General features: G+C 70.5%; 109 protein-coding genes and 1 pseudogene (1 of these 110 running past the window's edge). 58 read left to right on the forward strand and 52 right to left on the reverse strand.

The window, feature by feature from the left end:
* Positions 1 to 497: 497 nt before the first annotated feature.
* A complete protein-coding gene (locus ABZ208_RS17945) occupies positions 498 to 1,190 on the reverse strand; it encodes an alpha/beta hydrolase (RefSeq protein ID WP_356910534.1) in 693 nt (230 codons plus the stop codon).
* Between the two features lie 289 nt (positions 1,191 to 1,479).
* Here ABZ208_RS17945 and ABZ208_RS17950 point away from each other — a divergent pair, with 289 nt between their 5' ends.
* From ABZ208_RS17950 to ABZ208_RS17960, 3 genes are all read left to right on the forward strand, one after another.
* On the forward strand, positions 1,480 to 2,634 hold the full coding sequence (locus ABZ208_RS17950) for an adenosine deaminase (RefSeq protein ID WP_356910426.1): 1,155 nt from the start codon (positions 1,480 to 1,482) through the stop codon (positions 2,632 to 2,634).
* A 136-nt stretch (positions 2,635 to 2,770) separates the two neighbouring features.
* Positions 2,771 to 3,160 (forward strand): ATP-binding protein, encoded by a 390-nt coding sequence (locus ABZ208_RS17955; protein ID WP_356910427.1) that lies wholly within the window; start codon positions 2,771 to 2,773, stop codon positions 3,158 to 3,160.
* A gap of 127 nt (positions 3,161 to 3,287) precedes the next feature.
* Positions 3,288 to 4,082 carry a hypothetical protein gene (locus tag ABZ208_RS17960; RefSeq protein WP_356910428.1) on the forward strand — a complete coding sequence of 265 codons (795 nt, stop codon included), beginning with the start codon at positions 3,288 to 3,290 and terminating at the stop codon, positions 4,080 to 4,082.
* Between the two features lie 71 nt (positions 4,083 to 4,153).
* Here ABZ208_RS17960 and ABZ208_RS17965 read toward each other — a convergent pair whose 3' ends face one another.
* From ABZ208_RS17965 to afsQ1, 5 genes are all read right to left on the reverse strand, one after another.
* The gene (locus ABZ208_RS17965) at positions 4,154 to 4,354 is read right to left on the reverse strand and encodes a PspC domain-containing protein (protein WP_328397198.1); all 201 of its coding nucleotides are present in this window, start codon (positions 4,352 to 4,354) and stop codon (positions 4,154 to 4,156) included.
* A 92-nt stretch (positions 4,355 to 4,446) separates the two neighbouring features.
* Positions 4,447 to 5,022, reverse strand: a complete 576-nt coding sequence (locus ABZ208_RS17970) for a VanZ family protein (protein ID WP_356910429.1) — start codon at positions 5,020 to 5,022, stop codon at positions 4,447 to 4,449.
* A 96-nt stretch (positions 5,023 to 5,118) separates the two neighbouring features.
* The gene (locus ABZ208_RS17975; RefSeq protein ID WP_356910430.1) at positions 5,119 to 5,772 is read right to left on the reverse strand and encodes a hypothetical protein; all 654 of its coding nucleotides are present in this window, start codon (positions 5,770 to 5,772) and stop codon (positions 5,119 to 5,121) included.
* Entirely contained in the window at positions 5,769 to 7,316 is a 1,548-nt protein-coding gene (locus tag ABZ208_RS17980) for a HAMP domain-containing sensor histidine kinase (RefSeq protein WP_356910431.1), read from the reverse strand. The genes ABZ208_RS17975 and ABZ208_RS17980 overlap by 4 nt, the downstream gene beginning before the upstream one ends.
* Positions 7,313 to 7,990 carry a two-component system response regulator AfsQ1 gene (gene afsQ1, locus ABZ208_RS17985; protein ID WP_208545416.1) on the reverse strand — a complete coding sequence of 226 codons (678 nt, stop codon included), beginning with the start codon at positions 7,988 to 7,990 and terminating at the stop codon, positions 7,313 to 7,315. The genes ABZ208_RS17980 and afsQ1 overlap by 4 nt, the downstream gene beginning before the upstream one ends.
* A 170-nt stretch (positions 7,991 to 8,160) precedes the next feature.
* Between afsQ1 and ABZ208_RS17990 the strand changes: the two genes are divergently transcribed.
* Positions 8,161 to 8,892, forward strand: coding sequence for a SigE family RNA polymerase sigma factor (locus tag ABZ208_RS17990; RefSeq protein WP_328397187.1), 732 nt, complete (start codon positions 8,161 to 8,163; stop codon positions 8,890 to 8,892).
* A 391-nt stretch (positions 8,893 to 9,283) separates the two neighbouring features.
* On the opposite strand, the gene ABZ208_RS17995 is transcribed toward ABZ208_RS17990, so the two are convergent.
* The gene (locus ABZ208_RS17995) at positions 9,284 to 9,934 is read right to left on the reverse strand and encodes a uridine kinase (protein ID WP_356910432.1); all 651 of its coding nucleotides are present in this window, start codon (positions 9,932 to 9,934) and stop codon (positions 9,284 to 9,286) included.
* Between the two features lie 110 nt (positions 9,935 to 10,044).
* On the opposite strand from ABZ208_RS17995, the gene ABZ208_RS18000 reads away from it, so the two are divergent.
* Complete coding sequence (locus tag ABZ208_RS18000) at positions 10,045 to 10,470, forward strand: hypothetical protein (protein ID WP_356910433.1); 426 nt, start codon at positions 10,045 to 10,047, stop codon at positions 10,468 to 10,470.
* An 87-nt stretch (positions 10,471 to 10,557) separates the two neighbouring features.
* Here the strand turns inward: ABZ208_RS18000 and ABZ208_RS18005 are convergent, their stop codons facing one another.
* The 3 genes from ABZ208_RS18005 to deoC are packed head-to-tail and all read right to left on the reverse strand — an operon-like array spanning position 10,558 to position 13,865.
* Complete coding sequence (locus tag ABZ208_RS18005; RefSeq protein WP_356910434.1) at positions 10,558 to 11,454, reverse strand: aldehyde dehydrogenase family protein; 897 nt, start codon at positions 11,452 to 11,454, stop codon at positions 10,558 to 10,560.
* A complete protein-coding gene (locus ABZ208_RS18010; RefSeq protein ID WP_356910435.1) occupies positions 11,454 to 12,911 on the reverse strand; it encodes an aldehyde dehydrogenase family protein in 1,458 nt (485 codons plus the stop codon). The genes ABZ208_RS18005 and ABZ208_RS18010 overlap by 1 nt, the downstream gene beginning before the upstream one ends.
* A 6-nt stretch (positions 12,912 to 12,917) precedes the next feature.
* Positions 12,918 to 13,865 carry a deoxyribose-phosphate aldolase gene (gene deoC, locus ABZ208_RS18015; protein ID WP_356910535.1) on the reverse strand — a complete coding sequence of 316 codons (948 nt, stop codon included), beginning with the start codon at positions 13,863 to 13,865 and terminating at the stop codon, positions 12,918 to 12,920.
* A gap of 147 nt (positions 13,866 to 14,012) precedes the next feature.
* Here deoC and ABZ208_RS18020 point away from each other — a divergent pair, with 147 nt between their 5' ends.
* Positions 14,013 to 14,645: a PH domain-containing protein gene (locus tag ABZ208_RS18020; RefSeq protein WP_356910436.1), complete on the forward strand. Its 633-nt coding sequence runs from the start codon at positions 14,013 to 14,015 to the stop codon at positions 14,643 to 14,645.
* A gap of 115 nt (positions 14,646 to 14,760) precedes the next feature.
* Here the strand turns inward: ABZ208_RS18020 and ABZ208_RS18025 are convergent, their stop codons facing one another.
* The 3 genes from ABZ208_RS18025 to ABZ208_RS18035 form a co-directional block, all read right to left on the reverse strand.
* Positions 14,761 to 16,410 (reverse strand): phospho-sugar mutase, encoded by a 1,650-nt coding sequence (locus ABZ208_RS18025; protein WP_356910437.1) that lies wholly within the window; start codon positions 16,408 to 16,410, stop codon positions 14,761 to 14,763.
* A gap of 510 nt (positions 16,411 to 16,920) precedes the next feature.
* A complete protein-coding gene (locus ABZ208_RS18030; protein WP_356910438.1) occupies positions 16,921 to 17,751 on the reverse strand; it encodes a purine-nucleoside phosphorylase in 831 nt (276 codons plus the stop codon).
* 232 nt (positions 17,752 to 17,983) lie between these two features.
* Entirely contained in the window at positions 17,984 to 18,421 is a 438-nt protein-coding gene (locus ABZ208_RS18035) for a gamma-glutamylcyclotransferase (RefSeq protein ID WP_328397172.1), read from the reverse strand.
* Positions 18,422 to 18,657: 236 nt separating this feature from the next.
* Here ABZ208_RS18035 and ABZ208_RS18040 point away from each other — a divergent pair, with 236 nt between their 5' ends.
* Positions 18,658 to 20,097, forward strand: coding sequence for an NAD(P)H-quinone dehydrogenase (locus ABZ208_RS18040; RefSeq protein ID WP_356910439.1), 1,440 nt, complete (start codon positions 18,658 to 18,660; stop codon positions 20,095 to 20,097).
* A 144-nt stretch (positions 20,098 to 20,241) separates the two neighbouring features.
* The gene (locus ABZ208_RS18045) at positions 20,242 to 21,180 is read left to right on the forward strand and encodes a DeoR/GlpR family DNA-binding transcription regulator (protein ID WP_328397168.1); all 939 of its coding nucleotides are present in this window, start codon (positions 20,242 to 20,244) and stop codon (positions 21,178 to 21,180) included.
* Positions 21,181 to 21,234: 54 nt separating this feature from the next.
* Here the strand turns inward: ABZ208_RS18045 and ABZ208_RS18050 are convergent, their stop codons facing one another.
* The 3 genes from ABZ208_RS18050 to ABZ208_RS18060 all read right to left on the reverse strand — a co-directional run bounded on the left by ABZ208_RS18050 (position 21,235) and on the right by ABZ208_RS18060 (position 24,735).
* A complete protein-coding gene (locus ABZ208_RS18050; protein ID WP_356910440.1) occupies positions 21,235 to 21,846 on the reverse strand; it encodes a TetR family transcriptional regulator in 612 nt (203 codons plus the stop codon).
* Between the two features lie 137 nt (positions 21,847 to 21,983).
* Complete coding sequence (locus ABZ208_RS18055) at positions 21,984 to 22,661, reverse strand: peptidylprolyl isomerase (RefSeq protein ID WP_356910441.1); 678 nt, start codon at positions 22,659 to 22,661, stop codon at positions 21,984 to 21,986.
* Between the two features lie 319 nt (positions 22,662 to 22,980).
* Positions 22,981 to 24,735, reverse strand: coding sequence for a biotin carboxylase N-terminal domain-containing protein (locus ABZ208_RS18060; RefSeq protein ID WP_356910442.1), 1,755 nt, complete (start codon positions 24,733 to 24,735; stop codon positions 22,981 to 22,983).
* A gap of 381 nt (positions 24,736 to 25,116) precedes the next feature.
* On the opposite strand from ABZ208_RS18060, the gene ABZ208_RS18065 reads away from it, so the two are divergent.
* Positions 25,117 to 25,554, forward strand: a complete 438-nt coding sequence (locus tag ABZ208_RS18065; protein WP_356910443.1) for a hypothetical protein — start codon at positions 25,117 to 25,119, stop codon at positions 25,552 to 25,554.
* 82 nt (positions 25,555 to 25,636) lie between these two features.
* On the opposite strand, the gene ABZ208_RS18070 is transcribed toward ABZ208_RS18065, so the two are convergent.
* The 4 genes from ABZ208_RS18070 to ABZ208_RS18085 all read right to left on the reverse strand — a co-directional run bounded on the left by ABZ208_RS18070 (position 25,637) and on the right by ABZ208_RS18085 (position 28,621).
* On the reverse strand, positions 25,637 to 26,245 hold the full coding sequence (locus ABZ208_RS18070; protein WP_356910444.1) for a nucleoside triphosphate pyrophosphatase: 609 nt from the start codon (positions 26,243 to 26,245) through the stop codon (positions 25,637 to 25,639).
* 91 nt (positions 26,246 to 26,336) lie between these two features.
* On the reverse strand, positions 26,337 to 26,465 hold the full coding sequence (locus ABZ208_RS18075; RefSeq protein ID WP_328397156.1) for a hypothetical protein: 129 nt from the start codon (positions 26,463 to 26,465) through the stop codon (positions 26,337 to 26,339).
* Positions 26,466 to 26,797: 332 nt separating this feature from the next.
* A complete protein-coding gene (locus ABZ208_RS18080) occupies positions 26,798 to 27,004 on the reverse strand; it encodes an acyl-CoA carboxylase epsilon subunit (RefSeq protein ID WP_356910445.1) in 207 nt (68 codons plus the stop codon).
* 15 nt (positions 27,005 to 27,019) lie between these two features.
* The gene (locus tag ABZ208_RS18085; RefSeq protein ID WP_328397152.1) at positions 27,020 to 28,621 is read right to left on the reverse strand and encodes an acyl-CoA carboxylase subunit beta; all 1,602 of its coding nucleotides are present in this window, start codon (positions 28,619 to 28,621) and stop codon (positions 27,020 to 27,022) included.
* Between the two features lie 134 nt (positions 28,622 to 28,755).
* Between ABZ208_RS18085 and ABZ208_RS18090 the strand changes: the two genes are divergently transcribed.
* The 5 genes from ABZ208_RS18090 to hutH all read left to right on the forward strand — a co-directional run bounded on the left by ABZ208_RS18090 (position 28,756) and on the right by hutH (position 34,850).
* Positions 28,756 to 29,613, forward strand: coding sequence for a biotin--[acetyl-CoA-carboxylase] ligase (locus ABZ208_RS18090; protein WP_356910446.1), 858 nt, complete (start codon positions 28,756 to 28,758; stop codon positions 29,611 to 29,613).
* A gap of 177 nt (positions 29,614 to 29,790) precedes the next feature.
* Positions 29,791 to 30,984: an adenylate/guanylate cyclase domain-containing protein gene (locus ABZ208_RS18095; protein WP_356910447.1), complete on the forward strand. Its 1,194-nt coding sequence runs from the start codon at positions 29,791 to 29,793 to the stop codon at positions 30,982 to 30,984.
* A 176-nt stretch (positions 30,985 to 31,160) separates the two neighbouring features.
* Positions 31,161 to 31,961: an enoyl-CoA hydratase-related protein gene (locus ABZ208_RS18100; protein WP_356910448.1), complete on the forward strand. Its 801-nt coding sequence runs from the start codon at positions 31,161 to 31,163 to the stop codon at positions 31,959 to 31,961.
* Positions 31,962 to 32,029: 68 nt separating this feature from the next.
* The gene (locus tag ABZ208_RS18105; protein WP_356910449.1) at positions 32,030 to 33,196 is read left to right on the forward strand and encodes a sensor domain-containing diguanylate cyclase; all 1,167 of its coding nucleotides are present in this window, start codon (positions 32,030 to 32,032) and stop codon (positions 33,194 to 33,196) included.
* A 112-nt stretch (positions 33,197 to 33,308) separates the two neighbouring features.
* Entirely contained in the window at positions 33,309 to 34,850 is a 1,542-nt protein-coding gene (gene hutH / locus ABZ208_RS18110; RefSeq protein WP_356910536.1) for a histidine ammonia-lyase, read from the forward strand.
* Between the two features lie 80 nt (positions 34,851 to 34,930).
* On the opposite strand, the gene ABZ208_RS18115 is transcribed toward hutH, so the two are convergent.
* Positions 34,931 to 35,248 carry a hypothetical protein gene (locus ABZ208_RS18115; protein ID WP_356910450.1) on the reverse strand — a complete coding sequence of 106 codons (318 nt, stop codon included), beginning with the start codon at positions 35,246 to 35,248 and terminating at the stop codon, positions 34,931 to 34,933.
* A 108-nt stretch (positions 35,249 to 35,356) separates the two neighbouring features.
* Here ABZ208_RS18115 and ABZ208_RS18120 point away from each other — a divergent pair, with 108 nt between their 5' ends.
* From ABZ208_RS18120 to ABZ208_RS18130, 3 genes are all read left to right on the forward strand, one after another.
* A complete protein-coding gene (locus ABZ208_RS18120) occupies positions 35,357 to 35,713 on the forward strand; it encodes a hypothetical protein (RefSeq protein ID WP_328397140.1) in 357 nt (118 codons plus the stop codon).
* A 261-nt stretch (positions 35,714 to 35,974) separates the two neighbouring features.
* Complete coding sequence (locus tag ABZ208_RS18125; protein ID WP_356910451.1) at positions 35,975 to 37,234, forward strand: Ig-like domain-containing protein; 1,260 nt, start codon at positions 35,975 to 35,977, stop codon at positions 37,232 to 37,234.
* 128 nt (positions 37,235 to 37,362) lie between these two features.
* Positions 37,363 to 38,436, forward strand: a complete 1,074-nt coding sequence (locus ABZ208_RS18130; protein ID WP_356910452.1) for a GNAT family N-acetyltransferase — start codon at positions 37,363 to 37,365, stop codon at positions 38,434 to 38,436.
* Here the strand turns inward: ABZ208_RS18130 and ABZ208_RS18135 are convergent.
* On the reverse strand, positions 38,382 to 39,641 hold the full coding sequence (locus ABZ208_RS18135; protein WP_356910453.1) for a serine hydrolase domain-containing protein: 1,260 nt from the start codon (positions 39,639 to 39,641) through the stop codon (positions 38,382 to 38,384). The genes ABZ208_RS18130 and ABZ208_RS18135 overlap by 55 nt on opposite strands.
* Before the next feature lie 298 nt (positions 39,642 to 39,939).
* Here ABZ208_RS18135 and ABZ208_RS18140 point away from each other — a divergent pair, with 298 nt between their 5' ends.
* Positions 39,940 to 40,290 (forward strand): DUF1330 domain-containing protein, encoded by a 351-nt coding sequence (locus ABZ208_RS18140; protein WP_356910454.1) that lies wholly within the window; start codon positions 39,940 to 39,942, stop codon positions 40,288 to 40,290.
* A gap of 34 nt (positions 40,291 to 40,324) precedes the next feature.
* On the opposite strand, the gene ABZ208_RS18145 is transcribed toward ABZ208_RS18140, so the two are convergent.
* The 3 genes from ABZ208_RS18145 to ABZ208_RS18155 form a co-directional block, all read right to left on the reverse strand.
* A complete protein-coding gene (locus ABZ208_RS18145; RefSeq protein WP_356910455.1) occupies positions 40,325 to 40,705 on the reverse strand; it encodes a VOC family protein in 381 nt (126 codons plus the stop codon).
* A gap of 69 nt (positions 40,706 to 40,774) precedes the next feature.
* Complete coding sequence (locus ABZ208_RS18150; RefSeq protein ID WP_356910537.1) at positions 40,775 to 42,355, reverse strand: hypothetical protein; 1,581 nt, start codon at positions 42,353 to 42,355, stop codon at positions 40,775 to 40,777.
* 85 nt (positions 42,356 to 42,440) lie between these two features.
* Positions 42,441 to 42,794, reverse strand: coding sequence for a hypothetical protein (locus tag ABZ208_RS18155; protein WP_356910456.1), 354 nt, complete (start codon positions 42,792 to 42,794; stop codon positions 42,441 to 42,443).
* A gap of 282 nt (positions 42,795 to 43,076) precedes the next feature.
* On the opposite strand from ABZ208_RS18155, the gene ABZ208_RS18160 reads away from it, so the two are divergent.
* Entirely contained in the window at positions 43,077 to 43,472 is a 396-nt protein-coding gene (locus ABZ208_RS18160; protein WP_356910457.1) for a VOC family protein, read from the forward strand.
* A gap of 94 nt (positions 43,473 to 43,566) precedes the next feature.
* On the opposite strand, the gene ABZ208_RS18165 is transcribed toward ABZ208_RS18160, so the two are convergent.
* From ABZ208_RS18165 to ABZ208_RS18175, 3 genes are all read right to left on the reverse strand, one after another.
* Positions 43,567 to 44,169: a GPP34 family phosphoprotein gene (locus ABZ208_RS18165; protein WP_356910458.1), complete on the reverse strand. Its 603-nt coding sequence runs from the start codon at positions 44,167 to 44,169 to the stop codon at positions 43,567 to 43,569.
* Positions 44,170 to 44,300: 131 nt separating this feature from the next.
* On the reverse strand, positions 44,301 to 45,002 hold the full coding sequence (gene msrA, locus ABZ208_RS18170; RefSeq protein ID WP_356910459.1) for a peptide-methionine (S)-S-oxide reductase MsrA: 702 nt from the start codon (positions 45,000 to 45,002) through the stop codon (positions 44,301 to 44,303).
* 105 nt (positions 45,003 to 45,107) lie between these two features.
* Entirely contained in the window at positions 45,108 to 46,211 is a 1,104-nt protein-coding gene (locus ABZ208_RS18175) for a hypothetical protein (protein WP_356910460.1), read from the reverse strand.
* Between the two features lie 135 nt (positions 46,212 to 46,346).
* Between ABZ208_RS18175 and ABZ208_RS18180 the strand changes: the two genes are divergently transcribed.
* Positions 46,347 to 47,501, forward strand: coding sequence for a cystathionine gamma-synthase (locus tag ABZ208_RS18180; RefSeq protein ID WP_356910461.1), 1,155 nt, complete (start codon positions 46,347 to 46,349; stop codon positions 47,499 to 47,501).
* A gap of 72 nt (positions 47,502 to 47,573) precedes the next feature.
* On the opposite strand, the gene ABZ208_RS18185 is transcribed toward ABZ208_RS18180, so the two are convergent.
* The 4 genes from ABZ208_RS18185 to ABZ208_RS18200 form a co-directional block, all read right to left on the reverse strand.
* Positions 47,574 to 47,765, reverse strand: a complete 192-nt coding sequence (locus ABZ208_RS18185) for a DUF1059 domain-containing protein (RefSeq protein WP_356910462.1) — start codon at positions 47,763 to 47,765, stop codon at positions 47,574 to 47,576.
* Between the two features lie 113 nt (positions 47,766 to 47,878).
* On the reverse strand, positions 47,879 to 48,130 hold the full coding sequence (locus ABZ208_RS18190) for a hypothetical protein (RefSeq protein ID WP_356910463.1): 252 nt from the start codon (positions 48,128 to 48,130) through the stop codon (positions 47,879 to 47,881).
* On the reverse strand, positions 48,127 to 48,600 hold the full coding sequence (locus ABZ208_RS18195; protein ID WP_356910464.1) for a sigma factor-like helix-turn-helix DNA-binding protein: 474 nt from the start codon (positions 48,598 to 48,600) through the stop codon (positions 48,127 to 48,129). Before ABZ208_RS18195 ends, ABZ208_RS18190 begins: the two co-directional genes overlap by 4 nt.
* A gap of 32 nt (positions 48,601 to 48,632) precedes the next feature.
* Positions 48,633 to 49,145 carry a MarR family transcriptional regulator gene (locus tag ABZ208_RS18200; RefSeq protein WP_356910465.1) on the reverse strand — a complete coding sequence of 171 codons (513 nt, stop codon included), beginning with the start codon at positions 49,143 to 49,145 and terminating at the stop codon, positions 48,633 to 48,635.
* 146 nt (positions 49,146 to 49,291) lie between these two features.
* On the opposite strand from ABZ208_RS18200, the gene ilvA reads away from it, so the two are divergent.
* From ilvA to ABZ208_RS18215, 3 genes are all read left to right on the forward strand, one after another.
* Complete coding sequence (gene ilvA / locus ABZ208_RS18205; RefSeq protein WP_356910466.1) at positions 49,292 to 50,521, forward strand: threonine ammonia-lyase; 1,230 nt, start codon at positions 49,292 to 49,294, stop codon at positions 50,519 to 50,521.
* A gap of 201 nt (positions 50,522 to 50,722) precedes the next feature.
* Positions 50,723 to 51,745 (forward strand): ATP-binding cassette domain-containing protein, encoded by a 1,023-nt coding sequence (locus ABZ208_RS18210; protein WP_356910467.1) that lies wholly within the window; start codon positions 50,723 to 50,725, stop codon positions 51,743 to 51,745.
* On the forward strand, positions 51,742 to 52,599 hold the full coding sequence (locus ABZ208_RS18215; protein WP_356910468.1) for an ABC transporter permease: 858 nt from the start codon (positions 51,742 to 51,744) through the stop codon (positions 52,597 to 52,599). The genes ABZ208_RS18210 and ABZ208_RS18215 overlap by 4 nt, the downstream gene beginning before the upstream one ends.
* 75 nt (positions 52,600 to 52,674) lie before the next feature.
* Here ABZ208_RS18215 and greA read toward each other — a convergent pair whose 3' ends face one another.
* Together greA and ABZ208_RS18225 are read right to left on the reverse strand one after the other, a co-directional pair.
* The gene (gene greA, locus ABZ208_RS18220) at positions 52,675 to 53,172 is read right to left on the reverse strand and encodes a transcription elongation factor GreA (RefSeq protein ID WP_328397101.1); all 498 of its coding nucleotides are present in this window, start codon (positions 53,170 to 53,172) and stop codon (positions 52,675 to 52,677) included.
* A 178-nt stretch (positions 53,173 to 53,350) separates the two neighbouring features.
* Positions 53,351 to 53,755, reverse strand: coding sequence for a DUF4307 domain-containing protein (locus ABZ208_RS18225; RefSeq protein ID WP_356910469.1), 405 nt, complete (start codon positions 53,753 to 53,755; stop codon positions 53,351 to 53,353).
* Positions 53,756 to 53,850: 95 nt separating this feature from the next.
* Here ABZ208_RS18225 and mca point away from each other — a divergent pair, with 95 nt between their 5' ends.
* Positions 53,851 to 54,732, forward strand: a complete 882-nt coding sequence (gene mca / locus ABZ208_RS18230; protein ID WP_356910470.1) for a mycothiol conjugate amidase Mca — start codon at positions 53,851 to 53,853, stop codon at positions 54,730 to 54,732.
* Positions 54,725 to 54,970, forward strand: a complete 246-nt coding sequence (locus ABZ208_RS18235; RefSeq protein WP_328397095.1) for a hypothetical protein — start codon at positions 54,725 to 54,727, stop codon at positions 54,968 to 54,970. Before mca ends, ABZ208_RS18235 begins: the two co-directional genes overlap by 8 nt.
* A 272-nt stretch (positions 54,971 to 55,242) precedes the next feature.
* Here the strand turns inward: ABZ208_RS18235 and ABZ208_RS18240 are convergent, their stop codons facing one another.
* Positions 55,243 to 58,611, reverse strand: coding sequence for a tetratricopeptide repeat protein (locus ABZ208_RS18240; RefSeq protein WP_356910471.1), 3,369 nt, complete (start codon positions 58,609 to 58,611; stop codon positions 55,243 to 55,245).
* Positions 58,612 to 58,792: 181 nt separating this feature from the next.
* Between ABZ208_RS18240 and ABZ208_RS18245 the strand changes: the two genes are divergently transcribed.
* The 5 genes from ABZ208_RS18245 (at position 58,793) to ABZ208_RS18265 (ending at position 67,948) form a co-directional block, all read left to right on the forward strand.
* Complete coding sequence (locus ABZ208_RS18245; protein ID WP_356910472.1) at positions 58,793 to 60,811, forward strand: thioredoxin domain-containing protein; 2,019 nt, start codon at positions 58,793 to 58,795, stop codon at positions 60,809 to 60,811.
* Between the two features lie 275 nt (positions 60,812 to 61,086).
* Positions 61,087 to 62,307 carry a glycosyltransferase gene (locus ABZ208_RS18250; RefSeq protein ID WP_356910538.1) on the forward strand — a complete coding sequence of 407 codons (1,221 nt, stop codon included), beginning with the start codon at positions 61,087 to 61,089 and terminating at the stop codon, positions 62,305 to 62,307.
* An 83-nt stretch (positions 62,308 to 62,390) separates the two neighbouring features.
* Positions 62,391 to 64,115 (forward strand): phospholipid carrier-dependent glycosyltransferase, encoded by a 1,725-nt coding sequence (locus ABZ208_RS18255; protein WP_356910539.1) that lies wholly within the window; start codon positions 62,391 to 62,393, stop codon positions 64,113 to 64,115.
* Positions 64,112 to 65,347 (forward strand): glycosyltransferase family 2 protein, encoded by a 1,236-nt coding sequence (locus tag ABZ208_RS18260; RefSeq protein WP_356910473.1) that lies wholly within the window; start codon positions 64,112 to 64,114, stop codon positions 65,345 to 65,347. The genes ABZ208_RS18255 and ABZ208_RS18260 overlap by 4 nt, the downstream gene beginning before the upstream one ends.
* A 225-nt stretch (positions 65,348 to 65,572) precedes the next feature.
* Positions 65,573 to 67,948, forward strand: coding sequence for a galactose oxidase-like domain-containing protein (locus ABZ208_RS18265; protein ID WP_356910474.1), 2,376 nt, complete (start codon positions 65,573 to 65,575; stop codon positions 67,946 to 67,948).
* A gap of 94 nt (positions 67,949 to 68,042) precedes the next feature.
* Here the strand turns inward: ABZ208_RS18265 and ABZ208_RS18270 are convergent, their stop codons facing one another.
* On the reverse strand, positions 68,043 to 68,720 hold the full coding sequence (locus tag ABZ208_RS18270; protein WP_356910475.1) for a hemolysin III family protein: 678 nt from the start codon (positions 68,718 to 68,720) through the stop codon (positions 68,043 to 68,045).
* A 195-nt stretch (positions 68,721 to 68,915) separates the two neighbouring features.
* Here ABZ208_RS18270 and ABZ208_RS18275 point away from each other — a divergent pair, with 195 nt between their 5' ends.
* Positions 68,916 to 70,739, forward strand: coding sequence for a phosphoenolpyruvate carboxykinase (GTP) (locus ABZ208_RS18275; RefSeq protein ID WP_356910476.1), 1,824 nt, complete (start codon positions 68,916 to 68,918; stop codon positions 70,737 to 70,739).
* Between the two features lie 168 nt (positions 70,740 to 70,907).
* Here the strand turns inward: ABZ208_RS18275 and ABZ208_RS18280 are convergent, their stop codons facing one another.
* From ABZ208_RS18280 to ABZ208_RS18305, 6 genes are all read right to left on the reverse strand, one after another.
* Positions 70,908 to 71,522 carry a hypothetical protein gene (locus tag ABZ208_RS18280; RefSeq protein WP_356910477.1) on the reverse strand — a complete coding sequence of 205 codons (615 nt, stop codon included), beginning with the start codon at positions 71,520 to 71,522 and terminating at the stop codon, positions 70,908 to 70,910.
* Positions 71,509 to 73,155, reverse strand: coding sequence for a VWA domain-containing protein (locus ABZ208_RS18285; RefSeq protein WP_356910478.1), 1,647 nt, complete (start codon positions 73,153 to 73,155; stop codon positions 71,509 to 71,511). Before ABZ208_RS18285 ends, ABZ208_RS18280 begins: the two co-directional genes overlap by 14 nt.
* Positions 73,152 to 74,333: a toxic anion resistance protein gene (locus tag ABZ208_RS18290; protein WP_356910479.1), complete on the reverse strand. Its 1,182-nt coding sequence runs from the start codon at positions 74,331 to 74,333 to the stop codon at positions 73,152 to 73,154. Before ABZ208_RS18290 ends, ABZ208_RS18285 begins: the two co-directional genes overlap by 4 nt.
* 12 nt (positions 74,334 to 74,345) lie before the next feature.
* Entirely contained in the window at positions 74,346 to 75,449 is a 1,104-nt protein-coding gene (locus ABZ208_RS18295) for a hypothetical protein (protein ID WP_356910480.1), read from the reverse strand.
* 130 nt (positions 75,450 to 75,579) lie between these two features.
* The gene (locus ABZ208_RS18300; protein WP_356910481.1) at positions 75,580 to 75,966 is read right to left on the reverse strand and encodes a hypothetical protein; all 387 of its coding nucleotides are present in this window, start codon (positions 75,964 to 75,966) and stop codon (positions 75,580 to 75,582) included.
* 84 nt (positions 75,967 to 76,050) lie between these two features.
* Entirely contained in the window at positions 76,051 to 77,262 is a 1,212-nt protein-coding gene (locus ABZ208_RS18305) for a pyridoxal phosphate-dependent aminotransferase (RefSeq protein ID WP_356910482.1), read from the reverse strand.
* Between the two features lie 461 nt (positions 77,263 to 77,723).
* On the opposite strand from ABZ208_RS18305, the gene ABZ208_RS18310 reads away from it, so the two are divergent.
* Positions 77,724 to 78,536 carry a putative protein N(5)-glutamine methyltransferase gene (locus tag ABZ208_RS18310; RefSeq protein ID WP_356910483.1) on the forward strand — a complete coding sequence of 271 codons (813 nt, stop codon included), beginning with the start codon at positions 77,724 to 77,726 and terminating at the stop codon, positions 78,534 to 78,536.
* A 65-nt stretch (positions 78,537 to 78,601) separates the two neighbouring features.
* Here the strand turns inward: ABZ208_RS18310 and ABZ208_RS18315 are convergent, their stop codons facing one another.
* Positions 78,602 to 78,838, reverse strand: coding sequence for a chaplin (locus ABZ208_RS18315; protein WP_356910484.1), 237 nt, complete (start codon positions 78,836 to 78,838; stop codon positions 78,602 to 78,604).
* A 515-nt stretch (positions 78,839 to 79,353) separates the two neighbouring features.
* Here ABZ208_RS18315 and ABZ208_RS18320 point away from each other — a divergent pair.
* On the forward strand, positions 79,354 to 80,028 hold the full coding sequence (locus tag ABZ208_RS18320; RefSeq protein ID WP_356910485.1) for a vitamin K epoxide reductase family protein: 675 nt from the start codon (positions 79,354 to 79,356) through the stop codon (positions 80,026 to 80,028).
* A gap of 76 nt (positions 80,029 to 80,104) precedes the next feature.
* On the opposite strand, the gene ABZ208_RS18325 is transcribed toward ABZ208_RS18320, so the two are convergent.
* The 3 genes from ABZ208_RS18325 to ABZ208_RS18335 all read right to left on the reverse strand — a co-directional run bounded on the left by ABZ208_RS18325 (position 80,105) and on the right by ABZ208_RS18335 (position 81,309).
* Positions 80,105 to 80,407: a hypothetical protein gene (locus tag ABZ208_RS18325; RefSeq protein WP_356910486.1), complete on the reverse strand. Its 303-nt coding sequence runs from the start codon at positions 80,405 to 80,407 to the stop codon at positions 80,105 to 80,107.
* Positions 80,408 to 80,539: 132 nt separating this feature from the next.
* Positions 80,540 to 80,806, reverse strand: a complete 267-nt coding sequence (locus ABZ208_RS18330; RefSeq protein ID WP_356910487.1) for a hypothetical protein — start codon at positions 80,804 to 80,806, stop codon at positions 80,540 to 80,542.
* A gap of 263 nt (positions 80,807 to 81,069) precedes the next feature.
* Complete coding sequence (locus ABZ208_RS18335) at positions 81,070 to 81,309, reverse strand: chaplin (protein ID WP_356910488.1); 240 nt, start codon at positions 81,307 to 81,309, stop codon at positions 81,070 to 81,072.
* 201 nt (positions 81,310 to 81,510) lie between these two features.
* Between ABZ208_RS18335 and ABZ208_RS18340 the strand changes: the two genes are divergently transcribed.
* Positions 81,511 to 82,140 carry an alpha-ketoglutarate-dependent dioxygenase AlkB gene (locus tag ABZ208_RS18340; RefSeq protein ID WP_356910489.1) on the forward strand — a complete coding sequence of 210 codons (630 nt, stop codon included), beginning with the start codon at positions 81,511 to 81,513 and terminating at the stop codon, positions 82,138 to 82,140.
* A 286-nt stretch (positions 82,141 to 82,426) separates the two neighbouring features.
* Here the strand turns inward: ABZ208_RS18340 and ABZ208_RS18345 are convergent, their stop codons facing one another.
* Both ABZ208_RS18345 and ABZ208_RS18350 read right to left on the reverse strand, forming a co-directional pair.
* Positions 82,427 to 84,037: a D-aminoacylase gene (locus ABZ208_RS18345; protein ID WP_356910490.1), complete on the reverse strand. Its 1,611-nt coding sequence runs from the start codon at positions 84,035 to 84,037 to the stop codon at positions 82,427 to 82,429.
* Between the two features lie 294 nt (positions 84,038 to 84,331).
* Positions 84,332 to 85,633, reverse strand: coding sequence for an amino acid deaminase (locus ABZ208_RS18350; RefSeq protein ID WP_356910491.1), 1,302 nt, complete (start codon positions 85,631 to 85,633; stop codon positions 84,332 to 84,334).
* A gap of 131 nt (positions 85,634 to 85,764) precedes the next feature.
* Between ABZ208_RS18350 and ABZ208_RS18355 the strand changes: the two genes are divergently transcribed.
* The 4 genes from ABZ208_RS18355 (at position 85,765) to ABZ208_RS18370 (ending at position 89,604) form a co-directional block, all read left to right on the forward strand.
* Positions 85,765 to 86,844, forward strand: coding sequence for a sugar kinase (locus ABZ208_RS18355; RefSeq protein ID WP_356910492.1), 1,080 nt, complete (start codon positions 85,765 to 85,767; stop codon positions 86,842 to 86,844).
* Positions 86,841 to 87,593, forward strand: a complete 753-nt coding sequence (locus ABZ208_RS18360) for an IclR family transcriptional regulator (protein ID WP_356910493.1) — start codon at positions 86,841 to 86,843, stop codon at positions 87,591 to 87,593. The genes ABZ208_RS18355 and ABZ208_RS18360 overlap by 4 nt, the downstream gene beginning before the upstream one ends.
* Positions 87,594 to 87,615: 22 nt before the next feature.
* Positions 87,616 to 88,020 (forward strand): RidA family protein, encoded by a 405-nt coding sequence (locus tag ABZ208_RS18365; RefSeq protein ID WP_356910494.1) that lies wholly within the window; start codon positions 87,616 to 87,618, stop codon positions 88,018 to 88,020.
* Between the two features lie 111 nt (positions 88,021 to 88,131).
* Positions 88,132 to 89,604, forward strand: coding sequence for a gluconate:H+ symporter (locus ABZ208_RS18370; RefSeq protein WP_356910495.1), 1,473 nt, complete (start codon positions 88,132 to 88,134; stop codon positions 89,602 to 89,604).
* A gap of 108 nt (positions 89,605 to 89,712) precedes the next feature.
* Here the strand turns inward: ABZ208_RS18370 and ABZ208_RS18375 are convergent, their stop codons facing one another.
* Positions 89,713 to 91,065, reverse strand: a complete 1,353-nt coding sequence (locus tag ABZ208_RS18375) for a M14 family metallopeptidase (RefSeq protein WP_356910496.1) — start codon at positions 91,063 to 91,065, stop codon at positions 89,713 to 89,715.
* A gap of 538 nt (positions 91,066 to 91,603) precedes the next feature.
* Between ABZ208_RS18375 and ABZ208_RS18380 the strand changes: the two genes are divergently transcribed.
* Together ABZ208_RS18380 and ABZ208_RS18385 are read left to right on the forward strand one after the other, a co-directional pair.
* On the forward strand, positions 91,604 to 92,959 hold the full coding sequence (locus tag ABZ208_RS18380) for an Nramp family divalent metal transporter (protein ID WP_356910497.1): 1,356 nt from the start codon (positions 91,604 to 91,606) through the stop codon (positions 92,957 to 92,959).
* 37 nt (positions 92,960 to 92,996) lie between these two features.
* On the forward strand, positions 92,997 to 93,416 hold the full coding sequence (locus tag ABZ208_RS18385; protein WP_356910498.1) for a hypothetical protein: 420 nt from the start codon (positions 92,997 to 92,999) through the stop codon (positions 93,414 to 93,416).
* A 104-nt stretch (positions 93,417 to 93,520) separates the two neighbouring features.
* On the opposite strand, the gene ABZ208_RS18390 is transcribed toward ABZ208_RS18385, so the two are convergent.
* Positions 93,521 to 95,218, reverse strand: a complete 1,698-nt coding sequence (locus ABZ208_RS18390; RefSeq protein ID WP_356910499.1) for a glycoside hydrolase family 18 protein — start codon at positions 95,216 to 95,218, stop codon at positions 93,521 to 93,523.
* A 416-nt stretch (positions 95,219 to 95,634) separates the two neighbouring features.
* Between ABZ208_RS18390 and ABZ208_RS18395 the strand changes: the two genes are divergently transcribed.
* The 15 genes from ABZ208_RS18395 to ABZ208_RS18465 all read left to right on the forward strand — a co-directional run bounded on the left by ABZ208_RS18395 (position 95,635) and on the right by ABZ208_RS18465 (position 108,103).
* The gene (locus tag ABZ208_RS18395; protein ID WP_356910500.1) at positions 95,635 to 96,513 is read left to right on the forward strand and encodes a hypothetical protein; all 879 of its coding nucleotides are present in this window, start codon (positions 95,635 to 95,637) and stop codon (positions 96,511 to 96,513) included.
* 122 nt (positions 96,514 to 96,635) lie between these two features.
* A complete protein-coding gene (gene cpaB, locus ABZ208_RS18400) occupies positions 96,636 to 97,349 on the forward strand; it encodes a Flp pilus assembly protein CpaB (protein ID WP_356910501.1) in 714 nt (237 codons plus the stop codon).
* 7 nt (positions 97,350 to 97,356) lie between these two features.
* Complete coding sequence (locus ABZ208_RS18405) at positions 97,357 to 98,616, forward strand: AAA family ATPase (RefSeq protein WP_356910502.1); 1,260 nt, start codon at positions 97,357 to 97,359, stop codon at positions 98,614 to 98,616.
* Positions 98,613 to 99,041: a pilus assembly protein gene (locus ABZ208_RS18410; RefSeq protein WP_356910503.1), complete on the forward strand. Its 429-nt coding sequence runs from the start codon at positions 98,613 to 98,615 to the stop codon at positions 99,039 to 99,041. The genes ABZ208_RS18405 and ABZ208_RS18410 overlap by 4 nt, the downstream gene beginning before the upstream one ends.
* 3 nt (positions 99,042 to 99,044) lie before the next feature.
* Positions 99,045 to 99,416, forward strand: a complete 372-nt coding sequence (locus tag ABZ208_RS18415; protein ID WP_356910504.1) for a TadE/TadG family type IV pilus assembly protein — start codon at positions 99,045 to 99,047, stop codon at positions 99,414 to 99,416.
* A gap of 25 nt (positions 99,417 to 99,441) precedes the next feature.
* Positions 99,442 to 100,791, forward strand: coding sequence for a CpaF family protein (locus ABZ208_RS18420; RefSeq protein WP_356910505.1), 1,350 nt, complete (start codon positions 99,442 to 99,444; stop codon positions 100,789 to 100,791).
* A gap of 89 nt (positions 100,792 to 100,880) precedes the next feature.
* Positions 100,881 to 101,819, forward strand: coding sequence for a type II secretion system F family protein (locus ABZ208_RS18425; protein ID WP_356910506.1), 939 nt, complete (start codon positions 100,881 to 100,883; stop codon positions 101,817 to 101,819).
* Positions 101,820 to 101,939: 120 nt separating this feature from the next.
* Positions 101,940 to 102,827: a DUF5936 domain-containing protein gene (locus ABZ208_RS18430; RefSeq protein ID WP_356910507.1), complete on the forward strand. Its 888-nt coding sequence runs from the start codon at positions 101,940 to 101,942 to the stop codon at positions 102,825 to 102,827.
* Between the two features lie 4 nt (positions 102,828 to 102,831).
* Positions 102,832 to 104,187, forward strand: a complete 1,356-nt coding sequence (locus ABZ208_RS18435) for a histidine kinase (RefSeq protein WP_356910508.1) — start codon at positions 102,832 to 102,834, stop codon at positions 104,185 to 104,187.
* Positions 104,188 to 104,227: 40 nt separating this feature from the next.
* The gene (locus ABZ208_RS18440; protein ID WP_356910509.1) at positions 104,228 to 104,944 is read left to right on the forward strand and encodes a response regulator transcription factor; all 717 of its coding nucleotides are present in this window, start codon (positions 104,228 to 104,230) and stop codon (positions 104,942 to 104,944) included.
* Between the two features lie 149 nt (positions 104,945 to 105,093).
* Positions 105,094 to 105,363 carry a hypothetical protein gene (locus ABZ208_RS18445; RefSeq protein ID WP_356910510.1) on the forward strand — a complete coding sequence of 90 codons (270 nt, stop codon included), beginning with the start codon at positions 105,094 to 105,096 and terminating at the stop codon, positions 105,361 to 105,363.
* Positions 105,360 to 105,989, forward strand: coding sequence for a pilus assembly protein TadG-related protein (locus tag ABZ208_RS18450; RefSeq protein WP_356910511.1), 630 nt, complete (start codon positions 105,360 to 105,362; stop codon positions 105,987 to 105,989). Before ABZ208_RS18445 ends, ABZ208_RS18450 begins: the two co-directional genes overlap by 4 nt.
* A gap of 28 nt (positions 105,990 to 106,017) precedes the next feature.
* A complete protein-coding gene (locus ABZ208_RS18455) occupies positions 106,018 to 106,608 on the forward strand; it encodes a hypothetical protein (protein ID WP_356910512.1) in 591 nt (196 codons plus the stop codon).
* Positions 106,608 to 107,225 carry an OmpA family protein gene (locus tag ABZ208_RS18460; RefSeq protein ID WP_356910513.1) on the forward strand — a complete coding sequence of 206 codons (618 nt, stop codon included), beginning with the start codon at positions 106,608 to 106,610 and terminating at the stop codon, positions 107,223 to 107,225. Before ABZ208_RS18455 ends, ABZ208_RS18460 begins: the two co-directional genes overlap by 1 nt.
* 161 nt (positions 107,226 to 107,386) lie before the next feature.
* Positions 107,387 to 108,103 (forward strand): DUF6333 family protein, encoded by a 717-nt coding sequence (locus ABZ208_RS18465; RefSeq protein WP_356910514.1) that lies wholly within the window; start codon positions 107,387 to 107,389, stop codon positions 108,101 to 108,103.
* 436 nt (positions 108,104 to 108,539) lie between these two features.
* Here the strand turns inward: ABZ208_RS18465 and ABZ208_RS18470 are convergent, their stop codons facing one another.
* Complete coding sequence (locus tag ABZ208_RS18470; RefSeq protein ID WP_356910515.1) at positions 108,540 to 108,896, reverse strand: DUF192 domain-containing protein; 357 nt, start codon at positions 108,894 to 108,896, stop codon at positions 108,540 to 108,542.
* 44 nt (positions 108,897 to 108,940) lie between these two features.
* Between ABZ208_RS18470 and ABZ208_RS18475 the strand changes: the two genes are divergently transcribed.
* From ABZ208_RS18475 to ABZ208_RS18485, 3 genes and pseudogenes are all read left to right on the forward strand, one after another.
* A complete protein-coding gene (locus tag ABZ208_RS18475; RefSeq protein WP_356910540.1) occupies positions 108,941 to 109,711 on the forward strand; it encodes an A24 family peptidase in 771 nt (256 codons plus the stop codon).
* 239 nt (positions 109,712 to 109,950) lie between these two features.
* A complete protein-coding gene (mycP, locus tag ABZ208_RS18480) occupies positions 109,951 to 111,273 on the forward strand; it encodes a type VII secretion-associated serine protease mycosin (protein ID WP_356910541.1) in 1,323 nt (440 codons plus the stop codon).
* Positions 111,274 to 111,313: 40 nt separating this feature from the next.
* Positions 111,314 to 111,631 (forward strand): annotated as a pseudogene (locus ABZ208_RS18485) (SAM-dependent methyltransferase); the annotation flags it as partial.
* Positions 111,632 to 111,701: 70 nt separating this feature from the next.
* On the opposite strand, the gene ABZ208_RS18490 reads toward ABZ208_RS18485, so the two are convergent.
* Positions 111,702 to 111,890: the 3' portion of a winged helix DNA-binding domain-containing protein gene (locus tag ABZ208_RS18490; RefSeq protein WP_356910516.1), read on the reverse strand. It continues 981 nt past the right edge of the window; 189 of the gene's 1,170 nt are visible here — the last part of the coding sequence; the start codon falls outside the window, past its right edge; its stop codon occupies positions 111,702 to 111,704.

The following is a 111,890-nucleotide window of genomic DNA, read 5'->3' on the forward strand; positions in this document are numbered from 1 at the left end:
TTGTCGATCCCCGCATCGACGCCGTCGACGATCTTGTCGGTCGCCTTGCCTGCGAGGTCACCGATGATTCCGAAATCCCCCATCAGCGGCTCTCCTCCCACTGCGGCTCCTCGGCCTGCGCGACCGTCGCCGATTCGCCCAGCAACATCGCAAACCTGCGGCGACCACCCGGCGGTTGCTCAACCCGCGTTGTGGGCCCAGCGATTGCCGCGACACCCGGACGAACCCTCCCGGGCGCCGGAGCTGGTCGTGCATCTGTCAAGACAGCGCGTATTGAACGCAGTTCGGGCCTTGTTGCTTCGCCCCCGTGATCGGCCATGCCGATCATGCTGACATGATCGGCTTCCCGACAGCAACGGACTGAAATGATCGGACGCGGTCAAGAGCGGCGTGGTTCCCGCCACGGGTTGCCCGAACTCGGATCTGCCCAGGACAGGGGAGTCCGCAGCCGGCGCCGCCCGAGAGATCCCGATCCAGGACCGCTCACGAGTCAGGCCTCAGTGCCGCATGCTCCGCCCGAACCCCGCCGCCAGCGGCATCCGCAGCCCCAGCGGCGGCGGAGCCGCCAGCGCGTCGGCCACCGGGCGGGCGTAGGAACGGGTGAACAGGGAGCCGAGCACGAAGTCCGTGGCCAGCGCCAGGACTTCGTCCTGGTACTGGCGCAGCGCATGGCCGTCCGTGTGGACCTCGAAGCGGCAGGTGTCGCGGTTGGACTTCTTGGCGCGTGCCGCCAGTCGGTAGGACAGCTCCGGGTCCGTGCGCGTGTCGCTCGTGCCGTGGACCATCAGTACCTGTCTGCCCGCCAGCTGCCGCACCGGCTCCGGTGTCGCGGCCGTGTGGTCCTCCGGCAGCCAGGGGGCCAGCGCCAGCACGGAGTTGACGGCCGGGTGGCCCGCCGCGTGCAGGGCGGCGCGGCCGCCCATGCCGTGGCCGGCCAGACATACGGGAACATCCCCGTACCGCCGTACGACCTCCTCCACCGCCCACGTCGCGTCCGCGGCCAGATGGGCGTCCTCGCCGTTCCAGCCGCGCACCCGGTAGTGGACCGAGTGCACCAGCAGTCCGTCCTCCCGCCCCGCGCGCGCCAGCGCACGCCCGACCGGCAGCACCCCCGCAAAGGACCGGCCGCTCGTCAGTACCGAGCCGCGGCGCTCCGACTTCGGCTCGCCGTCCGGGAGGAGCAGCACCACTGCGCCGACCGCCGTGTTCGCCCCGCCGCGGGTGCCCGGACGGCCGGGCACACGGCCCAACCGGGCCTGCGTCGGCGTACGGCTTGCGCGTCCTCCCCGGGCAACTGTTGTGTCACCGCGGGTCTCCGACCCTTCGGCTGTCCCCGCCGGCCGCCACCGGAACAGGGACAGTGCGTCGTGTGCCATGGCCCAACAGTCTCAGAAGGTCGGGTGTACTCCACCCGTACGGACGGTCTCTGTTACGTATCGACATGGCGCGCTCTACGCGCGTAGGGGCTAGAGTGCGCAGATGACGAGCCAGACCCTCAATTCGCCCACCACGGACCAGATCCGCCGTGCCCCGAAGGTGCTGCTCCACGACCACCTCGACGGCGGTCTGCGGCCGGGCACGATCACCGAACTCGCCCGCGACGCGGGCTATGAACGCCTTCCCGAGACCGAGCCCGACAAACTCGGAATCTGGTTCCGCGAGGCCGCTGACTCCGGCTCGCTGGAGCGCTATCTGGAGACCTTCGCGCACACCTGCGCCGTCATGCAGACCCGCGAGGCCCTGATCCGCGTGGCCGCCGAGTGCGCCCAGGACCTCGCCGAGGACGGTGTCGTCTACGCCGAGGTCCGCTACGCCCCCGAGCAGCACCTGGAGGCGGGGCTGACCCTCGAGCAGGTCGTCGAGGCGGTCAACGAGGGTTTCCGGGAAGGAGAGCGGAGGGCACGCGAGAGCGGCCACCGCATCCGGGTCGGCGCGCTGCTCACGGCCATGCGGCATGCGGCCCGCGCCCTGGAGATCGCCGAGCTGGCCAACCGCTACCGCGACAGCGGCGTCGTGGGCTTCGACATCGCGGGCGCCGAGGCCGGCTTCCCGCCCACCCGGCACCTCGACGCCTTCGAGTACCTCAAGCGCGAGAACAACCACTTCACCATCCACGCCGGTGAGGCCTTCGGGCTGCCGTCGATCTGGCAGGCGCTCCAGTGGTGCGGTGCCGACCGGCTGGGCCACGGTGTGCGGATCATCGACGACATCGAGGTGGCCGACGACGGCACCGTGAAGCTGGGTCGGCTCGCTGCGTATGTGAGGGACAAGCGCATTCCCCTGGAGATGTGCCCGACCTCGAACCTGCAGACCGGCGCCGCCGCTTCGTATGCCGAGCACCCCATCGGCCTGCTGCGCAAACTGCACTTCAGGACCACGGTCAACACGGACAACCGGCTGATGAGCGGGACGAGCATGTCGCGTGAATTCGAGCTGTTGACCGAGACCTTCGGATACACGCTCGACGACATGCAGTGGTTCACCGTCAATGCGATGAAGTCGGCGTTCATTCCTTTCGATGAACGACTGGCGATGATCAACGAGGTGATCAAGCCCGGCTATGCCGAGCTGAGGTCCGAATGGTTGTTCAGGCAGACCGCGACGACCGGGAATCCCGGGGCCGGCGAGAGCTGAACAACACCTGTGTGACGCCTACACCGAAGCAGCCGGGCATGCAACTTCCGGCTGCTTCGCGGTGTTTGCGGCCGGTGTGCGACGCTGGCTAGCTTGCAGAGCCGCTCATGTTCCCCTCTCCCGAGGACTCCTCCTGATGAAGCAGTCTGCTGCCAAGACCCTCGGTGTCGCCGCTCTCGGCGCCGCCTTCGCCGCTGCCGCCGCCGGCACCTCTTCCGCCGCCGCCCTGCCCGACCTCGCTGCCGGCACCGGCGCGCTGGACACGGTCACGAACGCCGCCCCGGTCCAGGAGGCCGTCGACAAGCTCCCGGCCGGCGCCGCCACGTCCCTGGCCGGCGGCCGGACGGCGCTCGGCGCCGTCGACACCGCCCGCACTGCCGCCGCTGCCCAGCAGTCCGCGGCCAAGAAGCTGCCCGCTGCCCAGCAGTCCGCGGCCAAGGCGCTGCCCGCCGACGGCCTGGCCCCGGTCACGGGTCTGCTCGGGGGCTTGCCGATCGGCGGCGGGCTGCTGCCCGGCCTGGGCTGACACACCGGCTCGCACATGCTGACGTACCGGCACACCAGTGCTGATGTACCGGCTTCGTACGTCAACGCGTGGGGCGCACACCCGAATCGGGTGTGCGCCCCACGGCGTGTGTGCCAGGATCGCGGCCATGCAAGTCAAGACTTCCGCACGGTCCGTCACCGTCACCGCCGCCTGTGTCCTGCTGTCGCTCACCGCCTGTACGAGCAGCGGCGGCGACAGCGACAAGAACGCGAGCACCGGCGCGAGCGCGGGTGCCGGTACGGGCGGGAGTACGGCCCCGGGCGAGGCCGCCGGTGACGGCGGCAGCGGGAACGGCGGCACCGGCGGTGACCCGTCCGTACCGCTCACCGCGCCTCAGCTGGAGCGGGCCGCCATCGCCACCGGCGATCTGCCGAAGTTCCAGGTGTCGTCCGAGCGCAGCCCGCTCGCGCCCACCGGGCAGCCCACCGCGGACCAGAAGAAGTGCCAGCCGCTCGCCGACGCCATGGGCGACGAGCCGAACGCGCAGGCCACCCGCACCGTCAACCGCGGTCTCGGCTCGCTGGAGAACCTCGGCCTCGCCGTGTCCGTATCGGTGAGTTCGTACCGCGAGAGCGATGCCGAGCGGCTGATGACCGGGCTCGGCTCGGCCCTCGAGGCATGCCGCGCGGGCTTCTCCGCGTCGCTGGACGACCGGGCCGCCGACTACGACGGCATCAGAACGACGCCCTTCACCGTCCGCGGCGCGGACGAGACCGTCAGCTGGACCGCTGTCGCCACCAATGAGGGCCTCAGGTCCCCCGTCCATCTGGTCGTCGTACGCAAGGGGGCCACCGTGGCGCGCTTCATGGCCTTCGACCTCGCACGGCGTACGCCGCCGCGGGTCCCTCAGCAGGTGGCCGACAAGCAGCTGGCGAAGGTCGCCCGGGCGCTGGCCGGCTGATCGCCCCGGACCGGACCTGGACCTGACCGGGGCCCGGACCTGCCCCAGGGACCCGGTCCCGCCGCGGCTGGTCACCAGGCGGCGGTGGCGGTCTTCTCCGACGGCAGCAGTGCCCACAGCGCCAGGTAGAGCAGGAACTGCGGGCCCGGCAGCAGACACGAGACCAGGAAGATCACACGCATCGTCGTCGCGGATGTGCCGAAGCGCCGTGCCAGCGCTGAACACACTCCGCCGATCATTCGTCCGTCACGGGGGCGGGCAAGTGCGGCCATGGTGGGCTCCTTCGCGAACTGTTCGCGGGAGCCTCTCGGCTGTGCTCCCGACATCACCATGGTGGCCGGGCAACAGGGGGCAAAGCGTCGCTCTACGGGGCGATACCGACCCTGGGAATCGTCGGGGTCGGCCCCTGAGACACCTCGTCCCGCAGCAGGGGCGCGGAATGGTGGTCCCCATGGGCGGACCGGGCCCCGGAACCCAGCGGCCGCCGCCGCAGCCGCGCCCGGCCGGCGGGCACGACCGCCAGATGGGCCAGCGCCACACCGGCCGCGTTCAGCAACAGCGAGTCGATGTCGACGACCTGGCCGGGCACCCCGGTCTGCAGCAGCTCGATACCCAAGGACAGCAGCACCGCGGCCGCGACCGTACGGGTCAGCGAGGCCAGCGGCGAGACATCCAGCCGGCCGCCCGCGACCGGCAGCAGTATGCCGAGGGGGGCCAGCAGCAGCAGGCCCTCACCGATATGGCGCGCCGCCTCGACCGGCCCGAGCGCAAGAGACGCCTTGATCCCGGCGAACGGTTCGAGATTCGCGGCGGTCACCCACAGCACGTCGAGCGGGCGCAGCGTCAGCCATGCGACCAGCAGCAGATGGGCGAGGAGGAGAACAACCCCCGCCGCGCGGAAGCGGATGGCGGCACTGCCGCCCGAACCTTGACGCTGCACGCCCCCCAAGACGCATGTATCGCGGGGATCGGTTCCGTCCGTTCCCCGAACGGCGGCAGACCGGCTCCCGCGCGCCAGGAGCGGGCGACGAGCGGGCTACGACTTCGAGGGCTCGGGCAGCGGGCCGACCGTGGGCACCGTGCCCTCCGGCCGCTCCTTCGTCCCGACCGTGCACACATACGCCCGCGGCGCGTAGTTGCCGGGCCCGGCCAGCACCACGGCACCGTCCCTCACCGCGGCACCGTCCCTCACCGCGGCGCTGTTCTCCGCCAGCGTGCACACGATCTGCGCCAGCGCGGCCGACGGAAGGTCCTCCGGCTGCCGGCTCAGCCGCAGAGTCCCGGCGGGATCGCCCTTCCGTCCCGCACCGACGACCAGCGGCCCGCGCAGGAAGGTGGCCAGACCTGCCTCCTTCTCCGAGGACGACGGTTCCTCCTGGAGCTCGTCCAGCAGAGCCTGCGCGAACTCGATCCTGTCGTCGACGGCCCTCTCCTCCGTGATCCTCGCCGTACGCTCCACGGGCTCCAGCTGTGAGGCGCACACCAGATAGACGCGTACCGGGACGCCCTCCTGCTGCGCCTGCGGGGTGATGGGCCCCTCGGACACCTCGCACGGGACCCGAGAGGGCGCGGCCCCGGCGTCGACCGGCGTCGTGGTCCTGATCCCGCACCCGGCGAGGGCGAGGACACCCGCCACCGTGGTCAGCGCGGCCGCCGTCCGTGCGTTACGCCTACGGCCCTTCGCCGTCACTGCGCGCCTTCCTCTCCCCGGTCGCTGTCGCTTCTGTCAGAGTCCGTCAGCGACGAGGCGTCGCGCGGCAGCCGCAGGACGAACACCGCACCGTCGCCGTCCGGCGAGTTCGCCGCCGTGATGTCGCCGCCGTGGATATGGGCGTTCTCCACCGCGATGGACAGGCCGAGTCCGCTGCCTTCGGAGCGCGGCCGCGAGGCGCTCGCCTTGTAGAACCGGTCGAAGACATGCGGCAGCACCTCCTCGGGGATACCGGGCCCGTGGTCGCGCACCTCGATCAGCAGCTCGTCGTCGAAGGGGCGTACCGACACCCGTACCGGTGAACCGCCGTGCTTGAGCGCATTGCCGATCAGGTTGGCGAGGATGACGTCCAGCCGGCGGGGGTCCAGGCGCGCCATGATCCCGCGCTCGGCGTCCAGTTCGACGGCGTCCAGCCAGGCACGCGCGTCGATACAGGCGGTGACCTGGTCGGCGACGTCGACGTTGTCGAGGACCAGCCGGGCGGTGCCCGCGTCGAAGCGGGTCACCTCCATCAGGTTCTCCACCAGGTCGCCCAGCCGCCGTGTCTCGCTCACCACCAGGTTCACGGCGGGCGCGATCATCGGATCGAGGCTGTCGGCCTCCTCCTCCAGCACCTCGGTCACGGCGGTGAGCGCGGTCAGCGGGGTGCGCAGCTCGTGCGACATGTCGGCGACGAAGCGGCGGCTGGACTCCTCCCGCGCGCTCATGTCCGCGACCTTCTTCTCCAGCGACTCGGCCGTCTTGTTGAAGGTCCGTGCCAGCTCGGCGAGTTCGTCGGTGCCGGAGACCCGCAGCCGGGTGTCGAGCTTGCCCTCGCCGAGCTGCCTGGCCGCCTCGCCCAGCCGGTGCACCGGCTTCAGCACCGTGGTGGCGGCGGCTTGCGCCAGCAGCGCCGAGCCGACCAGCGCCAGCAGGGTGGCGATGCCCAGCGACCAGGCGAGCGAGTTGAGGTCCTGCCGTTCCTGGTCGAGCGACTTGAAGAGGTAGCCGGTCGGCCCGCCGCCGACGATCCGGGAGCCGCCGACCAGGTACGGCCTGCCGTCACGCTCGGTGCGCTGCCAGAACAGGTGGTACTCGGCGGAGTTGCCGGGCGTGACCTCCTGGCGTTCGTTCACCGCCTCCTGCAGCGCGCCGGGCACGTCGTCGAGCGTGAAGACATCGGGGTCGGACGCGCCGACGATCGGCTTGCCCTCGGCGCGCTCACCGATCAGCAGCACGCTGTAGCCGTCGTTGCCGTCCGCCATGTCCTCGGCGGTCGACTGCAGTTCGGTCTGTGTGGGCCGCAGCGGCAGCGTGGCGGCCCGGCTCTGCATCGCCTGCCGGAAGTCCCCCAGCGCGGCGTCCTGGGTACGGGTGAGCACCGCCTCGCGGTTGAGCCAGTACGCGATACCGGAGGCCGAGACCGCGGCTGTCAGCGCGACCAGGGCGAAGACCACCACGAGGCGCAGCCGCAGGCTGGTCCAGCGAAGCGGTGCGACCAGGCCGCGCTTTGCGGTTGTCCGACCGGATTGCAGATCGGTCACTGCGGAACGTCCAGCCGGTAGCCGACACCACGCACCGTACGGATCAGGGTCGGCGAGGACGGTACGTCCTCCACCTTCGCCCGCAGCCGCTGCACGCACGCGTCGACCAGGCGCGAGTCACCGAGGTAGTCGTGCTCCCACACCAGCCGCAGAAGTTGCTGGCGTGACAGCGCCTGTCCGGGCCGCCGGCTCAGCTCCAGCAGCAGCCGCAGCTCGGTCGGTGTGAGCTGCAGATCCTCTCCGTTCTTGGTGACCGTCATCGCGGAGCGGTCGATCATCAGGGAGCCGAAGGTGGCCGAGTCCGTGGACTCGCGCTCACCGCGGCGCAGTACGGCGCGGATGCGGGCGTCGAGCACCCGGCCCTGCACCGGCTTGACGACATAGTCGTCCGCGCCCGACTCCAGACCCACCACAACATCGATGTCATCGCTGCGTGCGGTCAGCAGGATGATCGGCAGCTGGTCCGTGCGCCTGATACGCCGGCACACCTCGAAGCCGTCGATCCCGGGCAGCATTACGTCCAGCACGATCAGATCCGGCCGCTGCTCGCGCAGTAGCTTCAGGCCGTCCTCGCCCGTCGCCGCGGTGGCCACACGGTGGCCCTGGCGTGACAGGGAGAGTTCGAGGGCCGTGCGGATGGCGTCGTCGTCCTCGATCAGCAACAGGAAAGGCACAGAGGTCATTCTGGCGTATGGGGGAGCCCCAGTTCGACCCGGAGGACGTCCCGGAAGAGCCGGAAGTGCTGTGACGCGCCTGTGACAGTCGGCGGACAGCGCGATGAAACTGCCGGGGCAAGCTTCTTGTCACACGGACGAAGCAGACTCCACTCGACGGGGGGCGCGAGATGAACGCACTGCACAGCAGCACATCAGGCGCAGTTGTCACGCGTCTCCACGGCACGCGGAGCGCGGAGAAGTCCGGCGCTGTGAACGGGCGGGGGTGCGTTCGCAGCGCCGGGCGTCAGCACAAGCCGTCGTACATGACGGTGGTTGACGCGGCTGCCGACGGCAGCACGGCGGCGTACGGGGAGGTAACGGGGGAGCGGTCGGCCCCGTCGGAGGCGGAGTTCACCGCCTACGTTCAGGAACGCCGCGCCTCTCTGTACGCGACCGCCTACCACCTGACCGGCGACCGGTTCGAGGCAGAGGACCTGCTGCAGAGCGCGCTGTTCTCGACGTACCGGGCCTGGGACAGGATCAGCGACAAGGCGGCGGTCGGGGGCTACCTGCGCCGCACCATGACGAATCTGCACATCAGCGCCTGGCGCCGGCGCAAGCTCAACGAGTACCCCACGGAGGAGCTGCCGGAGACGGTGGGCGACACCGACGCGATGCGGGGCACGGAGCTGCGCGCGGTGCTGTGGCAGGCGCTTGCCAGGCTCCCCGAACTCCAGCGGACGATGCTGGTCCTGCGCTACTACGAGGGCCGCACGGACCCCGAGATCGCGGAGATCCTGGACATCAGTGTCGGCACGGTGAAGTCGAGCATCTGGCGGTCGCTCCGCCGGCTGCGCGAGGACGACGTCCTCAGCTTCGGCCGTGACGAGGAAGAGTCCTTCGGCGAGCTGGTGGCCTGAAGGCAACGGGGGAAGCACGGGGGAGCACGGCCCGTCGTTTCGGGGGAGACGGCGGGAGCACGGGGGATGCACGGCCCGTCGTTTCGGGGGAGACGGCGGGAGCACGGGGGATGCACGGCCCGTCGTTTCGGGGGAGACGGCGGGAGCACGGGGGAAGCAGGACCCGCTGTTTCGGGGGAGACGGCGGGAGCGGGGGACCCACGGGGGACAACGGGGGCCACCGCGGGAGAACGGAGTGGGGCCGGACAGGCCGGGGGGTTCTGTCCGGCCCCACTCCCATGTCCGCGGGTCGGCTGCCGGCGCGGGGCGGCACGGCTCTGTCCGGGCGGCCCTGTCGGCCCCACGGCGATGCCCGCACGGGGCTGCACGGTGACGACGCCCGGACCAGGACCTACGCGGCGGGCTCGGGCGCCCGCGCCATGACGCAGCGTCCCGCCGCCGCGTCCGCGAGCCGGCCCAGTGCCTCCTGCTTGCCGCAGGGGTGCGCGCCCAACTGTGTCTGGCGCGCCACGATGCCGCGTTCCGCCCGCATCAGCCGCCAGCCGCGGCGCAGCAGGAACGGCACCGATTTGCGGCCCTCGCGCAGATCCCGCGCCAGCCTGCGGCGGAAGGTCGTCGACGGTCGGCCGCGCAGACAGAGCGCGTCGGCGAGCAGGCCCAGTTCCTGGCAGCGCCGCACGATCTCGGCGGCGAAGATGCCCTCGGCCACGAACAGGGGCGTACGGGAGATGTCGAGCGTCTCCCGGTCCACCCGGGAGCTGGTGGCGATGTCGTACACGGGCACGTCCGTGCGTCCCGTACGGCACAGCTCGGCTATCGCGGCGACGGCCGCGTCGGCGTCCCAGGACAGTGGCGAGTCCCAGTCGATGTCCGTGCTGCCCGTCACCACGGGAAGCGTCGGGTCGTTGCCCTCTTTGTAGAAGTCGTCCAGGCGCAGGACCGGCAGGCCGGTACGGGCGGCGAGGGAGGACTTTCCGGATCCGGAAGGGCCCGCGAGCAGGACGACGCGGGTCGGGATGGGTTGGGAACTCACGGGAGACAAGTGTGACGCATCGACCGGCGCAGGGGACCCCCCTGAGGTGCGGTTGGTATCGAGTGTCACACCTCAACTACTGTCCGTACGCTTGCGATTACTCATCAAGGCAGGAATCCATGGCTCGTCATGCAGCTTCCAAGAACAAGCGGCGTGCGCTGCTGCGCACAGGTCTGACCGTTGCGGCCGCGGGTGCCGCCCTCGGGGCGGGCTCGGCGGCCGCTCAGGCCGCGCCGGCACCGGCGCTGCCCGTCGCGCTGCCGACCGGACCGGTCGGGGCCGAGTCGGTCGCAGGAGCCGGTCAGACAGGGGCGTTGACCGGTCCGGTCACGAACTCGGTGAGTGGGATCGGCCAGCTCAAGCGCCTTCAGCTCGACCCGCTCGCGAACACGGGCGTCGACCCGCTCAACAACGCGGTGGGCATGCAGGTCGCCGACTTCAAGCCGGTGAGCTCGGCGATGGTGACGGACCAGGTGACGAAGGGCCAGGCGATCGCGGACCTGCCGGTCGTCGGTCCCCTGGTCGGCGGACTGCTGCCGGGATGAGCCGAGCGACCGCGGGCATGAGGCACGTATGAGGAAAGCCCCCACGGCCGGACGGGACCGTGGGGGCTTTCGTACGGGGTGCGGCTCTCAGTACGCCGAGCCGGACGCGCCGGGCGAGCCGGTCGGGTGCCAGACCGTCTTCGTCTCCAGGAACGCCGTCAGGCGCTGGGTGCCCGGTGCCGCGGAGAAATCCACAGCCTGTGGACGAAGGACCCGCTTGAGGTTGTCCGCGGCCGCGACCTCGAGCTCCTTGGCCAGCACGTCGTCGGCGCCGGTCAGGTCGATGCCGTTGACGTCCTGGTGGGCGGCGAGCGGCGCCGCCAGCTCGGCCGTACCGCCCGAGAGCACGTTGACCACGCCGCCGGGCAGGTCCGAGGTGGCCAGCACCTCGCCCAGCGACAGCGCCGGGAGCGGGGACTTCTCGCTGGCGATCACCACGGTCGTGTTGCCGGTCGCGATCACCGGGGCGACGACGGAGACCAGGCCCAGGAACGAGGACCCCTGCGGCGCGAGGATCGCCACGACGCCGGTGGGCTCCGGGGTGGAGAGGTTGAAGTACGGGCCCGCGACCGGGTTCGCACCGCCCACCACCTGCGCGATCTTGTCCGTCCAGCCCGCGTACCAGACCCAGCGGTCGATCGCGTCCTCCACGACCGCGGCGGCCTTGGACTTGGACAGGCCCTCCGCGTCCGCCACCTCGTGCACGAACTGGCTCTTGCGGCCCTCCAGCATCTCGGCGATGCGGTAGAGGATCTGGCCGCGGTTGTACGCCGTCGCGCCCGACCAGCCGCCGAATGCCTTGCGCGCCGCGACGACCGCGTCACGCGCGTCCTTGCGGGACGACTGGGGAGCGTTGGCCAGCCACTTGCCCTTGGAGTCCGTCACCTCGTACACCCGACCGCTCTCGGAGCGGGGGAACTTGCCCCCGACGTACAGCTTGTAGGTCTTGAGAACGCTCAGTCGCTGCTGCTCGACATTGCTCATCAGTGCTCGCCCTCCGGGCTCGACGGGGCGAGATAGGCCTCCAGGCCGTGGCGACCGCCCTCGCGGCCGAAGCCCGACTCCTTGTAACCGCCGAACGGCGAGGTCGGGTCGAACTTGTTGAACGTGTTGGCCCACACCACTCCGGCGCGGAGCTTGTTCGCGACCGCCAGGATGCGCGAGCCCTTCTCCGTCCAGATGCCGGCCGACAGGCCGTACTGGCTGTTGTTGGCCTTGGCGACCGCCTCGTCCGGCGTACGGAAGGTCAGCACGGACAGCACGGGGCCGAAGATCTCGTCGCGGGCGATGGTGTGTGCCTGGGTGACGTTCGTGAACAGCGTCGGGGCGAACCAGTAGCCGGCGGCGGGCAGCTCGCAGGCCGGGGACCAGCGCTCGGCGCCCTCGGCCTCGCCCGCCTCGACCAGTGAGGTGATCCGGGAGAGCTGCTCCTCGGAGTTGATCGCGCCGATGTCGGTGTTCTTGTCCAGCGGGTCGCCCAGGCGCAGCGTGGACAGGCGGCGCTTGAGGGAGTCCAGCAGCTCGTCCTGGACCGACTCCTGGACCAGCAGGCGCGAGCCCGCGCAGCAGACCTGGCCCTGGTTGAAGAAGATGCCGTTGACGATGCCCTCGACGGCCTGGTCGATGGGGGCGTCGTCGAAGACGATGTTGGCGCCCTTGCCGCCCAGCTCCAGCGTGACCTTCTTGTGGGTGCCGGCGATCTCGCGGGCGATCGCCTTGCCCACCGCGGTCGAGCCGGTGAAGGCGACCTTGTCGACGTCCGGGTGCGTGACGAGTGCCGCGCCGGCGTCCCCGTAGCCGGGAAGGATGTTGACGACGCCCTTCGGCAGACCGGCCTGCCGGCAGATGTCCGCGAAGAACAGCGCGGAGAGCGGGGTGGTCTCGGCGGGCTTGAGCACGACCGTGTTGCCGGTGGCGAGGGCGGGGGCGATCTTCCACGCCAGCATCAGCAGCGGGAAGTTCCACGGGATGACCTGTCCGGCCACGCCCAGCGGCCGGGGATTCCTCCCGAACCCGGCGTGGTCGAGCTTGTCGGCCCAGCCCGCGTAGTAGAAGAAGTGCGCCGCGACCAGGGGGAGGTCCGCGTCGCGGGTCTCCTTGATCGGCTTGCCGTTGTCGAGCGTCTCCAGGACGGCCAGCTCGCGCGAGCGCTCCTGGATGATCCGCGCGATACGGAACAGGTACTTCGCACGCTCCGCGCCCGGCAGCGCCGACCACTTCCCGAACGCCTTGCGGGCGGCCTTCACGGCGCGGTCGACGTCCTCGGTGCCGGCCTGCGCGATCTCGGACAGGACCTCCTCGCTCGAGGGCGAGACGGTCTTGAACACCTTGCCGTCGGCGGCCTCGGTGAACTCGCCGTCGATGAAGAGGCCGTAGGACGGGGCGATGTCGACGACGGAGCGCGACTCGGGTGCGGGTGCGTATTCGAAAGACATGGTCATCTCTGCTCAGTCCACCGTCACGTAATCAGGACCGGAGTACCGGCCGGTCGCCAGCTTCTGGCGCTGCATCAGCAGGTCGTTCAGCAGGCTGGAGGCGCCGAACCGGAACCAGTGGTTGTCCAGCCAGTCCGCGCCGACGGTCTCGTTCACCAGCACCAGGAACTTGATCGCGTCCTTGCTGGTGCGGATGCCTCCGGCGGGCTTCACGCCTACCTGTACTCCAGTCTGCTCCCGGAAGTCGCGGACGGCTTCCAGCATCAGCAGGGTGTTCGCCGGGGTGGCGTTGACCGCGACCTTGCCGGTCGAGGTCTTGATGAAGTCGGCGCCGGCGATCATGCCGAGCCAGGACGCGCGGCGGATGTTGTCGTACGTGGAGAGCTCGCCGGTCTCGAAGATGACCTTGAGCCGGGCCGGGCCCGAGGCCTCCCTCACGGCGCGGATCTCCTCGAACACCTTCAGGTATCTGCCGGCCAGGAAGGCGCCGCGGTCGATCACCATGTCGATCTCGTCGGCCCCGGCGGCGACGGCGTCACGGGTGTCCGCGAGCTTCACGTCGAGCGCCGCGCGGCCGGCCGGGAAGGCGGTGGCGACGGAGGCGACCTTGACGCCGGAGCCCTTCAGGGCCTCCTTCGCGGTGGCCACCATGTCGGGGTAGACGCAGACCGCCGCGGTCGTCGGGGTCGTACGGTCGGTCGGATCGGGACGGACGGCCTTGGCGGCGAGCGCCCGGACCTTGCCCGGGGTGTCCGCGCCTTCCAGCGTCGTCAGGTCGATCATCGAGATGGCCAGGTCGATGGCGTACGCCTTCGCCGTGGTCTTGATCGAGCGGGTGCCGAGAGACGCGGCGCGCGCTTCCAGGCCGACCGGATCGACGCCGGGCAGCCCGTGCAGATAGCGGCGCAGTGCGCTGTCGGACGTGGTTACGTCGGCGAATGCAGGTGCGGTGCTGGGCATGGTCACCAGATGAGCATATCTACGCGCGTAGCGGCCTGTACAGGGGGGCTGCTCGAAAAGAGATACCAAAACGGACACAAGCCGCGGGCTGCCGCCCTGTCCACCCACGCCAGGAGCCTCACCGGGACGTACGGCAGAATCGGACACATGACGAGCCCCCAGCCGCCCGCCGAGTCCACCACCGCCCAGCGGGTCTTCCGTTCGTCCGGCGGCATGGTGGGCGGGGGGCTGCTGCTCGTGCTCACGGCCTGGATCGTCGTCGACGCGGTCGTGCAGGGCGAGGGGCGTACGCCGTGGTTGGCGCTCGCCGCGGCACTGCTGCTCCTGCCGCTGATCGTGATGCTCACTCTGCGGCCCGCCGTCTTCGTGGACGACGAGCGGATCCGGATCAGGAACCCGTTCCGGACGATCACCCTGCCCTGGGCGGCTGTCGCCGACGTGCGGGCCGGGTACTCGAGCGAGCTCTTCACCGAGACGGGCAAGAAGTACCAGCTCTGGGCGATCCCCGTCTCGCTGCGCCAGCGCAAGAGCGCGGCGCGGCGTCAGACACGGGCGGCGATCGAGGACCCGCACGGCACGACCTCGGTGCACGCCGACGTCGACGACGCCAAGGCGCGGATGGCACCGGCCGACCGGACCATCGCCGACCTGCGGGAGCTGGCCGAGCGCCATGCGGCGCAGCCCGGATCACCGGGGGAGCCGCAGATCCGCTGGGCGTACGAACTGCTGGCACCGGCCGCGGCCGGCGTCGTGCTGCTGGCGGTCCTGCTCGCGGTGTGACGCCGGCCGGGACGCACCCGCCAGGGGAACCGCACGCTCGCCTCGTGCACTGGCCGGCAGCCTCGTGCGCGGGGCGCGTACGCCCGCGCACGAGGCCAGGAGCCGGTTCCGAGGGTCAGATGCCCGCGGCCGCCGCCAGATCCCGCTTGATGCCGGCCAGCACCTCGGCCGCCCGGCTCCGGGCCGAGCCCAGCTCGCTCGCGCCGGCGACCGGCACCACGACCTCCAGGTAGCACTTGAGCTTGGGCTCGGTGCCGCTCGGCCGGACGATGACACGGGCCTTGAACTCGCCGTCGAGGTAGTAGCGCAGACCGTCCGTCGGCGGCAGCTTGTCCGTGCCGAGGCTCAGATCCTCGGCGCTCGTGACGTGCAGCCCCGCGAGCAGCGCCGGCGGCTGCTCCCGCAGCGCCCGCATCGCGTCGGCGATGATGCCCAGGTCCTCGACGCGCACCGACAACTGGTCGGTGGCGTGCAGCCCGTGCGCCACGGCCAGGTCGTCGAGCAGATCGGCGAGCGTACGGCCCTGCTCCTTCAGCTCCGAGACCAGCTCCGCGACGAGCAGCGCGGCGGTGATGCCGTCCTTGTCGCGTACGCCCTCGGGGTCGACGCAGTAGCCGAGCGCCTCCTCGTAGCCGTAGCGCAGACCCTCGACACGGGCGATCCACTTGAAACCGGTCAGGGTCTCCTCGTACGGCAGCCTCGCCGCCTCCGCGATCCGCCCCAGCAGGGACGAGGACACGATCGACTCGGCGAACGTGCCGCGCGCGCCCTTGTGCACCAGGTGCTCCGCGAGCAGAGCGCCGACCTCGTCGCCGCGCAGCATTCGCCAGCCGCCCTCGGCGCTGTCGTCGGGCACGGCGACGGCGCAGCGGTCCGCGTCCGGGTCGTTGGCGATGACGACGTCCGGCCGGACCCGGCGGGCGGTCTCGAAGGCCAGGTCCATCGCGCCCGGCTCCTCGGGATTGGGGAACGCGACGGTCGGGAAGGCGGGGTCGGGCTCGGCCTGCTCCTGCACCAGGGTGGGGGCGGGGAACCCGGCGCGCTCGAACGCCGCGAGGACGACGTCCCGGCCGACGCCGTGCATGGCCGTGTAGACGGTACGCACGGTCCGCGGCGAACCGGCGGTCAGGACTGCGTCCGTACGCTCCAGATAGGCGTTCACGACCTCGTCGCCGAGCGTGTCCCAGCCCTCGTCGGCGCGCGGTACGTCGTCGAGGCTGAGGATCGCGCCGATCTCGGCGGCGATCTCCGCGTCGGCGGGCGGCACGATCTGCGAGCCGTCGCCCAGGTAGACCTTGTAGCCGTTGTCGCGCGGCGGGTTGTGGCTCGCTGTCACTTCGACACCGGCGACAGCGCCCAACTGCCTTATGGCGAAGGCGAGTACGGGGGTCGGCAGCGGACGGGGCAGTACGGCGGCGCGCAGCCCCGCGGCGACCATGACGGCGGCGGTGTCGCGCGCGAAGTCGGCGGACTTGTACCGGGCGTCGTAGCCGATGACGACGAGACCGTCGCCCTGGCCCTTGGCCCTGAGGTACGCGGCGAGACCCGCGGCGGCCCGGATGACCACGGCCCGGTTCATCCGCATCGGGCCGGCCCCGAGTTCCCCGCGCAGCCCGGCCGTGCCGAACTGGAGCGTCCCGCTGAAGCGCGAGGCCAGTTCGTCGAGGTCCTGCGCCTCGATGAGCTTGCCCAGTTCGTCCCGGGTCTCGCTGTCCGGGTCCTCCGCCAGCCACGCGTTGGCCCGCGCGATGAGGTCCTGCTGCACGGTTGGTCCGCCTCTCGTGTGTGATTACGTCGAGTCTGCGCGGCGACGACCGCGTGCCCAACTGTTTCCGGCCCCGCGCCGCAGGGCCGTCCACCGCGCTGTGCATACAGCCTTCGCTGCCCTTGCGGGCCGAGCGCGGGCCGGGCGGCGCGTGCGCGCCAAGGCCCGGCCCGCCGGCCCGCTCGCCTGCCGAGCCGGCTCGTCCGGGCCGGCTCGGATGTGCTGGGGGCACGCCTGCCGCAGGCCCGCTCGCCGGGAGCCCGCGGGGTGCCGCTCCGTGTGCAGCACCAAGGGCCGGGCACCCCGTCCCGGACGCGGATGCGCGCCCGGCCGGGGCACCGGCCAGCCGTGCGAGAAGACCTGTGGCGGCCCGTTCGTGCCAGGAGCGGGGAGCGGGCGGGCCCCGCCGGGGCCGGGTGGCGGCCGACAGCGGGGCCGACGACCGCGGGGGCAGCCGCGCGTCACCCCCGCAGGGCGGCCCAGGGCCGGAGCCCCCGGGACGCCTGCCCGTCAGAGGCGGGCCAGAACCCGGGTCAGGAGCTCGCCCATGCGGGCCGCGGAGTCACGGCCGGCCTGGAGGACTTCCTCGTGGTTGAGAGGCTCGCCGGACAAGCCCGCCGCCAGGTTGGTGACCAGGGAGATGCCGAGCACCTCGGCACCGGCCTCACGCGCGGCGATGGCCTCCAGGACCGTGGACATGCCGACGAGGTCGCCGCCCATGACACGGACCATGTTGATCTCGGCCGGGGTCTCGTAGTGCGGGCCGGGGAACTGGACGTACACACCCTCCTCGAGGGTCTCGTCCACCTCCTTGCACAGCGCGCGCAGCCGCGGCGAGTACAGGTCCGTGAGGTCCACGAAGTTCGCACCGATGATCGGCGAGGCGGCCGTCAGGTTGATGTGGTCGCTGATCAGCACGGGCTGACCGGGGCGCATGCCCTCGCGCAGACCGCCGCAGCCGTTCGTCAGGACGATGGTCTTGCATCCCGCGGCCACCGCGGTGCGCACACCATGGGCGACGGCGGAGACGCCGCGGCCCTCGTAGAAGTGCGTGCGGCCGAGGAAGACCAGGGCGCGCTTGTCGCCGATACGGTAGGAGCGGACCTTGCCGCCGTGGCCCTCGACCGCCGGCGGCGGGAAGCCGGGCAGCTCGGTGACCGGGAACTCGGCCTCGGGCGCACCGAGCGCGTCGGCGGCCGGTGCCCAGCCGGAGCCCATCACAAGTGCGACGTCATGGGTCTCGGTGCCAGTCAGCTCGCGCAGACGCGCAGCGGCGGCGTCGGCCACGGCATGGGGGTCGGCGAGAGCGCCGACGAGGTCCGGATTCACAGAAGCGTTCACGCGGACGAGGGTAACCCGTCCGCCCCTACGCGCGTAGATGACGAGCCTCACGGTCTCCGGATCGTTGCCTTGTCGTTTCCCACGAATGTCCGCGGGGCGTGATGCCCGGCGGGGCGCTGCCGGGTGTCACGCGGGGTGAGGGCGGCCGGACTCCGACGGCGGCGCGGCCGGTCGCGTCGACCGGTCCCGCTGAGCGGCTGCCGGCCCGTGATGCCCGGCCATCGGCCTCGGCCTAGCAGGGGCGCTTGCGCATTTCCATCACGTAGTCGTGCGGTGCGCCCGCCGACTCCGCCGCGTCCGCGAGCTCGCCCAGGTAACGGGCGGACGGCAGTCCGCCCTCGTACGCGTTGAGCACGTACACCCAGGCCGGCTCCTCGCCGTCCAGGGTGTCCACCCGGACCCGCATCCGCCGGTAGATGTCGAGTCCGACGCCCTCCCAGCGGTCCATGGAGTCCTCGTCCATCGGCGCGATGTCGTACAGCGCGACGAAGACCTGGGAGCGTGGCGCCTCCACGATCGTGGCCAGCGCGCCCTCCCAGCCCATCTGCTCCCCGCCGAAGGTCAGCCGCCAGCCGTTCAGCCAGCCGGTCCCGCGCAGCGGTGAGTGCGGTGCGCGGCGGGACATCAGCCGCGCGTCGAGGTTGCCGGCGTACGCGGCGTAGAGCGACATGAGATCGAGGGTACGGGAGGGGAAGGAGTCACCGCCCATGTGGCCGAGTAGCGCCTGGTTGGTCCGGCCGCGACGGCCCCGTCCCTTCGGGCGGCGGCCCCAGGGAGCCCCCGGGGCGTGAACGCCGTTGCGGTGCGGGACAATGGAGTACGTACTGCATTCCCCCGGGGGTGGCCCGGGATCCCCGGTCGGGCGGGCAGGCGCGCCGGGACCGACAATGCGAGGCGGACTTTTTCGTGACCCGGATCGTGATCATCGGTGGCGGACCCGGCGGATATGAGGCCGCCCTGGTGGGCGCCCAGCTCGGTGCGGAGGTGACCGTCGTCGACTGCGACGGTCTGGGCGGGGCGTCGGTCCTGACCGACTGCGTGCCGTCGAAGACCCTGATCGCGACGGCCGAGGTGATGACCAACTTCGACTCCTCGTACGAGGAGCTCGGCATCATCGTGGCCGACGACACGCCGCACATCGAGCAGGCCGCCCGCGTCGTCGGCGTGGACCTCGGCAAGGTCAACCGACGGGTGAAGCGGCTCGCCCTCGCCCAGTCCCACGACATCACCGCCTCCGTCACCCGGGCGGGCGCGCGCGTCATGCGCGGCCGTGGCCGGCTGGAGGGGCAGCAGGCGATGGACGGTTCCCGCCGGGTGGTCGTGCGCGCGGCCGACGGCACCGAGGAGACGCTCACCGCGGACGCCGTGCTGATCGCGACCGGTGGCCACCCGCGCGAGATCCCGGACGCCCAGCCCGACGGAGAGCGCATTCTCAACTGGACCCAGGTGTACGACCTGAACGAGCTCCCCGAGGAGCTCATCGTGGTCGGTTCCGGTGTCACGGGCGCGGAGTTCGCCGGCGCCTACCAGGCGCTCGGGTCCCGGGTCACGCTCGTCTCCTCGCGCGACCGCGTGCTGCCGGGCGAGGACCCGGACGCCGCCGCGGTCCTCGAGGACGTCTTCCGCCGCCGCGGCATGAACGTGATGGCCCGTTCCCGCGCCGAGTCCGCCAAGCGCGTGGGCGACCGGGTCGAGGTCACGCTCTCCGACGGCCGCGTCATCTCCGGTTCGCACTGCCTGATGGCGGTCGGCGCGATCCCGAACAGCGCGGGCATGGGTCTGGAGGAGGCCGGGGTCCGGCTGAGGGACTCGGGACACATCTGGACGGACAAGGTGTCGCGTACGACGGCGCCCGGCGTGTACGCGGCCGGTGACGTCACCGGTGTCTTCGCGCTCGCGTCGGTCGCGGCGATGCAGGGCCGGATCGCGATGTACCACTTCCTCGGCGACGCAGTCACGCCGCTGAACCTCAAGACCGTCTCGGCGAACGTCTTCACCGACCCGGAGATCGCGACGGTCGGGTACAGCCAGGCGGACGTGGACGCGGGCAAGATCGACGCCCGGATGGTGAAGCTGCCGCTGCTGCGCAACCCGCGCGCGAAGATGCAGGGCATCAGGGACGGCTTCGTCAAGATCTTCTGCCGGCCGGGCACCGGGATCGTGGTCGGCGGAGTGGTCGTCTCGCCGCGCGCTTCGGAACTGATCCACCCCATCTCGATCGCCGTCGACAACAACCTGACGGTCGAACAGATCGCAAACGCTTTCACCGTGTACCCGTCTCTGTCGGGGTCGATCGCCGAGGTGGCGCGGCAGTTGCAGACCCGGAAGGCCACGGGCGAGGCGTAAATCCGGTGAACCCCGGGCACTTCGCCTGGCGGCCGATCAACTTCGAGCGCGCATATACCACTTGACGGGTGCCCCGATGCGCAACTTCGGTAAATCGGCGCATAGTGCTGAAAACGATCGGCCGCTGGGGTTACTGTCAGTTTCGTGTTCGCTGCAGAACGTCGCCAATTGATCCTCGAAATGGTGCGTGCCAACGGTGCCGTGTCGCTCCGTGAGCTCGCCCGCGTCGTCCAGACCTCGGAAGTGACCGTACGGCGGGACGTGCGGGCGCTCGAGGCCGAAGGACTCCTCGACCGCCGGCACGGCGGTGCGGTACTCCCGGGCGGATTCACCCGTGAGTCCGGCTTCCCGCAGAAATCCCTGGCCGCCAGCGCGGAGAAGACGGCCATCGCCGACCTCGCCGCGAGCCTCGTCGAAGAGGGCGAGGCCATTGTGGTCGGCGCGGGGACGACGACGCAGGAGCTGGCCCGCCGGCTCGCCCGCGTACCCGGACTGACCGTCGTCACCAACTCCCTGCTCGTCGCCCAGTCGCTGGCCCATGCCAACCGGGTGGAAGTCGTCATGACCGGAGGGACACTGCGTGGCTCCAACTACGCGCTGGTGGGCAGCGGGGCGGAGCAGTCCCTGCAGGGGCTGCGGGTGTCCCGGGCCTTCCTGTCCGGCAGCGGGCTGACCGCGGAGCGCGGCCTGTCCACGTCCAACATGCTCTCGGCGAGCGTGGACCGGGCGCTGGTGCAGGCAGCGGCGGAAGTCGTGGTGCTCGCCGACCACACCAAGCTCGGCACCGACACGATGTTCCAGACGGTGCCGACGGATGTGATCACGCGCCTCGTCACGGACGAGCCGCCGGTGCATGACGACCGCGCCGCCACCGAGCTGCAGGCGCTGGCCGACCAGGGCGTCCAGATCGCCGTGGCCGGCGCGGGAGCGCCGCCGGTGGAGGGCTCCCGCCCGTCACGCCACGACGTGCCTCTGCCGGTCCAGCGCCGCACCCGTACCACCCAGCTGCGCAGTACGACGGGAGCCCTGGCGCCTGATCCCCTGGACCGTACGCCGCGCGTCGCCGACCTGCGGCGCCGCTGACCGGGGGCGTGGCCGGAGGTGGCGCGGTGCCGGGCTTCGCCCGGCCCGGGCCGGTCATGCTCCGTCGGCCGCCCCGTCCGCTCTCAGCCCCCGCAGCGTCAGCGTCAGCAGCCGGTCGGCCAGCTCCTCGTCCTTCGGGTCCTGTTCCGCCGCCAGTGCGATCGCGTTCGTCAGCTGCATCAGGTCGGCGATCGACACATCCGCCCGTACCGACCCGCTCAGCTGCGCCCGTACCAGCAGCCGCTCGCCCGCCGCGTGCAGCGGCTCGCTGCACGACGAGAGCGCCGAACCCCTGTCGTGGGACGCCGACATGAGCGCCCGCGACAGGCCCCGGTACTCACTCGCATGAGTGATGATGGCGCGCAGCCACTCGACGAGCGCCGTGCACGGCTGCTCGGCGGCGGCCAGTTCGCGGGAGCGTTCCAGCAGTGCTGCGAGCGCCTCCTGGAAGACCGCGCACATGATCGACTGCCGGTTCGGGAAGTGCCGGTACAGCGTGCCGATGCCCACACCGGAGCGGCGCGCGATCTCCTCGAGCGAACCGTCCGTGCCGTACTGCGCGAACACGGCACGCGCTTCGGTCAGCAGGCGCTCGTAGTTGCGGCGCGCATCGGCCCGCATGGGTCGTGCCGGGCCCGCTGCCGTACGGGCCGTACTGCTTGCCATCGAGCCGTCCTCCCGGAGTCCGCCCTGTCGTCCAGGATGCCATCGCTGGACCGGAGGGTGTCTCTGCGGCCCGACGGGCCGTTCGCCCCGCGCAGCCGGCGGGGTGCCGGACAAGTCGGCGGCACCCCACTCGCATGTCAGTCGCGGCTCTTGCCCGGGGTCGGGGCCGCTGCCCGCGCCACGGTCACCGACTCGATGACAACGGGATTTCTGGGCCTTCCGTCGGCGGATTCGTCGGCGGTTCCCCTGTCGGCGATCTCGTGCAGCACGTCCATTCCGCTGATGACTTTCCCGAACGTGGTCCAGTTGGGGCCCATTCTGACCTTGGGGTCAGCGTAAGTGATGAAGAACTGGCTGCCGTTCCTTCCGGGAACCGCCTTGGACATCGACACGGTGCCGGCCGTGTATTTCGATCCGCCAAGATTCTCGTCCGTGAAGAAATACCCAGGATCTGCTGTGCCCTTGCCGTCGGGATCCCCGCATTCCAGCACGAAGATTCCCCGCGTGGTCAGGCGGTGACACTTGCTGTCGTCGAAGTACTTCTTCCCGGCAAGGAAGGAGAACGAGGTGGTGGCGCAGGGCGCCTCCTGCGTCAGGGCCTCGAAGGTGATGTCTCCCCTGTTGGTGACCAGAGTGGCGGTGTACGGCCGCGAGGCGGCCGCGGCGTCGAAGGTGGGGAGTCCGACGGACGTCCTGCCTCCGGTGGCTGTGTAGGAGCATGCGACCGGCGCTTTCGCATCGGCGCTGTTCCCGGTCAGGGAGACCACCGTCCAGGTCAGTCCCGAACAGACCGTGGTGACGGCGAGAAACGTCATCAACGCCTTGGTCACACGTCTTCCGGTCCGTGAACCGGGATTCAGCTTTCCTCGCCAATCTCTGACGGACATTCGATCCTCGATTTGTGGTGGGCGCAGTGGATGACGCGACGCGGAAAGCGTATCCAGGCGCCTTGGTGCCGGACGGCCGACACACTTCGTTCTCCGCCAACTCGGCGCGCCCGCACAGGTGGTGTGCCGATAGGCCGGACAAGTAATTGATCCGATAGAGAGAGAATCGGCGCTGAACATACGTGTGGGGCCTGCCCGTTGTCCTATGGACCGGGCAGGCCCCACACGTGGTGGACGATCCGGCGGATCAGTCCTTGATCTCGCAGATGGTCGCGCCGGACGTCAGCGACGCGCCGACCTCCGCCGACAGGCCCTTGACCGTGCCGGAGCGGTGGGCGTTGAGCGGCTGTTCCATCTTCATGGCTTCGAGGACGACGATGAGGTCGCCTTCCTGGACCTCCTGGCCTTCCTCGACGGCGACCTTGACGATGGTGCCCTGCATGGGAGAGGTGAGGGTGTCACCGGAGGCGGCCGAGGCGGACTTCTTGGTGGCCCTGCGCTTGGGCTTGGCGCCGGCGGCGAGGCCGGTGCGGGCCAGGGTCATGCCGAGCGAGGACGGCAGGGAGACCTCGAGGCGCTTGCCGCCGACCTCGACCACGATGGTCTCGCGGCCGGCCTCCTCGTCCTCCTCCGTGTCGGCGGGCATGACGTAGGGCTTGATGTCGTTGACGAACTCGGTCTCGATCCACCGGGTGTGGACGCGGAACGGGTCGGCGGTGAACGCCGGGTCGGACACGACCGCACGGTGGAACGGGATGGCGGTGGCCATGCCCTCGACCTGGAACTCGGCCAGCGCACGCGCCGCGCGCTGCAGCGCCTGCTCACGCGTGGCACCGGTGACGATCAGCTTCGCCAGCAGCGAGTCCCACGCCGGGCCGATCACGGAGCCGGACTCCACACCCGCGTCGAGGCGGACGCCCGGGCCGCTGGGCGGGGCGAAGGTGGTGACGGTGCCGGGCGCGGGCAGGAAGCCCCGGCCGGGGTCCTCACCGTTGATGCGGAACTCGAAGGAGTGGCCGCGCACGGCCGGGTCGTCGTAACCGAGCTTCTCGCCGTCGGCGATGCGGAACATCTCGCGGACCAGGTCGATGCCGGTGACCTCTTCGGTGACCGGGTGTTCGACCTGGAGGCGGGTGTTGACCTCGAGGAAGGAGATGGTGCCGTCGGTGCCGACGAGGAACTCGACGGTGCCGGCGCCGACGTAGCCGGCTTCCTTGAGGATGGCCTTGGAGGCGCGGTACAGCTCGGCGTTCTGCTTGTCGGTGAGGAAGGGCGCCGGGGCCTCCTCGACCAGCTTCTGGTGGCGGCGCTGGAGGGAGCAGTCCCGGGTGGAGACGACCACGACGTTGCCGTGGCTGTCGGCCAGGCACTGGGTCTCCACGTGGCGCGGCTTGTCGAGGTACCGCTCGACGAAGCACTCGCCGCGGCCGAACGCGGCGACGGCCTCGCGGACCGCGGACTCGTACAGCTCCGGGACCTCTTCGAGGGTGCGGGCGACCTTCAGACCGCGGCCGCCGCCGCCGAAGGCGGCCTTGATGGCGATCGGCAGCCCGTGCTGCTGGGCGAACGCGACGACCTCGTCGGCGCCGGAGACGGGGTCGGGGGTCCCGGCGACCAGCGGGGCGCCGGCGCGCTGGGCGATGTGACGGGCGGCGACCTTGTCGCCGAGGTCCCGGATGGCCTGCGGGGGCGGGCCGATCCAGGTCAGGCCGGCGTCGATGACCGCCTGGGCGAACTCCGCGTTCTCCGAGAGGAAGCCGTATCCGGGATGGACGGCATCGGCTCCGGAATCGGCTGCGGCCTGGAGCACCTTGGCCATGTCCAGATAACTGGTGGCCGGGGTGTCACCGCCCAGGGCGAACGCTTCGTCGGCCGCGCGGACATGCAATGCGTCCCGGTCCGGATCGGCGTAGACGGCTACGCTCGAGATCCCGGCGTCCCGGCAGGCACGGGCAACGCGGACAGCGATTTCGCCACGGTTGGCGATGAGCACCTTGCGCACGATGGCTCCCTCCTTGAAACAAGCTGAGTTTAGGGACTGCCGACACGGCCTTTCGACCCGTCCCCAGTGGTGAGCTTGCCCACACGGAGCGTGATTCGAGGCTCGCGCAACCGCGAAATCCCTTGTCGCACCACGGTACGACGGGTTCCTCCTCCGCACAGTAACCCTCTGGTGTGGCCAAGGTCTCTGTTCGCAGGGCAAGCCGCCGAACGGGTTTCTTTGTGGGGTCCCTACGAAGGCGTCGGTGATTCTTTGCCGTGAGGCCGGGCGTGCCACGCCTCTTGTCCCGGGGTTTACCCGTTAGTAGCGTTCGCGCTGTCGTACGCACATCCGGTAACACAGAGGGTTGGGGGCGCCGTGGCGCGCAGACCGGTGGCCGTAGTGGCTGCGCTTGTCCTGCTGGTGGAGGCCGTCGGCTTCGTGGCGCTCAACGGCATCATGGCCAGGTTCGTCGAGGCTCAGCAGATGTCGCTGGACGGCCTCGATCCTGACGCGATGGTCACCGGCACGTGGGCGCTGGGGATAGCGACCGGCCTGTTTCTGGCGTCGTGCAGCGTCGCCCTGGTGCTCGCCGCTGTGCGCGACCGGGCCCCGGGCCGGTTCGCCCGTGTCCTGCTGATCAGCTGCGCGGTCACGCACGGTGTGCTGGGTGCGCTGACGGTGGGTCTGGTCGGCTGGTACGCGTTCGGGTTCATGATGACGGTGCTCGCCCTGATCGTGGCGTCGCTGATCGCGTACGGCAAGGAGTTCGGGCGGGCCGCGCCGGAGACCGAGGACGGGCCCGGCCCCGCCGCCACGAAGGGCGCGGCGCCCGCCTAGCGGACGGAGCCGCCGCCGCGCCCGGAGCGAGCCGCCCGGGGGCTGTTGCGGGGTGCCGGCGGATGCCGGCAGCCCCTCCGGATCAGGCCCAGAGGTCGGTGATCGAGAAGTCCAGTTCCGCAAGGAGCGTGCGCAGCAGCGGCAGCGAGAGCCCGATGACGTTCCCGTAGTCGCCCTCGATCCCGTCGATGAACGCCGCCGAGCGGCCGTCCAGGGTGAACGCGCCCGCCACATGGAGCGGTTCGCCGCTGGCGACGTACGCGGCGATCTCGGCGTCCGTCGGCTCCCCGAAGCGCACGACGGTCGACGCGGTCCTGGACACATGCCGGCCGGTCGCCGTGTCGATCAGGCAGTGACCCGTCCGGAGCACCCCGGAGCGGGCGCGCATCGCCTTCCAGCGAGCCGTCGCCTCCTCCCCGTCCGCGGGCTTGCCCAGCGCCTGCCCGTCGAAGTCGAGCACCGAGTCGCAGCCGATCACCAGGGCGCCCGCGACCTCGGGGCGGGCCGCCACCGCGGCGGTCTTGGCCTCGGCGAGCACCAGGGCCAGCTCCGCCGGGGTCGGGGCGCTCAGCCTGTCCTCGTCGACGCCGCTGACGATCACCTCGGGGGCGAGACCTGCCTGCCGGAGCAGGCCCAGACGGGCCGGAGAAGCGGAGGCGAGGACGACGCGAGGGCGGGCGACGGAGGTCATGGGCCTCATCGTAGGCGCAGCGGCCTGCCGCCCCGGGCCCGGCCCGATGCCCCCGGGAACGTCCCGCACAGCCCGAGCCCCTGGCGCCGGCTCAGCGCAGGCCGGACAGGAACATCACCACCACCATCGCCAGCGCCAGCACAACCCCGGCTCGTCGCAGCACGGCCTGCATGTCGCGCATTTCCTTGGGGGGCTCGTTCTCGGGGTCGGACCACAGCATGCCTTCGATCCTGCTGGCGCCTCCCGCGTCGCGCCTGAGTACGCGTACTCAACCCTGACCCCGCGGCGGGACCACGAGCCACTCTTTCGCAGGGCGCCGGGCCCGGCGCCGACCGGGCTTCCCCAGGGGAAGGCCGCCCGCGCCACCCGCACCGTGGCCACCGGAAGCTCCCCCGGCTCCTCCGGCATCGGCACCTTCCCCGTGCAACGACGTCGGCTCCCAGGACCGCAATCAGGTCCTGGGAGCCGACGTCACGCGAAGAACCGGATCGACCAACAGCATGCCTGCGGGATCCGGCCCGTCCACCTTTCACTTCACAGCACAGGGGCTCGCTACACCGGCCAGTAGCTGCGCGCCCAGGACCGCGGTCCCGGCAGCGGCCTGCGTGTACGCGCGATCCGCGCCGGGTCCGACCATCCCTCGGGCGGCAGCGGGTCCCCGGCCTCGGCGTTCGCCGTCGCCGCGGCCCGCGCCTGAACCACCGCCAGTGCGGCGGCCAGTTCCTCCGGGGTCGGGTTTCCTCGTACGACCTTGATCATCCCGAAGTCCCTTTCCTAGAGGGGGATGTTGCCGTGCTTCTTCGGGGGCAGGCTCTCCCGCTTCGTCCGCAGCTGACGCAGACCCTTGACGACCTGCGCCCGCGTCTCCGACGGCATGATCACCGCGTCGATGTAGCCGCGCTCGGCCGCCGTGTACGGGTTGAGCAGTGCGTCCTCGTACTCCTGGATCAGGCGCGCCCGGGTCGCCTCCTGGTCCTCCGCGGCCGCGATGGTGCGCCGGTGCAGGATGTTGACCGCGCCCTGGGCGCCCATCACCGCGATCTGCGAGGTGGGCCAGGCCAGGTTGAGGTCGGCGCCCAGGTGCTTGGAGCCCATGACGTCGTAGGCACCGCCGAACGCCTTGCGCGTGATCACCGTGATCAGCGGGACGGTCGCCTCCGCGTACGCGTAGATCAGCTTCGCCCCGCGCCGGATGATGCCGCTGTACTCCTGGTCGACACCCGGCAGGAAGCCCGGCACGTCCACGAACGTCAGCACCGGGACGTTGAACGCGTCGCAGGTGCGCACGAAGCGCGCGGCCTTCTCGGAGGCGTTGATGTCGAGGCAGCCGGCGAACTGCATGGGCTGGTTCGCCACGATGCCGACCGGGAAGCCCTCCACCCGGCCGAAGCCGGTGAGGATGTTCGGCGCGAACATCGCCTGGGTCTCCAGGAACTCACCCTCGTCCAGCACATGCTCGATGACCGTGTGCATGTCGTACGGCTGGTTCGCGGAGTCCGGGATGAGGGTGTCCAGTTCGCGGTCCTCGGCACTCACCGCCGTGTCCGCCGGCTCCGGGAAGGCGGGCGGCTCGGACAGGTTGTTGGACGGCAGGTACGACAGCAGGGACTTGACGTACTCGATCGCGTCCTTCTCGTCGCCCGACATGTGGTGCGCGACACCCGACGTGGTGTTGTGCGTGCGGGCGCCGCCCAGCTCCTCGAAGCCGACGTCCTCGCCGGTGACCGTCTTGATGACGTCGGGGCCGGTGATGAACATGTGCGAGGTCTGGTCGACCATCACCGTGAAGTCGGTGATCGCGGGGGAGTAGACCGCGCCGCCCGCGCACGGGCCGACGATCAGGCTGATCTGCGGAATGACACCCGACGCATGCGTGTTGCGGCGGAAGATCTCGCCGTACATGCCGAGGGCGCTGACGCCCTCCTGGATACGGGCGCCGCCGGAGTCGTTGATGCCGATGACCGGGCAGCCGGTCTTCAGCGCGAAGTCCATCACCTTGATGATCTTCTGGCCGAACACCTCGCCGAGAGCACCACCGAAGACGGTGAAGTCCTGCGAGAACACGGCTACCGGGCGGCCGTCGACGGTGCCGTATCCGGTGACCACACCGTCGCCGTAGGGACGGGTCTTGTCCAGGCCGAAGTTGGTGGAGCGGTGCCGGGCGAACTCGTCCAGCTCGACGAAGGAGTCCTCGTCGAGGAGCAGGTCGACCCGCTCCCGGGCCGTCAACTTGCCCTTGGCGTGCTGCTTTTCCACCGCGCGAGCGGAGCCGGCGTGCGTCGCCTCGTCAATACGGCGCTGCAGATCCGCGATCTTTCCCGCGGTGGTGTGGCTGCTTTGATTCAGAGAGAGGGCGATCTCTTCCGGCTCGGACATCGGGATGCGGCTCCCTGGCTGGTCACGGGGTCGGTAAAGGGGGTGCGTAACGGGTTCCGTTGCTACTGACTCGTAGCGTATCGGCGCGGATACCGTTCGGCAGTGCGGCGTTGGCCACACCTAACCTGGCTTGCATGACGCCACAGAATGCGCCCGACAGCCGCTGGTCCGACCTCGACCGGCCCCCGCTGAACGTTGCCGCACTGCGCAGGGCCCTGCTGGTGCCGGGCTCCTTGTGGACCTCTCTCGATGTGGTCACCTCCACCGGCTCCACCAACTCCGACCTGGCCGCGCTGGCCACGTCCAGGCCCGAGGGCGCCGTGCTCATCGCCGAGGAGCAGACCGCCGGGCGGGGGCGGCTGGACCGGAGCTGGACCGCTCCCGCGCGCTCGGGCCTGTTCCTGTCCGTACTCCTGCGCCCCGGCACCGACGTGCCCGTGGCGCGCTGGGGCTGGATGGCGCTGCTCACCGGAGTGGCCGCCGCGACCGGGCTCGCCAAGGCCGCCGGGGTCGACATGTCCCTCAAATGGCCTAATGACCTGATGGTCACCGTCGGTGGCGAGGAACGCAAGGCGGGCGGGATCCTGGCCGAGCGCGCCGGGGACGAGGCGGTCGTCGTCGGCATGGGGATCAATGTGTCCCTGCGGGCCGACGAGCTCCCCGTCCCGACGGCGGGGTCGCTGGGCCTGGCGAACGCCGTCTCCACCGACCGCGACCCGCTGCTGCGGGCCGTGCTGCGCTCGCTCGAGCGGTGGTACGGCGACTGGCGGGCGGCAGGCGGCGACCCGGGCGCGAGCGGGCTCCAGGCGGCGTACGCGGCGGGCTGCTCGACCCTGGGGCGCGAGGTGCGGGCCGAGCTGCCCGGCGCGCGCTCCCTCACCGGCGAAGCGGTGGCGCTCGACGGGGACGGGCGCCTGGTGCTGCGGACGGGGGACGGCGAGCGGCACGCGGTCAGCGCGGGGGACATCGTCCATCTGCGGCCGGCGACCTGACCGCCGCCCAGGGGCCGGCCGCCGGTTGCGGTTCAATCCTCATCCATCTCGAATCCGCCGAATCCACTGAATCCGTCCGGTCGCCGGGACGTGAGCCAGGGCACACCTGCCGTATCGTTGAGGCGTTCGGCGACAGATCGGCAGGGCATTGCGCAGGGAACGGGCAGGAGGCGGCTGGTGACCGTCGACGACACCACTTCCGGCGCGGGCGCACAGCCGCCGTCGGACTCCTCCTCCGGCTCCTCCGGCGCGTCCGCCCGCTCGTCGTCCTCGGTGCACCCGACGCCGCACCACGAGGTCGACCACACGGCGGAACCGACGCACGACCCGCTCGCCATCCGGCTGGAGCAGCTGATCCTGGGGGCCGAGCGGCGCTACACCCCCTTCCAGGCGGCCCGCACCGCGGGCGTCTCCATGGAGCTGGCCTCGCGGTTCTGGCGGGCGATGGGCTTCGCCGACATCGGGCAGGCGAAGGCGCTGACCGAGGCGGACGTGCTGGCGCTGCGGCGGCTGGCCGGTCTGGTCGAGGCAGGCCTGCTCAGCGAGCCGATGGCGATCCAGGTCGCGCGCTCGACCGGGCAGACCACCGCCCGGCTGGCGGAATGGCAGATCGATTCCTTCCTGGAGGGCCTGACCGAGCCGCCCGAGCCGGGGATGACCCGCACCGAGGTCACCTATCCGCTGGTCGAGCTGCTGCTGCCCGAGCTCGAGGAGTTCCTGGTCTACGTGTGGCGGCGGCAGCTCGCCGCGGCCACCGGACGCGTGGTGCAGGCCGCCGACGACGAGGAGATGGTCGACCGCAGGCTGGCCGTCGGTTTCGCGGACCTCGTGGGCTTCACGCGGCTGACCCGCCGCCTGGAGGAGGAAGAACTCGGCGAGCTGGTCGAGTCGTTCGAGACCACGTGCGCGGACCTGGTCGCGGCGCACGGCGGCCGGCTGATCAAGACCCTCGGTGACGAGGTGCTGTACGCGGCGGACGACGCGGGCACGGCGGCGGAGATCGCGCTGCGCCTGATCGACGCCATGACGCACGACGAGTCGATGCCGGCGCTGCGGGTCGGCATCGCCTTCGGCACGGTCACGACGCGCATGGGCGACGTGTTCGGTACGACGGTGAACCTGGCGAGCCGCCTCACCTCGATAGCGCCGAAGGACGCGGTCCTGGTCGACGGGGCGTTCGCCGAGGAGCTGATCCGCACGGGAGACGCACCGGCCTCGGAGGCGGAGGCGGCCCAGGAGGCGGCCACGGCGGAGAAGGAGGGCGCCGAGCCCCCCGCATACCGCTTCGCCCTCCAGCCGATGTGGCAGCGGCCGGTGCGTGGCCTCGGCGTGATCGAGCCGTGGCTGCTGTCGCGGCGCCCGACATCCTGAGCACCGCCCCGACATCCTGAGCACCGCCCCGACATCCTGAGCACTGCCCCGGCGTCCTGGGCAGCGTCCCGCGGCCGGGCATCGCGTTCCCGCGGGGACCACGCCTATGATCCCGGTGAATCATCGTTCCGTGTTCCTCGGGGGTTCCCCCCAAACCCCCAGGGAGGGGTCGTCACATGGCCGAGTCCGAGCAGCGGTTCGGGGAGTTCGTCGTCGTGCGCAGGCACGAGCAGGGGCATGTCGCCGAGCTCGTGCTGGACCGGCCGAAGGCCATGAACGCCGTCTCCACCGAGATGGCCCGCTCCATCGGTGCCGCCTGTGCCGCGCTCGGCGCGGACCGGGACGTACGCGTGACCGTCCTGACCTCCTCGCACGAGCGGGCCTTCTGCGTCGGCGCCGACCTCAAGGAGCGGAACTCCTTCACCGACGCCGAGTTGGTGCGGCAGCGGCCCACCGCGCGGGGCGCGTACACCGGCGTGCTGGAGCTGCCGATGCCGGCCATCGCCGCCGTGCACGGATTCGCGCTCGGCGGGGGATTCGAGCTCGCGCTGTCCTGCGATGTGATCGTCGCCGACGCCACCGCCGTCGTCGGTCTGCCCGAGGTTTCCGTCGGAGTCATCCCCGGAGGCGGCGGCACCCAGCTGCTGCCGCGCCGCGTCGGTGCGGCCCGGGCCGCCGAGCTGGTCTTCTCGGCACGGCGGGTGGAGGCCGCCGAGGCGCGGGAGTTGGGTCTGGTCGACGTCCTCGCGGACGACGCCCGCGCCGAGGCCCTCGCCCTCGCCACCAGGATCGCCGCGAACTCCCCGGTCGGGCTGCGCAACGCCAAGCGCGCGATGCGGCTCGGGCAGGGACTCGACCTGCGGGCCGGCCTGGAGGTCGAGGACGCGGCCTGGCGTGCCACCGCCTTCTCCGGGGACCGCGCCGAGGGCGTGGCGGCCTTCAACGAGAAGCGCACGCCCCAGTGGCCCGGAGAGTGATCGGCCGACCCTCGGGGCGCGCGGTGCAACCCAACTGATCAAACTGGCCGAAACCTCCCTAAGCTGGGGTGATGGCTGAGGATCGGCGGTTGAGGGCCGTGGTGGCGCTGGCGCAGGCGATGGCGGCCGCGCACACACCGCGCGACTCCTGGCGGGCGGCGGCGCTGGGCGCCTGTGACGCGCTCGCCGGGACCTTCGCCGCGCTCTCGGTGTGGGAGCGGGAGCGCGGGCGGCTCCGGGTGCTCGTCAACGCGGGCGAACGGGCCGACGGCGAGGAGGAGTTCCCCGAGTCGGAGACGTACCCCGTCAACCACTTCCCGGAGATCGCCGAGTTCCTGCACGAGCGTTGGGCCGCCGGCGGAGAACCGGACGGCTGGGTGGAGACGGTGGACGGTCCGGCCACGCCCGAGCACGGCTACAGCCACCAGAGGATGGCGGCCCTGCGGCGCCGCAAGCGCGGTTGCTGCGTCGTCGCGCCGATCGTGCTGCACGGGCGGGCCTGGGGCGAGCTCTATGTCGCACGCCCGCCGGCCGCCCCCGTCTTCGACCGGGACGACGCCGACTTCGCCACGGTCCTCGCCTCGGTCGTGGCCGCCGGGATCTCGCAGACCGAGCGGCTGGAGGAGGTGCGCCGGCTCGCCTTCACCGATCCGCTGACCGGACTCGCCAACCGCCGTGCCGTCGACGCCCGTCTCGACGAGGCCATCGAGGCGCACCGCGCGGACGGGACGGTCGTCAGTCTCGTCGTTTGCGATCTCAACGGCCTGAAGCAGGTGAACGACACCCACGGCCACGCGGTCGGCGACCGGCTGCTGGAGCGGTTCGGATCGGTCCTGTCGCTGTGCGGCGCGATGCTGCCGGGCGCGCTGGCCGCCCGGCTGGGCGGGGACGAGTTCTGTCTGGTCACGGTGGGCCCTTCGGCGGGCGACGTGGTCCGGGTCGCCGATGAACTGTGCGTCCGTGCCCAGGGGTTGGAGCTCGGCGAGGGTGTCGCGTGCGGGGTCGCGTCGACCGGGGACCCGATCGGCCAGGTCCGCTCGGGCCGCCGGCTGTTCCGGCTCGCGGACGCGGCCCAGTACCGGGCGAAGGCGGCGCGCTCCCCGAAGCCGGTGGTGGCGGGCCGTGACGGCACGGTGCTCCGGCTCGCCGACACCCCGCCGCGCTCGCCGCAGGACCGCCGCCGCTTCCGGGACGCGCGCCCGGAGGACGACCAGGAGCCGTGGAGCGAGCCCTGAGCGCTCTCCGGGCGAGTGCAGGGAGGTCTGGCCCCTACCGGGGAGTAAGGGGCGAACTCGGCCGCCACTGGTGACAGGTTTGGATTCAGTCCGTACGCTGCTGAATATGGATATGCACACTGTCGTGGTGGGGACGTCCGGTACCACCGCCGCCGACGTCATCGCCGTGGCCCGCGGGGGCGCCCGTATCGAGCTCTCCGACGAGGCCCGCACCGCCCTCGCAGCGGCCCGCGCCGTCGTGGACGCACTGGCCGCCAAGCCCGAGCCCGTCTACGGGGTCTCCACCGGATTCGGCGCCCTCGCCTCCCGGCACATCAACCCCGACCTCCGGGCCCAGCTGCAGCGCAACATCGTGCGCTCGCACGCCGCCGGTATGGGCCCGCGCGTCGAGCGCGAGGTCGTCCGCGCCCTGATGTTCCTGCGCCTGAAGACCGTCGCCTCCGGCCACACCGGAGTACGCCCCGAGGTCGCGCAGACCATGGCCGACGTGCTGAACGCCGGCATCACGCCCGTCGTCCACGAGTACGGCTCCCTGGGCTGCTCCGGAGACCTCGCCCCGCTCTCCCACTGCGCCCTGGCCCTCATGGGCGAGGGGGACGCCGAAGGCCCCGACGGCACCGTCCGCCCGGCCGGTGAGCTCCTCGCCGAGCACGGCATCGAGCCCGTCGTGCTGCGCGAGAAGGAGGGCCTCGCCCTCCTCAACGGCACCGACGGCATGCTCGGCATGCTGATCATGGCCCTCGCCGACCTCGAGCGGCTCTACAAGTCCGCCGACGTCACCGCCGCCCTGTCGCTGGAGGCCCTGCTCGGCACCGAGAAGGTCCTCGCCCCCGAGCTGCACGCCATCCGCCCGCACCCCGGCCAGGCCGCCTCGGCCGCCAACATGCTCGCGGTGCTCAAGGGCTCCGGGCTCACCGGCCACTTCCAGGAGGAGGAGGCGCCCCGCGTCCAGGACGCCTACTCGGTGCGCTGCGCCCCGCAGGTCGCGGGCGCCGGCCGCGACACGATGGCGCACGCCCGCCTGGTCGCCGACCGCGAACTCGCCTCCTCGGTCGACAACCCGGTGGTACTCGCCGACGGAAGGGTCGAGTCCAACGGCAACTTCCACGGCGCACCCGTCGCGTACGTCCTGGACTTCCTCGCCATCGCCGCCGCAGACCTCGGCTCCATCGCCGAGCGCCGCACCGACCGGCTCCTCGACAAGAACCGCTCGCACGGCCTGCCGCCGTTCCTCGCCGACGACGCCGGCGTCGACTCCGGCCTGATGATCGCCCAGTACACCCAGGCCGCCCTGGTCAGCGAGATGAAGCGGCAGGCCGTCCCGGCATCCGCCGACTCCATCCCGTCCTCCGCGATGCAGGAGGACCACGTCTCCATGGGCTGGTCGGCCGCGCGCAAGCTGCGCACCGCCATCGGCAACCTCAACCGGATCATCGCCGTCGAGCTGTACGCGGCGACCCGCGCGATCGAACTGCGGCGCCATCTGACCCCGGCCCCCGCCTCGCAGGCCGCCATCGCCGCCCTGCGCGCCGCGGGCGTCGAGGGCCCCGGCCCTGACCGGTTCCTCGCCCCCGACCTGGAGGCCGCGGACGCCTTCGTACGGGACGGGAAGCTCGTCGAGGCCGTCGAGCCGGTGATCGGCCCGCTGGCCTAGCGGAACGGCCGGGCCCGGCAGCGGCCACGTCACGCAAAAGGGCCGCCCCGCCGCATCGGGGGGCGGCCCTTCGCGCTCCGTCAGAACGCGGCCGGGGCGGATGCGCGCCTGCGCACCGAGTAGGCCACGAACCCCGCCCCGATGCCCAGGCACGCCGTCCCGGTGATCACATACGGGGTGGTGTCGACACTGCCGGTCTGCGCGAGCGTCAGCTGCTGCTGACTCTCCGTGGTCGCCACGCCCTCGGAGACCTCCGCGGCGGAGGCGGTCGAACCGGTGCCGGAGTGCCGCGCGGAGTGTTTCTCTGCAGTGGCGTTGGCCGAGGGGACGAACCACAGAGCACAGAGCAAAGTCCCTGCGGCAGTGGCGGTGAGCAGCGGTCGACGTGCGACGGACACGGACTCGATCCCCCTTGAGGCATCCTCGACTTGGGTGGGTGCGCTGATGCTAGTGAAAGCAGCGGGTCGCAGGAAAGCCGCGAGCGCGGGAGCCCTACTCTCCGTCGTGTGACTACTTCTGAGACATCACAGTATGTGCGCCTACATGTGGAATTGGTGCTGGAGATCCAGGACCCCGGCGCCCTGACCGGCGCGGCCCTGGAGCGGATCGCGGACGACGAGTTCATGCCGGACGAGGAACGCGCGCACGCCGGTGCCACGGTCCGCGAGGACGAGGCGGAGGCGCTCGCGTATCTCGTGGACCCGTTCGACCTGGTCGGCGAGGTGCCCGGGGTGGAGCTCGCGCAGGCGTCGTGGAGCAGCGAGCAGATCGAGTACGACCCGGATGCGGAGGAATGGGACCTGGACGAGGAGGATGGAGAGTACGAGGATGAGGCAGGCACCGACGACGATGCCGGCCGCTGAGGCCGTCACGGGAATCTGACAGGCTTCGGGCCCCGGATCGCCGGGCAGGCGAACCAGGGCCCGGCCGGATCCGTGCCATGTTCCGTGTCGATCCGCGAACGGGCGCAACCAGCGCGGCGCCCGTCGCGTCGATCAGAATCGGTGCCGGAGTCTCGTGGGTCGAGATGGCGGTGAGTGGTGTTCCCCACATCCGTTCCGGGTGTGGAACCGGATCGCCCGGAACGCGTGTTACCAAGTGAGCGGTCAGGGGAATCGGTAACGATGGAGAAGCGTGTGATGACGGAAAGCAAGCGACGCCGGGGCCTGATGGTCGCCTCCGCGGTACTCGGCGGCGTGCTGGTGCTTTCGGCCTGCTCCGACGACGGGGACAAGTCCGGCGGCGCCCAGGACACATCACAGGCCAGGGCCGACGAGGCGGCCGCCAAGGACACCTCCAAGGCCCGAATAGCGATCTCGCCCAAGAACGGCGCGACCAACGCCAGCATCAACAACGCGGCCAAGGTCACCGTCAGCGACGGCACGCTGACCGAGGTCACGATGACCACGGCCGACGGCACGCCGGTGCAGGGCACCCTCGCGGCCGGCGGCAAGAGCTGGAAGCCCGACGGGCAGCTGCAGCGCTCGACCACCTACAAGATCGCCGCGGTGGCGAAGGACGCCAAGGGCCTCGAGGCCCACGAGAACGCGTCGTTCACGACCGTCTCGCCCGCCAACAGCTTCATCGGCAACTTCACGCCGGAGGACGGCTCCACCGTCGGCGTCGGCATGCCGGTCTCGATCAACTTCAACAAGGCGATCACCGACAAGAAGGCCGTCCAGTCCGGGATCACCGTGACCTCCAGCAGCGGTCAGGAGGTCGTCGGCCACTGGTTCAACCCCCAGCGCCTCGACTTCCGCCCCGACCAGTACTGGCAGGCCGGCTCGACCGTCACCCTGAAGCTCGAACTGGACGGCGTCGAGGGCGCGCCCGGTGTCGTCGGTGTCCAGCAGAAGACGGTCACCTTCAAGATCGGCCGGAACCAGGTCTCCGTCGTCGACGCCGCCGCCAAGACCCTGACGGTCACCCAGGACGGCAAGACGGTCAAGACCATCCCGATCTCCGCCGGTTCGCCCGACAACCCGACCTACAACGGTCAGATGGTGATCTCCGAGAAGTTCAAGGAGACCCGGATGAACGGTGCGACGGTCGGCTTCACGGACGACGACGGCAAGGGCGAGTACGACATCAAGGACGTCCCGCACGCGATGCGGCTGTCCACGTCGGGCACCTTCATCCACGGCAACTACTGGGGTGCCGACTCGGTCTTCGGCTCCGTCAACACCAGCCACGGCTGTGTGGGCCTGAACGACGTCAAGGGCGCGGGCGACCCGAACCAGCCCGCCGCCTGGTTCTTCGACAACTCGATCGTCGGTGACGTGGTGGTCGTCAAGAACTCCAAGGACACCACCATCAAGCCCGACAACGGCCTGAACGGCTGGAACCTGAACTGGGCGCAGTGGAAGGCCGCCTCCGCCGTCTGATCCCACCACCCGCACACTCCCACCGGCGGCGGCACCCTGGCTCAGGGTGCCGCCGCCGGCGTCTGCTCCGCCGTGCCCCTCGCGAAATTCCCCTGCGCGGCCGACGGCACGACCGTACGGTCCACAGCATGACGATCATCCGCCTTCCCTCCCCGCCGGCCGCCGCCACTGTCGACGCCTGGCACGCCGTCCTCCGGGCCGCGCATCTGCACGATCTGCCCGCCGACGTGCCCCCGCCGGGCCGGGCGCAGACCGAGGGAAAGCTCCGGCACCCCTCGGTGAACACCGAGGCCGTCCACCTCGTGGCCGTCGCCGCCGACGGCTCGTACGACGGCGTCGCGTCCCTGGTGCTGTTCCTGGACGAGAGAAACCGGCACACCGCCTTCCTCGACATGCTCGCCGTGCACCCGAGAGCAAGGAAGCAGGGCATCGGCGCGCGGCTCTGGAGCGCCGTACGCGACGAACTCGCCGCCCACAGGCGCACATCGGTCACGGTCGAAATCGAACTCGGCGGCGCGGGCGAGGCGTTCGCCGTCGGCCTCGGCTTCACCGATGTGCTGTCACTCGCCTGGTACGTGCAGAACATCTCCGACGCGCTCGCCGTCCACCCCCTGCCGGCCCGGCTGCCCGACGGCTACACCTACGCCCACTGGACCGGTGTCGTGCCCGACACGCTCGCCGCCGCGTTCGCCGAGGCTCACAACGCCATGGAGGACGCACCCAGCGGTGACATGGACCGGGCCACCCCCGCATGGGACGCGGACCGGGTCCGGGCCGCGGCACAGGTGATCGAGGACCGCGGCGGCGTCATCCTCTCCTCGGCGCTGGTGCACACGGCGGGCGGCAGCGACACCGTGGCCGCGTACACCGAGCTGGTGCTGCGCGACCCGTCGGACGTGCGGGCCCTGCAGTACGACACGGTGGTCCTGCCCGCTCACCGCGGCCGCGGCCTCGGCCGGGCCGTCAAGCGCCATATGCTCACCGCGGTCGCCTCGGCCCACCCGTACGTACGCGAGATCGCGACCACCGTCGCCGACGAGAACCGCCCGATGCTGGCGGTCAACCAGCAGCTCGGCTACCGGCGCGAGCGGGCCGTCGGCTACTTCCAGGCCGTGCTCCCACCCGAACGCGCCGGGCGGCCGGAGCGTCAGGCGGACGGGGACGGCGACGCCGCGGACGGCGCCGACGGCGGCAGGGCGTAGACATTGTCCGGGGTCACGATGCGGGTGACGGCATTCGCGAACAGCGTGCTGTTCTCGGAGCCCTTGTAGAGGAAGTCCGCGTTGGTGAGGATCACCAACGTCGCCTTGGCCGAGGGCAGATAGACCGTCACCGACTCGTAGCCGGGGAGCGAGCCGTTGTGCCCGATCCACCCGTTGGTGGTGAAGATGCCGAGCCCGTACGCGGTCCCCGGGTAGCCGGTGGGCAGCATCCGCAGGCGCTGCCGTTGTGTGGCGGGCTCGAGCAGTGTGCCTTTCGCGAGGATCGGCGCCCATCTCCGCAGGTCCTGCAGGTCGGAGATGATCGCGCCGGCGGCCCAGGCCCAGGACGGGTCCCAGTTCGTCGCGTTCGCGACCTCGCCGTTCGGCGTCTGCATCGTGTAGCCCTGGGCGTGCGGCTCGGGGAACTCGGTCCCCTTGGGGAAGAGCGTGTTGCGCAGACCCGCCGGTTCGATGACCTGCTGCTCGAGGAAGTCGCCCAGCGGTTGGCCGCTCACCTCCTCGATGACCAGGCCGAGCAGGATCAGGTTCGTGTTGGAGTAGTTGAACTTCTGCCCCGGGGCGAACAGTGGAGGGTGCTTGAAGGCGTAGTCGAGCAGCTGCTGCGGTGTGAACTTCCGGTCGGGGTCGGACATGAAGGCTTTGTCGAAGTCCGGGTCCTGGGTGTACGAGAAGAGTCCGCTGCGCATCTCGGCGAGCTGGCGCAGGGTGATCCGGTCCCCGTTGGGGACGTCGTCCACGTACTTCGAGATCGGGTCGTCGAGACCGAGCCGCCCCGCGTCCACCAGCCGCAGGATCCCGGTCACCGTGAACGTCTTGGTCTCGCTGCCGATCCGCATGTGCAGGTTCTCCGACATGGCGGCACCGGTGCCCTTGTCGGCCACACCGAACGAGCGGACGTAGGTGCCCTTGCCCGGCAGCCACAGCCCCACGGTCACCCCGGGCACGCCCGCCTGCTTCAGCGTCTGCTGGACGGCCTTGTCCAGCTGCGACGACAGAGCCGGGGTGAGTTCACGGACCGAGGTGCTGGGGGAGGGCGTCGGGGCGGCGGCCGCCGGCGGGGCGTTCGTCGTGGTGCCGCTGCACGCCGTCACTGCCAGAAGCCCGGCGGCGGCGCATGCCGCCACGGCGAGCCTGCCCTGGGCTGTTGCCGCCGCCCACCTGCGGCGTTCGGAGCTGCGCGTCATCCCGGATGCCTCTTTCCGCCGTGCGGTCGGTGCGGCGGCACGCGGAGAAGGAGGGTCGCGAAGGGGCGCGTGCCATGCCCAACGTAAGTCCGGCGCATGTCCCCGAAGAGGTGACCGGGCCCGGCACTGACCCGTTCGCAGCAGGCCGGAACGAGGACGGCACGGCATCCTGCCGGGCCGTCCGGCCGAACGGGGAGGCCGGTTACCCCGCAGGTAATCGACCGCCGCGCATGTCCCCGGCAGGATCGAACGCACCAGGCACCGCAAGGAGATCCGAACGCACCCCGGGAGGGGCACCATGAGCGCGTACGCCGTCGGCCACCTGCACCCCGCCGCCCACCTGGACGACGAGGTCTTCGACTACATGGAACGCATTCAGTCCACGCTCGACCCCTTCGGCGGCCGTTTCCTCGTCCACGGCGCATCCGTCGAGATCCGTGAGGGAGTCTGGCCGGGTGCGCTCGTCATCATCGGCTTCCCCGGCCTGGGGGAGGCCCGTGGCTGGTACGAGTCTGACGCCTACCAGGAGTTGATCCCTCTGCGCACCCGTCACATGGCAGGGGACGTCGTCCTCGTCGACGGCGTCGCCCCGGGCTACGACGCCGCCCGCACCGCCGCCCTGCTGCGCGAGGCACAGTCGGTGGCCTGACACCCGTCCGGCGACGGTCCGTCGAACCCGGCGCCTACTCGGGCACGTGGCAGACCGCCTCCACGTTGTTGCCGTCCGGGTCCCTGACGAACGCTCCGTAGTACGCGGGGTGGTACACCGGCCACACCCGTGGCTCGTGCAGCACCTCCGCCCCCGCCTCGACGGCCGCCGCGTGGAAGGCCCGCACCCCCGCGCGGTCGGCCGAGGCAAAGGCGATGTGCAGCTCGTGCGCCGCTTCCCCCTCATCGATCGTCGCGGGCCCGATCCAGAACGTCGGATGCGTGGTGCCGTACCCGATCACCTCGCCGTCGTTGCGCTCGATCATCCGCTTCCCGCCGAGCGTGGCCAGCAGACGGTCGTAGAAAGCGGCACTGACCGCCGGATCCCTCACCTGCACCGAAATGTGATCAATCATGACCCGAGCGTGACACACGCCACTGACAACGCCCCCGCCGCCGCACACCCGCCTCGCCCGCAGCTCGCCTCAGCCGCAGTCGTCACCGGTCGAAAGCCCCCACCGGTACGCCGAGTCGAGCCGGTACTCGCCCGCCCGTGGCACCGTCAGCCGTGTCCACTCGCCCTCCTGGCGCAGGCACCCGCCCTCGGCCCGCAGCCAGGGGGAGTACGCCACCTTGACCGTCACCGAGCCTGCCTCCGGGACGCGGACGACCAGCTCGGCGTCGGTGCCACGGACCACCGTCGCGGGGGGCGACACGAGAGGGACCGCGTCACGGACGCGGTACACCGTCCAGTCGTCGTCGCGCCACACCCGCTCCAGCCACTCCGGCTCGCTCCGTACGATCGCCGCCTCGGCCTCGGCCGGCCCGTCCGGCCGGCCGTGGTGCAGCACCACCAGGCCCACCGCCCAGCGGTCCAGCCACCCGCGGTACGTCGCGGCGTTCAGCGAACCGTCGTAGAAGAGCCGCCCGCGCTCCACGTCCAGTTGGCGGTTCCAGCCACGGGCCATGTTGACGTACGGCGCGAGCGCGGTCGCCTCACGGTGGTTGCGGGCCGGGACGACCTCGACGCGCGTACGGTCGGCCCCCAGCCGTTCCAGCTCCCGCACGAGACCATCGGTGTGCGCCGCCCACGCGGGCACGTCGTTCGAGACGGCCAGGTCGTCCTCCGTCTTGTCCGCCAGCCAGTACGAGTTCACCACCACCACGCAGGCGAGCACCGCACGCTGGAGCCGGGCGAGCCCGCCCGCGAGCACCGCGGCCAGCAGTACCGGCGGGCCCACCAGGCCCGCGAGCCGTTCGACGTTCGTGCCGATCGGGGACGCGACCAGATACGTCAGGACGACACCGGCCCCGTACACCCCGGCCCCGTACCGCACCACGCGCCATGCCGGCGGCGCCGCGATCACCAGCGCGGCCGAGACCAGCAACGGCAGCCACAGCTTGCCGCTCGCCATCGGCTGCTCGCCTCGGAACGGGAACAGAACCGTCACCGCCCCGACCACGACGACCGGCGGCACCACCAGCGCCGCAGCCCTGCGCCACTGCCGGTCCAGGCCGTACGCCGCACCCGCCACCAGCAGGAACAGTCCGGCGACGGGACTCGCCAGGGCCGCGAGCGCGACGCAGAGCGCCGCGACGGCGGTCGTGCCGACGTACCGCACCGCGAGCAGCCCGATCGCAACGCCCAGCGCGAAGGTGGTGCGCCCGGAGGCGATGTTGCACCACAGCGCGAGCGCCCCCGCCAGGGCCGGCCACAGCGGGCGGCGGACGTCACACCGCACGAACAGGCAGGCCAGCACCCACGTCCCGGCGAGCCCCGCGGCCACCGACACCGCGCGCACACCGAAGAAGGCCATCAAGGGCGGCGTCAGCACGCTGTAGTTGGCGATGTGCATCCCGCCGTACCAGGACAGGTTGTACGCCGAGCCCGGATGCCGCTCCATGAACCCGGCCCACGCCAGCTGGGCCGCCAGATCGCCGCCGCCGGTCGCGAGGACCACGGCCCACAGCACGTACAGCGGCACGACGACACCGGTCACGACGAGCGGGACGCGCCACCGAGGTGATGCGTCCCGCTCGTCGTCGTCCGTGCGTACGGTGCCGATGTACTCGCTGATCCCCACGGCGCACACCCTAGTGGGCCGGACTCGGCGCACCGCGTGGGCCGTTGCGCGGACTCGTGAGCCGTCGTCAGGGCAGGACGGACAGCTCCGCGAAGCCCGGCGAGAACGTCAGAAGCAGGCTCGGAACGCACAGGGCAAGCGCACTGACCGCCCAGTACGGCCGCGCCGGTACCCGGGTCAGCCGCAGGACGGCGTAGTTGGTCCCGGCGAAGACGAGCACCAGCGGAACGGACACGAGCAGCCAGGACAGAGCCGCCTCCACCGGCCCGGAGACCTCCGGCGACCTCTCGAACCGGCCGACGAGCACCTGCCACAGCACCATCAGAGGAAGGTTCAGCGCGAATCCGACGGTGAGATTGAGCGCCAGCGACACGGGCCAGGCACTGCACCTCAGCGGACGGCACGACCGGATCGCGCTCACGGCATCTCCTGCCCGGAATCGTCGGCGACGGGAAGCCGGCCACCGCTCGGGCCGGGCCGTGACCGAACCACCGGAGACCGATGGATCTCCTGGGGCGAAACATATCCGCCCTGGCCGGAGCCGTCCCGACCGGGTGAGCCGCCCCCATGACGGTGCGACCGGACTACGGCGCGAGCGGTCTGCAAGCGCGGCCGGACACCGGGCGTTCGGGCACGAGACATCCATGCGCCGGGGGACCTACCGTGGAACGACAGGCGCCGCCGATTCGAGGAGGTCCGCACGATGTCCGTCGAGCTGAACCACACGATCGTCGCAGCGCACGACAAGCGGGCGTCGGCCCGGTTCCTCGCCGACGTGCTGGGGCTGGAGACGGGCCGGCCGTTCGGCCCGTTCCTGCCGGTCGAGACGCACAACGGCGTCACCCTCGACTACGTCGAGGCCGGCGAGGCCGACATCCCGCCCCAGCACTACGCGTTCCTGGTCTCCGAGACCGATTTCGACGCGATATTCGCCCGCATCGAGGCAGCGGGCCTCACGTACTGGGCGGACCCCTCCCACAGCCGCCCTGGCGAGATCAACCACAACGACGGCGGGCGCGGCGCCTACTTCGACGACCCGAACGGCCACAACATGGAGATCCTGACGAGGCCGTACGGAAGCGGCGATCCCACGCCGTAGGCGACCGGCTCCGAGGGGCGCGCCCCCGGACACCACCTCCGGGGCCCTCCGGAACGTCAAGCCCCGCTCGTAGCCTTGTTCCCCGCCGGCCTCGTCACTCGCCTCGCCAGATGTTGTCGAAGGCCGACTCTTCGATGCTGCGCCGTTGCCGTACCGCTTCCAGTTCCATCACAGCGTCGTTGACGGCAGCCAGTACGGTCACAGTGGTGTCGTCGGAGAGATGCTGAGGGTCTTCGGCCGGCTCCTGGATTCCCGTGGCTGCCGCGAGGGCGGCGAGGACGGGTTCGCCCGACGTCCAGCGGTCGGCTGCGTGGCGACGATCCGGTGAGTCGGCCAGTGCCGTTCGGTCGGTCCGGACGGGAATCCAGCGGTGGCGTTGCCGAGTGACCTGTCCTTCCGTCTCCAGGGCGGCGAGATAGGCCGAGGACAGGCCACGGCCACGGCGCCACAGCCACTCCTCGACGGACTCGTACGGCGCCTGCCGGACGAGTGACGACGCTGCATCGTGCAACAGCGGGTCACCTCCTGCCGACGGCGGGCCGGGCACGATGCGGTCGCCGTCCAGTGTGAGCTCCTGGGCGTCGATGAGGTCGACCAGCTCTGCTCCCGCGAGGGCGAGCGACAGGTCCCCCTGCTCGACGGGACGGCCGGACGCGGCGTCCAGGGTGACGATGAACAGGTCACGCGCTGTGGTCATGGCGGGCTCCATGTCGAGGGCATGGGTGGTGATACGTGGCCAGGAGGCCAGCGCCGGACACAGCGTCTACGTGTCCGGCGCTTCCTTGACGACCGGGACCGGTCCTGCCGGGGCTGACGGCCCCTTCGGGATCAGTCCTCAGCAGGCGCGATCCCCGTCGGGCACGAGGCACCCCAGTTGGTCTCGAACGGGGTGCTCAGCGTGACCCCCGTCCCGCCGATGCCGCAGTAACCCGCAGGGTTCTTGTCGAGGTACTGCTGGTGATACGCCTCGGCCGGATAGAACGGGCGGCCCTCCGCAGGCAGCAGCTCCGTCGTGATCGTGCCGAACCCGGAGCCCGTCAGGACCTTCTGGTACGCCTCCCTCGACGCCGCCGCGGCCGCCGCCTGCGACGGTGAGTGGGTGTAGATCGCCGAGCGGTACTGCGTGCCGACGTCGTTGCCCTGGCGGAAGCCCTGCGTGGGGTTGTGGGACTCCCAGAACAGCTTGAGCAGGGTCCCGTACGACACCTTCCGCGGATCGAAGACGACCCGGACCGCCTCCGTGTGGCCCGTCAGGCCCGAGCAGGTCTCGTCGTACGTGGGGTTCGGGGTGTGGCCGCCCTGGTAGCCGACCAGGGTGGTCCAGACACCGGGCGTCTGCCAGAACTTGCGCTCCGCGCCCCAGAAGCAGCCGAGGCCGAAGTCCGCGATCTCCAGGCCCTCGGGGTACGGCCCGAGCAGCGGGTTGCCGAGGACCGTGTGGCGGGAGGGGACGTCGAAGGCCGGTGTTTCGCGGCCGCGCAGGGCCTCGTCGGGGGTGGGCAGCACAGGGACGCGATGGTTCAGGAACATGCGGGCTCTCCTCGGCGAGTGGGTCCGTACGGGGTGAACGTACGGACCCGCCCAGGCATTCCGTGAGGCGTCGTGGCAGTGCCGTGACCCGGGCGGGGACCGCCCTCAGTGCGGCAGCGTCGCCGGACTGCCGCCGTTCGCCTCGTACCCCGCCACTGCCAGGTTCCGGTGGATCGTGTACGCCGCCGCGGGGTCGTCGCTGTGCGTCCACGGCAGTGCGCCGACATGGCCGTCGACATGCACCACCTGGTTCATCGCCTCGGCCCAGCGCTCGGAGCGGACCAGGAACAGGATCAGCAGATGGCGTACGTGCGCCAGCATCGGGTCGTCGGGGCGGGCCGAGTGCACGGCGAACAGCGAGCCCTCCACCGCCTTGGTGACCACCGCGCTCTGGTAGAAGCTCCGGACCAGGTTGACCTCGGGCAGGTGCTCGTACACCGCGAAGAGGGGCAGCGCGGCGAGCAGTGAGCCGTGCGGCGCCCGCGCCGCGGCGGTCGTGGCGAAGTGGTCCGCCTCCTCGCGGGAGCCGTGCCACTTCTCGCACAGATAGTGCAGGGCTGCCAGGTGCGCGCCCATGTGCTCCGGCGCGCGGTCGATCACCTTCGCCCACAGCTGGTCGAACTGCTCGTGGGGGTAGCCCAGTCCGCGGGCGACGGCCAGCTCCACGATGTACGGGACGGGGTCGCCGGGTGCGAGCAGAGCGGCCTCGGCGCAGACGCTGCGGGCCTCTTCGAGAATGATCCGGAAGTCGTCCGTGCCGGCGGCCGACGAGCGCCAGGCCTGCTGCACGAGGAACTCCGCGTGCACCTGTGCTCCGCCCGCGTCCTTCGGGGACTCGGAGCGCCAGGCGCGCAGCCATGCCCCGCCGGCGCCGGGCTGCTGCTGCAGCTCCAGCGACGCGGCCCCTGCGAAGGCCTGGACGCGCTGCCAGCGCATCTCGCCCTCCTTCGGGGTGCCGGCGAGCAGCTGCGACGCGGCCCGCCAGTCCTGGGTGCGCTGGACGACGTCGAGTACGTCGAGGAGGTCCTGGTCCGGGCCGGGCAGCCGGACGTCCAGCTCCTCCTCGCGGACGAAACCGTACGTGTCCGGGTCGGCGGCGTCGGGCGAGCCGGGCACGGCGAGGCGGATGCCGCCGCGGCGGCGCAGCATGAACGGGCCGAGGACCGCCACCAGCATGCACATCGCGAGCAGGAACCAGAGAATCTCCATGACCCCATTGTCCCGGACGCCGATCGGGACGGACCACGCACGTCCCCCGCCCTGTTCCGGTCCACTGCTCCGGTGCACTGTATTGGCCACTCCCCGTACCGCGGGCGGGACTGCGCGGGACTACGCTCGGACCTCATGAGCGATCCGCACAGCTTTCAGAGCTTCGAGACCCGCGCCATCCATGCGGGCAACACAGCCGATCCGCTGACCGGCGCGGTCGTGCCGCCCATCTACCAGGTGTCCACCTACAAGCAGGACGGTGTGGGCGGACTGCGCGGCGGCTACGAGTACAGCCGCAGCGCCAACCCGACGCGTACGGCGTTGGAGGAGAACCTCGCCGCCATCGAGGGTGGCCGGCGTGGCCTCGCCTTCGCCTCAGGTCTCGCCGCCGAGGACTGCCTGCTGCGTACGCTGCTGGTGCCCGGCGACCATGTGGTGATCCCCAACGACGCCTACGGCGGAACGTTCCGGCTCTTCGCCAAGGTCGTCTCGCGCTGGGGCGTGGAGTGGTCGGTGGCCGACACCTCCGACCCGGCGGCGGTGCGCGCCGCGGTCACCGACCGAACGAAGGTGATCTGGGTCGAGACGCCGTCCAACCCGCTGCTCGGTATCACCGACATCGCGGCGGTCGCGGACGTGGCCCGTACGGCGGGCGCGAAGCTGGTCGTCGACAACACCTTCGCCAGCCCTTATCTCCAGCAGCCGATCGCGCTCGGCGCGGATGTCGTGGTGCACTCGCTCACCAAGTACATGGGCGGGCACTCGGACGTGGTCGGCGGTGCGCTGATCGCCAACGACGACGCGCTGGGCGAGGAGTTGGCGTACCACCAGAACGCGATGGGCGCCGTCGCCGGGCCGTTCGACGCCTGGCTGGTGCTGCGCGGCATCAAGACGCTGCCCGTCCGGATGGACCGGCACAGCGAGAACGCGACACGGGTCGCCGAGATGCTCACCGAGCATCCGAAGGTCACCAAGGTGCTGTACCCGGGGCTGCCCGAGCACCCGGGTCACGAGGTCGCCGCGAAGCAGATGAAGGCGTTCGGCGGCATGGTCTCGTTCCAGGTGGAAGGCGGCGAGGCGGCGGCGGTCGAGGTCTGCAACCGCACCCGGCTGTTCACGCTGGGCGAGTCGCTGGGTGGTGTGGAGTCGCTGATCGAGCACCCGGGCCGGATGACGCACGCGTCCGTGGTGGGCTCGGCGCTGGAGGTGCCGGGCGATCTGGTCCGGCTCTCGGTCGGTATCGAGGCGGTCGACGACCTGCTGGCGGACCTCAAGCAGGCGCTGGGCTAGCAGGTCACGAACAGGTCCGTGGGGGGCACCGGTCGGCAGGTGACCCCCACGGACCCGGGCATGCCCTCCGGCTCAGGCATCCACCTTCTCGTCCTCGAGGGACTCGCGGATCATCTGCCGCAGCTCCGGTCCGTCGGTGTGGCCGTGGACGGAGATCGCGTGCTCGGCGGCCGCCCGTGCCACTTCCTCTTCCTCACCGCTGATGGTGAGAGTGCAGCCCGAGACACTCGGGTGATTGCGGCAGTCGGCGACTTTCCTGGTCATGGGCACCTCCTGGGGTCGGGAAGTAGGCCGCTCACCACCAGGATAAGTCCGGACAACGAGGGCGACAGGCCCGCTCGGGCGGCCGCTACCGGCCCGCCAGGGGCGTCCGCCCGCTACCAGCCTTCCAGGGGCGGCGTCGTCTTCGACGGCGGTACGACCCAGGGCTCGGCCACCGACGCCCACATCAGGAACGCGATCACGGCCAGGACCAGCAGCAGCCAGCCCGCCCGGCGCAGCGCGCGATGACGGCGCAGCAGCCGGTTGCCCCGCTCGGTGGCGTGCTGCAGCAGATCGGGCGGGACCGCGGTGTGCCGCACGTCCAGCATCCGCCGGATCTCGTCCTCCCTGCGGTCCGAACTGCTCATGACGCCGCCTCCACACGCGGCAGCGGCGGCGCCGGCGGGGCGCTGCGCATGATCCCGATCGCACGGGCGCAGATTGCCCGGACCCGCTCCACCGGCAGCCCGATCAGTGCGGCCGTCTGCTCCTCGGCCACCCCTTCGTACAGGCGAAGCACCAGGATGAGACGTTCCTGCGGGGTGAGGCGGCCGAGCATGCCGCCGCGCACCTTGCTCCAGCGCCAGGCGCTGCGGGCGAAGCGGGCGGCGAGTTCCTGGCGGGTGCGGTCGTACGGGTCCTCGCCGCGCAGCCGGTCCCAGTCCGCGTACGTGCGGGCCAGCGCGCCGGTCAGCAGACGCCGTGCGTGCGGGTTGGCGCCCGGCTGCTCGGCCGTCAGAAGTGTCGCGGCGTGCAGAAGCCTGCCGGCCGCGCCCGCGACGAAGGCCTCGAACTCCTGGGCGCGGCGGCGATCCATGGCTGAATGCCGCTCGCTCACATCCTCATATAGGGCCAGAAAGGATGCCCGGGTCAAGAGGTCGGCAGGGTCTCCGTCTCCGTGGCCGGCAGACCGGCCTGGCGGGCGGAGAGCGCCATGTTGAAGCGGGTGAGCAGGGTGCAGAAGGACTCACGCTCGCTCTCGGTCCAGCCCTCCGTCACCTGGGCCATCAGCTCGCGTCGTGAGGAGCGGACCTCCTCGAGGCGTGCCTGGCCGCGCGGGGAGAGCTGGAGCACGACCGCTCGGCCGTCCTCCGGGTGCGAGGTGCGTTTGACCAGGCCGGTGTCGACGAGCGGTGCAACCTGGCGGGTAACGGTCGAGGAGTCGATGCCCATCCCCGCGGCAAGTGCCTTGACGCCCATCGGGCCTTCGTGGTCGAGCCGGTTGAGCAGCAGATACGCGGCTCGGTCCATCGAGTTGCGGACCTGGCCGACGCCGCCGAGTCGCGTCTGTTCGGCTCGGCGGGCGAACACGGCGACCTGGTGCTGGAGGGCATCGAGGAGGCCGGGGCCGAAATCAGTCGTCATGTCCTGAGAAGTGGGCATGGCTACGGGGGCTCTCTCGTGCGGTGGTCGGTTGGTGGGGGACAGAGTACGCGGCCGAAAGGCGCCGCGTACGGGCGCTGCACAAACCCGTGAAGAAGCCGGGATCCGGGCGGGCGGGCCCGCGGTGAGCTGCGAGACTTGGTGTCATGAGCTTCAGTACGCCTGGCTCCTTGCGGTCCGTCATTCTGGACGACGTCCGAGGTGCTCAGAAGATGCTGGCCGGGGTCGCGCGAATGACGGCGATGGAGGGCAGCAGGCATCTGTCACAGCTGGTCGGCGCCCCTGTGCACCTCAAATGCGAGAACCTTCAGCGCACGGGTTCGTTCAAGCTGCGCGGTGCGTACGTACGGATCTCGGGGCTGCGCCCGGAGGAGCGGGCGGCCGGTGTCGTCGCCGCGTCCGCCGGGAACCACGCGCAGGGTGTGGCGCTGGCGTCCTCGCTTCTCGGGGTGCGCTCCACCGTCTTCATGCCGGTCGGTGCCCCGTTGCCGAAGGTGGCCGCGACCCGGGAGTACGGCGCCGATGTGCGGCTGCAGGGCCAGGGGATCGAGGACACGCTGGCCGCGGCCGAGGACTACGCGCACGAGACGGGCGCGGTGTTCATCCATCCCTTCGACCACCCGGACATCGTCGCGGGCCAGGGCACGGTCGGCCTGGAGATCCTGGAGCAGTGCCCGGAGGTGCGGACGATCCTCGTGGGCGTCGGCGGGGGCGGGCTGCTGGCGGGGATCGCCGTCGCGGTGAAGTCGGTGCGTCCCGATGTGAAGGTGATCGGGGTGCAGGCGGAGGGCGCCGCCGCGTATCCGCCGTCGCTGGCGGCCGGGCATCCGGTCTCGATCGACGCGCCGACGACGATGGCGGACGGCATCAAGGTGGGGCGCCCGGGCGATGTGCCGTTCAAAATCATTGGCGATCTTGTCGATGGCGTCCGTACCGTCTCCGAGGACGCGCTCTCCAGCGCACTGCTGCTCTGTCTCGAGCGGGCCAAGCTTGTCGTCGAGCCGGCCGGGGCGAGCACGGTGGCCGCGCTGCTGAGCGAGCCGAAGGCTTTCGCGGGTCCGGTGGTGGCCCTGCTGTCCGGTGGCAACGTGGATCCGCTGCTGATGCAGCGCATCCTCCGGCACGGTATGGCGGCCGCCGGGCGCTATCTGTCGTTGCGGCTGCGCCTGACGGACCGGCCAGGCGCTCTGGCCGCTCTGCTGGGTGCGTTGTCAGTGGCTGACGCTAACGTCCTGGACGTGAGCCATGTGCGGACCGATCCGCGACTGGGTCTCACGGAGGCGGAGGTGGAGCTGCAGCTGGAGACGAAGGGCCCTGAGCACTGCGAGGAGGTCGCGGTGGCACTGCGGGCGGCGGGTTACCGGGTCATGGACTGAACCCGCGGGGGACGTGCGCAGCGGACACCGTCATTGCGCGGCGCCGCACACCGAAGAGACGCGACACAGTCTTGTGTATCGCGATGTATCGCGTTACCGTAGAGCGCTGCCCTGCTCCTGCCCTGCGCGGGACACGAGCGGGCAAAGCCATTCCTCCGCCCACGAAGAACCCCACCCACCCGCCACCCTGGGAGACCCTTTATGCCAGGCGCCATCTACGCCGAAGGCCTGGTGAAGACCTTCGGCGACGTAAGGGCACTGGACGGCGTCGATCTCGACGTCCCCGAAGGCACGGTCCTTGGACTTCTCGGCCCCAACGGCGCCGGCAAGACGACTGCCGTGCGCGTGCTGACCACCCTGCTGCAGCCCGACAGCGGCCGCGCCGTCGTTGCCGGTATCGATGTCCTCAAGCATCCGAACGAGGTGCGCCGGTCCATCGGCCTGTCCGGACAGTTCGCCGCGGTCGACGAGTACCTGACCGGCCGCGAGAACCTCCAGATGGTCGGCCAGCTCTACCAGATGAGCGCACGCGACGCGAAGGTCCGTGCGGGCCTGCTGCTCGAGCGCTTCAACCTCGCCGACGCCGCCGACCGCCCCGCCAAGACCTACTCCGGCGGCATGCGCCGCCGGCTCGACCTTGCGGCCGCCCTGGTCGTCTCGCCGCCCGTGATGTTCATGGACGAGCCGACGACCGGCCTCGACCCCCGCAACCGCCAGCAGCTGTGGGAAGTCATCGAGGAACTGGTCGCCGGGGGTACGACCCTGCTGCTCACCACCCAGTACCTCGAAGAGGCCGACAGACTCGCCGACGACATCTGCGTCGTCGACCACGGCAAGGTCATCGCCCGCGGCACCGCCGACCAGCTCAAGGCCCAGACGGGCGGCGAGCGCGTCGAGGTCGTCGTCCACCAGCGCGACCAGATCGCGCCCGCCACCGAAGTGCTGCACGGCTTCGGCAAGGGCGAGGTCGCCGTCGAGGACCACACCCGCAAGCTCACCGTCCCGGTCATCGGCGGCGCCAAGCTGCTCGCCGAGGTCATCCGCGAGCTCGACACCCGCGGCGTGGAGATCGACGACATCGGGCTGCGCCGCCCCACCCTCGACGACGTGTTCATCTCGCTCACCGGCCATGCCGCCGAGGCGCGGGACGAGGACGCCGCAGAGCAGGCCGGCGCCACCGGCCCGAAGGACATGAAGAAGGCCAGGAAGGAGACCGCGCAGTGAGCACCACTACGGACGTCGCACAGGTCGCGGCCCCCAAGCCCCGTGGCGGCATCGTCCAGTCGGTCAACGACTCGCTCGTCGTCGCCAAGCGCAATCTGATCCGGATGACCCGGATCCCGGAGATGATCATCTTCGGGATGATCCAGCCCGTCATGTTCGTCGTGCTGTTCAGTTACGTCTTCGGAGGCTCGATCTCCGTCGCGGGGTACACCGACCCCGCCACCTACCGCGAGTACCTGATGGCAGGCATCTTCGCGCAGACGGTCACCTTCGCCACGGCAGGCGCGGGCGCGGGTATCGCCGACGACATGCACAAGGGCCTCATCGACCGGTTCCGCTCGCTGCCGATGGCGCGCGGTGCGGTGCTCACCGGCCGTACGCTCGCCGACCTCGTGCAGACCGCGCTCACCCTGGTCGTCCTCGCGGTGGTCGCCCTGATCATCGGCTGGCGCACCCACGAGAGCATGGTCAGTGTGCTCATGGGCTTCGCCCTGCTGCTTCTGCTGGGGTACGCGTTCTCCTGGATCGGCGCGCTGATCGGCCTGTCCGTCCGCACTCCGGAGGCTGCCACCTCGGGCGGGCTGATCTGGCTCTTCCCGCTGACGTTCATCTCGAACGCGTTCGTGCCGTCGGACGGGATGCCGACGGTCCTGCGGACCATCGCCGAGTGGAACCCCTTCAGTGCGACCGTCCAGGCCGCCCGCGAGCTGTTCGGCAACCTGCCGCCCGGCTACAAGACGCCCGACGCCTGGCCGATGCAGCACCCCGTGATCGCGTCCGTCCTCTGGTCGGTCCTGATCATCGCGTTCTTCCGGACGCTCGCGGTGCGCAAGTACCGCTCGGCGGCCGCCTGACGGCGACCCGGACATACGGCAGGGGCCGGACCGCTTCGAGCGGTCCGGCCCCTGCCGTATGCGATGGGGGCGCGCTCAGCCCGAGTAGGGCTTCGCGGCGAGGATCTTCACCGAGGCCTTCTTGCCGTTCGGCAGCTCGTATTCCGCGTCGTCGCCGACCTTCTTGCCGTTCACACCCGAGCCCAGAGGGGACTGCGGTGAGTACGTCTCGATATCGGCGCTCGCGTACTCGCGCGACGCCATCAGAAACGTCAGGGTGTCGTCCTCGTCGCCGTCGAAGGCGATCGTCACGACCATGCCGGGCTCGACGATGCCGTCGTCCGCCGGGGCCTCGCCGACCTTGGCGTTGTCCAGGAGCTGGGTCAGCTGGCGCACTCGGAGCTCCTGCTTGCCCTGCTCCTCCTTGGCCGCGTGGTACCCGCCGTTCTCCCGCAGGTCGCCCTCCTCGCGCGCTGCCTCGATCTTCTTCGCGATCTCGGTGCGCGCGGGACCAGACAGGTACTCCAGCTCGGCCTTGAGCTGGTTGTACGCCTCCTGGGTGAGCCAGGTGGCGTTGTCGCTGGTCTGGGTCACAGCTGCTCCTCGTAGGTACTGGGAATACAAAGCAACGCCCTACCCAAAAGGATGTGCCTCATTGGGCGGGCGAAACCACGAGCCTAACAATTTCGGGGCGGAAGGGGGAGGACATAACCCATCAGGATTGCGTCCATGCAGGTCAGCGACCTGACTCCTGGGTCAGGAGAGTGAAGCGTCAGCCGGCGGTGCAGGCCACCAGCTCGGCGCTGGTCGCCCGCTGCGTCGTACGGACCTTCACGACCGCGTCGATCCGGGTCTCGCCCCGCTGATCGACGCGCACGTCCAGACGGCCGACCTCGCTGCCGTCCTCGGCGAGAGAGCGGACGGTGCAGGTACCGGTGGCGTCCGCCGCCTTGCGCATCTCCAGGTGCACCTGGACCTCGCGGTCGGTCGCGACATCGAACTTGATCACTTCGGCGCTGATCTTCTGGCCCGCGATGTAGTCGTAGCCGAACCAGCCGACCACCCCGAGCAGCAGGACGCCGAGCACGGCGCCGGCGGCCTTCAGCGTGCGGTCGGCGCGCTCGTCCGCGGAGCGGCCGTAGCGCCCCTGCGGAAGGTCCTCGCGGACAGCCGCCATGATCGTTCCTCTCGAGACGGGGCAGGGAATTTTCCGTCCCCCGATTCGGTCACTATAGAAGCCGTCCGTACGCCACTTCGATTGAGGATCGAGTCTTGACCGAGCAGCTGCGACTGATGGCCGTGCACGCCCACCCCGACGACGAGTCGAGCAAGGGTGCGGCGACCATGGCCAAGTATGTGTCCGAGGGGGTGGACGTGCTGGTCGTGACCTGCACGGGAGGCGAGCGCGGCTCCATCCTCAACCCCAGGCTCCAGGGTGACCCCTATATCGAGGAGCACATCCACGAGGTCCGCAAGAAAGAGATGGACGAGGCGCGCGAGATCCTCGGCGTCAAGCAGGAGTGGCTCGGCTTCGTCGACTCCGGCCTGCCGGAGGGCGACCCGCTGCCGCCGCTGCCCGAGGGCTGCTTCGCGCTGGAGGACATCGACAAGGCCGCCGGCGAGCTGGTGCGCAAGATCCGTGCGTTCCGTCCCCAGGTCATCACGACCTACGACGAGAACGGCGGCTACCCGCACCCCGACCACATCATGACCCACAAGATCACGATGGTGGCCTTCGAGGGCGCGGCCGACGCCGAGAAGTTCCCGGAGTCGGAGTTCGGCCCCGCGTACCAGCCGCAGAAGCTCTACTACAACCAGGGCTTCAACCGCCCGCGCACGGTCGCCCTGCACGAGGCACTGCTGGCGCGCGGCATGGAGTCCCCGTACGGCGAGTGGCTCGAGCGCTGGAAGGAGTTCCAGCGCGCCGAACGGACGCTGACCACGTACGTGCCGTGCGGCGACTTCTTCGAGATCCGCGACAAGGCCCTGATCGCGCACGCGACCCAGATCGATCCGGACGGCGGCTGGTTCCGGGTGCCGATGGACATCCAGAAGGAGGTCTGGCCGACGGAGGAGTACGAGCTGGCCACCTCGCTCGTCGATACCTCCCTCCCCGAGGACGACCTCTTCGCGGGCATCCGCGACAATGCCTGACATGAGCGCAAGCGCAAACCTCGCCATGACCCACGCGGCCACCCTCGCCGCGGAGCTGGACAAGAACAAGGTCACCCCGGGCGTCCTGGGCTTCCTCGTCTTCGCGGCACTGGCCGTGGGCGTCTGGCTGCTGATGAAGTCGATGAACCGCCACATGGGCCGCGTCAACTTCGAGGAGGCGCCGCAGGACCCGGCGCCCGTCGGGGACAAGGACACGACGGGCCGGGCCTCGGCCTGACAGGTGTGACTCCGGCCCCAGGGCGGGCTCCGCTGCGGCGGGCCACCCTTGGGGCCGCGGCATGCCCGCCAGGTGGTCGGGCCGTGCCGGCCCGTGTGCCTCTGCGTGAGCTGCGCCCGGCGCCGTCGGCCCGTTCCTCCCGGCACTCCGAGGGCCGGTTCCGGCCGTCCGTGTCCACTGCGGTGTCTGCTCGAACGCCTCGGAGCGCCTGAGGCTCTCCTCTCCGGCGTCCGGGAAGCAGGGTCGGGGGCGGAGCCCCCGACCCGGCCGGTCTACGCCTTCGCCTCGACCGGCACCCCCATCACCTCGCGAGCGTGCCGGCTCGGGACCAGGCCCAGCTGCCATGCCTGCCAGCCGTCCTCCAGGCGCACACCGCGCTCCAGCACCACCGCCAGCGCCTCCGCGCAGTCCTCGAGCTTGCCGTCCCGCGACGGATGCGCGGACGCCATCAGCTCGGCCAGCTCCTCCTGCGCCACCACCGTGCCCACCTCGGTGCCTCCCGGGGACGCGTACGGAAGCAGCGTGCAGCGCAGGAAACGCGACCAGTCCGCGCCGCGGCGGTCCTCGTACGACACGAACAGCGCCGTCGCCTCGGCGGTGAGCGCCAGCGCCTGCGCCGCCCGGTTGTTGCCCGCGTCGATCAGCGCCAGCTCCAGGCAGGTCCACGCCTCGCCGTGGGCCACGCCGATCCGGGCGAAGTCCGCACGCGCGTCCACCAGCAACTGGCGCGCGAAACCGGAGTTGCGCAGGTTGCCCGTCTGCGCGGCGCGCTGGTCGCGGGTGACGCGGCCCGAGTGGTGGCGGGCGCAGGCCAGCCCGTACACGTCCCGCATCCGCGAGAACATCGTCCGCGCCCGCTCCAGCTCGCGCACCGCTTGGTCGCGGTCGCCCAGCTCCTCCAGTGCCTGGCCCAGGTAGTACAGCGTCCAGGCCTCGCCCCGCGCGTCCTCGTTCTCCCGGTGCCGCGCCGCCGCAGCCTGCAACTCCTCGGCCGCGGCCCCGGGATCGCCGTCCACCAGCCGTGCCCGCGCCAGCTGGGTCAGCGCCCACGCCTCGCCCCGGCCGTCATGGGTGCGGCCGTACTGGTCCAGCGCCTCCCGCAGCTCCGACTCGGCCCGCGGCACGTCGCCCATCCGCAGACACACCTGGCCCAGCTGGAAGTGCGTCCAGGCCTCGCCGTGCAGCGACTCGCCCTCCCGGTGCAGCTCCAGCGCCGTCGCCAGCAGCTCCAGCGCCTCCGCGAGGTTGGCCCGGTCCCGTTCCACCGCGGCGAGCGCATGCAGCGACCAGGCGCGGTCCTCCGCCTGCTCGTCCGAGGACTGCAGCTCGATCGCCTCGTTCAGCTTCGCGGCCGCCTCCCGCAGATTGCCCTGGTGGTGCAGCGTGATCCCCAGCGAACACAGCGCCAGCGCCGCCCCCGCGTCGTGGTGAGCCTCCCGGTACAGGCCCACCACGGACGACAGCGTCGTCCGCGCCTTGTCCAGCTCACCGAGCTGCCGGGCGGCGATACCCGTACGCCAGCGCACCGAACGCTCCAGCAGCCCCTGGTCCACCGCCTGTGTCAACTCGCTGATCTCACCGAGCCGGTACAGGTCCCCGCGCAGCAGGCAGTAGTCGCACAGCGCACCCAGCAGCCCCAGCACCGCCTGCTGGTCCACGCCCTCCGCATGCCGCAGCGCCGACGTGATGAAGCTCGACTCGTCGTCCAGCCAGCGCAGCGCCGCATCGAGCGACGTGAAACCGTGTGCCCCGAACTGGCCCGCCCGTGTCGACATCTTCCCGTCGACCATCCGGATCACCGCGCCGGCCAGGTCCGCGTAGTTCCGGATCAGCCGTTCCTGCGCCGCCGTACGGTCGGCGGTGTCCTCCTCGTCGGTCAGCCGCGCACGGGCGAACGTACGCACCGCATCGTGCAGCCTGTAGCGGCTCGCCCGTACATGGTCGATCAGCCCGGCCCGTGCCAGATCCGCCAGCAGCAGCTCGGCCTCCTGCTCCCCGGCGCCCAGCAGCGCCGCGGCGGCGGCCGTACCCAGCGACGCCCGGCCGGCCAGCGCGAGCCGGCGCAGCAGCCGCCGCGCCTGCTCGGACTGGTCGGCGTAGCGCAGCCGCAGCGCCCGCTCCACGGGGTCCACCGGACCGTACGCCCCCAGATCCGCCGCGAGCCGGTCCGCGCTGCGCTCACCGAGCGACGAGCCCGCGATCCGCAGCGCCAGCGGCAGGCCGCCGCACAACTCCCCTACCGCATCGACTGATTGGGCGTCGTACGGCCCGGTCGACGGTTGCTGCGCCGTCTGGCGCAGCAACTCCTCCGCACCCGCCGCGTCCAGTGCCTCGACCGGCAGCTGATGCACCCATGCCGGAAAGTCCTCGTCGAGCTCGATCGCCCGGCGCGCCGTCACCAGCACCAGACTGTCCGAACGCTCCGGCACCAGCATCCGCACCTGCTCCGCGTCGCTCGCGTCGTCGAGCACCACGGTCACCGGCAGACCCGTCAGATGCTGGTGGTACAGCTCGCCGAGCCGCCGTACCTGCTGCTCGGCCGACGACCGCTCCCTCTGGGGGTCCGACTCAGGCCGGGGCGGCGTCGCGTGCCGATGGCTGTCGCCTGGCTGCATTGCGGTCGTCGCGCGCAGTACCGCTTCGCTCTCCTCACGCGCCTTGCCGTGCTCGGCCCTCGCCCCGCTCCTTCTCCCGCCCCAGCCTGAGTCGGACCCCCGGAACAGAAGCTGCTCACGCGGCGCGCCCAGCCGGTTGAGCAGGTGCAACAGCGCATCGCGCGTAGAGAGCGGCTGATCGCCGTCCCCGCGCAGATCCACCACGCACGCACCCCGGAACTGGTCCTTCAGATGGTGCGCCGCCCGCACCGCCAGCGTGGTCCGCCCCGCCCCCGGCTCGCCGTGCAGCACCACCACCGTCGGCCGGGTCTCGGTCGATGCCCGCGCCGCATGCACCCACTGCGCGATCTGCGCCAGCTGCTCACGGCGGCCCGCGAACGGACCCTCGGGCTCGGGCAGATGGGAGAACGACTGCTCCAGCACCGATCTGCGCCGCGCCGCCGCACTGCGGTCCGCCCCGCGCAGCTGCGGCGTCGCCGAGGCCCTCTTCGCCGGCCGCGCGGAGGCCGCCAGCATCCGCTGCTGGTCCAGGAACGGACGGATGCCCCGTACCTCCAGCGCGGTCAGCCACTGAAGCCTCAGCTGCTCCGCTCCACCCGGCTGCCCCAGCGCCCCCGCCCTGCGGTGGGCCGCCGGCCAGTGCGAGGCGGTCACCTTGGCGACGGTGGTCACGGCCCCGGCGGCGGCGACGATCACCCCGGCGCCCAGCGCCGTACCCGTCGCCGTGCCCAGCGCGACATCCGCGCCGATCGCCGCGGCTGCCGCAACGGCGGTCACCAGCGCGGGAGTCGACAGGTTCTGCCGGCTGAACCGCTGTGTCAGAGGCTGCTGCCCCTCCTCCGTCTCCGCCAGCGCCTGCTCGTACGCGGCGTACTCCTCCTGCGCATGCGCCGCCATACCGTCCAGCGCTGCCTGCCCGCGCGCCAGCAGGATCCCCGGGTCCGACCGCCCACCGGAACGCCGCACCTCCTCCTCGACGGCACGCACCAACAGCCGCTCCGCTTCCGCCCGGTGGCCGTCCCGCATCGATGTCCCCCTCCGATAGCTCCGGTTCCGTTCCCGTACCCATATATCGCGCCGTCAAGTTTCCTGTGTACGGGGCATCGGCGCGAGGCGGACACCACTCCCCGGGTATCGGGTCGATCACGCAGAGGAGTGGACGTGCGGCGCGTGGGCGCCCGTCCGGCGGGTGCGCAAGGATTGGGGTATGGCGAACCGACTTGCGCAGGCCACGTCCCCCTACCTCCTTCAGCACGCCGACAACCCCGTCGACTGGTGGCCCTGGTCGGAAGGGGCCTTCGAGGAGGCCCGCAGGCGCGGGGTGCCTGTACTGCTCAGCGTCGGCTATTCGTCGTGTCACTGGTGCCACGTTCTCGCGCACGAAAGTTTCGAGGACGAACAAACCGCCGCCTACATGAACGAGCACTTCGTCTCGGTCAAGGTCGACCGGGAGGAGCGGCCCGACGTCGACGCCGTGTACATGGAGGCTCTACAGGCGGCGACCGGCCAAGGCGGCTGGCCCATGTCTGTCTTCATGACGCCGGACGGAGAGCCGTTCTACTTCGGTACGTATTTCCCGCCGGAGCCCCGGCAGGGCATGCCGTCCTTCCGGCAGGTGCTCGAGGGTGTCCACGCGGCCTGGAGGGACCGGCGCGACGAGGTCGCCGAGGTCGGGGCGAGGATCGTCCAGGAACTGGCCGGGCGTTCCCTCGCCCATGGCGGGCGGGGCGTACCGGGCGAGGCCGAGCTCGCACAGGCGCTGCTCGGGCTGACGCGGGACTACGACGAGCGGTCCGGCGGATTCGGCGGCGCTCCGAAGTTCCCGCCGTCGATGGTCGTGGAGTTCCTGCTGCGGCACCACGCCCGCACCGGCGCGGAGGGAGCGCTGCAGATGGCCGCCGACACCTGCGAGGCCATGGCGCGCGGCGGGATGTACGACCAGCTCGGCGGCGGTTTCGCGCGGTACGCGGTGGACCGCGAGTGGGTGGTGCCCCACTTCGAGAAGATGCTCTACGACAACGCCCTGCTGTGCCGGGTCTACGCCCGTCTGTGGCGCACGACCGGCTCCGAGCTCGCCAAGCGGGTCGCGCTGGAGACGGCGGACTTCATGGTGCGCGAGCTGCGCACCGCCGAGGGGGGCCTGGCGTCCGCGCTGGACGCGGACAGCGATGACGCGACGGGCAGGCATGTCGAGGGCGCGTTCTACGTCTGGACGCCGCAGCAGCTGCGCGACGTGCTCGGCGACAAGGACGGGGACCGGGCGGCCGACGTCTTCGGGGTGACCGGGGACGGCACTTTCGAGCACGGTACGTCGGTTCTCCAACTCCCGGGCGAGGAAGCCGATCCGCAGCTGCGGGCACGGCTGCTCGCGGCCCGGGAGGAGCGCCCGAGGCCGGGGCGTGACGACAAGATCGTCGCCGCCTGGAACGGCCTCGCGATCGCCGCGCTCGCCGAGGTGGGCGCGTACTTCGAGCGGCCGGATCTGATCGAGCGGGCCACTGAGGCGGCCGATCTGCTGGTGCGGCTGCACATGGACTTCTCGGCCCAGGGTGTACGGCTGGTCCGCACCTCCAAGGACGGCAGGGCCGGCGCCAACGCGGGCGTGCTGGAGGACTACGCCGATGTCGCGGAGGGCTTCCTGGCGCTCGCGGCCGTCAGTGGTGAGGGAACCTGGCTGGAGTTCGCCGGTTTTCTCCTGGACATCGTCCTGGACCAGTTCATGGCGGAGGGCGGTGCGCTGTACGACACCGCCCATGACGCCGAGCAGTTGATCCGGCGGCCGCAGGACCCGACGGACAATGCCGCTCCCTCCGGCTGGTCGGCGGCCGCCGGAGCGCTCCTTTCGTATGCAGCCCACACGGGCTCCGAGTCTCATCGTGCGGCTGCCGAGGGCGCGTTGGGCGTGGTGAAGGCGCTCGGGCCGCGCGCTCCGCGCTTCATCGGGTGGGGGCTCGCGGTGGCGGAGGCGCTGCTGGACGGGCCGCGCGAGGTGGCGGTCGTCGGGCCTCAAAGCGACCCGGCCACCGGGGAGTTGCATCGTGCGGCGCTGCTGTCGAGGGCCCCGGGAGCGGTGGTCGCCGTCGGTGAGGCGGATGGTGCGGAGTTCCCGTTGCTGCGAGAGCGTCCGCTGCTCGACGGCCGTCCGGCAGCGTATGTCTGCCGCAACTTCACCTGTCACGCGCCCACTTCGGATGCGGGTGAGCTGTCCCGCCAACTCAATGGCTGAAATACGGCGTCCAAGTACCACACGCGGCACGTAACTTGCCCGGAATCTCATGAAGTACCCACGGACCGGCAGAATTTATCGGAGAGGCACCGGAAGGTAATCCTCCGCCTCTATTGTCCTGAACGAACAGGAGCAGGCGTGCGTACTGGGGAGTGCGCGCGCGGGGGAAGTGTGCGCCGCAGGCCAGGGGGGTCCTAGCCGCGGCGCAGGTCCAAGGGGGGACTTCAGTGCTGGTTTCGTTGTTCGTCGTTGCCATTTCGCTGGCGCTGTTCTGGATGGCGGCGTTCACGCTGTGGTGGCAGATGCATGCCTGGCGCACGCCGGAAACGCTGGCCGCGACCCGGTTCGACCGCCCCGACGGGGGCGTCGGGCTGTCGTTCTCGCTGCTGCTGCCCGCCCGGCACGAGCAGGCGGTGCTGGAGCACACCATCGAGCGGCTGCTGGAGTCCACCCACTCCAACTTCGAGATCATCGTCATCGTCGGCCATGACGATCCGGAGACCGCGGCCGTCGCCGAACGGGCAGCCGCCCGCGACCCGGTCCGGGTGCGTGTCATCACCGACACCCACAAGGTCAAGAACAAGCCGAAAGCGCTCAACACCGCGCTGCCGCACTGCCGCGGCGACGTCGTCGGTGTGTTCGACGCCGAGGACCAGGTCCACCCGGAGCTCCTCGCCCATGTCGACCACGCCTTCACCTCCACCGGAGCCGACGTCGTCCAGGGCGGCGTACAGCTGATCAACTTCCACTCCAGCTGGTACAGCCTGCGCAACTGCCTGGAGTACTTCTTCTGGTTCCGCAGCCGGCTCCACCTGCACGCCCAGAAGGGCTTCATCCCGCTCGGAGGCAACACCGTCTTCGTCCGCACCCAGGTGCTGCGCGAGGCGGACGGCTGGGACCCGAACTGCCTCGCCGAGGACTGCGACCTGGGCGTGCGGCTGTCGTCCGTCGGCAAGAAGGTCGTCGTCGCGTACGACAGCGACATGGTCACCCGTGAGGAGACCCCCGGCAGCCTGATGAGCCTGCTCAAGCAGCGCACCCGCTGGAACCAGGGCTTCCTTCAGGTGTACCGGAAGAAGGACTGGCGGCAACTGCCGGGCCGCGGCCAGCGGATGCTCGCCCGCTACACGCTGATGACGCCGTTCCTGCAGGCGTTCTCCGGCGTGATCATCCCGCTCAACGTCGCCATCGCGCTGTTCCTCGACGTCCCGGTCGGGATCGCCATCGTGACCTTCCTTCCGCTGGTCACGGCGATGGTCACCTTCGTCTTCGAGATCGTCGGCCTGCACGACTTCGGGGTGCAGTACGGCCTGCGCGTCCGCCTCGTCCACTACCTCAAGCTCATCGTCGGCGGCCCCTTCTACCAGGTCCTGCTGGCGGGCGCCGCCGTGCGCGCGGTCTGGCGGGAGCAGCGGGGCCGTAACGAGTGGGAGCTGACCAGTCATGTCGGTGCGCATCTCACCGCGACCGAGACCCGAGAGGACGCCCACCGGTGACCACGACCCTGCCTCCGGCCCCCGATACGGCCGCTGACACGGCCGCCACCACCACCGCCGACGTAGCCGGTAAGGCCAGGCGCATCCGGCGGACCGCCTGGGCGCCCGGCAGTACCCGGCCGGTCGTGAGGTTCCGCAGCTCGCGGCCCGATCTGCTGCTCTGCGTCGGCCTGCTGTGCGTGATCCTGCTCGTCCAGGGCTGGAACATCACGCACTTCCCGACCCTCAGCGACGACGAGGGCACGTATCTCGCCCAGGCGTGGGCGGTCCAGCAGGGCGACGGGCTCGCCCACTACACCTACTGGTACGACCATCCGCCGCTCGGCTGGATCCAGATCGCCTTCCTGACCTGGATCCCCTCGCTCATCGCGCCCGAGGCGATGACGGTCGCCACGATGCGGTTCGCGATGCTGGCGGTCAGTGCGGCATGCGCGGTGCTGCTGTACGTACTGGCGCGGCGGCTGTTCCTGCCGCGATGGGCGGCCGGGCTCGCGATGCTGCTCTTCGGGCTCTCCCCCCTCTCCGTGGTGCTGCAGCGCGAGATCTTCCTCGACAACATCGCCGTGATGTGGATGCTGCTGGCGTTCTGCCTGGCCGCGTCGCCGAGCCGTCATCTGTGGCACCACTTCGCCGCCGGTCTCACCGCCGCGGTCGGAGTGCTGACCAAGGAGACGATGCTGGTCGTGCTGCCGGCGCTGCTGGTGACGATGTGGCGGCACAGCCACCGCGACACCCGCAAGTTCGCGGTCACCGGGGCGATCACTGCGTGCGCGCTGATCGGCCTGTCATATCCGCTGTTCGCGCTCCTCAACAACGAGCTGTTCCCCGGACCCGGCCATGTGTCGCTGATCGACGGCATCACGTACCAGATGAGCCGCGAGGGCTCCGGGTCGATCTTCGACACAGGCTCCGGCTCGCACGGGGTGTTCCGGTCATGGCTCTACTACGACCGGGTGCTGCCGCTGGGCGGCCTCGCCGGCGCCGTCCTGCTGCTGCTCACCGTGCGCTGGTCGGTGACGGCACGGGCGCTCGCCGGCCCCTCGCTCGCCGTGGCGATCCTCGCGGTCGTCGCGATGCGCCCCTCCGGGTATCTGCCGGCGATGTACGTCATCCAGGCGCTGCCCTTCCTGGCCCTGGTGCTGGCGGGCGGCACCGCGAGTGTGGCGCACGCGGTGCTGCGCCGCCCGGCGGGCCGGGCCGCCGCCGCACCCGATGCGGCGGCAGAGGTGGCGCCGGAGCGTGTGCACGCTGCTGCGGTACCGCAGCAGCCCGGGCCGGAACACGTGCCGGACGCGCTCGCGCCCGCGGCCGCTCCCGAGGCCGGACAGCACGCGCGACGGACCCGTCTGGTGCGCGGTGCGCGCCTGGCGGTGGCCGGTGCGCTCGCCCTCGCCGCCGCCGCGTATGTCGTGCCGCGGTGGTACGACGGCAACCGCGCCGCCCTCACCGTCGACGCCAACGCCCCGTACCGCGCGGCCGCCGCGTGGATGCAGAACGAGGTCGACGATCCCGCGTCCACCCGTGTGCTGGTCGACGACGCCCTGTGGCTGGATCTGGTGCACGACGGTTTCGAGCCCGGGACCGGGGCGATCTGGTTCTACAAGGCGGACCTGGACCCGGCGGTGACCAAGACGATGCCGCGCGGCTGGCGCGACCTCGACTATGTGGTCTCCTCGCCGACCGTCCGGCGTGACGCCGTCGATCTGCCCAACGTCAAGTCAGCACTTGAGCATTCGACGCCGGTCGCCGTCTTCGGCGAGGGCGAGGACCGCATCGAGATCCGAAGGATCGCTGGAGGCGACCTGTGACCACCCCCCGTACCGGTGCCGAGGAACTCGGCGATCCGGAGCTGAGTGCTACCCAGATCGCCGAACCCGGCGCCGTCACCATCGTCATCCCGACCTTCAACGAGTCAGGAAACATCCGCGAGTTGCTGCGCAGGCTCACCGAGTCGGTGCCCTCCAGGCTGCCCTGCGAGGTCGTGTTCGTCGACGACTCGACCGACGACACCCCGGAGGTGATCCGCAGCGCCGCGCAGGACTGCCCCTTTCCGGTCTCCGTCATCCACCGTGACGAGCCGGCCGGCGGCCTCGGCGGCGCGGTCGTCGAGGGGATGAAGGGCGCGGGCTCCGACTGGATCGTCGTGATGGACGCCGATCTGCAGCATCCGCCCGCCCTCGTACCGGAGCTGGTGGCCGCGGGGGAGCGGTCGGGTGCGGATCTGGTCGTCGCCAGCCGCTACATACGCGGCGGCAGCCGCGAGGGACTCGCAGGCGGCTATCGCATCGCGGTCTCCCGCGGCGCGACCTGGCTCACCAAGGCGCTGTTCCCGCGTCGGCTGCGCGGTGTCAGCGACCCGATGAGCGGCTTCTTCGCCATCCGGCGCAGCATCGTGACCGCCGACGTGCTGCGGCCGCTCGGCTACAAGATCCTGCTCGAGCTCGCGGTGCGCTGCCGGCCGGAGACGGTGGCCGAGGTGCCGTTCGTCTTCCAGGACCGGTTCGCGGGCGAGTCCAAGTCGACGGCGAAGGAGGGGATGCGCTTCCTCGGGCATCTCGTCGGGCTGCGCACTGCGTCGCCGGTGGCCCGGATGCTCGTCTTCGGACTGATCGGCCTCACCGGATTCGTACCGAACCTCGTCGGACTCCATCTGCTGACCGGTGCCGGGATGCACTATCTGCCGGCCGAGATCGTCGCGAACCAGTTCGGCGTGGTCTGGAACTTCCTCCTCATCGAGGTGCTGCTGTTCCGCGACCGCCGGCGCCACAGGCACTGGGCCGACCGGGTGGGCAGGTTCGCGCTGCTCGCCAATGCCGATCTGCTGCTGCGCATCCCGCTCATCGCGCTGTTCGTGGGACGGATGGACATGGCGGTGCTGCCCGCGACCGCGCTGGCGCTGCTGACCACGTTCGTCCTGCGGTTCGCGGCGACGGAGGCGCTGGTGTACCTGCCGCGCAAGAAGTCCGCCCCGCGGACCGGCCGGCGTGGCACTGCTGCCCCGCAGGCGCAGACGGTGGGCAGCGAGCCCGCGAGCCACTGACCCCCGCGAGCAACTGACCCCCACGGTCACTGTCCCCACGGCAGCTGAGCCCCCCACGGCCCCCCCCGAACCACCGCATGGCCGTCGCGGAACCGGACGGCCACCGAACCACCGCAGGGAAGAGCCGCACGGAAGGGATCTGCCATGTCACCACCGATCCGGAGAAGCCGCCGCCCGGGGAGCGGGCGCAGCCGCCGCAGAACAGCTCTGCTGGCTGTGGGCGCCATGACCGCGGCACTGCTGATGTCCGCACCCCAGGCGTCCGCCGGCCCGCCGAACCTGATCAACAACCCGGGCTTCGAGACGCCGGGCCCGGATGACATGCCGGCCTGCTGGAAGAAGTCGGGCTGGGGCGACAACGACTTCACCTTCGAGACCGTCTCCGACGCGCACTCCGGCACCAAGGCGATGAAGGTGTCGCTGACCCGGCGGGTCGACGGTGACCGCAAGGCGCTCATCATGGAGGACTCGGTCTGTGCTCCGAAGGTGACGCCGGACAGACAGTACGACCTCTCGCTCTGGTACAAGTCCACGACGCCGGACACCTCCGTCACTCTCTTCCGGCACGACACGACGGCGGGCTGGCAGTACTGGACCGATCTCAAGACGCTCGAGATGAGCGCGGGCTACCAGCGCGCCGAGGTCCGTACCCCTGCCGTTCCGCAGGGCACCGACCGGATCGCCTGGGGCGTGTCGGTGTACGGCACCGGCTCGGTCACCACCGACGACTACGTCATGGAGGAGGTGGCGCTGCCCACGCCCGAGCCGCAGTGCACGGGCACCCCCGAGGAGTGCCTGAAGGGCCGCTGGGACGTCCTGCCGGTCCAGAACCCGGTGCGCTCGATGCACTCGGTGGTGCTGCACAACGGCAAGGTGCTGGTGATCGCGGGCTCCGGCAACGACGAGTCGCTGTTCGAGGCGGGCACGTTCACCTCGGCGATCTACGACCCGGCCGACGGCACGTTCCGCACGATCCCCACCCCTGTCGACATGTTCTGCGCCGGCCATGTGCAGCTCCAGGACGGCAAGGTGCTGGTCATGAGCGGCAACAAGGGCTACCCGTCCGCCGACGGCTCGATCGGCTACCAGGGCCTGAAGGACTCGTTCGTCTTCGACCCGGCGACCGAGACCTACACCCGTACCAATGACATGAACGGCGGCCACTGGTACCCGTCGGCGACCATCCTCGGCAACGGCGATGTGATCTCCTTCGGCGGTCTCAAGGAGGACTCCACCGGCAATGTGACCGCCGAGCTGTTCTCCGCGGCGCAGAACAAGTGGCTGCCGCTGTCGCAGGTCAACCAGACGTGGTCGTTCTGGGGCCTGTACCCGTCGATGATCCTGATGCAGGACGGCCGGCTCTTCTACTCCGGCAGCCATGTCTTCGGGAACGGCACCCAGGGCAGCGGCGCCTCCGTCTACGACTACGCCGCCAACACCATCACCGATGTGCCGGGTCTGCAGAACAAGGACCAGCGCGACGAGTCGGCGAGCGTGCTGCTGCCGCCGGCCCAGGACCAGCGCGTGCTCACGGTCGGCGGAGGCAACAACGAGACCAACCCGGTCGCCAACCGGCTGACCGACATCATCGACCTGAAGCAGCCCAACCCGGCGTACACGCCCGGGCCGTTGCTGCCGCAGGGCGAGGTCGACCAGGGCCAGGGCCGGCGGCCGCAGACCGGGGCCGAGGGCAAGATGTTCGTCTCCGCGGTGCTGCTGCCGGACGGCAAGGTCTTCGAGACCGGCGGCGGACTGCACGACCGGGCCGATCCGGTGTACGAGGCGTCGTTCTTCGACCCGGCGACCAACACCTGGGAGTCGGGACTCGCCACCGACCCGATCCCTCGGACGTACCACTCCTCGTCGTTCCTGCTGCCCGACGGCCGGGTGATGTCCGTGGGCGACAACCCGGGCAACGGCACGTACAACCACAGTGTGTCGGTCTACACCCCGCCCTATCTCCTCAAGGGCCCCCGGCCTCAGATCACCTCGGTGATCGACGGGGAGTGGACGTACGGAGACACCCAGCGGATCACGGTCGACCGGCCGATCGCCAAGGCGGAGCTGATCCGTCCGGCGGCGGTGACGCATTCGTCGGACCCCAACCAGCGATTCGTGGATCTGCCGATGACGGTCGACGGCAACAACATCGACCTCAATGTCACCAGCAACCCGAACATGGCGCCACCCGGCTGGTACATGCTCTTCGCGGTGGACGCGAACGGCATTCCGTCGGTGGCGAAGTGGGTGCACCTGGGTGGGCCCTCCGCGATGGCGGCGGCTGCAAAGGCCCCGTCGGCGCATGTCCACGATTTCGCGGACGAGCTGGCGAAGGCGCCCAGGAAGGCGCAGAAGAAGCGGAGTTCGGTCCCCGTCAGTCCGGAGATCGCGGGCTGCGACCGGCACTACGGCTCGGCGGGTGTCTGTGTCCCGACGGTCTTCCCGAAGAAGGTCAAGGCGACGACGGCGGCGCGGTGCGGCTGGCTGAAGGCGCATGACTACGGGCGACTGAAGGTGAACGGCAAGGACGATCCCCTGCGGATCGACCCGAACCGCGACGGCGTGGCCTGCGCCAAGGGGGATGTGCCCCAGCGCCGGTAGCCCGGACCCGCAGGTTCTTCAGGCTGCGGACGCAGGTCGAGGGCCACCAGGACGACCGTGTCGTCCTGGTGGCCCTTCGTCGTTGCTCAGGAGCTCAGGAGTGCTGGTAGGCCACCAGCGAGATCCCGATGTAGTGGACGATGAACGCAGCGAGCGTCAGGGAATGGAACACCTCGTGGAAGCCGAACCACCTCGGTGAGGGGTTCGGCCGCTTCATCCCGTAGATCACTCCGCCGGCGCTGTACAGCAACCCGCCCACGATCACGAGGACCAGCACCGCGATCCCGCCGGCGCGCATGAAGTCCGGCAGGAAGAAGACGGCGGCCCAGCCCATCGCGATGTAGCAGGGGGTGTACAGCCAGCGGGGCGCGCCGACCCAGAAGACCCGGAACGCGATTCCCGCAACCGCTGCCGCCCAGACCGCCCACAGCAGTACCCGACCGGTGGAGTCGGGAAGGAGCAGCAGCGTCAGCGGGGTATATGTGCCCGCGATGATCAGGAAGATGTTGGCGTGGTCGAGCCGACGGAGCACGGCCGTGGCACGCGGGCCCCAGGTGCCCCGGTGGTAGAGCGCGCTCACGCCGAAGAGCAGGCAGGCTGTCAGTGCGTAGATGCCACAGGCGATCCGGCCGCGCGTCGAGTCGGCGAGTGCCGTGAGGACGACGCCCGCCACCAGGGCGGCGGGGAACATCACGGCGTGCAGCCACCCGCGCAGCCGCGGTTTCACGGGCGTCGGGTCGATCTCATCCACATCGGGTGCTGCTGCAGTCATGGTCGGAATGTTACCTACGCAACCGTAGGTAACACTCCCGAGTGGCGATGCTCACGTGAGAGGTCCTCTGGACATATGCGCATGAGGCACCGATGATCAGATGAGTGCGGTCGGCACCGGATGAGCGCCTACGAAGCGTCCGGGTCGCAGCCCCCACGGGGCAACAAAATTCATACCCCTCACTTAGGAGCAATCGTGGCGCGCGACAACGCGGCTCCCGGCAGCGTCCCCACCAACCACCAGGAACTGATCTCCTGGGTCGACGAGATCGCAGCAATCACGCAGCCGGACAGCGTCGTCTGGTGTGACGGTTCCGAGGCCGAGTACGACCGCCTCTGCGCGGAACTCGTGGCCAAGGGCACCTTCAAGAAGCTTGACCCGATCAAGCGCCCGAACTCGTACTACGCCGCGTCCGACCCCACCGATGTCGCCCGCGTCGAGGACCGCACCTTCATCTGCTCCGAGAAGGAGGCGGACGCGGGACCCACGAACCACTGGAAGGCCCCCGCGGAGATGAAGGACATCTTCGCCGGTGAGAAGGGCATCTTCCGCGGCTCGATGAAGGGCCGGACGATGTACGTCGTCCCGTTCTGCATGGGTCCGCTCGGCTCCCCGCTCTCCGCGATCGGCGTCGAGATCACCGACTCCGCCTACGTCGCCGTCTCCATGCGCACCATGACCCGTATGGGTCAGCCGGTCCTGGACGAGCTCGGCTCCGACGGCTTCTTCGTCAAGGCCGTCCACACCCTCGGCGCGCCGCTCGCCGAGGGCGAGGCGGATGTCCCGTGGCCGTGCAACTCCACCAAGTACATCTCGCACTTCCCCGAGACCCGTGAGATCTGGTCGTACGGTTCCGGCTACGGCGGCAACGCCCTGCTCGGCAAGAAGTGCTACGCCCTGCGCATCGCGTCCGTCATGGCCCGCGACGAGGGCTGGCTCGCCGAGCACATGCTGATCCTCAAGCTGACCCCGCCGCAGGGCGAGTCCAAGTACGTCGCCGCCGCGTTCCCGTCCGCCTGCGGCAAGACCAACCTCGCCATGCTGGAGCCCACGATCTCCGGCTGGACGGTCGAGACGATCGGCGACGACATCGCCTGGATGCGTTTCGGCGAGGACGGCCGGCTCTACGCGATCAACCCCGAGGCCGGCTTCTTCGGCGTCGCGCCCGGCACCGGCGAGCACACCAACGCCAACGCCATGAAGACCCTGTGGGGCAACGCCGTCTTCACCAATGTCGCGCTCACCGACGACAACGACATCTGGTGGGAGGGCATGACCGAGGAGGCCCCGGCCCACCTCACGGACTGGAAGGGCAACGACTGGACGCCCGCGTCCGCGACCCCGGCCGCCCACCCGAACGCCCGCTTCACCGTGCCGGCCTCGCAGTGCCCGATCGCCGCGCCCGAGTGGGAGGACCCGAAGGGCGTGCCGATCTCGGCGATCCTCTTCGGCGGCCGCCGCGCCTCGGCCGTCCCGCTGGTGACCGAGTCCTTCGACTGGCAGCACGGCGTCTTCCTCGGTGCGAACGTCGCCTCCGAGAAGACCGCCGCCGCCGAGGGCAAGGTCGGCGAGCTGCGCCGCGACCCGTTCGCGATGCTGCCGTTCTGCGGCTACAACATGGGCGACTACATGGCCCACTGGATCAAGGTCGGCAAGGACGCGGACCAGTCCAAGCTGCCGAAGATCTACTACGTCAACTGGTTCCGCAAGAACGACGCGGGCAAGTTCGTGTGGCCGGGCTTCGGTGAGAACAGCCGTGTCCTGAAGTGGATCGTGGAGCGCCTCGAGGGCAAGGCCGAGGGCGTCGAGAGCCCCATCGGCATCCTGCCGACCAAGGAGGCCCTGGACACCGACGGCCTGGAGCTGGCCGAGGAGGACCTCGAGTTCCTGCTCAAGGTCGACACCGACGTGTGGCGCGAGGAGGCCGCCCTGGTCCCCGAGCACCTCAACACCTTCGGTGACCACACGCCCAAGGAGCTGTGGGACGAGTACCGCGCGCTGGTCGCCCGGCTCGGCTGATCCGCTCACGCTGGACCAACGCGGCGGGCCTGCCCGACTTCCGCCCTGACCTGTGGGGTCATACCGGCCCGCCGCGTCCGGCCCCCGAAGCCACCTCACCGGCTTCGGGGGCCGAACCCTTTTTCAGGGGCACTCTCCCGGGCGTCGGGCACGGGTGAGACACGGGGGCTACGAGGCGAACCCGCCACGCTCCTCCAGATAGCGGGTGTGGGTCTGCTGACGCCTGGACTCCGTCTCGCTCAGCGCCGCGGCGAGCGCCCCCGCTTCGGCGTGCAGCACCCCGAGCTGCCGCTCCAGATGGCGCTCCGGCGGCTCCGTGCCCGGAGTGAGTCGGGTCCACCAGCGGGTGCGGACGAAGGTGTCGACGGACTCCGGGACGTCCTGGCGGATCGTACGGGCCAGGACGTGCACCCCCTCCGGGTCCTGGGCGAGCACCTGTGCCACCCAGCCGGGGTCGAGCAGCGCCGTGAGCAGGTCGGTCAGCTCGGTGAGCCGGCCGGCCGCGGCGGGTGGCAGTTCGACGGACGCCAGATACGCGCGCAGCCTCGCGAGGTCGGTGCGCAGGGCGTCGAGCTGCTCGGCCGGGTCGGGGAAGTCCGGGGCCGGCGGGCGCTCGGGAGGGGCGATCAGCGCGCCGGCCCCGTACAGCCCGGCGATCACGAACGGCCAGTAGGCGCCCGCCAGTCCGGTGAAAGTGAGGGCGAGCCCCGCGATGCCGAAGGCGCAGCCCGTGAGGTTCTTGCGCGACTCGAGACAGCCGAGCGCCTTCCTACTGGTAGCCACGGATCTCCTCGAATGCGCCGTCCAGCGTCCCCGTCGTCGCGTCGAAGACGCGGCCGCCGGTGAGGGCGGCGATGTGCTCCAGCTCCGCGCGGTCGGAGTCACCGAAGAGGACGGGGAAGACGGGCGTGTGGCGGCGGTCGGCCGGCAGCCCCTGGTAGTACGCGTCGAAGGCCGTTGCCTCGATGCCCGTGGTGTTCTCGCCGTCCGTCATCAGAACCACGGAGGTGAACGTCTTCGTGGAGTCCTCGCTGCCCAGGTGTTCGTATGCCTCCTGCAGGCTGCTGTAGACCGCGGTTTCGCCCTCGGCGCTCAGACGCGCCGCGTCGGCGCGGATCGCGCGCAGCGCCGCGTCGGGGTCGGCGGGGTCGACCGTATGCGTACGGACCTGCTTGACGGCCGATCCGAAGGGCATCAGGGTGACCTCCTCCCGGTCCCGGAAGTCCTCGGTCAGCTCGGTCAGCGCGTCCTTGAGCCGCTGCAGCCGGTCACCCGCCATGGAGCCGGAGGTGTCCAGCACATACACCGTGCGCGACGGGCGGCGCAGCTTGTTGTCGTAAGCGTCCAGCAGTCCGTCCGCGACGGACCGGGTGCCGGGGAAGGGCAGTTCGCGCCGGATCCCGGCGGCGAGCGGAGCGGCCGGCTTCACCCCGGCGACCACGGGCCTGCGCAGTGTCCGCTCGGTGATCCCCTGCTGGGCGTCGCTGCCGCGGAGATACTCGGTCAGGGTCCGGCCGGCGGCGCGGGCCTCGGCCGGGGCGGACGTCAGCAGCGTGAAGGGGTAGTCGGCGCTCACCACCCCGTCCTTGGGCCGGATGACGGTGAGCCCGGCGCGGCTCTCGCGGTTCATGGACAGCAGGACGGACTCGTAGTTGACGAGCGCGTCGACGGTGGTGCGGCGGGTGTACGCGGCCGCCAGCCAGCCCGACGAGCCCGAGGTGAGCTGCTGCCCGGCGAAGAACTCCTTGAGCTTCGGTGTCGCTTTGCGCACGTCCGCCTCGGTGAGCGCGGACTGGGCGCCGGACAGACCGGACGCCACGGAGATCAGGGCGGAGAAACCGGAGTTGGAGCGGACGGGGTCGGTCATGCCGTAGGTGAGCCTGCCGTCGGCGACGGCGCGGTGGATCTGGGTCCAGGTGACGTCCTCGGGCCGCCACCCGAGCCGCCGTACTGCCTGGGTGCGCACACCGATCGCGACCGGCGAGGTCATGACGGGCGTCTCGGAGCTGATCCGCGGACCGGTGCCCGGCCGCAGCCGCAGATAGTCGTTGGACGAAAGCCACACGGCGTCGAACTTCCCGTCGGCCTTCCCCGACTCGATCTGCTCGACGGCGTCCAGCGTGCCGCTCCAGGTCGCCTCCACGGTGACCCCGGTAGCCTCGCGGGCCGCCTCCAGGACGGGCTTCATGTCCTCGAGCTCACTGGAGGCGAGGACGCGCAGGGTGACCGGGCTCCGGCCGGGGACCTTCCTGTCGTCGCCGCTGCCACTGCTGGTGCACCCGCCGACGAGAGCGACACCGAGGAGCATGCACACCACGCCGTGTACGCGGTGGCGCCCGGACCGCGAGTGCGGAGTCGGGTGGCCGATCGCGCGGGCCGCGGCTCTGCGCAGACGCGCCGCGAAGGAGCCGTTCATGCGAGGCCCCCCTCGAGCGTGTTCGCCGTGCGGGTGCGCTCCAAGTAGGCGCTCGCCGCCTGGAGTTCGCCGGTCAGGGATTCGACTGTGGTGGCCATCGCCTCGGTTGCCCGGGCCTTGTACGTGTCGATCGCGTCCAGCGTCCGGTAGATCTGCTGGAACGCCGTGCGCAGCGTCTCGGCGCCCACCGCCGGGTCCGCCGCGATGCGCTGGATCTCGCCGCTCTGGGTGGCGAGCATCTCCGCGTTGCCGCGGATCAGGTCCTCGGTCGTCGAGCGCAGGGTGTTGACCTGCTCGGTGACCTTGCGCTGACTGTCCAGGGCGGAGGCCAGCATGACGGCGATCCGCAGTGCCGAGACCGTTGTGGTGGCGGCACGGTCGACACCCTTGATGAGCTCGTCGTTGTTGCGGCGTACCACGTCCATCGCCAGGTAGCCCTGGGCACACACCGCGAGCTGGGTCAGCAGGTCCTGGTGCTTCTGCCGGACCGGGAAGAGCACATCGGCCCGCAGCGCGTCCGCCTGGACCGGGTCGGTCGCCTCGACGCTCGCGATACGGTCGCCGATCGCCGCGTCGACCGCCTCGGTGAGCACCGCGTACTCCTGGAGCCTGCCCATGGTCTCCCACAGCCGGGCCCGCTCGGTGTGCAGCGCGGCGTTGTCGCGGCGCAGCTCGTCCTGGCCGCCGCGCAGCGCGCCCACGATCTTGTTGAGTGTCGCCTGGGAGGAGGCGTACTTGGCCACATGGTCCCGGAGTCTGTTGCCGCCCGGCAGCCTGGCCAGCAGCCGGCGCGCCCCCTTCCCCGGGGTGTCGCGCGGGTCGAGGTCCTCCACGGTGCGGCGCAGCTCCACGAGGCAGGAGCCGACACGGGCCTGGGCGTCCTCGCCCCCGGAGGACAGCGAGCGCACGGTGCGGTCCAGCATCCGGTTGGACTGCTGGGCCGCGCCTCGGATGTCGGCCGCGCCGAGCGAGGCGATCTCGCCGATACGGGTCGCGAACTCGGGTGAGCGGGCGTCGAGTCCGGCCAGCGACGAGACGTGGTCGGCCGCCCGGCGCGTCATCTCCGTGCGTACGGTGTCGTCGAGCGGGACCAGCCCGGACGCCTGCTCCGAGCGGACCGGCGCGACCGGCTCCGGTGGTGTGAGGACGAGCGCGTCCGCGCTCTGCTGTTCGGTCATGGTGAAGTCCCCCTAGGACCGGGTCCGCCGCGCCATCGCGTGCAGTACCTCGGCGGTCGGCACAGGCGCCTGGCGCACCCCGGCCAGCTTCTGGTTGAGAAAGTCGGCGTGGTGGGTGGTCGCGGTGGTGAACTCGGCGGCCGCGCCCTGCGGCCGGAAACCGTGCCGTACCGCGATCTCGCGCAACCGGGCGTCGGAGGCGAGCAGTTCGCCGAGCGCGCGTCCGTTCTCGGTGAGCGGTACGAGCGTGTGGTCGCTGGAGACGGTGGTGTCCGGGTAGAGGACGACGAGGTCTCCCACGTCCTGCTTCTGCAGCAGCAGTGAGGCCACCTGCGACTCGTACACGAGCACCAGCGGATTGCCGACGCCGCTGATGAAGTCCCGGAACGGCGCGTCGCTGCTGGTCTGCTGTGCGCCCTGAACGGTGATCAGCTTCTTCAGCAGCGGCGCGGTCCGGTCGAGTGCGGCGTCGTTCGCGGCGACCTTGCCGCCGTCGGCGACGTACGAGGCCGCGGCCAGATACAGCGCACCCGAGTTGGAGGCGACAGGATCGGTGCTCGTGATGAACACGGTCCCGGTCAACTCGGCGTGCCCGGCAGTCCCTTTGAGCTGCTGCCAGGTCCGGTCCGCCTGTGCGGCCTTCAGATACGGCTCCATGCGCAGCGTCCCGGTCGACCTGCCGCTCAGCGTGGCGAGCCCGTTGCCGGCGAGCACCTCGGCGGCATTGCGGTGCGCGACGACGACAAGCGGCGAGTAGAAGGGGCGGATCGGGCCGCCCTGGATCTTCGCCCTGCGCTGCAGCTGGTCGGCGGGAGCCTTGGACGACGGGAACGCGAAGTCCTTCCCGTCAAGGGCCTGCTGGTCCATGGCCCAGGACCCTGAGGTCTCGGTCCGCACGGTGAAGCCCTTGGCAGCCAGGGCCTTCACCACCTGAGGGTCGGCGAAGAACTCGGCCTTCTCCGACCCGATCACTCCCTGCACGGTCCTCGTTGCCGTGCTCGTGTCCTGGCTCTCGCGGCCTGCGACGACGGCGACTGCCACACCGCCGATCAGCAGCACCGCCAGGACGATTCCTGCGATGCGTCTCACGTGAGCAGAGTGCTCGCGGAAACCCACATTCCGGGCGAAAGGAGGTGGACGGCGGGTGAAGTCCCTGCGGCACCGTTGCAACGGGCCGCTTGAGTCGTGATCGCCTGGATGGGTGGCACCCGGTCCGCGCGCCTACCCGGCCCGCGGACCGGGGCCGTCAGGGGGCGCCGACCAGCCGGGAGTCGCGCAGGGCGGCGGTGTGCGCGTCCATGCGCTCGGCGGCGAGGATCGCGGCGGCGGTGTCCGCACGGGACGCGGCGACGACGAGTGCGCGGCCCGCCAGGGCGAGCGCGCGGTTGTGCAGTGCCGCGGTGTCGGCGTGGCCCAGCGCGGCGTGCCGCGCGGGCGGCGTCCCGCGCAGCCGGGCCACCTGCTCGGCTATGCGATCGCCCTGCGGGCCGAGCCCCAGCTCGTCGGTGACGGCCAGCAGGGCGGCCAGATGTCCGGCGAGCTGGATGTCCAGCTCTTCCTCGCGGGTGCGGTGGGGGTACTGCGGGGCATCGGCCATCGAGTGGACCGACTTGGTGCGGATCGGCTCGTACATGGGGGATGGCCTCCTGCTCACGGTCAGGAGACCATCCTACATTGGATCGAGTCTAAAGTTGAGTGCTGTCGGGATCTGCCTGTCTCAGGGCTGCCCGTACCCGTCGAGGAACGCGCCGATCCTGGTCACCGCATGGGCAAGGTCCTTCGCCGCGGGCAGTGTGACGATGCGGAAGTGATCGGGCTCGGGCCAGTTGAAGCCCGTGCCCTGCACAACCATGATCTTCTCGGTGCGCAGCAGATCGAGGACCATCTGCCGGTCGTCCTTGATCTTGTAGACCTTGGGGTCGAGCCTCGGGAAGAGATACAGCGCGCCCTTGGGCTTCACGCAGGTCACGCCCGGGATCTGCGTCAGCAGGTCGTACGCGACGTCCCGCTGCTCCAGGATCCGCCCGCCGGGCAGCACCAGCTGCTCGACGGACTGCCGCCCGCCGAGCGCGGTGGCCACGGCGTGCTGGGCCGGCATGTTGGCGCACAGCCGCATGTTGGCGAGGATCGTCAGCCCCTCGATGTACGAGGCGGCATGGGCCTTCGGCCCGCAGACGGCCATCCAGCCCGAACGGTATCCGGCGACGCGGTAGTTCTTCGACAGTCCGTTGAAGGTGAGCACCATCAGATCCGGGGCGATGGCGGCGGTCGGGGTGTGTGTGGCCCCGTCGTAGAGGATCTTGTCGTAGATCTCGTCGGAGCACACGATCAGATTGTGGCGCCGGGCGATCTCGGTCAGGCCGCGCAGCATCTCGTCGCCGTAGACCGCGCCGGTGGGGTTGTTCGGGTTGATGATCACGATCGCCTTGGTGCGGTCGGTGATCTTGCGCTCGATGTCCGCGAGATCAGGCATCCACTCGGACTGCTCGTCGCAGCGGTAGTGCACGGCCGTCCCGCCGGCCAGCGACACGGACGCGGTCCACAGCGGATAGTCGGGCGCCGGGACCAGGACCTCGTCGCCGTCGTCGAGCAGTGCCTGCATCGACATCTGGATCAGCTCCGAGACGCCGTTGCCGAGGTAGATGTCCTCGACGTCGAGCTCGATGCCCTTGGTCTGGTAATGCTGCATCACGGCCCGCCGCGCGGACAGCAGACCCTTGGCGTCGCCGTAGCCGTGTGCCGAGCCGACGTTGCGCAGGATGTCCTCGAGGATCTCCGGCGGGCACTCGAACCCGAAGGCGGCGGGGTTGCCGGTGTTCAGCTTCAGGATGCGGTGACCTGCCGCCTCCAGGCGCATCGCCTCTTCGAGGACGGGCCCCCGGATTTCGTAACAGACGTTGGCGAGCTTCGTGGACTGGATCACCTGCATGTCCGTGAGCTTACGGGGGCGTCACATTGATCGCTCCGTGTTTCGGACCACCGACCCCATGGCGCTAATGTCCGCTTTGTTGCTTTCTCGGGGTGAGGCCCTCCGGGCCCCTTCGAAAGCGCTGTGCTGCGGGGGCACCTGCCTGCGATTCAAGCGTCGTCCTGGACAGGTGTTGCCCTGGTCACCCTCCTTGACGGGAGGGCCGGGACCCCGCCCCTGTCCGGGTGCCGGCCGGGGTGGCGAAATCAGGAGCCGGACTGCTCACGGTCGGGTAATCTTCGCGCTCAGGCAGTGCCCGAGCACTGTCCTGCCAACAGCACAGCTTCGAACAGCACAGCGACGAACCCCGGAGGTGAGACCCATTACCGCAACAGCAGGCTGGGTGCCCTCATCTCTCGGCCGTGCGGTCCACCGGGCATAGGTGACCGTGAGGGTGCCCTTCGGTACCCGAAAGGCTTTCCATGCTGGTTCCCTCGCTCACCCTCAGCCGCTCCGCCGTCGTCACCACCCTTCGCGGGGCCGGATGCGTCTTCGCCGAGGACGAGGCCGATCTGCTCCTGTCCGCCGCGCGTGACCCTGCCGAGCTCGCCGACATGGTCGGGCGGCGCGTCAGCGGACTGCCGCTCGAACACGTTCTCGGCTGGGCCGAGTTCTGCGGTATGCGAGTGTCCGTCGATCCCGGGGTGTTCGTGCCCCGCCGTCGTACCGAGTTCCTCGTCGCACAGGCCGTCAGGCTTGCCCCGCCCGGCGACGCCGTGGTCGTGGACCTGTGCTGCGGGTCGGGGGCGGTGGGGGCGGCGGTCGTCGCGACCCTCGGGCGGGGTGAGCTGCACGCCGCCGACATCGAGCCCGCCGCGGTCGGCTGCGCCCGGCGCAATGTCGCCGCGGCCGGCGGACAGGTGTACGAGGGGGACCTGTACGAACCCCTGCCCGCCGCGCTCACAGGGCGGATCGACGTCCTCGTCGTCAACGCCCCGTACGTACCGACCGGCCAGATCGGGCTGCTGCCGCCGGAGGCCCGCGACCACGAACCGCTGGTCGCTCTGGACGGTGGGCCGGACGGGCTCGGCGTGCAGCGGCGGGTGACCGCCGGGGCCGGGCAGTGGCTGGCGCCGGGCGGCGCCCTGCTCATCGAGACGAGCGAGCGCCAGGCTCCGTTCACATCGGCCGCGTTCGCCCGTCATGGGCTCGATCCGCGCGTGGTCGTCTGTGAGGACCTCGATGCCACCGTCGTGGTCGGGACGAAGCCCCGCCGGCCCTCCTGCAATCCGTGACCGCCGGAATGCAACGGAACGGCCCCGGGAGAAGGGTTTCTCCACAGGGCCGTTCTGCGTGAAAGTCAGCCGTTCATACAGACGTTGCCCGCGGCCGGGTTCAGCAGGCCGATCGCGGTGAAGCTGTTGCCGCAGAAGTTCAGCGGAATGTGGATCGGGAGCTGGAAGACGTTGCCCGACAGGACGCCGGGCGAGCCGACGGCGGATGCCTCGGCTCCCGCGTCGGCCATGGCGGGCGCCGCGGCGCCGCCGAGCGCCATGACGACACCTGCGACAACGGCTGCAGCCTTCATGCGGTTCATTTTGATCCTTTCGGCAATGGCGCCGTACGCAGTCACGACCGTCGTGCTGCGCAGCCGCGCACTGGCTGCGGGCATGCGCCTCTGCGGAACGAGTAACGATTTCATTCCCGCCGGGAAACCGACCGGTCGCTGCCGCCCCGAAAAGTCACTCGTATGCCGCACGATAATTCACGCATGAGGTCCGGGATTCCCGCGACCGGTCAATTCTCGCTCTCCCGTGCTTTTCGCGTTATTCGAATGCCGGCGTGTGTGCGCCCCGAGCGCCCCGAGGCGCGGTGCGCAGCGGGGCCTGCCCCGGCGGCGCGGGGGCGGCTTCTCGATCACTTGTCGCTTTTTGCTGTGAACGCCCGATCGTGGAACAGCCTGGTCAACCGCCTCCCCGCATGTCCGGTTCCGTACATTCACTCGAATGCTGCCCTGTGGCGCTTGCGTGAATTGGATTTCCCGGCCTGATTGCTGCGCCAATTGAGGCACAATAAGTGAATCCAGCACGCTATTCGAGTGGTGAAAGAAATATGACAATCACGACGACCGGACGTCTGTCCGTCGAACAGCGAGGAAGGCGGCGGGCCGCCAGGAAGGGCAGGGAGCGGGGGCCGGGCGGCGAAGCAATCGGCGGCACCCCAGGATTCGCCTGGCTTCTCGTGATCACGGGCGCGGCGGGACTGCTCGCGGCGTGGGTGATCACGATCGACAAGTTCAAGCTGCTCGAGGACCCGTCGTTCACGCCGGGGTGCAGTCTGAACCCGGTCGTCTCCTGCGGCAACATCATGAAGAGCGAACAGGCGTCGGTCTTCGGGTTCCCCAATCCGATGCTGGGCCTGGTGGCGTACGGGGCGGTGATCGCCATCGGGTCCGGCCTGCTGGCCGGCGCGGCCCACCGGCGCTGGTACTGGCTCGGGCTGAACGCCGGCACCCTCTTCGGGGTGGGTTTCTGCAGCTGGCTGCAGTACCAGTCGCTGTACGAGATCAACGCGTTGTGCCTGTGGTGCTCCCTGGCATGGGTCGCCACGATCGTGATGTTCTGCTACATCACCCTGCACAACATCGAGCACCGCATCATCAGGGTTCCCGAAGGACTGCGCCGGGCGCTGCTGGAGTTCCACTGGGCGCCGCCGGTGGTGTGGATCGGCATCATCGGCATGCTGATCCTGACCCGGTGGTGGGACTTCTGGACCGCCACAGGCTGAACGGCCGCCCGTTCAGGAGCACAGCGAAGGGCCCCGGCGGCCGTCCGGCCGCCGGGGCCCTTCGCGGACTGCGACATCAGCCGGCGCCGCCGAGCGAGACACCGCCCAGCATCGGGGTGGCCGACGCTGCCGTCTTGAGCAGCTGCTCCGGAGCCTTGCCCTTGACGTTGTTCAGCCCGGTGGCCGTGGAGGCGACCGAGCCGACCGTCGATTCCGCGTCGCCCAGGCTTGGATCGGGGGCCGAGGCCAGAGCCCGGTCGAGACCACCGTTGAGACTCATGGCAGGCATGCGCGTGGTGTCGGCGGCGAAAGCGGGCGAGGCCGCCCCCATCGCCACGACGGAACCGGCGATGACGGCTGCGGCCCTCGAGTACTTCATGGTTTCGAATCCCTTTCCCCGGCGGTGCTCTCCGCCGTCGTGAGGGGTAACGAGCTGTAGTCGCAAGGGAAACGCGAGGACACCTGTCCCGCCGGGCGCCTGCTGGGCCGTGCCCCCCGGCGGCCAGGGAGATCAGGCCGTATGCCGGTCGTAGAGCCAGCCCCGGCGTGGCTGCGGGGGAACGGGTGTGGTCTCGGCCCCGTCCGCAGGGGGAGGAGGGTACAGGGTGAGCCGGGTCCACTCGGCGTCCGGCCGGCCGGGCAGGGTACGGCCTGCTGCCGCCCACTCCCGCGCCAGCTGTTCGTAGATCGGGCTGGTGCCGGGCGGTGCGGCCGCCGGGGCCGGGGCCGTTCCCGTCTGGACGCGCTGCCATCGAGCAGGCGTGGAAGTCCTTGCCATACGACCGCCAACGCGCGCCCGTCGGTGAAGTCACTGCTCGGGTCGGGCGGTGGGGGACAGGCGGAACGGTCTTTCGAGCCCGTCACCCTCCCGGTGCGGCTCGACGGTCGGGTGAACCGCGGCCCCGCGGGAGGAAGTCGTCCTGAGGGGCCGGCGGGACGCCGGTACCGGGCCGGACATGACTGCGGCCTCCCCCGGTGGTGAAGGGGAGGCCGCAGTGTTCCGGGATGCTGGTACTCAGCCGCCCTGGTGCAGTGGCCGGACTAGGCGTTCGAGCAGACGTTGCCGAAGGCCGGGTTCAGCAGGGCGATCACGTTCACGGTGTTGCCGCAGACGTTGACCGGCACGTGGACCGGCACCTGGAGGACGTTGCCCGAGGCGACACCGGGGGAGTTGGCAGCGGCACCGTCCGCGCCGGCGTCGGCTGCGGCCATGCCGGCGCCGCCGGCGATCAGAGCACCAGACCCGGCGAGAACAGCGGCTGCCTTCGCGATACGCGACATCAACTTCTCCTTGCAAGACGACAGGTCGGCCGCAGGGTTTGCGGCCTTCACTCCCCGTTCAACGCGGGAAGCGAAGGCCGGTAACGGATCACACCGAAAGTCGGACCCCAACGGTCTCTTCGATGTCCTCGCGGCCGCCGTACGGGGCGCCGCGCGAGCCGAATAGCTCATATGTTCGGTTTCGGGGGTAGGGTGGAGGACATGGCAGTGCATCTGCAGGGTTCGCTCTTCGACCAGACCGACGAGATCATCCTCGGCCCGCTCGACGGAGTGCGCCGGACCGTCCTCGGCGACGGGGCCTGGATCGATGGACTGGCGGGCTGGCTCGAAGGGGCGGACGCACTGTTCGACGAACTCGTGGACACCGTGCCCTGGCGGGCCGAGCGGCGCCGGATGTACGAGCGGGAGGTGGCCGTGCCCCGGCTGCTCGCCTACTACGGGGAGGACGATCCCCTGCCGCATCCGGTCCTCGACCGGGCCCGCGCCGCCCTGTCGCGGCACTACGCCGACGAGCTCGGTGAGCCGTTCCGCACGGCCGGGCTGTGCTTCTACCGCGACGGTCACGACAGCGTTGCCTGGCACGGGGACAGGATCGGACGGGGTGCGCGGGAGGACACCATGGTTGCGATCCTGTCCGTCGGCGCCCCGCGCGATCTGGTGCTGCGGCCGGGACACGGCGGCGGGGCCACGGTGCGCCGGCCGCTCGGGCACGGCGATCTCATCGTGATGGGCGGCTCCTGCCAGCGGACCTGGGAGCACGCCGTCCCCAAGACGGCGCGCCCTGTGGGCCCGCGCATCAGCATCCAGTTCCGCCCGCGCGGGGTGAATTAGGCCCTGTCCGGGCGATCTTGTCGGGCCCGCGGCGGCAGCTGCGGCACCCCGCTGTGTTGTCCCAGTCGCCCGAGTACGTCCGGTACGCGGGCGATCTCCCCCGGCCTCCGGCCGGGCGGTGCCCCAAACGCCTTGCGATGCGTCCCCTCGGCCCTGGCGGCCTGGGGAGGCCCCATGCCTCGGCCCTGGCGGCCTGGGGAGGCCCCATGCCTCGGCCCTGGCGGCCTGGGGAGGCCCCACGCATCCGACGCCGCAGGCTGATCCTCGAAGATCGCCCGGTCAGGGCCTAGGCGCGAGGGGGCCGGGCGGTACCGCGCCGGACGGAGCGGCCTGCCAGCACGTCGGTGCGCACGCCGTCCTCGATGACGAACCGGCCGTCGATCAGCACATGCGGGATGCCCACCGGCAGCGTGCGCGGTGTGTCGAACGTGGAGCCCGCAGCCACCGTGTCCGGGTCGAACAGGACCAGGTCGGCGCGGTAGCCCTCACGGACCAGGCCGCGGTCGGGCAGCCGCAGCCGGGCGGCCGGGCGTCCGGTGAGATGGGCGACCGTCTCCTCCAGCGAGAGAATGCCCAGTTCCCTTGCGTACCGGCCGAGATAGTGCGGGAACGTGCCGTAGGCGCGCGGATGCGGTTTGTCGCCCTGGAGGATTCCGTCACTGCCGCCGGTGTGCACGCGGTGGCGCATGATCCGGCGGACGTTCTCCTCGTGGCCGACGTGCTGCAGGATCGTCGGGCCGAGGCGGTCCTCGATCAGCAGTCTGCGGGCGGTGGCCCAGGGGGCCTCGCCGCGTACGGTCGCCGACTCGGCGACCGTACGGCCCACGTAGCCGGCGAGCCCGGCCCCGCTCACGCCCGAGATCTCGATGGTGTCCCACTCGATCGGTACGCCGTGGCAGCCGTCCGAGCCGGTCTCCTCCAGGTGGTGGCGAATCCTCTCGGCGGTGGCATCGTCGTGCAGCCGCGCGAGCACCGCGTCCGGGCCGCCCTCGTTCGCCCAGCTCGGCAGCATCGCGGCCAGTGTGGTGCAGCCGGGGGTGTACGGATAGGTGTCGAGGGAGATGTCCGCGCCGGCGTCGAGCGCATCGTCGAGCAGGGCGAGCAGCTCGGGCGCACGGCCCTTGTTCACGCCGAAGTTCATGGTGGCGTGGGCGAGATGGAGCGCGCAGCCGGCCGCGCGGGTGAGGGAGACCATCTCTTCGTAGGCCTCGAGCGCGCCGGCGCCGTAGGAGCGGTGATGCGGGCAGTAGTAGCCGTCGAAGCGCGCCACCACCCGGCACAGCTCGGTCAGTTCGGCGTTGTCCGCGTACATTCCGGGCGTGTAGGTCAGGCCCGACGACAGGCCGACCGCGCCTTGCTCCATGCCATCGGCGACGAGCTGCTTCATCCGCGCGAGCTCGGCGTCTGTCGCCGGACGGTCGTCCCAGCCGACCGCGTACATCCGGACCGTGCCTTGAGGGATCAGGTACGCCGCGTTGACGGCGATGCCACGGTCCAGACGGTCCAGGTACTCGCCGACGGTGCGCCAGTCGAAGTCGATGTCCGAGCCGTCGCCGTTCCAGCCGGTGATCGCCGTGCGGACCTCGGCGAGCGTGGCGTCGTCGACGGGTGCGTACGACAGCCCGTCCTGACCCAGCACTTCGAGGGTGACGCCCTGGGCAGCCTTCGCGCAATGGTCCGGGTCGCGCAGCAGGGCGAGGTCGCTGTGGGCGTGCATGTCGATGAAGCCGGGCGAGAGCGCGAGGCCGTGCGCGTCGAGGGTACGCGCCCCGGAGAGGGCGGGGTCGCCTTCACGGCGTATCGCGGCGATGCGGCCGTCGCGGATGCGGACGTCGGCGCGGTACGACGGGCTGCCACTGCCGTCGATGAGGCGGGCGTCGCGGATGACGAGATCCATGGTGGGGCCACCTTTCGGCGGGGGTGGTCCTCCCCGGCCCGGCCCTTCCCGTAACCGGGGCAGGCCCCGGAAACCCGTACGGCCTTCGGCCGTGCCCTCGATCTCCCCCGGACGGGGCTGGAGTTGACCGGCGGCTTCAGCCTCGCTGGGGGAGCACCTCCCTCGCCCGCAGGGCATGGGGGGAGTTTTGAGGCGCGGGGGTCCGGGGGCAGAGACCCCGGTCACGGGAAGTCGGCGTCCCCCACGCCCGCCAGGGCGCAGGGGGAGGGGCGGGGGAAACGCACCCCGCACGGGTCAGAAGAACGTGCGGATGTAGTCGACGACCGCGCCGTCCGCCTCGACCAGCGGAATCAGCTGCCACTTGTCGAACGACGTGCACGGGTGGGACAGGCCCATCCCCAGCCAGTCGCCCACCTCCAGGTCCGCCTCCGCAGTGGTGCGGACCCAGCCGTGCTGGTCGGAGAGCCCGCTCACCGAGATGCCGTCCGCCGGGCGGATCTCGCCGGTGCGGCCGTCGCGGACGACCTGCGCCTCGGGCAGATCCAGGTCGTACGCGGCGTCCCGCTTGCCCGCGTTGACGAACGCCTGGTCGGGGGTGGGGCGCGAGACGACCTGGGCCCACAGCCGGAACGCCGGGTGCAGTGCGCCCTCGTCCGGGAGGCGGTTGAAGGGGGTGAGGTGGCGGTAGTGGCCGTCGTCGTGCGAGACGTACGCGCCGGAGCGCAGCAGCTTCAGGACGGGGCGGGACAGTTCGGGGATCTCCCCGAACACATCGGCGACCGCGTCGAACCAGGCACTTCCGCCCGCGCTGATCACGATCTCCGCGGTGCCGTCGAAGCGTCCGGCCTTGTCGAAGTCGGCGGCCAGCGCGGTCAGCCGGCGTACCCAGGCACGTACCCGGTCCCCGTCGGCCTGCGGGACCTCGCCCTCGTAACCGGCGACGCCGACCAGCCGGAGCGTCGCGGTGGCGGCGACCGCGTCGGCGACGGCCGCGCATCCGGCCTCGGTGCGCACCCCGGTGCGGGCGCCCTCGCCCGCCCCCAGTTCGATGACGACCTCGACGGGGCGGGAGGTGCCCCGCAGGGCCTCGTCCATGAGCTCGACGCCGCGCACGGAGTCGACGTAACAGATGAAGCGGAAGTCCGGATCGGCGTCCAGCTCGCCCGCCAGCCAGCGCAGGGCGGCAGCGTCCACGACCTCGTTGGCGAGGAAGATCCGCTGGATCCCGTGCGCGCGGCAGACGCGGGCCTGGTGCGGTACGGCGGCGGTGATGCCCCAAGCGCCGTACGCCAGTTGGCGCTCGAAGAGCTGCGGTGACATGGAGGTCTTGCCGTGCGGGGCGAAAGCGAGGCCGTGGCGCTCGGAGTAGGTCTCCAGGAGTGCCAGATTGTGTTCGAGGGACTCGGCGGACAGGGCGAGGACGGGGGTGGTGAAGCCGCCGGTGAAAAGGTTGCGGCGGTCGGCGGCGAGTTCGCCGACGGTGAGCCCTTCGGCGTCGGGCGGGAGTGCCTTGAAGCGGTGGTCGACGCGTTCGCTCGCCAGCTGCGCGAGCCGCTCGACGGCGGTGTCGGCGTTGCCGGCGTGGTCGGCGGGCATGAGGGCCTCCTTCATAAAGGGTTGCACTATATGCAACGCCCATTGCGTATATCGCTTATGGCTGTCTAACATCCGAGCCGACACCGGGTCAATGGTGGCCCGTGCCCGACGAGCGAGGAGCCCCCGCGAACATGACCGCGACCGTGCACGGACCCGTGGACGTCGTCTGTCTCGGCGAGTCCATGGTCACGTTCCTGCCCACGCAGGGGGGACGCCTCGCCGACGTGCCGTCCTTCGTCCGCGGCATCGGCGGCGCCGAGTCCAATGTCGCGTGCGCTCTGGCCGCGGCCGGGCATCGGACCAGGTGGGTCGGCCGGGTCGGCGCGGACGGCTTCGGCGAGCACCTGGTGGCGGCGATCGCGGCGTACGGAGTCGACACCTCGGCCGTCGAGCGCGACCCGGAGCGCCCCACGGGCATCTACTTCCGTACGGCGACCGACCGCGCGACCGGGTCGCACGAAGTCCTGTACTACCGCGCCGGGTCCGCTGCCTCCGCGATGTCCTTGTCGACCGTGCCGACAGAAGCCGTACGGTCCGGCAGGATTCTGCACCTGTCCGGGATCACCGCCGCGCTCTCCGGCGACTGTCTCGCCCTGATGCGCCACCTCACCGCACGGCGGACGGGCCGTCCGCCGGTGTCGTTCGATGTGAACCACCGGCCCGGGCTGTGGCGCGCGCCGTCCGGTGCCGGTGTGCTGCTGGACCTCGCGCGCGGCGCGGACATCGTGTTCGTGGGGGAGGACGAGGCGGAGGAGGCATGGGGGCTGCGGGGTGCGCCGTCGATCAGGGCCGCGTTGCCGGAGCCGGAGGTGCTGGTGGTGAAGCAGGGGGCGCGGGGGGCGACCGTGTTCGCCCGCTCCGCGTCTACCCTCGTGCTGCCTCCGACGTCGGGGGGCCGTTCAGGAATCGCCCCCGACACCGTCACCCACGTTCCCGCCCCGCGCGTGGAGGTCGTCGCGGCCGTCGGTGCCGGTGACGCCTTCGCCGCCGGGTTCCTGTCCGCCACCCTGCGCGGGCTGAGCGTGCATCACCGGCTGCGGCACGGGCATCTCATGGCCGCCGCCACCCTCACCGTCCCCGGCGACCTCGCAGCGCCCCCCTCCCGCGCACACGCCGACCGGCTGGCCGACCTGGACGACGGTGCCTGGGAGACACTTCACCTCGGCCCCGGCTGGTCGGCAGCCGCGGATGAGGAGGTACGTACCGCATGAGCCAGACCGTCGATCGCGCGCTGAGCATCCTGCCGCTGCTCGCGCAGGGGCCCGCCGACCTCGGGCAGGTGGCCGAACGCCTCGGTGTGCACAAGTCCACCGCACTGCGCCTGCTGCGCACACTCCACGAGCACGGCCTCGTCTACCGCCAGCAGGACCAGCGCTACCGCCTCGGCGCCCGCCTCTTCGCGCTGGCGCAGGAAGCCGTCGAGAACCTCGACGTACGCGAGATCGCCCATCCGCATCTCGTCGCGCTCAACGAGCAGACCGGACACACGATCCACCTCGCCGTGTACGAGGAGAGCGACGTCCTCTACATCGACAAGGTCGAGAGCCGCTACCCGGTCCGGATGTACTCGCGGATCGGCAAGCCGGTCGCGATCACCGTCGCGGCCGTCGCCAAACTGCTGCTCGCCGACCTGCCCGAGCCCGAGCGGCGGGCCCTCGCCGAGAAGCTCGACTACCCCATGTACACATCCCGTTCGACCCCCGGCGCCGCGGCCTTCCTCAAGGAGCTCGCCGTCGTACGCGAACAGGGATGGGCCACCGACCTCGGCGGCCACGAGGAGTCCATCAACTGCATCGCCGCACCCATCCGCGGTGCGGACGGCCGGGCCGTCGCCGCCATGTCGGTCTCGGCGCCGAATGTCGTCGTCACCGCCGAAGAACTCCTCGCCCTCCTCCCGCTGGTGCGCCGTACCGCCGACGCGGTCAGCCGGGAGTACTCAGGATCCGTATCCCCCCAGTAGCAGCCCCAGGCAAGGACACCGCATGACCGAGAAGACCGCGATCACCCCCAGCACCCACACCGCGCCGCCCGCGAAGTTCTCCCACGGAGTGCGCAAGGGCAACATCCTCCAGGTCGCCGGGCAGGTCGGCTTCCTGCCGGCCGTCGAGGGCCGGGCGCCGACCCCGGCCGGTCCCACCCTGCGCGAGCAGACCCTGCAGACCCTCGCCAACGTCGAGTCCGTCCTCAAGGAGGGCGGCGCGAGCTGGGACGACGTGATGATGATCCGCGTCTACCTCACGGACGTCGACCACTTCGCCGAGATGAACGAGATCTACAACGACTACTTCAAGGACCTGACGGTGGCCCCCGCCGCCCGCACCACGGTCTATGTCGGCCTGCCCGCCGGCCTGCTCATCGAGATCGACGCCCTGGCAGTCCTCGGCTGACCCTGCCTTCTGCCCGGCTGATCGTTCCCTTGTCCGCCCGCCCCCACGGCACGGCGCTCGTCCCCGCAGCGCCGTGCCGCGATCCGCCGCGCCCAGATTCGGAGAGCCCCCTTGTTCCTCGCCGCTGACGTGCCCCCACCACCCACGCCCCACACCGGCGGACTGCTCATCCTCATCGACGGCACCGCCGGTCTGCTGACCGTTGCCGCGCTCGGTATCGCCCTGCTTCTCGTCCTGATCATCAAGGTCCGGCTGCAGCCGTTCGTCGCGCTGCTCGCGGTCTCCATAGCCGTCGGCCTCGCCGCCGGTCTCTCCGTCACCGAACTCTTCGGCACGGTCCAGCGCTCCGCCGCCGTCTCGGTCATCGAATCCGGCATGGGCGGCATCCTCGGGCACGTGGCGATCATCATCGGTCTGGGCACCATGCTCGGCGCGATCCTCGAAGTGTCCGGCGGCGCCGAGGCACTGAGCTCCCGTCTGCTCGGGCTCTTCGGGGAGAAGCGCGCCCCGCTCGCGATGGGGCTGACCGGCCTGATCTTCGGAGTCCCGGTCTTCTTCGACGTCGGCATCTTCGTGCTGGCCCCGATCGTGTACGCGGCGGCGAAGCGGTCCGGAAAATCGATTCTTCTGTACGCGATGCCGCTGCTCGCGGGCCTGTCGATGACCCATGCCTTCCTGCCGCCGCACCCCGGCCCGGTCGCCGCAGCCGGCCTGTTCGACGTCTCGCTGGGCTGGGTCATCCTCATGGGCATCGTGGTCGGCATCCCCGCCGTCCTCGCCGCGTGGGGCTACGCCGCCTGGATCGGCAGGCGCATCTTCGTCGACGTACCGCAGGACATGGTCGAGGCCGCGGAGGACGCCAAGGCCGCCGTCGCCGCCGAACAGGCCGCCACCGGCCGGGCGGCCCAGGAGTCGCCGGTCTCGCTCGTGACCGTCCTCACCATCATCGGTACGCCGCTGGTGCTCATCCTCGCCGCGACGTTCTCCTCCATCGCGCTGGACCCCTCCACCCTGCGCTCGGTCGTCGAGTTCTTCGGCAACCCGTTCGTCGCGCTGACCATCGCGCTGTTCATGGCGTACTACCTGCTCGGCGTCCGGCGCGGCTGGTCCCGCAAGTCCCTGGAGTCCGTGTCCACCCAGTCCCTCAAGCCCGTGGGCAACATCCTGCTGGTCGTCGGCGCGGGCGGGGTCTTCGGGGCCGTACTGAAGGCGAGCGGTGTCGCCCAGGCGCTCTCCGACACCTTCAACGACGTCGGTCTGCCCGTCATCGTCCTTGCCTATCTGATCTCGCTGGTGCTGCGGGTGGCACAGGGATCGGCGACGGTGGCGATCGTCACCACGGCGGGAATCGTGCTTCCGCTGGTGGAGGACGCAGGCCACTCGCAGGCCTTCCTGGCACTGCTCATCATGGCGATCTCGGCGGGCTCGATCTTCGCCTCGCACGTCAACGACGGCGGATTCTGGATCGTCTCCAAGTACTTCGGCATCTCCGAGCGCGACACCCTGAAGTCCTGGACGGTGCTCGAATCGGTGCTGTCGGTCGCGGGATTCGCGGTGGCGGCGGGGCTGAGCCTGGCCGTGTGAGCGGAGCGGTACGCAAACCGCCGGTGAGCGCGTGCCGGCCGGCCGGCACGGTCGTACGCGGGAGGGCGCCCGGAAGTCTCCGGGCGCCCTCTCACTGACGAGTGACCGTCAGCCTGTGCAGTACTGCGCCTCCTTGCCGATGGAGCGGTACATGCAGTCGGAGTTCTCCAGCAGCTGGAGCACCGCGTCGCGGTTGCGGCTGGTCTCGCGCTCGATCACCTCGTCGGGCGGGTAGAAGCCGCCGCCGTAGACGCTGGTCGGGAACATCTCGAAGGTGTAGCCGAAGATCTTCTGGCTGCCCCACAGCCAGTCGTCGATCGACCCGTCGGTGATGTAGAGGTCGCTCGACTGCTCGGGCGTGTACCCGTTGCTGGCGGCCATCTTCTGGCCCACGGTGGCGAAGGCGTCGCGGTCGTCCTGTGTCAGGCCCGGGGCGGTGTTGGCCGTCGTGTAGCCGTAGGGCCACAGCACCAGCTCGCTGTAGGTGTGGAAGTCGATGCCCGTCCTGATCTGCTGCTTGCCGCCGACGACCCGGCTGCGGACGAAGTCGGCGACCACCTTCACCTCGGGTGCGGACTCGGCGGTCCGGCCGCGGTAGGTCTCGGAGCCCGTGGAGCCCGAGGAGCCGCCGCAGCAGCCCCACCGGTAGTTCCAGTTGCGGTTCATGTCCGTGCCGACGTACGACGAACCGGTGTTGGGCTGCCGGTTCTTGCGCCAGCTGCGGTACGAGCCGGTGGCGATGTCGTACTCGCCGCCGTCCGGGTTGAGGTCCGGGACGATCCAGATCTCACGCCCGTTCACGGCATTGGTGATCCGCGAGTCGGTCCCGTAGTCCTCTGCGAACTCACGCAGCAGATACAGCGCCATCTCGACCGTGAGGTGCTCGCGCGCGTGCTGGTGGTGGGTGAAGATGACCTCGGGCTCGTTCTCGTCCGTCGCCACGTTGTCGCTGACCTTGATGGCGACGATGTCCCGGCCCTGGTACGACTTGCCGATGACCCGCTTGCTCATGATGTTCGGGCGCGAGGCGATCCGCTGGTCGATCTCAGCCGTCATCTCGGCGTAGTTGTGGTACCTCGAGTCGGCCGACGGGAAGTCGAACGGCTTGACCTCCGCGGCGGTCCGCCGGTCGGGTGGAGCGGGAAGCGCCTTCAGGGTGTGGCCGAGCGCGCGCAGCCGCTTGGCCTGTGCGGCGGTGGCGCTGACGACGACCGTGTGGTCGTCGACCTCGTCGATCGACACACCGGTCGCCGCGATGGCGGTACGGGCGGCGACGGTGGACGGGCCGTGGATCTGGTACTGCCTGGTCTGCTCATCGGTCTCGGCCGCCGCGACGGGGGCGGTCGAGTCGGTCGATTCCGGCGGCGAGGCACTGGCCGTGAGGGGCACGGCCACGGCGAGCGCCAGCAGGGCCGCGAGGGTGGCGGCCTTCCGTCCGCTCGCGCGAATGCGAAGTCGCATGCTGTCTCCTGGGTGGGAGGTGTGGGGGATGGCTCAGTTTGCGACATGCGTGGTGCGGGTTGTTGGCGGACATCGTCGAGCCCTGGCATGCTCCGGTCAAGGGCGCACTTCGGTCAGGCGGCCGCGGCAGGGCGCTCGGCGTTGAACGGGGCGGGCAGTTACGGCCGATGTCCGCCGCCGAGCCCGCCGGCAGCGTGCCCTCCAGGTATGCACCGTCGGGTGACGGAGTGTCGGCCGATCGGGTGTCCACGGGGCGCGTACCGCCGGTCAGCCGGGTCGGCACCGGCATGGGCACCCGCCGGCCGCCGTGCCCGTCCGCTTCCGGCCGGCCGGAAGCGGACGGATCCGCGTCCGCGCTCGCGCTCAGCACCGCCCCGTTCGTCGTCGAACGCTTGCCGCGGGATCCGGTGCTCCCCCGTTCCTTCACGAAAACGGAGGAGAATCGGCGCGGTCGGCGTTCTTGCGCGACCACGTCAGCCCCCGCTTTGGTGGCCCGGTGACGCACGTCATGTCCTGGGACGAGTGGAAGGCGGTCGCGATGGCAGACACCACCGATCACAGCACCGACGACACCTACAGCGCCGACGACACCTACAGCGCCGACGAATCCGCCTCCCCGACCACCCGTAAAGCGAGTTGGAGACACATCGGCCCCGGGATCGTCGTCGCCGCGACCGGTGTCGGCGCGGGCGACCTGGTCGCCACGCTCATCGCGGGCAGCAAGTTCGGCTACACGCTCATGTGGGCGGCGATCGTCGGCTGCATCGTCAAGATCTCGCTCGCCGAGGCGACCGGACGCTGGCATCTGGCCACCGGGCGCACGATGTTCGACGGCTGGCGCAGCCTGGGCGGATGGACCTCGGTCTACTTCGGGATCTATGTCGTCGTCTGGGGATTCATCTACGGCGCAACGGCGATGTCGTCCACCGCGCTGCCGCTGGTCGCGCTCTTCCCGGACACGCCGGGCGGCCTCAAGACCTTCGCGATCGCCGCAGGCCTCATCGGCCTCGCGCTCGTCTGGTTCAACCGCTACGCGCGCTTCGAGAAGCTGATGACCGTCCTGATCGGCGTCAAGTTCCTGATCGTCGTGTACGTGGCCGTCCGCGTCGCGCCCGACCTGCCCGCCGCGTTCGCAGGTCTCGCCCCTGTCCTGCCGGACGGCTCCTTCTTCTACACCCTGGGCCTCATCGGCGGCGTCGGCGGCACGATCACCCTGGCGGCGTACGGCTACTGGATCAACTCCAAGGGCTGGACCGACGCCACCTGGATGAAGATGATGCGCCTGGACAACCGGGTCGCCTACGCGACCACCGGTGTCTTCGTCGTCGCCATGCTCATCATCGGCGCCGAGCTGCTGCACGCCTCGAACATCGCGCTGACGTCCGGTGACAAGGGCCTGCTCGAACTCGGCGGCGTCCTGGAGGACCGGTTCGGGGTCTTCACCGCCAAGCTCTTCCTCATCGGCTTCTGCGCGACGTCCTTCTCGGCCCTCGTCGGCGTCTGGCACGGCGTGAGTCTGCTCTTCGCCGACTTCGCCGAGCGCATCCAGCGCACCCGGCAGGGAATCGACGAGGATGCGGTGGCGGAGGTCGCCGAGGGCCGCCGCGAGCGCTCATGGCCGTTCCGCGCGTACATGCTGTGGCTGACCTTCCCGCCGATGGGCCTGCTCTGGCTGGACGAGCCCTTCGGCCTGGTGATCGCGTACGGAGTCCTGGGCGCGGCCTTCATGCCGTTCCTGGCGCTGACGCTGGTCTGGCTCCTCAACTCCGAGCGCACTCCGCGGGAATGGCGCAACGGAACGGTGAGCAACTCGATGCTGGCGCTCGCGGGCCTGCTGTTCCTGATCCTGGCGGTCAGGCAGATCGTGGACCTGCCCTGGTCCGACTTCTTCTGACACGGACGACGGGAGCGGGGCGGCGATACTGGTGGCCATGACCTACGGCGGCCATCACCACCAGCACAGCCAGGGCGCGGCGCCCCCCGGCTTCGGACCCCCGATACCCGTCCCCGGCCACGCGTACGGGGCGCCGCAGCCACCCGCGGCGCCCCCGGCCGACGGCCCGGAGTTCATTGCCCACGACCGACACAACTCCGTCATCGTCGACTCCTCGGGTGTGTCCCTGGAGATCAACGGCCGGACCCTGGAGTTCCCGTGGGCGGTGATCGCCACCGTCCACTTCGCGCCGGCCCCGTTCGGCGCGGTTCTCATGGTGGCGGTCGCCCACCGGGGCGGCATGCTCTACGAGTGCCGGGTCGTCGCCCGCAGCAAGGGGATGTTGCCGCAGTGGCTCGGCGAGCTGGGCCCCGTACTCCACCACTACCTGGCGAACCGCCCACCGGGTCATGGGTGAGTGACCGGTCCGGATCCGGCCGGGGCCGCGACGCCCGAAGACGCCGACCGGGCCCGTACCGCCGGGGGAACGGCGGTACGGGCCCGGTGCCGGACGGGGGGTGACTAGGGCAGGTTGTGGACGTGCGGGCCGACCGCGTCGGACCAGGCGTTGCCCGCCGTCGCGTCCCAGTTCGTGGACCAGGTCATCGCGCCGCGCAGGCCCGGATACGTCTTCGACGGCTTGAAGGAACCGCAGTTCGTGCCGCGGGTCAGGCAGTCGAGGGCGTTCTTCACGATCTGCGGGTCGACGTATCCGCTGCCCGCGCCGCGCGTGGACGCCGGGACGCCGAGGCCGACCTGGGACGGGTCGAGGCCGCCCTCCAGCTGGATGCAGGCGAGCGCCGTCAGGAAGTCCACCGAGCCCTGCGAGTAGACCTTCTGGTCGCAGCCGAGCATGGAACCACTGTTGTAGTACTGCATGTTGACGACGGTGAGGATGTCCTTCACGGCGAGCGCCGTCTTGAAGTACTCCGTGTTCGTGCTCTGCATGTCGATGGTCTGCGGTGCCATCGTCAGAACCATGCCGGAGCCCGCCTTGGCCGACAGCTGGCGCAGGGCCTTGGTCAGGTAGGTCGAGTTGATGCCGTGCTCGAGGTCGATGTCGACACCGCTGAAGCCGTACTCCTGCATCAGGGCGTAGGCGCTGTCCGCGAAGGCGGTCGCGGAGGCGTCACTGTTGATGGTGACATTTCCCTTCTCGCCGCCGACCGAGACGATCACCGACTTGCCCGCCGCCTTCTTCGCGGAGATGTCCGCCTTGAAGTCGGCCACCGACGCGTAGCCGACGGCCGGGTCGAGGTTGAAGACGATCTGGCCGGGGGTGGTGGTCGAGTCGGCGAACGACACGGCGATGATGTCGTACTGGGACTGCACGTCGCGCAGCTTCTGCACGGTGGCGCCGTTGTTGAAGTTCTGCCAGTAGCCGGTCAGCGCGTGCTTGGGCACGGACGGGTTGGGGTTCGGCCCGGTGGGGCTGGTCCTTCCGGTGACCGTCGAGGACTTGGCGGACTCGCCCGCCGTGTTGGTCGCGGTGACCTGGAAGCCGTACGACGTGTTCGCCGCCAGGCCGGTCACGGTGGCCGAAGTGCCGCTCGCCGACTGGACCTTGGTGCCGTCGCGGTAGACGTTGTAGCCGGTGGCGCCGGTCACGGCGGTCCAGCTCAGGCTGACGGACGACGAGGTGACGGAGCCGACGGCGAGGCCCGCGGGCGTGGCCGGGACGACCGGATCGGGGTCCGGGCCGCCGCCCCCGTCCGGGCCGAAGACGGACACGTCGTCAACGAAATACGGGGACGTGCCGTACCACCCGTGGGTGTAGACGGTGACGGACGTGGTGCTCGCGCCCGTGCGGAAGCTGGTGGTCAGCTGCTTCCAGCCGGAACTGTCCGGCGTCCAGGTGGACACGTCGGTGGTGCCGGTGCCTGTCGCGCCGAGATAGGCGTACCCGCCCTGCACCCAGGCGCTCAGCGTGTACGTCGCGTTGGGCTGTACGGCCACGGTCTGTGTGCACCTGGCATTGTCCAGGCCGGCCGGTGTGGCCTTGAGTGCGCCCGCTCCGCCGTGCACCGGCGAGGAGACGGCGGCGCCGCTTCCGGCGGAGCAGGACCAGTTGGCGAGCCCTGACTCGAAGCCAGCGTTCTTCGCGACGTTGACGTCGGCGGCCTGTGCGGTTCCCGCGGTGCCCATGATGGTCAGGCCGGTGCCGACGGCGAGCGCCAAGGCGCTGCCGAGCCATCTCCGTACGCGTGTGGTGGGGTCCACTTGCAGCCTCCGGTGGGGGAGTTGGGGGTGTGGAGGGGTGGGGAAAGGGGGTAGGGGGACACGGTGGCGGGGAAGTACCAGGACAGGTGGCCACCGCTGGGCGTTAAGTTGGTCCAGACCAATAAGGTTGTCAAGACCTCTGGCGGCGTTCGGTATACGGGCCTTCCCGTCACCCCTGGCGGAGCCGGCCGCCGGGCGGACCGCGCCGCTCCGAATTCACCCTCGTGTAACAGCGGTCAACTCCCGACCGCTTCATCCGAATTTTCCTGTGCGGAGCGTGCGCACGATGAGGCGCTCAGTTCTGAAAGGTGTTCTCTGCCTGGGAACTCGTGGTTAGAGTGCTGATGCAGGAGCACGGAGCAGAAGTAACTGCGGGCGCCGGGACCCCGGTGTCCGGAGCTGAACGGGGAGTCAGCGTGCCGACCGCAATAGCTGTCACCAGCGCCGACCTGGTGCTACCGCCGACGGATCACCAGACGCCCACCGCCGCCCTGCTCCAGCCGCCGGACGCCCAGCCGCTGGAAGCCGCGCTCGCCGAGATGACCGTGCTGCTGGAGCAGCACGGCTCCGTCATCGCCCTCTACCCCGCGTCCATCCCCGCAGCCCACGAACGCCGGCTGCATACGATTCGCGCCGTCCTCGAGAGCGACCGGATCGCCCTGCTCAAGCTCGACCTGCCGCCGCTCGGCGTCGCCGTACTCGTGCGCCAGATGCGCCAGCTGTCGCTGTGCGACTTCAGCGCCGGAGTCGTGGCCTCCGCTGCCCGGCTGCTCGCCCACTATGTCTACGCCGGCGCCCTGCTCGGCTCGGTCGCCAGACTCGACCGGGTCCCCGTGAGCCTGAAGGCCCACGCCAAGTCATGGGTGCCGGGCTCCCAGTTCGGCGTACTCGCCTCCCCACAGCCCCAATTGGTCAGACTCGGCACCGGAGAACTCACCGGGCCCGCCTTCGCCACGCAGCTGGTGCTCGCCCGAGGCCAGCTCCAGTCGGACTGGGTCACCGGTACCCTCGCGCCCGCCTGGCAGGTCCACGGCGTACACGAACACCAGCTGCCCGCCGAGTCGCCCCGGTGGTGGGGCACGGCCAGGCTGATCGAGTTCGCCGCCTTCCTCCCGGACATCTCCGTTCTCCATCAACTGGTTTCGTCCGTACGGCGAGAGGTGTGCTCCTGGTGCGGCATCCAACTGATCGGTGACCGCTGCGGATTCTGCTCGGCCCCGCTCGCCACCGGTCCGAAGCACACGCACGCCCGCGGCGCCCTCCCCCGGGGCACGGCTGCGCACCAGGGGTCGTGAGAGGCCGCCCGGGCGGTCCGCGCGGATCCTGGCGGCCGGGCCCGCCGGCCCGCACCGGTCCGCTTTCTGCTCCCTGTCCGCTCCCGACCCAGTCCACGTCCTAGAACGAGGTTGTCCCGCCCATGAATGCTCGGCAGCGCCGCGGCGTACTTCTCCTTCTGCTCTCGGTACTCTGCGCCTTCGGCGCGTTCGCCGGCGTGCTCTCGGTGATCAGCGATGTGAATGCCAAGGTCGGGCCCGAGGTCGCCGCGTACCGCGTCAAGGCGGACATCGCTCCCTACACGCCGCTTTCGGCAGGACAGTTCGAGAAGGTCACCATGCCCGAGCGCTGGCTGTCGCCGAGCGCCGTGACCGACCTCGACGCGATCGAAGGAAGGATCGCCGTCACCCAGCTGCGCAGAGGTTCGCTGCTGCAGAGCGACATGATCGTCAGGAAACCGCAGCTCGAGAGCGGCCAGCAGGAGATCGCGATCATGATCGACGCGGCGACCGGCGTGGCCGGAAAGATCAGGCCGGGCAGCCTCGTCAACATCTTCGCCACCTTCGCCGCACGCGACAAAAGCGAGGTGGACCAGTCCCGGATCATCGTCGCGGGCGCCCGGGTCATCGACGTCGGCGAGCTCACCCCCCTGGACCGGAGGAACGGCGAGCGCACCAACGGGCCCAGCGAGGCCGTCCCGATCACCTTCGCCCTGGACACCGCCGACGCCCAGCGCGTCGCCTACGCCGAGTCGTTCGCCGAGCATGTACGCCTCGCCCTGCTCCCCGACGGCAGCGCCACGGAACTCCGCCCCGGCGAGGGCAGTTACGACCTCTCCGAAGACAGGAACAAGTGAGGTCCGGATGACCACCCGTATCCTCCCCGCCGTCGGTGACCCCGACGCCGCCCGATCCGTCACCACCCTGCTCGGCCAGCTCCCGGACACCGAACCGGCCGCACCGGTGGGCGATTCGACCTCCCTGCTCGACACACTGGCCCGGCTGGCCGCCGAGTCGCTCGACGAACTGCCCGAAGTCGTACTGGTCCACGAGCGCATCGGCCCGGTCCCCGCCCTTGAACTCATCCGGGAGGTGGCGCTGCGCTTTCCCGCAGTCGGCGTCGTGCTCGTCACCTCCGACGCCAGCCCCGGCCTGTACTCGGCGGCGATGGACTCCGGCGCCCGCGGACTGGTCGGGCTGCCGATGTCGTACGAAGTACTGGCGCAGCGCATCCAGTCGGCGGCCGGCTGGTCCGCCGGCGTGCGCCGCCATCTGGGCCAGAGCGCCGAGGTCCTCACCGGACCCGGCGGCACCGTCGTCACCGTCAGCGGAGCCAAGGGCGGCGTCGGCACCACGATCACCGCGATCCAGCTCGCGCTCGCCGCCCAGGCCTCCGGGCACACGGCGGCGCTCATCGACCTGGACCTGCAGAGCGGCGACGTCGCCTCCTACCTCGACGTGCAGTTCCGGCGGTCCATCGCCGACCTCTCCGCCATCCAGGACATCTCGCCGCGCGTCCTGCAGGACGCCCTGTTCAGCCATGAGACGGGCCTCGGACTGCTCCTCGCGCCGGCCGAGGGCGAGCGGGCCGAGGACGTCAGCGACCGTCTCGTACGCCAGATCGTCAGCGCGCTGCGCCACCGCTACGAGATCGTCGTCATCGACTGCGGTACACACATGACCACCGCCAACGCGGCCGCCATCGAGATGGCGGACACCACGCTGCTGGTCACCACCCCGGACGTGGTGACCGTACGGGCCACGAAGCGCATGGTGCGGCTGTGGGACCGGCTGCAGATCCGCAAGGCGGAGGAGACGGTGACCGTCGTCAACCGGCACACGCGCAATACGGAGATCCAGCCCTCGCTGGTCGAGAAGATCACCGCCACCAGGGTCGCGCGGGCCGCCGTCCCGGCGAACTTCAAGGAGCTGCAGGCGGTCGTCGACGCCGGCCGGCTGCAGGACCTGGAGCCCAAGTCCACCGTCAAGCAGGCGCTGTGGAGCCTTGCGGGCGAACTGGGGCTGGTGAAGAACCCCCAGGGCGCCGAGCGGCCGGGCGGGCGCTTCCGCGGCGAGCGTGCACCGTACGGCGCGGGTGGCCGTCGGTCGGGGCGGGCGAAGTGAGCGCGGCGCGGGCGGTGGGCCGGCTGCGGGCGGTGAGCGCGAGGTGGGCGGTGGGCCGGCTGCGGGCAGCGGACGACCGGGGCCAGTCCGTCATCGAGTTCACCGGCATGGTCCCGATCATCCTGGTGACCCTCGCGGTGCTGTGGCAGTCCGCCCTCGTCGGCTACACCTTCGTACTCGCCGGGAACGCCGCGGACAAGGCGGTCCGCGCGGGGACGGTGGCCGAGGGAAACCGTGTCGCGGCATGCGAGCGAGCGGGACAGGAGGACGTACCCGGCTCATGGACGACCCGGATCTCGTGCGCGCCGCAGGGCGACCTGCTCACCGCCGAGGCACGGCTGGACGTGCCGCTGCTGTTCCCCGGCGGGTTCGACCTCCCGATCACCGTCCGCGGCGAGGCCGCCGCCGCGCTGGAGCGTGAGTGAGCCATGCGCAGGGAGGCGGTACGCCGCGACCGGGGACAGGCCGTGATCGAGTACGGCGGCTGGCTGTTCCTGCTGCTCTTCGTCTCCATGGTCGCGGTGCAGGTGGGCCTCGCGGTGTACGCGGCGCAGCAGGCCGGCACCGCCGCGCGGGCCGCCGCCCGGGTGGCGTCCCAGGACGATGCACAGCTCGACCCCGAGGCGGCCGGCCGGGCGTCGATCAGCTCCTGGCTCGGCGCCGGCTTCGAGACGGCGGTGAACGGCGACGAGGTCACCGTCACGGTCACGGTCGACATACCGCAGGTCGTCGGCATCGACTTCGGCACGGCCACCAAGAGCGCCACCATGCCACGCGACCCGGGTCGTGACGGTGACTGACCGGCGAGTAGGAGGGAGTTGAACCATGAGCCTGCAGGCGCGCATCAAGCGTATGGACGGCCCCGAGCCCACGGGCGGGCAGGGCGAGGAGAGCCGGCTCGTCGGCGTCTACCGCACCAAACTTCTCGAGGAGATCGACCTCGCCGAGATGTCCGCGCTCTCCGCGGCCGACCGCAGAGCCCGGCTGGAGCGGGTACTGGGCCACATCATCAGCCGCGAGGGCCCCGTCCTGTCCACCGCCGAGCGCACCCAGCTCATCCGCAGAGTGGTCGACGAGGCTCTGGGACTCGGCATCCTCGAACCGCTCCTCGAAGACGCCTCCATCAGCGAGATCATGGTCAACGGCCCCGATCAGGTCTTCGTCGAGCGCAGCGGCCGCCTCGAACAGCTCCCCATGCGCTTCTCCTCCGAGGAACAGCTGATGCAGACGATCGAGCGCATCGTCTCCACCGTCAACCGGCGCGTCGACGAGGCGAATCCGATGGTCGACGCCCGCCTTCCCAGTGGAGAGCGCGTCAACGTCATCATTCCGCCGCTGTCCCTGACCGGCCCGATCCTCACCATCCGGCGCTTCCCGCGGGCCTTCACCCTCCAGGAGATGATCGACCTCGGCTCGCTGGACGAGCACATCCTGATGCTGCTCGCGTCGCTGGTGCGCGCCAAGTTCAACGTGATCGTCTCCGGCGCCACCGGCACCGGGAAGACCACCCTGCTCAATGCGCTGTCCGGGCTGATCCCGGAGGGCGAGCGCATCGTCACCATCGAGGACTCCGCCGAACTCCAGCTCCAGCAGTCGCACGTCATCACCCTGGAGAGCCGGCCGGCCAATGTCGAGGGCAAGGGCCGCATCACCATCCGCGACCTGGTGCGCAACTCCCTGCGGATGCGCCCCGACCGCATCATCGTCGGTGAGGTCCGCGGCGGCGAGACGCTCGACATGCTCCAGGCGATGTCGACCGGCCACGACGGCTCGCTGGCCACGGTGCACGCCAACAGCGCCGAGGACGCGCTGATGCGACTGCAGACCCTGAGCTCCATGTCGGAGGTCGAGCTGCCGTTCGTGGCCATCCACGACCAGATCAACAGCGCGGTCGACATCGTCGTCCAGCTCACCCGGCACGCCGACGGCACTCGCAGGATCACCGAGATCGCCGTCGTCGACTCGTACGGGCGCGAGGACTACCGCTTCGTCACCGTCTGCCGCTTCGAGGCGCGGCCCATGACCGCGGACGGGCGCGTGCACGGCCGGTTCGCCTACTTTCCGCTGCCGCGGCGGGTCGCGGGCCGGCTCTATATGGCCGGTGAGGCGATTCCCCCGGCCTTCGGCGTCGCGGCGTCGGAGGGACAGCTCGCTCTGCGCACCTCGACCGCTTGATCGCCCGACTGCCCTACCGCTTGACCGCCCGACCGCCCGACCGCCACCCGTCCCCGTCCGCCCGCCGACCCGAGAAGGCCATCCCTCCCATGGACAACCTCCCGCTCCTGACGCTCGGCGTCACCCTGATCGGCTGTGTGCTCGCCGTACTCGGTACGGTCACCTACGCCACGGGCCGGGCGCAGCGGCAGGCCCTGGTGGAACGCATGTCCCAGACCGGGCCGCCGGCCATCGAGAGCGGCCGCCGCCGCTTCAGCGGCATCGACCGGCGGCTGCGCAGGACGCGGCTCGGCAAGAGGATCGAGCGCAGCATCTCGGCGACCGGCCTCGAGCTGACCCCCGGCGAGTACGTCGTCTACGTCGTCACCGCCCTGCTGGCGCTGTATGCCGTCATGGCCTCCGTCTTCGCCCCGTTCTTCGGTCTGATCGCCGCCGTCATCGGCCTCTGGGGCGCCAACGGCTTTCTCACCTGGCAGCGCATGAAACGCACCGAGGCGTTCATCAACCAGCTGCCCGAGCTCACCCGCGTCCTCGCGAACGCCACGCAGGCCGGGCTCGCCCTGCGCACCGCCATCGGCATGGCCGTGGACGAACTCGACGACCCGGCCCGCGAGGAACTGCGCCGGGTCGCCGACCAGCTGGCCCTCGGCCGCTCGCTGGACGAGGCGCTCGACGACCTCGTCGAACGGCTCCCGTCACGCGAACTGACCGTGCTGGTCTCCACGCTGATCCTGTCCAACCGTGCCGGCGGCACCATCGTGTCGTCGCTGCGCAACCTCACCGAGACCCTGGAAGAGCGCAAGGAGACCCGTCGGGAGGTCACCACCCTGCTCTCCCAGGTCAAGGTGACCGCCGTGGCCGTTCCCGTACTCGGCATGGGCTTCCTGCTGCTCATCAACGGTATGCGGGACGGCGCACTCGACGACATGACCAGTGCGCTGGGCGGCCGGATCGCCGTGGTCGTGGCGGCGGGGCTGTACGCGCTCGGCTTCGTCCTGATCAACCGGCTCACGCGAGTCCGCATCTGATCCGCATCCGATCCACATCCGTTCCACATCCGATCCGCATAGGAACGACCTGGATCCGAACCACCCGTATCCGCACCACCGGAATCCGAACGACCTGAATCCGTAGGGAGGGAACACACCATGGGACTCGTACTCGCCGCCGTCCTCGGGCTCGCGGTCTACGGAGCCTTCCACGGCATCCGGATGTACCGGGCCGAGGCCAAACTGCCCGGCGACCTCGCTGTGGCCCTCGAGGTCGGCAGTACCCGCACCACCCTCACAGGCTCCGCCGTCGACCGCCTCGGCATGCGCTACGCGCCGCACATTCTGCGGCTCATGGGGCCCCGGCGCGTGGACGCGATACGCCGCAAGCTGGACAAGGCCGGGAACCCCGGCGGCATCACCGTGGACCGGTACGCCGCCCGCCGCGCCGTCTACGGCGTCCTCGGCACCCTCGTGGCCCTGGGCATGCTGATGAACGGCCACCTCGTCTTCGCCGTTCTCTTCCTCCTGTACGGCCTGTTCTGGACCGATGTGCTGCTGCGCGCCGCCATCAGCAGGCGCAAGGAGGACATCGAACGCACGCTGCCCGACTTCCTCGACGTCCTGGCCGTCGTCGTCTCCGCCGGACTCGGCTTCCGCCAGGCGCTGGAGCGCGTGGCGGAGAAGTACGAAGGCCCGTGGGCCGACGAACTGCGCATCACCCTGCGGCAGATGGACATGGGCATGGGGCGGCGCGAGGCCTTCGAGCAGCTGCGCAGGCGCAACGAGTCCGACCAGGTGTCGATGTTCGTCTCCGCGCTGCAGCAGGGCGAAGAGCTCGGCGCACCGATCGTGGACACCCTGATCCAGATCGCCAACGACATGCGCAGGACCGACGCGCAGAACGCCCGCCGTAAGGCGGCGAAGGCCGTTCCCAAGGCCACACTGATCGTCACCAGTTTCATGCTCCCCGGCACGATGATCCTGATCGTGGCCGGTTTCTACTACGCCTCCAACGTCAACTTCAACGACATCTTCGGAGGCTGAACCGATGAGTTCGTTGCTGTCGTCGTTGCCCGCCCCGCCCCTGCCGATCCAGGTCAACGCACTCCAGGCGCTGTGCCGCCAGCTGTTCGGCTTCCGCCTGGCCATGGTCGCGCTCGCCGCGCCGTTCGCGCTCTCCGGTGTCGCACCGGGCCTCGGCGCCTGGCTGGCCGGTGCGGCCGTGCTCGTCACAGTGATGGTGTCGTACCTGCTGCTGCGCGACTGGGAGCGCTTCGGACCGGTCCTGCTGCGCCACCCGTCACTCCTTGCGGTGGACATGCTGTTCGGCGCGCTGCTGCTGTTCTCCGCCTCGCCCGGCTCCACCCTCACCTACGTAACCCTCTGCACTCCGCTGCTCGCCGGCCTGGTGTACGGCTGGCGGGGCGCGGCGATCTTCGCGCCGTTGCAGTCGCTGCTGCTCGCCGCCGCCTATGTCATCGACCAGGAGATCGAGGCGGACGCCTCCGCGCTGCTCATCGTCGGCCTGTGCGTCCTGGCGGGCGCGGCCGGCAGCGCACTGCGCAGCCTGCTGCTCTGCTTCGGCGCCGCGTCCCACGCGCTGACCGAGACCCGGGCCCGGCTGGCCGTCAGCGAGGCGGTGGAGAAGGAACGGGCCCGGCTCGCCCGGGAGATGCACGACTCGGTGGCCAAGACCCTGTACGGCCTGGCCCTCGCCGCGGACGGTCTCGCGAACACCGCGGACCGGATGGATGCGAGGACCGTGAAGCACCAGGCGGAGCTGGTGGCGCGTTCGGCCCGGCGCGCCGCCAACGAGTCCCGGGAGCTGCTGTCCGACCTGCGGCGGGAGGCGGGACTCGGCGACGGAATCGACATGGTGACCGAACTGGCCGCCAAGGTCATGGACTTCGAGCGCCGGTGCGGGGTACGGGCCGGGTTCCACCGGCTCGGTGCGGCGGCTGTGCCGCCCGTACCGGCCGCGGTCGCCCGCCATGTCCTGACCATCGCGACCGAGGCGATGGAGAACGCGCACCGGCACGCCCGCCCCGGTCGGCTGGAGGTGTCGGCGGGCGTCGTGGGAGACGTACTGCGGATCAGCGTGTACGACGACGGGCCGGGCCTTCCCCCGGGCACCACCCTCGACTCCCTCCGGCGCACGGGCCACTTCGGACTCGTGGGGATGGTCGAGCGGGCGGCCACGATAGGAGCGCGCATCCGCATCGGCAGGGGCTGGGCGGCGAGGGGCACGGAGGTGCTGCTGGAGCTGCCCGTGACGGTACTGGCCCGGCCACCGGCACCGGAATGGGCACCTGGACCTGCACCGTCACCGCTCGGGCACGTACCGCGGCAGCCTGTGCCGCGGCCGCCGCAGGTGGTCGAGCGCCGGGTCCCGATGCTCACCTGACGCCCTCACCCCCGATCCCTTCCGAGAGAAGGCCGCAGACATGCTGAGAGTGCTCGTCGTCGACGACAACCCGGTCGTCCGTGCAGGCCTCACCGCAGTGCTCCAGGGCCGCGACGACTGCGAGGTGGTCGCGCAAGCCCTCGACGGCCGGCAGGCATACGACGCTGCTGTCCAACACCGCCCGGACGTCATTCTGTTGGACGTCCGGATGCCGGGTGTCGACGGCCTGTCCGCCCTGCCGCATCTGGTGCGACTGGCGCCGGTGCTGATGATGACGTACAGCAGCGAGCGGGAAACGGTGCAGGAAGCGCTGCGGCTGGGCGCGGGCGGTTATCTCGTGCACGGTGAGTTCACGGTCGACCAACTGCTCACCGCAGTCAGGGACATGAGACACGGCCGTGTCCACTTCACTCACTCGGCGTCCACGGCACTGGCGGCGAAGCCGCGTCAATTCGCCGAACCGTCTTCGCTTGTGCAAGCGGGTGTGGCACATTCGTCCGGTAGCCCCTCGGTAGCCGGGGGACTGCACCGAGTAATCTGCGAGCTGAGCCGGCGGGAGGTCGAGGTGATGGATCTGATCGCCTCCGGCATGACCAACCAGCAGATCGCCGACTCCTGTTTCATCAGTCAGAAGACCGTCAAGAACCACATCAACCGTATCTTCGCCAAGCTGCACGCGAGCAGCCGTGGAGAGGCGATCGCCATCTGGAACACGGTGGCGCGGATGAGGACGATGAGGGCGGTCCGCGATGCGTAGGCGCATGTGGCCCCCTATCGTGGACAGGTCGGGGAGTTGGGCCCAAGGGCCCATGACGAGGGGGACGTCATGGACGTACGGTGCCGATGGCGCCGGCGGGTCCGGCCAGGACAAAGCCGGAAACGCGTACAAACCCGGAGGGGAACGCCATGACGGACATCGGCCTCAGGGCCGTGACGGCGGCCAGGGTCCATGTGGCCGCCTGGAGAAACTCGGTCCTGGAGGGCATGAGGGCCCGCAAGGACAAGGGGCAGGGCTCGATCGAGTATGTGGGCATCACGATTCTGGTGGTGGCCATCGTCGTGCTGTTGCTGCAGACCAAGATGGGCAACGACATCGCGAACGCCTTCACCCAGAAGATCAACTCGGTCCTCAACGGTGGTGGCGGCGGTGCGGGTGGCGGTGGAGCCGGGGGTTGATCCTGCCGCGGAGCGAGGACAGAGGGCAGGCCACACCGCTCTACATAACGGCGGTCGTCGGTCTGCTCTTTCTGGCCCTTGTGTACCTTGCCTTCGGGCAGGCCGACATCACACGCAATGGAACGCAGACCGCAGCTGACGCAGCGGCGCTGGCCGCAGCGCAGGATTCCCGGAACCGACTGGACGTTGCCGACTTCCTCGATGACCTGGAGGGCCTGGTCGAGGGCGATGTGTCAATTCCGCCGGGTGGTTGTGGGCAGGCCGAGCGTTTTGCGGCCCGGAACGACGCCACAGCGGAATGTCGTGAGCTGACCGATGGCCGTTGGGGATTCACCGTGCTGGCGAGGTCGGCCGAGTCGATGGGGAACAGCATCATCGACGGTACGGAGAATCAGCACGCGGAGGCGAGAGCCACAGCCGTGATCGAGCCGCGCTGCACGTTCGAGCCGTCGCCGGATGAGACCGAGCCACCTGCCGATGAGGGCGAGGAAGGCGAGGTCGAGGACAGCGAGCCGTCCCCCGGCACGATCGTCTGCGATTCTCAGGACTGGGACATCGATCCCGAACGCCTGGATCTCCTGCCCGATATGGCTGATCTCTTCACCGTCCGACTGGCTGAGGACTGACTCCAATGAGCGCAAAGGAACGGAATCGATGAGCATGCGGCACATGAGGACCATGGGCCGGGTCAGGGCAGCAGCGGCGCTGTCGGCCGTCCTTGTCTTCTCCCTGGCAGCCTGCGGTGGGGGTAGCGAAGACCCGAAGCCCGGTGAAGCGGCCTCCTCACCTGCCAAGAACGAAGGGGACAAGGAGACTTCCGCAGATCCTGTGGCCAGCACACCGAGCGAGCCCATAGCGGTGATCAAGGGCGATGCGGGTCTGGAGCTCTCCGTGTTCTCTGCGAGGCGGGACGAAGGCGGCTTTCTCACCCTGGACGGGCAGATCAAGAACACGGGATCCGAGGGGTTCACCGTTCCCGTCCAATGGAATGGTCTGGAACAATCCGTCGCTTCCACCGGCCGTTCGTTCGCAGGGATGACGCTGGTCGATTCCAAGGGCAAGAAGCGCTACTACGTGCTGCGTGACACGGACAATCGGCCTCTGACCACGTATGCGTACGGCAGCTTCATCGAGGGTGGCGGAACGCTGCCCTTCTTCGCACAGTTCCCCGCCCCACCGGTCGACACCACCACTGTCGCCCTGCAGTTCCCGGGCTTCCCCAGCGCTTCGATCGAGCTCTCCTGATGAGCGCCGCGACCACTCCCAGCCTCCGCGCCGTAGCGACCGTCGCCGCCGGGGCCCTCTCCTTCACCCTGATCGGTGCCGCTGACGCCCTCGGTGACGACGGCCCCTACCCCGTGCCGGTCGCCGCCGCCCCCATGAAGATCAACGCCACCGACTCCGACCTCAAACTCCCCGAGGGCGCGACGCTCGCCGACCCCAAGGTCATCGACATCAAGTCGGTCGTCGAGGACATCTCCGGTGAGGAGCGACGCGAGGAGACCAACTCCGACATCAAGTTCGCGCTCCAGGCCGAGGTGCTGTTCGGCAGGGACAGTGCGAAGCTCTCCGGCGCCGCCCAGTCCCGCATCTCCGCGATCGCCGCCGAGATCAAGGCCCAGGACGCCAAGAAGGTGCGTGTCTTCGGCTTCACCGACGACCTCGGCTCCGAGGAGCACGGCGAAGTACTGTCCAAGAAGCGCGCGGACGCGGTGCACAGCCTGCTCTCGCAGCAACTCAGCGCCGACGGGATCTCGTACGAGATCCGCGGGTACGGCGAGGACTACCCGATCGCCAGCAACACGACCGAGGAGGGCCGGCGGAAGAACCGTCGCGTGGAGGTCTCCTTCCCGAGGGAGTGACCTGGACGCCCGAAGGACCGGGTAGCCCTCGCCTGCGGTTCCGCTGCGTCAGCGGCCGGTGCGCGGCCGATCCGGTCGGCGATGCCGACGTCGAGGAGCGCGGTCTCCTGCGATCCGAACGACCGTGATCGACATCCCGAGCCCGCCGTAGGGTGACCGTCATGACTGACGACAGCTTCTGGAGTGCCGATCAGGATCAAGAGATAGTCAGGCACGGCGAGTTCCGCCTCACCGTCGTCCACGCACCCCGTCCAGGAAACTCCGCGTCTCTTCCTGCGCACGATCCGGACCGGGCCCGCGAGTTCGTCGCCTCTTTCGGCACCATCGACGCCGTCGTGGAAGAGCTTGACCCCATCAGAGCGACCGAACCGGTGCCCCTGGGGACACGCCGTGACCTGGACCTGGTCAGGGTGGGGTGCTGGGGCAGCGTGAGCGAGATCATCGACCCTGCACTCGGGCACTGCGGAGACAGTTTCCCCGTCCTGGAGCAGTCGGAGGCTCTCCGCGAGCGCTTCCCCGACGCGGTCATCGTCGCGTCGGCCACCATCGACTACAACATGACCTACGGAGCCTGGGCGATCTTCCATCCGGACGGGACGAGCCTCTTCGCTGCCGGCTGGCACGGCGAGGAGAACTGGGACTGCGAAGGAGATGCAAAGGCAGTCGTCAGCTCCTTCGGCATCCCGGGGGCGGCCCTTGTCAAGCAGAACGTCGACCTGGACGACGCCGTCAACGTGTTCAACTGGGGCGGTCTCGCGCAACTCGCCCTCGCACGCGTCGCACCGCTCAGCCGTGAGAACCGATCCATGTCCGTCTACCGTGTCCGCCACACCGAAGACACCACGTTCGACATGGAAGAAACCTGGCTCGAAGAGTAACCATGGGGTCGGGCAGTCGAGTTGGGTGGCAGCACGCACCCGACAGCCGGAGAGTGTCGGCGACCGGGGACGACCGTGCTGTACCCGGCCGAGGGCATTCGGCCCTCGGCGTATTGGGCCGCCGCGCCCGATGGCACGGTGGCCGCCTCACCGGCTCCCCCGGATCCCGCGCCTGGTGGTGGCACCGCCGTCCTGACCGTGTCCCCTGGGACGGCTACCAGAGCTGAGGCGCGACGGGTTCAGCGGACCGGCGCAGGCGGCCCGGGAGGTCTCCGGTGCGGGCAGCAGTCCCGTCGGCTGCGATACGCCTGTTGAAGTGACGGGCCGGTCATCGGCTACGGTCGCGCTCATGAGGACGCCGACGCACTGCGCCGGCCGACCTGGCCCCGGCCGACGTCGCGCCGGGGCCCCGAACCGGCCGGCCTCGCCCACGACATCAGCACTCGTCGATCGCGACCCGCACCCCCGGTCGCAGCCCCCATCGCGCCATCGCGCCCGCCTCGGACTCCAGGACATGGCGAGCGCGGAAGCGGATCAGGCTCAGGCGGCCGGGCCTCATGGTGCGGACCGCCAGGACGCGCAACTGTCCGTCCAGATACGCCACATCGATCGCGAACCGCATCCGGAAGGTGTGCACCCCGCTGCACGGGGTCAGCAGGATCGCGCCCTCGATACCGTCGCGGCCCAGCAGTCCGCGCGTCCGCGCCCGGTACGACGCGGCGATCAGCAGATCGACCGGGGCGTTGCGCCCGGGGATCTTCACTACTGCGCGGCCGTCACGCCATTTGCCCATGGGCCAGACCGTAGCGAACGGGCGTCTAGGGTCGAGGCGTGACTGTGGACGCCACTCTCATCGCCGTAGCCGCCGCTTGGGGCGCTCTCACCGGGATGCTTCTGCCGCGCGCCGCCTACCGGTTGTCCGTCGAGCCGGACGAGCGGTGGCGCGACGCGTGTCCCTCAGGGCACCCGATCACCGGAGTGGTCGGCGGCTGGTTCGGGTCCGCCCGGTGTGGGAGCTGCGCCGTCGCCGTGACGCCCGCGGCAACTCCTGGCGTTGCCGCGACGAGTGTTCCGTACCGGCCGTCCGTCACCGTCCCCCTCGTCACGGCCGTCGCCTGTGCCGCCCTCGCCGCAGCCACCGGGGCACGGCCCGAGCTCGTCGTGTGGGTGCTGCTCGCGCCCGTCGCCGTACTGCTCACCCTCGTCGACCGAAGGGTCCACCGCCTGCCGGATCAGCTGACCCTCCCGCTCGCCGCCGCGGCCGCCGTCCTGCTCGGGCTCGCCGGGCTGCTGCCCGGCGCCGGCGGCTCCTGGACCACCGCCCTGCTCGGCGGACTTGTCCTCGGCTCCGCCTACTTGACGCTGTTTCTGATCCACCCCGCCGGCATGGGCTTCGGTGACGTCAAGCTCGCCCTCTCTCTCGGCACCGCGCTCGGCTGGTACGACTGGCCGGTGCTGCTCGCCGGCGCCTTCGCCGGTTTCCTGCTGGGCTCGCTCTACGGTCTCGGCCTCATCGCCCTGCGCCTCGCCGGCCGCAAGACCGCCATTCCTTTCGGGCCGTTCATGATCGCGGGAACGCTGGCGGGCCTCCTGCTCGGAGCGTCCTGAGCGGAGACAACCGCAGCCGCATTCTCCGATGACGGCAGCGGCACGACCGCCTTCTGGATCGCCGCGGATGCCGAGTTCCACCGCAAGGTCTCGGAACCGCGCGTCGCGCCGCCGCGATCAGCGAAGTGGTACTCGGCCCGACTACCTTGCCGAGGGCGAGGAGACATGGAGGCAGCGCGGCCGCCGTGCTGTGCCCCCGGTCATCGACTGACCATGCCACCATGGGTGAGAGGTACGAGATGCAGACCAGCAGCAGGCGAGTCGCCAGGCTTCGCCACGCCCTGTCGGCGGCCGTGGGTGGCCTGATGGTGGTCTGCGTCGCTGCGGCACCGGCTCATGCCGTGACCGTGCGTGAGCGACAGTGGCATCTCGACGCGATGCACGCCGAGGAGATGTGGGAGACCACGACCGGGCGTGGCATCACGGTCGCTGTCATCGACTCCGGTGTCGACAAGACCGTGGCGGACCTGCGTGGCCAGGTTCTGGACGGCATGGACTACTCAGGTCAGGGCGGAGACGAGAAGACGGACCAGGCGGGTCACGGCACCGGTATGGCTGCGCTGATCGCGGCAACCGGGGCCCGTGGAAGGGTCAACGGATCGTACGGTCTGGCTCCTGGGGTAAAGGTCCTGCCCGTCAAGATGCCGTACGCCACCGATGGCTTTCGAACGAAGAGCTCGCGAGCGAGTTACTCGGCTGCCATGGTGAAGGCCATCAGGTTTGCGGCCGACTCCAACGCCCGGGTGATCAATGTTTCCATGGGCAGCCCGAACACTTCCGGAATGAAGAATGTCGGCACGCCAGAGTTGGATGCTGCCGTGAAGTATGCCCTCGGGAAGGGCAAGCTGATCTTTGCCGCGGCGGGCAACGACGGCGACATCACCAACGCAGCCGAGTATCCGGCCGCGACCCCGGGCGTCGTGGGTGTGGCGGCAGTGGACGACAAGGCCAAGCCCCTCAAGGATTCCCAGTGGGGCCCTCAGGTCGATCTTGCCGCACCAGGCAAGGATTTGATCAGGGCCTGTGCCGGAGGGACGCAGCTCTGCGGAGGAAGCGGCACCAGCGGCGCATCCGCCCTCGCCTCCGCCTCCGCCGCCCTCATCTGGTCCCAGCACCCCGACTGGACCAACAACCAGGTCCTCCGTGTCCTGATGCGGACCGCCGGCGGCAATGACAAGGGGCTCGGCCGCGACGACGTCGTCGGTTACGGCGTCGTCCGCCCGCGCATCGCCCTGAAGAACCCGGGCGACCCCGGACCCGCCGGCACGTACCCGATCCCCGGCTTCAGCTACGACGACGCCAGGTCCCCTTCCCCTGAGCCTTCCCAGCAGAAGACCGCAGGCGACCGGGCGACGATCGCGCCCTCTGCATCGAGTGACGACGGCAACGCGACCGGACTGTGGATCGCCGGGGGAAGCGGCGCCGCTGTCGTGCTCGGCGCTGCCGTCGCCGCCCCCGTGGTCCGCAGCCGCAGCCGCAGCCGCAGCCGCAGCCGCCGCGACGCCGCATCTGCACCCGGATTCCCGGCCCCGCCCCAGCGCGGAGACCACCCGCACTTCTGAACAGAAGAAGCCGGTCGACCTCACCGAAGCCCTCGCCTCCTTCGACGGACTCGTCGCCGAGGCGGACACCGTCAGCCTCGACGGCTGGGACTTCTCCTGGCTGGACGGGAGGGCGACCGAGCAGGGCCCCTCCTGGGGGTATGCCCGCTCGATCGGCGAGCGTGCGGGTCGTGCCACGGCTGCGCTCGATCTCCGGACGGGCCGCGGTGAAGTCCTCGCCTCCGTACCGGTCCTGCCCCGGACGACCGCGGCCACGGGGGCCTGGCCGCCGAACGTCGCGCGGGCGACCGCACTGCTGCGCCCACGTGGCGTCGTGGTCGTGGCGCACGAGGAGGGCCAGCCGCTGCCGTTCGCGGACCGAGGCGTTCGCCGCCGCCACGACCCGGTTCCTGACCGAGGCGGTCAAACCCGGGTAGCCGCGGGGCTCTTCAGGCGTGCGGGCCGACCGTCACCTTGCCCACCGTCAACTCCACCTTTCCTTCGAGGATCTCGCCCACGCGCTCCGCCTGCTCAGCCAGCTCACCGCGCGCTTCCGCCGAGTCCAGGGCGGCGCCGATCGGCTCGACCGTCACCGCGATGCGCTTGCCGGCGCGACGCTGGTGCCACACACCTGCGAC

The sequence above is a fragment of the Streptomyces sp. NPDC006208 genome, assembly GCF_040613775.1.
Classification (GTDB): Bacteria; Actinomycetota; Actinomycetes; order Streptomycetales; family Streptomycetaceae; genus Streptomyces.

Bases quoted from the DNA above. Each gene is read 5' to 3' on its own strand.
- ABZ208_RS17950 (WP_356910426.1), top strand. From the start codon at position 1,480: ATGACGAGCCAGACCCTCAATTCGCCCACCACGGACCAGATCCGCCGT.
- ABZ208_RS17955 (WP_356910427.1), top strand. From the start codon at position 2,771: ATGAAGCAGTCTGCTGCCAAGACCCTCGGTGTCGCCGCTCTCGGCGCC.
- ABZ208_RS17960 (WP_356910428.1), top strand. From the start codon at position 3,288: ATGCAAGTCAAGACTTCCGCACGGTCCGTCACCGTCACCGCCGCCTGT.
- ABZ208_RS17965 (WP_328397198.1), bottom strand. From the start codon at position 4,354: ATGGCCGCACTTGCCCGCCCCCGTGACGGACGAATGATCGGCGGAGTG.
- ABZ208_RS17990 (WP_328397187.1), top strand. From the start codon at position 8,161: ATGAACGCACTGCACAGCAGCACATCAGGCGCAGTTGTCACGCGTCTC.
- ABZ208_RS18000 (WP_356910433.1), top strand. From the start codon at position 10,045: ATGGCTCGTCATGCAGCTTCCAAGAACAAGCGGCGTGCGCTGCTGCGC.
- ABZ208_RS18005 (WP_356910434.1), bottom strand. From the start codon at position 11,454: ATGAGCAATGTCGAGCAGCAGCGACTGAGCGTTCTCAAGACCTACAAG.
- ABZ208_RS18010 (WP_356910435.1), bottom strand. From the start codon at position 12,911: ATGACCATGTCTTTCGAATACGCACCCGCACCCGAGTCGCGCTCCGTC.
- deoC (WP_356910535.1), bottom strand. From the start codon at position 13,865: ATGCCCAGCACCGCACCTGCATTCGCCGACGTAACCACGTCCGACAGC.
- ABZ208_RS18020 (WP_356910436.1), top strand. From the start codon at position 14,013: ATGACGAGCCCCCAGCCGCCCGCCGAGTCCACCACCGCCCAGCGGGTC.
- ABZ208_RS18035 (WP_328397172.1), bottom strand. From the start codon at position 18,421: ATGTCGCTCTACGCCGCGTACGCCGGCAACCTCGACGCGCGGCTGATG.
- ABZ208_RS18050 (WP_356910440.1), bottom strand. From the start codon at position 21,846: ATGGCAAGCAGTACGGCCCGTACGGCAGCGGGCCCGGCACGACCCATG.
- ABZ208_RS18055 (WP_356910441.1), bottom strand. From the start codon at position 22,661: ATGACGTTTCTCGCCGTCACCACGGTCTGTTCGGGACTGACCTGGACG.
- ABZ208_RS18070 (WP_356910444.1), bottom strand. From the start codon at position 26,245: ATGACCTCCGTCGCCCGCCCTCGCGTCGTCCTCGCCTCCGCTTCTCCG.
- ABZ208_RS18075 (WP_328397156.1), bottom strand. From the start codon at position 26,465: ATGCTGTGGTCCGACCCCGAGAACGAGCCCCCCAAGGAAATGCGCGAC.
- ABZ208_RS18080 (WP_356910445.1), bottom strand. From the start codon at position 27,004: ATGATCAAGGTCGTACGAGGAAACCCGACCCCGGAGGAACTGGCCGCC.
- ABZ208_RS18085 (WP_328397152.1), bottom strand. From the start codon at position 28,621: ATGTCCGAGCCGGAAGAGATCGCCCTCTCTCTGAATCAAAGCAGCCAC.
- ABZ208_RS18090 (WP_356910446.1), top strand. From the start codon at position 28,756: ATGACGCCACAGAATGCGCCCGACAGCCGCTGGTCCGACCTCGACCGG.
- ABZ208_RS18100 (WP_356910448.1), top strand. From the start codon at position 31,161: ATGGCCGAGTCCGAGCAGCGGTTCGGGGAGTTCGTCGTCGTGCGCAGG.
- hutH (WP_356910536.1), top strand. From the start codon at position 33,309: ATGCACACTGTCGTGGTGGGGACGTCCGGTACCACCGCCGCCGACGTC.
- ABZ208_RS18125 (WP_356910451.1), top strand. From the start codon at position 35,975: ATGGAGAAGCGTGTGATGACGGAAAGCAAGCGACGCCGGGGCCTGATG.
- ABZ208_RS18130 (WP_356910452.1), top strand. From the start codon at position 37,363: ATGACGATCATCCGCCTTCCCTCCCCGCCGGCCGCCGCCACTGTCGAC.
- ABZ208_RS18135 (WP_356910453.1), bottom strand. From the start codon at position 39,641: ATGACGCGCAGCTCCGAACGCCGCAGGTGGGCGGCGGCAACAGCCCAG.
- ABZ208_RS18140 (WP_356910454.1), top strand. From the start codon at position 39,940: ATGAGCGCGTACGCCGTCGGCCACCTGCACCCCGCCGCCCACCTGGAC.
- ABZ208_RS18145 (WP_356910455.1), bottom strand. From the start codon at position 40,705: ATGATTGATCACATTTCGGTGCAGGTGAGGGATCCGGCGGTCAGTGCC.
- ABZ208_RS18160 (WP_356910457.1), top strand. From the start codon at position 43,077: ATGTCCGTCGAGCTGAACCACACGATCGTCGCAGCGCACGACAAGCGG.
- ABZ208_RS18165 (WP_356910458.1), bottom strand. From the start codon at position 44,169: ATGACCACAGCGCGTGACCTGTTCATCGTCACCCTGGACGCCGCGTCC.
- msrA (WP_356910459.1), bottom strand. From the start codon at position 45,002: ATGTTCCTGAACCATCGCGTCCCTGTGCTGCCCACCCCCGACGAGGCC.
- ABZ208_RS18175 (WP_356910460.1), bottom strand. From the start codon at position 46,211: ATGGAGATTCTCTGGTTCCTGCTCGCGATGTGCATGCTGGTGGCGGTC.
- ABZ208_RS18180 (WP_356910461.1), top strand. From the start codon at position 46,347: ATGAGCGATCCGCACAGCTTTCAGAGCTTCGAGACCCGCGCCATCCAT.
- ABZ208_RS18185 (WP_356910462.1), bottom strand. From the start codon at position 47,765: ATGACCAGGAAAGTCGCCGACTGCCGCAATCACCCGAGTGTCTCGGGC.
- ABZ208_RS18190 (WP_356910463.1), bottom strand. From the start codon at position 48,130: ATGAGCAGTTCGGACCGCAGGGAGGACGAGATCCGGCGGATGCTGGAC.
- ABZ208_RS18200 (WP_356910465.1), bottom strand. From the start codon at position 49,145: ATGCCCACTTCTCAGGACATGACGACTGATTTCGGCCCCGGCCTCCTC.
- ilvA (WP_356910466.1), top strand. From the start codon at position 49,292: ATGAGCTTCAGTACGCCTGGCTCCTTGCGGTCCGTCATTCTGGACGAC.
- ABZ208_RS18210 (WP_356910467.1), top strand. From the start codon at position 50,723: ATGCCAGGCGCCATCTACGCCGAAGGCCTGGTGAAGACCTTCGGCGAC.
- ABZ208_RS18225 (WP_356910469.1), bottom strand. From the start codon at position 53,755: ATGGCGGCTGTCCGCGAGGACCTTCCGCAGGGGCGCTACGGCCGCTCC.
- ABZ208_RS18235 (WP_328397095.1), top strand. From the start codon at position 54,725: ATGCCTGACATGAGCGCAAGCGCAAACCTCGCCATGACCCACGCGGCC.
- ABZ208_RS18240 (WP_356910471.1), bottom strand. From the start codon at position 58,611: ATGCGGGACGGCCACCGGGCGGAAGCGGAGCGGCTGTTGGTGCGTGCC.
- ABZ208_RS18245 (WP_356910472.1), top strand. From the start codon at position 58,793: ATGGCGAACCGACTTGCGCAGGCCACGTCCCCCTACCTCCTTCAGCAC.
- ABZ208_RS18250 (WP_356910538.1), top strand. From the start codon at position 61,087: ATGGCGGCGTTCACGCTGTGGTGGCAGATGCATGCCTGGCGCACGCCG.
- ABZ208_RS18265 (WP_356910474.1), top strand. From the start codon at position 65,573: ATGACCGCGGCACTGCTGATGTCCGCACCCCAGGCGTCCGCCGGCCCG.
- ABZ208_RS18270 (WP_356910475.1), bottom strand. From the start codon at position 68,720: ATGACTGCAGCAGCACCCGATGTGGATGAGATCGACCCGACGCCCGTG.
- ABZ208_RS18285 (WP_356910478.1), bottom strand. From the start codon at position 73,155: ATGAACGGCTCCTTCGCGGCGCGTCTGCGCAGAGCCGCGGCCCGCGCG.
- ABZ208_RS18290 (WP_356910479.1), bottom strand. From the start codon at position 74,333: ATGACCGAACAGCAGAGCGCGGACGCGCTCGTCCTCACACCACCGGAG.
- ABZ208_RS18300 (WP_356910481.1), bottom strand. From the start codon at position 75,966: ATGTACGAGCCGATCCGCACCAAGTCGGTCCACTCGATGGCCGATGCC.
- ABZ208_RS18305 (WP_356910482.1), bottom strand. From the start codon at position 77,262: ATGCAGGTGATCCAGTCCACGAAGCTCGCCAACGTCTGTTACGAAATC.
- ABZ208_RS18310 (WP_356910483.1), top strand. From the start codon at position 77,724: ATGCTGGTTCCCTCGCTCACCCTCAGCCGCTCCGCCGTCGTCACCACC.
- ABZ208_RS18315 (WP_356910484.1), bottom strand. From the start codon at position 78,838: ATGAACCGCATGAAGGCTGCAGCCGTTGTCGCAGGTGTCGTCATGGCG.
- ABZ208_RS18320 (WP_356910485.1), top strand. From the start codon at position 79,354: ATGACAATCACGACGACCGGACGTCTGTCCGTCGAACAGCGAGGAAGG.
- ABZ208_RS18325 (WP_356910486.1), bottom strand. From the start codon at position 80,407: ATGAAGTACTCGAGGGCCGCAGCCGTCATCGCCGGTTCCGTCGTGGCG.
- ABZ208_RS18330 (WP_356910487.1), bottom strand. From the start codon at position 80,806: ATGGCAAGGACTTCCACGCCTGCTCGATGGCAGCGCGTCCAGACGGGA.
- ABZ208_RS18335 (WP_356910488.1), bottom strand. From the start codon at position 81,309: ATGTCGCGTATCGCGAAGGCAGCCGCTGTTCTCGCCGGGTCTGGTGCT.
- ABZ208_RS18340 (WP_356910489.1), top strand. From the start codon at position 81,511: ATGGCAGTGCATCTGCAGGGTTCGCTCTTCGACCAGACCGACGAGATC.
- ABZ208_RS18345 (WP_356910490.1), bottom strand. From the start codon at position 84,037: ATGGATCTCGTCATCCGCGACGCCCGCCTCATCGACGGCAGTGGCAGC.
- ABZ208_RS18350 (WP_356910491.1), bottom strand. From the start codon at position 85,633: ATGCCCGCCGACCACGCCGGCAACGCCGACACCGCCGTCGAGCGGCTC.
- ABZ208_RS18355 (WP_356910492.1), top strand. From the start codon at position 85,765: ATGACCGCGACCGTGCACGGACCCGTGGACGTCGTCTGTCTCGGCGAG.
- ABZ208_RS18360 (WP_356910493.1), top strand. From the start codon at position 86,841: ATGAGCCAGACCGTCGATCGCGCGCTGAGCATCCTGCCGCTGCTCGCG.
- ABZ208_RS18365 (WP_356910494.1), top strand. From the start codon at position 87,616: ATGACCGAGAAGACCGCGATCACCCCCAGCACCCACACCGCGCCGCCC.
- ABZ208_RS18375 (WP_356910496.1), bottom strand. From the start codon at position 91,065: ATGCGACTTCGCATTCGCGCGAGCGGACGGAAGGCCGCCACCCTCGCG.
- ABZ208_RS18380 (WP_356910497.1), top strand. From the start codon at position 91,604: ATGGCAGACACCACCGATCACAGCACCGACGACACCTACAGCGCCGAC.
- ABZ208_RS18385 (WP_356910498.1), top strand. From the start codon at position 92,997: ATGACCTACGGCGGCCATCACCACCAGCACAGCCAGGGCGCGGCGCCC.
- cpaB (WP_356910501.1), top strand. From the start codon at position 96,636: ATGAATGCTCGGCAGCGCCGCGGCGTACTTCTCCTTCTGCTCTCGGTA.
- ABZ208_RS18405 (WP_356910502.1), top strand. From the start codon at position 97,357: ATGACCACCCGTATCCTCCCCGCCGTCGGTGACCCCGACGCCGCCCGA.
- ABZ208_RS18415 (WP_356910504.1), top strand. From the start codon at position 99,045: ATGCGCAGGGAGGCGGTACGCCGCGACCGGGGACAGGCCGTGATCGAG.
- ABZ208_RS18420 (WP_356910505.1), top strand. From the start codon at position 99,442: ATGAGCCTGCAGGCGCGCATCAAGCGTATGGACGGCCCCGAGCCCACG.
- ABZ208_RS18425 (WP_356910506.1), top strand. From the start codon at position 100,881: ATGGACAACCTCCCGCTCCTGACGCTCGGCGTCACCCTGATCGGCTGT.
- ABZ208_RS18430 (WP_356910507.1), top strand. From the start codon at position 101,940: ATGGGACTCGTACTCGCCGCCGTCCTCGGGCTCGCGGTCTACGGAGCC.
- ABZ208_RS18435 (WP_356910508.1), top strand. From the start codon at position 102,832: ATGAGTTCGTTGCTGTCGTCGTTGCCCGCCCCGCCCCTGCCGATCCAG.
- ABZ208_RS18440 (WP_356910509.1), top strand. From the start codon at position 104,228: ATGCTGAGAGTGCTCGTCGTCGACGACAACCCGGTCGTCCGTGCAGGC.
- ABZ208_RS18445 (WP_356910510.1), top strand. From the start codon at position 105,094: ATGACGGACATCGGCCTCAGGGCCGTGACGGCGGCCAGGGTCCATGTG.
- ABZ208_RS18455 (WP_356910512.1), top strand. From the start codon at position 106,018: ATGAGCATGCGGCACATGAGGACCATGGGCCGGGTCAGGGCAGCAGCG.
- ABZ208_RS18460 (WP_356910513.1), top strand. From the start codon at position 106,608: ATGAGCGCCGCGACCACTCCCAGCCTCCGCGCCGTAGCGACCGTCGCC.
- ABZ208_RS18465 (WP_356910514.1), top strand. From the start codon at position 107,387: ATGACTGACGACAGCTTCTGGAGTGCCGATCAGGATCAAGAGATAGTC.
- ABZ208_RS18470 (WP_356910515.1), bottom strand. From the start codon at position 108,896: ATGGGCAAATGGCGTGACGGCCGCGCAGTAGTGAAGATCCCCGGGCGC.
- mycP (WP_356910541.1), top strand. From the start codon at position 109,951: ATGCAGACCAGCAGCAGGCGAGTCGCCAGGCTTCGCCACGCCCTGTCG.